This window comes from Paenibacillus sp. J22R160 (genome assembly GCF_059692135.1).
The window spans coordinates 1-115,343 of sequence record NZ_JCAUAU010000014.1 but is presented as its reverse complement, the minus strand read 5'-3'; the positions used below and the strand labels follow the sequence as shown (position 1 = coordinate 115,343).

The window sequence follows — 115,343 nt, the reverse complement described above, 5'->3', positions numbered from 1 at the left end:
CAGCTCTTCCGGACCTAGCTCGAATACATCATTAAACGTCTTGCGGAATGAATGGTAGTCCTCTTCCGGCAGACCCGCGATTAGATCGAGATGCTGATCGATTTTGAAGCTGTTTTTCACCTTGGAGACGGTTCGGCTCAGCTTCATGAAGTTTTGTCTTCGCTGCACCAGCTCATTCGTGGTGTCATTCGTCGACTGTACGCCGATTTCAAAACGGAACGTGCCCGGCGGCGCATTTTCAGCCAAATAATCAAGAACCTCCGGTCGCATAATGTCCGCCGTAATCTCGAATTGGAACACGACGCCGCGGTGATTGGCGATTAAAAACTCAAAAATTTCCATCGCGTAGTCACGTTTGATGTTAAAAGTCCGGTCAACGAACTTGATCAACTTCGCGCCAGAATCAATTAAATACAAAAGGTCCGACTTCGTCCGTTCCATATCAAAGTAGCGTACGCCCACTTCAATACTGGAGAGACAGAATTGGCAAGAGAACGGGCAGCCGCGGCTCGTTTCGAAATACACGACGCGATTAGCCAAGCTTGGCAAGTCTTCGGTAAACCGGTGCGGAGACGGGATATCGTCGAGCTTGAGCTTCGGTCTGCCCGGCATCAGCACGACTTCTTCGCCTTTGCGGTACGCAAGCCCGTACACGAAGTGATATTTGCGCGTTGTCGAAATTTCAGTCAGCAATTGGTGGAAGGTCTCTTCGCCTTCACCCATAACGATAAAATCGACTTCTGGAATGCGTTCCATCCAGTAGTCCGTATCGTAAGATACCTCAGGACCGCCGAGCACGATGAGAATCTCAGGCCTGATTTTCTTAATCATTTTAATAATATGAATCGTTTCTTCAATGTTCCAAATGTAACAGGAAAAGCCCAGCACGTCCGGCGCCTTCTGGTACAGGTCGGAGACAACGTTCATCACTGGGTCTTTGATCGTATATTCGGTAATTTCAACATCAAAATCCTTTTCGCAGAACGCTTTCAAATAGCGCAGCGCCAAGGATGTATGAATGAATTTGGCATTCAGTGTCGTTACTAGTACTTTCATTGTAAAAAGACCTCGTTCTATTCTCGTTTATCGTACTCTCTAATTCTACACGAAAACCGAGGAAATACAAAGGAGCGAAGTAAGTCGCGCTTTGTAAGTTACAGCACCATATCATCATCCAGCTGCGGATTTTCATAGGGAAACTGTAAGTATGAGGCTTCTTCGATGGCATTTTTCCATCTTTCGGCATGAGCGTGCAGCTGCTGCTCGACGTCTTGAATCCTTAGCTGCAGATCGCTGGTGCTCTCCGCCGTTCCGCTTTGCAGCGCCTGCTGCAGGGACGTGCGTTCTTCAAACCACTGCGCTAGTTGATATAAAAGCATAGGGAATTCCCGCCCTTTCTCACCCATTGGGGTATAAAGTAGGTAAGTGTAAGTATTCCCGATGTGTGGGGGCGGCATACTGTGATGTAAAACATCGTCTGATGGGGCAGCGGCTCGTTACTAACCTCCGCCTGCCTATGCGAGCAGCCCGATTACCAGTAATTTTTCCTTCTATTTCAGCTGAGGCGGATAACCGGAGCGTCCCATAGGAACTGTGAAACTAAGCGTAAGGACCACTTGTAATTAACGCCGATTACTCCTGCTATTCCCCAGAATCCGATCCATTATCTACCAATTAACTGGAATTTCTACCGCTAATTTCACCAATCTCGCAGATTTCGTGGTAACTGCCGATGATTTAGCTGGAGATTCTACCGCTATTTCATTCCCTGCCGCAGAACAGCGCAGAGTAGCGGTAGTTTCTCCATCTATTTCAGCTAAGGCAGCTAACCGGAGTGTCCCCTTGGTACCGTGAAACGGAGTGGACGTAAAACATCGTCTCAGCCGGGGAGTTGGCTCGATTTAAGCCTAAGAGAGCAGCGCTCCGCCCTGCACGAGATCAGCCTGCAGCTCGGCAATATCGATTTCGCCCGGCAACACGCCGCGCTTAATCGCAAGACCCGCAGCAGAGCCGGCCGCTTGCCCCGTTGCCATGCAGCTCGGAGTCAGGCGCGTCGTAGCTAACGCTTCGTGCGTCGTCGAGATACAGCGACCTGCGGTAAGCAGGTTCTCGATCTTTTGCGGAAGCAGGCAGCGGTAAGGGATGTCATAGGCGCCATCGCCATTGACCCAAGCTGCGGTCACGCCTTTGCCGGAAGGATCATGGATGTCGATCGGATACCCGCTCCGCGCGATGACATCTTCAAAATGGCGACCTTGCACGACATCGTCAACCTGCAAAGCGTACTGCCCATCAATACGTCGCGTTTCTCGAATGCCGATCTGGGCACCGACGGATGAAATCGACGCTTTTTCGAAACCGGGCAGGTTATTTCTCATGAATTCCGCCACCATCAACACCTGTTTGCGTCCAAGCTCCTCCGCTTCGGTCAAATCCTCCACATTGGTACCGTCAAGCCCTTGAACGCGCGTAGTATTGACCAGTACTTCGTCATCTTCAGGTCCTGTGAAAAAAAGCACCTGATCGCGATTGATCGGCAAATTCGCTTCCTTCCAGTGCTTGAAGTAACCCAGAACACCAGACAATGGCAGCTCAGCCAGTTCGGAGAACGGTGTTTTTTTATAAAACTCATCCGGATGGTCAATCATGTACTGTTTCACTCTGGCCAAATCCACACCGCGCATACGGAATTTCATCGTCATCGGCTGTGTCAGCTTATCCCCGTCACGACCTTGCAGGCACGGAGCACCAGACAAGTAAGCGAGATCAGCATCTCCCGTCGTGTCGATAAATATTTTGCCGCGCACATCGATTCTTCCGGATTTGGACGTGAGCTGCACCCATTGAATGCGGTTATTGACGGTTTCCACCTGATCGACAAAGCTATGGAAAAGCAGTTTTACACCCGCTTCCTTGAGCATATCCACTGCCAGCACTTTGTAAATCTCAGGGTGATAAGGCGTTATGGTGTTCACGAATCCAACGGTATCTCGGAGATGCCCCGGGGAAGCATTCATCGCCATGAGTCGATCGATAATCTCCTGAGCAAGCCCTTTGATCACCTGCTTGCCGTCCGTTGTATGAAAGGTCATCCATGGATAGACAAGCGCCGCGGTTGACATCCCGCCAATAAACCCATACTTCTCGATCAAAACCGTCTTAGCCCCGCTCCGCCCTGCAGCAATAGCCGCATTAACACCCGCTGGACCGCCACCAACAACAACGATATCCGCTTCTATCATTTTGTTCATATGGATTTCTCCCCCGTTTTAAATTCAGGCCACTATCTCGCTTTTCCCAAGTATAGATGATATTTAACTTTCAATTTAGTTTAAAATTAGTTTAAAATTACTACATACTTGTACAAGGGGACTCCGGAACTTATGCGTAAAAGAATCACGCTCCATGATCTCGCTGCTCAGCTTGGCCTAACGATTCAAACAGTGTCCAAGGCACTTCGCGGATTACCTGGCATGTCCGAACAAACACGAAGTGAAGTATTTAAGCTTGCGCGGGAGCTTGGTTATATGACCAAAGATCAGAAGCAAACGCTGCAGCTCGACCATATCCCGCCTTATCCCGTTGTTCAACGCAGATTCGTACTCATCCAAAACAAGCAGTCCTTGAATTTCAATCGCCTGCTGCTGCAAGGCCTCCATGAAAGGTTCATGGAGTTCGGACATACCGTCCAGCCGCTGCTTATCCCGCCGGATCTAACGCCATCGCGATTTGAAACCTGGGCGGAAGATCAGGAGCTGCTATATGCAGAGGGGGTTTTCATCGCGCCCCGAATGAATCACGATCTGCTCGAGCAGAAGCTGCTGGAGCTGCCACTGCCACGGATTTTGCTCAATTACCCCCCACCGGAATCCAGAGTGGACAGTGTCATTTGGGATGTTTACGAAGCGATGTTTCAGGCCGTACGCAGGTTAGTCCGAATGGGACATCGGACGATTCTGTACGTGGGAGATACGCAAGATCAGAGGGGTTTTGTTATTCGATGGCAAGCGTTCTGCGAAGCGATGAAGGAAGCCGGCTATGCTGTCCATCCGCAGGAGCACGCGACCAATCGCGACGGCACGGACAAATGGCTGCAAGATGTCGAGCAGCTCTATCAGCTGTTCAAGCCAACGGCCGTTATTTGCGGCATCGACGAGGAGGCTGCGCCAGTGTACTATGCCCTGCGCCGAATGGGCGCCCTGATTCCGCAGCAATGCTCGTTCGTCGCGCTCTTGAATGAGCAGACCGATACGCTCCCTTTATGCTCACGCCCGCAGCTGCCAATCCGAGAATCGGGCTATCGTGCCGCTGACCGGATGCTCTGGCGCATCGCCAACCCGCATTTACCCTTTGAGCATGTGCGACTGCAGGGGGAATTTTTCGCGGGGAGCACACTTTCTGTGCACAAAAAAGAGGGCAGCTGATTAAGCTCCCTCTTACTCTTCTTCGCTTGTATAATAAGTAGCAAGTTTTTGAAATTCGGCTGCTTTCATGAAATTTTCCCGCTTCTTCTCCTGTTCAGACATCCAAGCCGCAAGAACGCCAAGCCTGAGTTCAGCGCTTGCTTTCTTCTCAATGAACCATTGATCAAAAACACCTGGCATAATTTCCTTATGGCGCATAAAACGAAACAATCTATTGCAGCTATCGTACATTGCGGATTCATTTTCTTCGTGATGCAGGGTCTGTTTGATATGTTCAAAAAAATCAAGAAGGTCGCACTCAATTTTGCACTGCAGATATAAGTGCTTACGATCCGTTTTCAAAATGGAGTCTTGATCTTGACCGTAGGTGAGCAACTTTTTCAAATAGTTAAGATACACTTTTAAATTGTTCAAGGCAATGGGTAACGGTATCGTTGGAAAAATCGCATCACACAGATCCTCTCTGGTCGATGAAGGGTGTAGAACCAGGTAGACGAAAATGTTCTGGGCATACCGTTTGTTCCAACCATCCAAAATCTCTTGTCCATTCAAGGTTACTCGAAATCCGAACAAAAGCTCCACTTTCATGACGGGTTCCGTGTTTTTTTTAACAGGGAGCAAGGTTTGCAAGAAAGAATCCCACATGTGTTGGACAGAACTTGCAATTTCCGATGGTTCCACGCTTACAGCTTCTGCTGAACTCTTCCTTTGAATAAAGCCTCTGATCCACTGCACGGTTACATCAGGCTGATCGATAAATATCGCATTCGCCGCATTTGGAACGACATAAAACGTAGCATCCGGAATAAGCTCGGCCGTCATATTTTGGAAAGCAGAAGGATAAACAGTATCACATTCCCCAGCAAGGAGCAGAGTTGGGCTTTGAATCAATGACAATTCGCTTATTGGCCGTTGCTCAATTTGTAAGGTAAATAATTTGGTATAACTTTCAATGGGCACGTCTACATACATGTTATACAAACGCTGAGCTTCCTTATGTCGAAAGGGATAGACCGTTAAGGAAGGCAGGAGAAAATGTTGGAGGATATAGGCCATGCCATACTTTTCAATCAAAGCAATATAGTCCTTAATGACCCTGCTCCCATTCATCTCCGGAAACAGCACATTAATCGAGATAAGGATGAGGCACTTCACTAATTTCGGGTACCGAATGGCGAAGAAAATGGCCAAGGCCCCTCCAAAACTATGTCCTATCAGGTGAAAATTGGGTAGATTCAACTGCTGGATCAGCGTATAAATATCATTGACAAGCAGGTCCCACGATATTTCGCCTAAAGTTGGTTCACTTTTTCCGCACCCACGCAGGTCTACAAGCAGAAGATGATAATCCTCTTTTAACCCGTCAATCAAGTGTCCCCATCGTGAGGAGTCAAAACCATTTCCATGTAAAAAAACAATCGTTTCTTCGGAGTCGCGCGTGGATGTAATAAATTCGTAGTAGAGGCTAACGCCATTGACTTGCGCAAAAGACACCGATGCACCACCATTCCGTTCTATGTTAGGTTCTATCATATAAGGAACGGGACTTTTAAACAATATGACTAGCTGTACAAAAATCTTTGTAGGTTTCAACCTTTCCATACGAAAAAAGCGCAATCCGCAGAGTGCACTTTCCCAAGCTTTATATTTAATTCGCAATACGCAGTTGCGTTTTGACAATAACCATAGCGTTGGCAATGGTAACTCTGTAGCCTAGATTAATAGCCTCGGAAACAATCATTAAAACCTGCTCTTGATGCAAACGGGTTTCGGGAAAAAACTTTTGGTAGACAGCTAGCACATCCTCATACACCAACCCCAGAACTTCAAACGGAGATAACACCGCTTTGTAATACTCATCAATGAAGGCATCGCTTTCTATGAAGACATCTTCCGCAGGCAGCCTGTACCCCCTGGCCTCCAGAACGATTTTGGCAATCCGATTGCCTTTAATTGCTGCATAACAAATGATGTTGTCTCTCAGCAGCTGTGTTTCTTCCTCATCCAAAGTTCGCAATTGCGGCGCTGCACCCGTCAAGAAAACCTCCCACATCGTTTCTAGCATAACCTGCATATTTTGCAATAACGTGTCCGCCTTGTCGTCGATTGTGATTTTAGAGCTGCACAAGATCAATTCGCAGTTATCATTTAATCTCGAATTCATAGCTGCCATATACGAGTCCAGCTTGGCTTGATTACGCTTAATTGCTGCTATTTCTTTGGCAACAACGCCTTTTTCCATCTGCTCCTTGACGGCCTCTATGAACTGTTTCTGCTTCCCTGCGTGCCAACAATAACGGCCTGTACCCTGCTCAAAAGATCCCTCAATCCAGACAACAGGCTCAGAATCGATCGTATCAAAGCCAAAGCCTGTTATATGCAGCAAAGGGAACATTTGCATCGTTTTTTTATTTCGGTCAAAGAATGCGATATAATGGTTCGTCACCGCAAGAAAACCCTGACTAGCGCCAGAGTGGCTTGCATCTGTAAGGAAATGCGGCGTTTCGCTGGTTTGCTCCCGAACATTCGTGATTGCTCTCGTTCTATACAAAAATTGAATCCCTTGCATGAAGATCCTGCGTGCTTGCCGGAACGTTAAGAAATCGGTCGATTTGCCCATTTTGAAAAGCACCCGCCCTTCCATCTATATAAGGAGTATAATTTCTATTTATATGTTCTTACTATACGCTTTCGGCGGTTACACAAAAGTTACAGAAGCTGAGCTTTAAGCTTATTCACACATGAAATTCCGTGCTAACGTTTCTATTGTTTTTGTGAACATGATATATTGTTAAACATACACGATTAGATCGGCGTGCGTATGTATTGAAAAGGAGGTCATTTTTATGCCCAAAAAGCAAGGTAATCATCAAAGCCCTAACAAAAACCAAAATCATAACCCCAAGCTCAAAATCAACAAGAACCAAACTCATAAACCTGTTTCAATCAAGGCCGTCACGGAGGCGAACACTCGCCAGTATACGGTTAAGGAAGCAACGGAGCTTCTGCCCTTTTTATTAGAAAAACTTTCCGGCGTAGGCCGAAATTCCGTGAAAGCCACCCTCGCCCGCGGTCAAGTTTCGGTGAACGGAAAAGCCATCACAGCTTACAATCACCCCCTGCAGCCTGAGCAAACGGTAACGATTAGCAAAGAGAAGATTGTGGAAAATATCCCTCTCGCCGGGATGTCCATTATGCACGAAGATGAGGATGTTATCGTTATTCAAAAGGACACTGGTCTACTATCAATCGCGACCAATCCAGAAGAAAATCAAATTACCGCCTACCGCCAACTCACGGCACATGTGCGCAACCATGATCCGAAAGCCCGGATTTTCGTTGTGCATAGACTCGATCGGGATACGTCAGGCGTCATGATGTTCGCCAAAAACGAAAAGGCTCAGCAGCACCTGCAAAACACCTGGCAGGATAGCGTGAAAGAGCGTACCTACGTAGCCCTGGTGGAAGGGTTGGTCAAAAAATCAGAGGGCACGATTTCTTCCTGGCTGAAGGAGCATGCCAAATCTCTTAAAATGTACTCAACACCTTACCCAAATGACGGCCAACACGCAGTAACACATTACAAAACACTACAAGCAAACCGGAGCTTCTCCCTGCTTGAAGTTAATCTGGAAACAGGGCGTAAAAATCAAATCCGCGTCCATATGCAGGACATCGGACACCCTGTCGTCGGCGATAAGAAATATGGTTCGAAAACGAAGGAAATTGGCCGCCTCGGACTTCATGCGCGTGTACTTGCCTTTTTGCATCCGACAACGGGTGAGCTCCTGCGTTTTGAGACGAACATTCCGAAGCTGTTCATGAACCCTTTCCGTGAATTGCCCTCAAAAAAATAAATAATTAGGAGATTTCACAAAATGCGAATTGTTGTGCTTGACGGTTATACGTTAAATCCCGGCGATTTGGACTGGGATGGTTTACACGCTCTCGGAGAGGTTACTGTCTACGAGCGCACCGCTGAATCACAGATTGCCGATCGCGCGGCTGACGCTGACATCGTGTTAACGAACAAGACGCCGCTTTCCGCTGCCACACTGCAGCAACTGCCGAAGCTCCGCTACATCGGCGTCCTTGCTACGGGCTATAACATCATTGATTTACAAGCGGCTAAGGAGCACAACGTTCTTGTGACCAATGTTCCTGCTTACAGCACGCAATCTGTTGCTCAGCTGGTTTTTGCTTTGCTGCTGGAGTTTTGCCATCGCGTACAACAGCATAGTGACAGCGTTGTAAAAGGAGATTGGTCGAACTCAATCGACTTCAGCTACACCGTATCTCCTCTCATGGAGCTAAGCGGCAAAACGATAGGGCTTATCGGCCTAGGTCAAATTGGCAAACAAACAGCACTCATCGCGAAGGCTATGGGCATGAACGTAGTTGCAACAGGCAGCGGTAGACGTACGCCTGAGCCTGTCGATGGTCTTACTTGGGTTCCGCTGGGTGAGCTTCTGCAGCAGTCCGATGTCATCTCTCTCCACTGTCCGTTGACTCCTGAGACCAAAGAGCTTATTAACGCAGATCGAATTGCACTTATGAAGCCAACGGCTATTCTTATAAATACGGCAAGAGGCGGTCTTCTGCATGAAGCCGATGTTGCGCAGGCTTTGAACCAAAGGCGTCTGGCAGGTGCCGGACTCGACGTATTAACTGTTGAGCCGCCTATGCCGGATAATCCCTTGCTGCATGCACGAAATGTGCTTATTACCCCGCATATTGCTTGGGCAACCAAAGAAGCGCGGGCTAGGCTGATGACGATAGCGGTTAGCAATGTGCGCGCTTTCCTTGAAGGGCAGCCGCAGAATTTGATTGGATGAATTCAACAATATGAAAAGAGGACCGAGATTCCAAGGTTGTTGGAATTTCGGTCCTCTTTTTCGTGGGCAATGCTGCCTGGGGGCTCCCCGGAGGGAACTACAGGTCGCTGTTTGGCTTAATTGGCGGGTAATAGCTAACATAGCGGAACTACAGGGCGCTATTTCCGTTCTGGTGGTCGATTTTCTCCGAGAATCGGGAGAATAGCGGACTCCAGTTCCCTTTGCTGCCGAAAATGGCGGCTTTGTGCTTGAATAGGGGACTGTAGTTCCCCTGTTTGGTACGACGGTTGGTGCAGGGCAGAGCAAAGGTGAGGCAGAGCAAAGCCTACTTCAACAGTGCCGCATAATCCATCTGCGGCACAATGCCTGCCTCTGCTGCGCGCTGAAGCAAGGTCAACACAGCGCCGTAGCCGTCATCGCCAAGATTAGCGGTGAACTCGTTCACGTACAGGTCGATGTGCGCCTGAGCGACCTGCGGGTCCATCTCCTGCGCGTGCTGCATCACGTAGTCGCGCGAAGCTTCCGGATGCGCCCACGCGTACTCCACGGAGGCGCGGGCCCAGCCCGCAAGCGCCTCAAGATCCATCGAGCGCCGCGCTACAATGGCGCCGAGCGGGATCGGCAAGTTGGTGTCTTCTTCCCACCAACTGCCCAAATCCTTGAGAAGCGCTAACCCGTACGACGGGTAAGTAAAGCGCGCTTCATGAATCACAAGGCCGGCGTCAATGCGGCCGTCCCGCACTGCTGGCATGATCTCGTGAAACGGCATGACCACGATTTCACCGACGCCGCCGGGAACATTCTGTTCCGCCCACAGGCGGAACAGCAAGTACGCGGTCGAGCGCTCGCTTGGCACTGCGACCCGGCGGCCGCTGAGCTGGGCCGGGTCAGGATCTGCTGCGCCGGACTGCGTCAGCACGAGCGGGCCGCAGCCTCTGCCCAAGGCGCCGCCGCAGGGCAGCAGGGCGTAATCCTTCAGCACCCATGGGAGTGCGGCGTAAGAGATTTTGAGCACATCGGGGCCAGTGCCTTCGGCAGCCAGCTTGTTCGTAATATCGATGTCGGCGTATAAGACATCCAGCTCTGGAGCACCGGGGATTAAGCCGTGCGCCCAAGCGTGGAAAACAAATGTATCATTGGGACAAGGTGAATACGCAATTTTCATTTTAAAGCACCTCCGCTAAGACTGAACTTGCTGCTTCTAAAGCTTGTAAAGCGTCGCCGATGCGCCAGGCATCGCGGTCGCGTGGACCGACCGCGTTGGAAATCGCGCGGATTTCAATCACAGGCACGCCGCGCAAGGCGGCGGCCGTGGCAATGCCGAAGCCTTCCATGGCTTCGGCAGCAGCTCCAGGCACGCGCGCCGCAAGCGCAGCTGCGGTAGCGGCCGTCCCGGTGGCCGTCGCTACCGTGAGCACTGGCGCAGTGCGCGCGCTAAGACCGGCGGCCGTGAACGCCGCCGTCAATCGCTCGGCTGTATCGACCGCAACGCTGATGCGCGTTGTGCCGAAGCCGAGGTCGTCGAGGGAGCTGAAGCCGTCCAGCAGCTCCACGCCAAGATCCGCGGCGATAATTTCGCTCGCGACAACAAGCGATCCGATCTCCGCTTGTCCGGGAAATCCGCCGGCAATACCGAATATAACAACCAAATCATATTGTGCTGCGGCAAGCACCATTGCGCCATTAACGGCTGCTGCTGCAAGGCCTACGCCGGCCAATGCGAATTCAAACCTGCTGTCATGGCCAAGCCCCCGCTGTACAGCATCCCTTTCAGGCGCTACTGCCGTCATAATAAGTACACGCATTATTAGGCCAATCCCCTTTTTTAATCAATAACCAAGATGATTACTTTATAGATTATTTTACATGACTAGGACCAAATAATAAACTTTTGAACACTTCCGCTGCAGCTGTCTTGACTTGGATAACTAATTTAATTATTATCTAATTAGATGATTAATAAATTAGCTTTTGAAAAGAAGGTGTCCTGCCATGCAGTTAGATAAAATTATCACCTACCACAAAGCGCTTTCCGACGCGACGCGTATTCGTATGCTCATATTGCTGAGGGATGGGGAGCTGAACGGTCAAGTGCTTGCGGAGAAATTAGGCGTTACTCCGGCTACAATCACTCATCATGCGGCTAAACTTCGTGAAGCCAGTCTCATTCACGAACGCAGAGAGAAGAATACGATTTACTTCGCGTTGAACGAATATTTTATTCGCAGCAATGCCAGCGCGACAGCCGACCTCATTTTCAAAAATCAGAAAGGAGAGTCAGCCAACATGCAGAACGAAGACACCCGCCAGAACCTGAAGCAGTCTATCATTCGCAATTTTTTCACGCAGGACGGTAAGCTTAAGCACATCCCTTCTCAACTTAAAAAGAAGCTGATCGTACTTGGGCACCTCATCGACCAGCTCGAAAAGGGACGCACGTATACGGAGAAGGAGCTTAACGAGTGGATTAAACAGTACCATCCTGATTTTGCAACGATTCGCCGAGAGTTTATTATGCATCAGTTCATGTTCCGGGAAAACGAAGTTTATGAGATGAATCCGCCCGAAATGTGGGCCAAATGGGAAACCTTATCTTGATCGCGTCAAATGGATACGTCCCCAAATAAAAATGACGAATATGGACATTCATCCATACACCATCTAGATGAATGACATATAGTAATTTTGTGAAGGGAGGGATAGACATGAGTTGCGGATGCGGAACAACCTACAATGGAGCTGCTGTAGTCCTCGTTTTATTCATCCTCTTGGTTATCGTTCTAAGTACCTTCGGATTTGGTTGGTAATGACTTGTAAAAGCGGCTGGGACGATGAATTCGTCTCGGCCGCTTACTTTTTTGTGAACTTTTACGTTATAATGGAGGCCTATATCATTCTAATTACCTATTCAGGATGGAGACGAGGCATTGTGGCTACTCCGATTTTGACCATTGTGGTCCCTTGTTATAACGAAGAAGAAGTTCTTCCGGAAACGGTATTCCGGCTTAGCAGTGTAATCGACGCCCTCATTACCGATAATCTGGTCGCGAGCACAAGCACCATGCTCTTGGTTGATGATGGCAGCAAAGACGCAACGTGGTCGCTTATCGAACGCTTTCACGCCTCTAATTCCTTCGTCACCGGGCTAAAACTGGCCCGAAATGCGGGGCATCAAAGTGCCTTGCTTTCCGGTCTCATGCACGCCAAATCTTATTCCGATTGTGTCGTATCCATCGATGCGGATCTGCAGGATGACACGGATGTTATCCGAGAATTCGTCCTCAAATTCCGTGAAGGTTACGATATCGTATACGGCATCCGGCAGGATCGATCTGCAGATACTTTTTTCAAACGGGCAACCGCGCAAGGTTTTTATAAGCTAATGACTTCCCTTGGGGTGAAAATACATTACAATCATGCGGATTTTCGCTTAATGAGCAAGCGTACCCTCGATAATTTGGAGAAATTCCAAGAGGTTAATTTATTCCTGCGTGGTATGGTGCCGCTTCTTGGCTTCCCGTCTACTCAGGTGTACTACGACCGTAAAGAACGTTTCGCTGGAGAATCGAAGTATCCGCTGCGCAAAATGCTTGCCTTCGCTTTCGACGGCATCACGTCTTTCAGCGTAACACCGATCCGTTTCGTCACATTAATGGGTTTCGTCCTGTTCCTTCTCAGTGTCGTTGCTGGCTTATATGCCATTATCGGCAAACTGCTGGGAGCTAATGTGACTGGCTGGACTTCACTGGTCTTGTCGGTTTGGTTCATTGGGGGCGTGCAGCTGCTAGCGCTTGGTCTAATTGGCGAATACATAGGAAAAATATATAAAGAAGTCAAGCAGAGGCCGCTTTTTGTCATTGAAAAGGTATTGAAAGGGAGCGCTCAGGAACAAGATGAGGTGCAGGTAACCCCGCCATCCATCCCTGCTGCTTCGAACCGTCGATAATATGAACCAACAACGATTATTGTCATTGGTATCAGGCAGCTTCCTACGATTTTTACTTGTCGGCGTATTCAATACGTTGGTTGGCCTTTCCGCCAGCTTCGCTTTCTTCAATTTGCTGCATCTGAATTATTGGGTCTCGACATTCGCAGGAAATACGCTCGGCGCCATCGTCAGCTACACGCTAAATCGTACATTTACGTTCCGCTCGAAGGCCAGTGTGGGCAGCAGCTGGTGGAAATTTGCGATCGTTATATTAAGCTGTTATGGATTGTCTTATAGCTGCGGTCTGATTTTGGCTGAAGCCGCAGGCTCATTATGGCCTGACTTGCGGGCAGATTGGCTGCACAATGCCGCCATTTTGGTTGGAAATGGCTTGTACACCATTGGTAATTATTTGGGCCATAAATATTTTACATTTCGGGCTAATGGTCCCACCAGCAGCGGGGTATCCTAATCACCAAGAGGTGATGCCTAATGGCACGTAGAAGAAGCAACCGGGCCATCGTGCCCGGATCCGAACACGGATTGGGAATTCTTAAAGCACAAGTCATGCGAAATCAAGGCTATCATGTAAATCCAGAGCGTCCTGATTTGGTCAAATATGAGGTCGCCCGAACGCTCGGCGTTCCCCTGCAGCAAGGCTACAACGGCCAATTGAGCTCAGAAGACGCGGGCAGAATCGGCGGTCCCATCGGCGGAGCGATGGTGAAGGAACTTGTGCGCATGGCGCAGCAGAAATTGGCGGAGCAGCGGCCCCCGCAATGATCCGTTCACCGTGGATGCCATAATCCGCCGCGGCTGCACATAAACTAATAGCAAGCTGCTTGCAGCGCTATTTTCTATGCAAAAGTCAGGTGATGATGGTCGATGAATCCTCCAGGCAACCGTCCGCCAAAGCCCGATTGGAAAGGGCTCACGGCGCAAGCCGGCGATGTGCTGGGCCCTGAATTCTGGCAGGACATTGCCAGTATCATCCCGTTAACCGGGCCAAGAATCGATATGTATGAAACACCGCAAGAGCTCGTTGTTGTCGCAGAGGTTCCCGGGTTGTCCGCACCCGAGCAGATTCAATTATCTTTCCGCGATCAATCACTGTTAATCCGAGGACATCTTGTTCGGCCTTATCAGGTGCTTGATGAGCAGATGAGATTGTCCGAGCGTTTCTTCGGTGCCTTTGAGCGAATTATTCGCTTACCCGGAAGAGCTTTGACCGAGCAAATGCGGGCTCAGTATCATAACGGTCTGCTTATCATTCGCATTCCTTTGGCACCACCAGATGGGGAAAAAGTTATTCCTATTCAGTTTACATAACGTTCAACCGCCCTAGGCTTGCTGGAGACGCCGTCACCTGCCTGCAATAGGATCAAGGTTGAGCGTTATTTGTTTTGGGATTTTTGGAAAAGAGAAATGAATCTTCGTTTGTCCCCATATAATTAAAATGAGAACATTCGGAAAAGCGGATATGGAGGGGATTATTATAGTACGCATCCAATTTCAATCAATTCATATCGACAGCCTCGCGGCATCATCCAGTGTGAATAAGGGAACGAATCGGATCGTCGGCAGGCGGCATTCCGCGAAGACCAATCAGGGACTCGGAGAAGTCAGTGGCGAGGGCAATGTAGTAATCGGCGGTAAGCATGTCGTTAACGACGGGGATCTTTTTGATTTTAAACCATTTATCCGAAAGAGCTGAGAAACAACCATGTGGTTTCAAAAGAAAAAATCGCCGCCTCCCAAACCGCAAGGAGCGAGTACTATGGCACCATCGCCATCACCATCCGGGGCAACCGCTCCCATCAGACATGAGCCCGCCTCTGCCTCTTCCCTTACCGTTCAGCAGCTAGAAAAACGCTTGAAGAAATTAGAAGAAGAGCTATCCAACCTAACTGCCAAGCATCCGCAGATTCATATAGATACCCTGCATATTCATCAGCCTGTCTTAGAAAATCTAACCTTTCGTTTGGATCACTTGGATATCAAGGAATTGAGCGGCTCCTTAAATTTAGGGAATAACTTCGGGGCCAAGCCGAATGAGAAAAAAGGCCCTCTCGATGAGGCTTTTCAGCGTGCTCAAGTGTCCAAGGAGCCGCCTGCGGTCGCTTCCCGACCAGCTGCCCCCCGAGAATCTCCCGCTTCAGCGGAGTCCGGCAGTGACGGAGCGGCGTCAGCTACAGAGCGAACCTCCACCGGCTACAAGTATACGCCGCAATCCAAAACGAAATGAGGTGTTACCCCTATGTCATCCTTCATGTCACCGACTTTTATCATCGGTTCGATCCGTATCGGATCGGTTGAAAGTGCATCCTGTATCAATATGGGCAACAATTGGCCAACCGATTTCCAGAGCAATCAGAAGACTGTACAAGGCTTTGGCGAAGTAGAAGGCGACAACAATCAGTTAGTTGGAACACGCTCCATGCTCAACGACTCCGACTTCCTCGATATGCTCAATATCGGCGATAATGAAACGCCTGACTGGCTCCAGGAGATGATAACTGCGCAGGCGGAAGCCTCCGGCTTCACCCCGGCTTCAGGTGCCAAAAAGCCGGAAGAGGTCGTTAGCACGCCGCAAACGCCGGACTGAAGGCGCGTTGAAGCTGCCTTTTAGACCCGGCCAATAACGAGATCCCCTTTGGTGTAAGGCGCGTCGATAATGTCATTATCGTGAACCGTATTCATATTACTCACTACATAATTGTTCTCGCCGCTGACCTCGCCAAGACCTGAATTCGACTTACCGCTTGTTGTCCAGTACACTTGTGTATTCGTCCCGATAAAAATACCCGAACCATCCGAAATCGCATTCACATGAATAGAGTCAAACTGAATGAGCGGCGGGTCTAGAGGAATGGCGGAAAGAGCTGCTCTCTGCATACGACTCACCTCACTCTATTAGGCTTGATTCGTGACTGCTGGTTTGAAATCCTGATCATTGATTGGGGCATCAATAAAGTCATTATCATAGATGAAATTCACAATATTGGCGGATATCGAATTGCCGATGAACTCACCGGTTCCGTAATTGTTCTTGCTGTGCGAATCCCAGCTCGACTGTGCATTCTCACCGATCCCGATGGTGGCATTGGTATTCTGATTGTTGATATTGATCATGTTAAAAACGATGGAACTCGGCATAGTGCTCACTCCTATCATGGGTTGACAAGGCTATGGGATGAATCCTGTATGCTAGCCTATTCATTCGTCACCCAATTGGTGTACGAATAACCATAAGGTCGTAAGTTCGATAAGTCCATTCATCCGCTCAGTCCCGATTAACGCAAAAAAAGGGCTGCACCATTTTTTGGCACAGCCCTTTCCTTTTACCTTCCTACCAGAAGCCGCCAAAACCGCCAAAGCCTGGGCCGAAGCCACCGCCAAAGCCACCGAAACCAGGGCCAAAGCCTCCACCAAAGCCTGGGCCAAAGCCACCATAACCAAAGCCACCACCGAATGCATAAGGTGCCGTACCAATTGCTAACAGGTCAAAAAGTACCAAAGGGATAATCGCTTTCACTTGAACTTTTTTACCTTTTTGTGGAGCTACGATCAACGTGTTTCCACTGATTCTTACCAATTTACCGGACACGCTTGTTCCGTCTTTCTTAAGAGCCACAATTTGTTTGCCGACCAATTTACGAACGTCTGATTTACGAATTTGGGATGCCACGAACGTCCACCTCCTTTTAGCCACCAGGGATACATTGCTCTACAGTGTACTCCTGTGTAGGTAACATCGCTTGGATAGCTGTCCACCCACCCGGAAAAATAGTCGTTCGCCTATAAAGAAATGCCATTTTTCCAGGTCATACACCTAGAAAAACAGCATTTTATCAATAAATGCTTATCCCTTACGAATCTTTCCAAGCTCTGTTGTTATAGCATCGATCTCACTGATACTGAATCTATCTTTACTTGCGACCATATCGTACAAATCTTTTAGATCCTCATACACGTCTTCTTTCACGTTAGAGGCCTTAATGGAGCCCCCTGTAGCCATGCGCAGCTTCTTCTTTATTTCTTCAAACATAAATTCCACGTTTTCTTCCGACCAATTATTCAAATCCATAGTAGACCCTCATCCTTCCCTGCTGTTCTTTTCCCTATATTAATGCACATGGGGGCTAATGTAAAATACAAGCTTCGAACGCGGCAAAAAAAAAGAAGAAAGACCCTCGTCTCTCTTCCTTAACTAGCTATATGGCATTGGTGATTGGCAAATGCGGACCCACCATTTTGACAAGCGGACGCTGCTGCTCATATGAATCTAGGTCCAAGCTTACACAAATGAGGCGAATGTGCTCATCTGCCAGCTTGCGAGCTTCTTCATAAGTAATTTTGAACTGGATGCAATACGATATGAGGCCGTGTAGAGACATAAACAAATTCCAAGGAAGAGTAAATCTTTTGCTTTCGAATCCAGGCTGATCCGTTACAACCTGACGAACGACGATGGAGAACATTTCGAGGCATTGCGCTTGTTCAGTACGGGAGTACTGCTGCAACTCAGGTTCATTGAGCATGAACATCATTTCATAATGGTTAGGATTGCTTAGACCAAACCAGACGAACTCCATCATTAACTTTTGAAGTAAATTAACGCTAAACCCATGTTCACGCACGATCATTTCCCGTTGACGCTGCATCAGCAAGGAGAAATCGTCTTTAATTAACGCGTAAAACAGTTCTGCTTTCTCTGTAAAATGATAGTATAACGCCCCATGACTGTACCCCATTGCTTTTGCGATGCTGCGCATCGTTAAAGCGCGATAGCCAAAAGTGGCGAACAAATCCCGCGCCTCGGTAAGTATCCGTTCTCTGCTAAGCTCTTGCGCGACTGCTTTCCTAGCCATTCCTATCCCTCCGCATCCTTAGCCTATTTAATTTTGTTTAGTCTTGAACCTGCCTATCCGGGCAGGTCCTTGTGAACGATGTACTCGTTCTCTCCAGCGATAATAATGCCTTGACCTTGCGTAAAATCTGTTGCCCAGTTGATAAATGCATCCGCTGCCGCTGCCAAAGGATAACAAGTTACTGTTACCTTGTCAGTAAAATCAATATCCCCAAGAAGCATCCCCTGATTTCTCAGTTCATTCTCGATTTTGCCATACCACGTATAATCAACCTCAATCATCACCCTCTGATGATTTACTTTATAAATCGGTTGTGCTGCTTCAATGCCCACCACGGCTCCATCCGTATAAGCCCGAATGAGTCCGCCCGCGCCGAGCATGATGCCGCCATAATAACGAGTTACGACGATTGCGATATTCTTGAGCCCTTGATGCTTAATCACTTCCAGAATCGGCTTACCTGCCGTGCCGCTCGGTTCTCCGTCATCCGATTGCTTCTGAATCTGGTCCCTGTCTCCGATGACATACGCACTGCAGTTATGTGTAGCCGTTTTGTGTTCCTTCTTGATCGCTTCAATAAATTGGGCAGCCTCTTCTTCTGACTCCACTGGCTTGGCATGACCGATGAAACGCGACTTCTTGATGATGATTTCCGACGATCCGTACGAATGGACTGTTTTGAAATTTGCTAGCATAGCCGACCTTTCTTGGTAGAAGGAAACAACTGTTTCATTACATTCTACACACATCTTTTGACTTCGACAATATTGTAAGAAAATTTACCACATAAATAATGGTAATTTCCTATGAAAAAAAACGACCTATCCGGGTGGATGGATCGTTTTTGTTCCTTACGTGCGTAAATTACTTCTCTAAACGTGCTTCCAGCTCCGCTTTTTCTTTCTCATAACCCGGTTTGCCTAGGAGTGCAAACATATTCTTTTTGTAAGCTTCAACGCCTGGTTGGTCAAAAGGATTCACACCCATCAGATAACCGCTGATTCCGCATGCTTTTTCAAAGAAATAGACCATATACCCGAAGGAGTAAGGCGTCATGTCCGGCAGCGTAACGATCAGGTTCGGTACGTGTCCGTCCGTGTGAGCAAGCATCGTGCCTTGGAAAGCCTTTTTGTTCACGAAATCCATCGTTTTCCCGCTCAGGAAGTTAAGTCCGTCCAAATCATCAGCATCTGTACCGATCGTAATATGATCAGCCACTTGATCTACTTGAATCACCGTTTCAAACAAGATGCGGTTGCCGTCTTGAACGAATTGGCCCATGGAGTGAAGATCTGTCGAGAAATCAACAGAAGCTGGGTAGATGCCTTTGTAATCTTTCCCTTCGCTTTCGCCGAACAGCTGCTTCCACCACTCTGAAACGAAGTGCAAGGACGGCTCGTAGTTAACGAGAATTTCGATTGTTTTGCCTTTGCGGTAAAGCGCGTTACGAACAGCAGCGTATTGATACGCTTGGTTCTCGCTAAGCTTCGGATTCGCGTACTCGCGTTGAGCATCCGCAGCACCTTTCATGATCGCTTCTACATCAATTCCAGCTGTCGCGATTGGCAGCAAGCCAACTGCCGTCAGTACGGAATACCGTCCACCGACATCATCCGGGATTACAAAAGATTCGTAGCCTTCTTCATTAGCTAATGTCTTCAAAGCGCCTCTAGCTTGATCCGTTGTTGCATAAATGCGCTTGCGAGCGGCTTCCTTGCCATATTTCTTCTCTAGCAGTTCACGGAATATACGGAAAGCAATCGCTGGCTCTGTCGTTGTGCCGGATTTCGAAATCACGTTCACGGAGAAATCTTTGCCTTCCAACAATTGAAGAAGGTGTGTTACATATGTAGAGGAGATGTTATTTCCGACGAAATAAATCTCAGGCGTTTTTCTTTTATCTTTAGGCAAAATGTTATAGAACGAATGGGACAGCATTTCAAGCGCAGCGCGCGCTCCCAAATAAGAACCGCCAATTCCGATAACGACAAGCGCTTCAGAGTCGGATTGAATTTGCGTAGCCGCCGCTTGAATGCGAGCAAATTCCTCACGGTCATACTTCTCAGGCAGCTCCACCCATCCTAAATAATCAGAGCCGGCACCTGTTTTGTTATGCAGCTGATCATGCGCCAGTTCTACCTGCCCAGACAAATAATCAACCTCATGTTGGGATAAAAAGGACAATGCCTTGCTGTAGTCAAATTGTAGCTTAGAGCTCAATATGTTCGCCTCCATCTCTATTTTTTTCCTTTTCCTAGCATACTTATTTGCTTGTACAAAAGCAAGTAAAGAAGGCATTCACAGGTTAGATTTCCCATGATAAAATGATTCCAGAGGTGAATGATCATGAAACGTATCGGCTTTATCGGACTTGGCACAATGGGCAAACCCATGGCTGCTAACCTTATCCAAAAAGGTTTTATGGTAACCGTTTATAACCGTACTCCTGAAAAAGCGGACGAGCTGGCTCGTCTTGGCGCTGAAGTGGCTTCAACACCTGCCGATGCTGCTCGTCATTCGGATGTACTGTTCACCATGCTTAGCAACGATGCCGCTTTGTTGGATACATTTTACAATGAAGAAGGCATTCTAAGCGGAATCCATCCAGCTCTTACGATTATTGATTCCAGTACCGTTTCTCCACAAACAAGCCAAAAGCTGGCTGAGGAGCTTGCGGCCCATTTCGTCGACTTCCTCGACGCACCTGTCACAGGCAGTAAGCCTGCTGCTGAAGAAGGTACGCTTACGTTCATGGTCGGCGGCAGCCAGGAAGTGTTTGAAGAGCATGAGCAGTTGTTCCTTGCAATGGGCCGTAAAGCCCTTTACCTAGGCCCCTCCGGCTCCGGTTCCTATGCCAAGCTTGCCAACAACACCATGGTGGGCATTAACTTGCTTGGTTTTGCCGAAGGCTTATCTATCGCATCCAAAGCTGGGGTTAACCTTGAGAAATTCTTAGAAATCGTCCGCGCTGGCGGTGCAAACAGCAAAATAGTCGACCTCAAAGGCGATAAAATATTGAACCGCGATTTCAGCAATCAATTCTCTTTGAAGCTGATGCTCAAAGATCTCTTGCTTGCTCAAGGACTGGCGAGTAATTTCCAATTGCCAGTTCCCCTGCTGCAAACAACGGCGGGTTTGTTCCAAATGGGATTAAGCAAGGGCCTTGGCGATGAGGATTTGAGCTCTGTCATCCAATGTTACGAAGACTGGATGGGGCAACAAATCGCTAGACCTAGCGAGCCTTCTGTTGTCGTAGAAGAGAAGGCGGCATCGCCGCTTTCAGGTCGTGAGCGCCGTCGTAACACGCGTGTGAAGCTGGACATCAACTTGAAGTTGTCCATCTATCAATGGGAGCAGGAAGGTTCCTTCTCCGGCCAAAACATCGACGGCACACTCTTCGACCTGTCGGAGAGCGGACTACAAATCACAACCGCTGCGCCACTTGCGCCGGACATGTTCATCGTCATCCACTTCCCGCAGGAAGCGGAACTCCCGCCAATCACCGCTCGTGTGATTCGGATTGAGACGCATGGCGATAAGTTCCGCTATGGCTGTATGCTATCCGGCTTGCCGCCTTATGTGCGGATTAAGCTGGAGAAATATATTGATGAGCATATTGAGTATGCGTTGTAGCGTCTAGTGGAAGTACATGAAAATATGTAAATCTAAATACAAGGATACATGTAACTCGTTGATGCGTGAAGAACACCGTCTTTCCTATTGGGAGAGGCGGTTTATTTTATTTGGAGGGGATTGCTTGAGCTTTGAATTAGAGTATGAAACTTTGGTAAGCTCCCATAAAGGAAAACGCTCAGGAGAGCGGCTGCGTAGATTGCTAGAAGGACACGGACATGCGGAAACGTTATTTTTGCGGCAGGTGTGGTGGACAGCTATCGGAAACTTTCGTCAACTGCATCCCGAATATGAAGTAAAAGATTTTCAGGACGGCACTCGTTTCATCGATTTCGCATACCTCCGGCCGCCGTACCGAGTCGCCATTGAAATTGATGGCTTTGGTCCTCATGTCAGAGACATTGACCGCTCCCGCTTTGGAGACAACCTCATGCGTCAAAACCAACTCGTCCTGGACGGATGGAAAGTGCTCCGCTTCTCTTACGATGACATTACTCACAAGCAGCGACGCTGTCAGCAAATGATCTTGCACTTTATGGGACGTTGGTATGGAGATGAACAGTCAACTTCCTTGTCGCTCGCTCATCGGGAAAAGGAGATCGTTCGCCTAGCAGCCAGCTCCACATCTCCTCTTAAGCCACGTGACGTGGCGGAGCAACTTGGCATTCGTGTTGAGCATGCTCGCAGATGGCTGCACTCGCTGCACCAGAAGGGGATTATTCGACCGGCCAGCGGACAGAAACGGGTTCGTTCTTATGTGTGGGATGCTGCGGGAAAGAATTTGTTTCTGTAGGGCGTGATGGATGGAAATCCAAATGAATAAAAGTCTTTGGAGACTCTTATTCCTTTTCTATTGTTGTTTTGAGCCGAGATAAGAGTCTCTAGGAACTCTTATCTTATAAAAACTGCACCCTAGACGGGTATTTTTAACGAATAAGAGTCTTTGGAGACTTCTTTTTTTGTAAATATTAGCTTAAATGCAAGAATAAGAGTCGGTAAAGACTCTTATTCTTGTATTCTCCTCATAGTTGCCCGGATACTTTCCTAAGCTCGTCTGCCAAGCGGTGAAACTCCGCTCGAGCTTCCGCATCCTCAGTGCTTGTCCAAGCAGCGGACAGAAACGTGATTATTTTATTCGCGTCCTCGGTACTCATGATATACTCCCCTTTGTCTTTAAATTGATCGAATCTCGTAAGATCGCTCCCTTCAATTATACGAATTAGTTTATCTGCATACATCGGGTCAGTTGCATAACCTGCACGCTGCAACTTCTGGCAGGCCAGCCGATAGTCGGGCTCGTGCAATACGTTGGCATACCTGGGATTTTGAGAAAGTAGATACGAATGATTACGAATACTTTCATACCAGCTGTCGTAAACACAGAAGCCATCTACGATTTGAAGCCATCTGCCGTTAAGAAACTCCTGAGTAGCTAGCTGCTGCCCGCTCCCCTTGATGCCAAACAGATTGTTGCCTGGTGCGTGGCTTCCCCAACCGCTTTCTAAAATCGCTTGAGCCAGTGTCACACTTGCCAGAATCCCAAACTCCCGCATATTCGCTTGTGCAGCAGGTGCTATTTGCGCGATAAAACTATCCTTGTTCATAGTCCTTCACTCTTGTTGCGAAGCACTTGAATCATCTGTTTCAAAAAGCTGGGCAGCGGCAGCCCTAATCTACCATAATTTTCAGTGATCGATATAAACTCATTTGCCAAGTAGAAATAGATCGCCCCCGTCATCATGAGATTCGTGTTTAGTAGAAGGTCCATGCGGTGAGCCAGCATGATGACAAGCAACATCATCCCTTTGCGAGTTAACCCCCAGAAGCCAACTTGGCTGTTAAGACCACGATGTTCCTTCATGGAGGCCGCAATGCCAGTGACATAATCAACAGCGATTGCCATCAGGAATAGGCCCATCAATTCACTCAACCCGCCGAAGGCATACGTCACACACGCGCTAAGCGCGGCCAAAATCGAGCTGAAAAGTGATTGATTCATCTGCTTCTCTCCTTTCGTTTAATTGAAAAGTAGTAGTCATCAAATGAATATGTCATTCCTCATTTTTTGCATGAACAATACAGCCGTTTTCACCTCAGAACACTTGTTGATTACAAGAGAAGTGTTCAATTGAGGCGCTCCAGCTATCAAAGGAGTTGAACCTTGCGGTGCCCCGGCAGCACCTGTCAACGTCACCGTCAGCACGCCCGTAGACAAATCCCCTGAGCGAATCGCAGCTTGAGCATCCAGCACGGTTAACCACCTGCCTCCCACTCCACCAAGTGGCAATTTGGCCTGCTCGGCTAAACCAAGCATCAGCACTTGTGCTGCCAGTTGGTATTCACTTGCCGATCTAGCGGCAATATGACCAACGAATTGCTTGGACAGCTGTTGAACGCCTCGCGAGGCTGCTGCGCTATGCCAACCTGTGCACTGCCACGAGACTGCCGGTCGGCAGGTTCCGTTGAAGCCGCGATAAACACGCCACTGCCCGCCAAGCGCCGTTTCTGTGAATTGCGAAATAGCTTCCAGCCACGATTCGACAAAAGGTTTGATCTGCTTAAGCAGGAAGACGGCTTTCATAGAATATCTGCCTTCTGCATCCAAAGCCTGTACAGCTGGCAGCGACGTAATTTGCGACGTAAACTGTCCGCCGTCCACCTGAATGGTGCCCTCCTCCGGCTCTAGCATCCGGCCAATGATGCGCCAGATTCTCTCCTGCGCGCCCTCAGTGGTTGCGCTTCTGACCAGCAGGCTCAACTTGCGCCAACTGCCAGGCGCATCCAGCTTGAATTCGGCGCTGCCTCCGACATGGCAGATTATAACTGCCTCATCGGGGTTCTGAGATTCGCTATCCACGAACAGGTCTGTGCCGAGCGTTCCCTCTCCTTTCGCTTGTAAAAACAACGCCAATTGTTTGGCCATGTTATTCATTCTCTCACCTCTCTTCAGTTATTTGTTTTGAAATTCAAAACATTTTTTTCTTTACAACAACCACTTCCCCTTATCCACTCCCGATAAGCCTTGCTTAAAGGCCTTAGAGCTTAATCGCTTCAATCTTCTTCAGCAGCATCACCGCCTTCTTGGTCTACACATCGATCTTACCATGCCTCCAATCGAGTGCATTGCCAACAAGCGGCCAACACACAACCATACTAGCCAAGCGTTCGGACCACCTCTGCCCGCAGCATGTAAGCCAACTTCTCCATCGCGCGTGCCTTCACCCTTCGATAGGTACGCTCGCTCAAATTCACCTCGTAACACAGCAAGTAGTCTAGCATCTTCTCCTTCTGCAAATAGCGTCTACGTATAATTTCTTCCTCTTGCTCGTCCAGCCGCGACAGCGCCTGCTCAACCTCAGCATATAAGAGCGCTGCCTGCTCCTCTGACGCAGAAGCTACGCTATATTCAGCAGCCTCTTCCGCCACTTTTGGCACATATTGCCTGCTGCTATCCTTACGCACACCTCCAAGTGTTTGGAACAGACGGACCGTCTCAAGCAGGCTCTCCACCTTTTTCCGTGTAGCCCGCTTGTCCACCTGATCTTGATCTATGTGTAACATTTGTTCCAACATCCCCATCATCTCCCAAAATTTGTCGTTTTGAAATTATAAACAAATCATACGCTAATCTTGTTTATAATTTCAACACAAAAGTTTTGAAACACGAAAAAAAACGCTTGTTTTTTGTACCTCTAACCATTTACAATAAGTAGCAGGTGATGAATCGATGAAAGATATGGTCCAGTTCGGACTTCGAATCCGGCAGCTGCGCAAACAGAACCACTTTACCCTTAGAGAGCTTGGAGAGCGGTCAGGTGTTAGTTATTCGTTTATTAACTCCATAGAAAATAACCGCTTCAATCCATCAAGGGAAACGGTGATCGCTTTAGCTGACGCGCTAACTCGCACTGACAAGGACGAGCTCTTGCTGCTAGCTGGCTTTGCGCCAACGGATGAAGAGTCACTGGATGCCCCTTCCGGACCCGGGGTTAGCGAAATGGATGATCCTGAGGTCAGCCTATTTTTTAAGGATTTCCAAAGTGCGCCCAAGGAACGACGGGACGAAATGCTTCGGTTCTGGCACTTCATCAAAGAGCAGCAGATCAACCGTACGCCGGATAGCGAGCAATAATACATATGACATGAAGTTAAGCCCATTGGGCTTTTCTTTATCCTTATAAATCGAACATATATTCTCATCTTATTCATATCGAGGTGTTTTCCCTGTTTACTCACTATCAAACCACCCCTCTGGAACAGTGGGTCGAAGCTTTATATGAGCAGCATGAAATCACAATGCCGGCTCAGCTGTGCATGACCCATTTGGCGGCTAAACTGCGCATTTGGGTGTATACCATGGATATGAACAGTATGGCGGTTGAAAATAACGGGCAGTTCAGCATTAATGTTGACCGTCGTCTCTCCCCTAAGGAGCAATGGGAAGATTTCTTGCACGAACTCTGCCATGTTCTCCGGCATTCCGGCAACCAGATGGCGATGCCTGATCGTTATGTGAATTGGCAGGAGCAGGACGCATCCGCCTTCCAACTCTACGCGGCCATTCCCCTCCCCATGCTGAGAGACCTCGCGCTGCCTGAGAACAAAAATGAAATGATCGCATATCTCTCTGAAGAATTCCAGGTCACTTTCCGACTTGCCAAAGCGCGGATCGATCAAATTGAGAGGCGTGTCCTACAGGGGATCCTGGACTATGAACAAAACACACAAAGCCAGACAAACAAGAAGTACGATCCGTCCAATTGGTCCGAAGCGACCCGTTTGATCATGGACAAACTGGAGTTTTTAAGGTCAAAGGGGGTGCCTGCAGGTGGCAAAACTAACCGTCTTTTATGATTATCACGAAGAGGGCATCGTGCCGATCCTCTTATCGCTGCGTTTTCGGCCAAATGAGCTTGATTTCAGCAAGAATTCCCTATATGTGCCGCTGGGAGCACCTTTTCAGCAGCTGAATATGGAGGAGATCAACGAGCTCGATGCCGGCATCACCGTGCTGATGGAGGACCTCATTGTCAATCAGGAACGCCCCCATGCTATTGGCATCTCCCTCTCTGGCTTGAAGCTTCGACATGCAGCACACCTGGAAGGACTCATCGATATCCAGCAGCTATGGCTGCGGATGAATGACATCGAGGATGTACTTCAGATGGATGTTCGCACTTTGTACCCTTGGAATGACTCGCGCAAACCCCAAAAATAAAAAAAATCCCGCACATCCATGAACAATGTTCACAAAATGTATGGGATATTAGGAACTATTCACTAATATAAGAGCAGATATAATCACTAACTGTTTTCACATCAAGCTTGAATTTTGCATTAGCTGGGACAGTGAACTCACCTTGTCCATTAATGCTGATCCATTCGCTGCTGCCTGGAAGAAGTACGTTCAGTTCACCAGCTTGGATTTCCATAATTTCTTTGACATCTGTTCCGAATTCGTACTCACCTGGAAGCAAAATGCCCAATGTTTTTTTCGTGCCATCCGCGAATTGTACCGTGCGGCTTGTTACTTTACCATCAAAATAAACGTTAGCTTTCGTCAATACCGTTACATTTTCAAAGCTGGACATGATCAATAGTTCCCCCTCTAATATGGCAATAAATAAGGCCAAGCCCACGCGAGGTGGGCTATGGCTTTGTGACTAACGCGGCTATGTTTGTTCTAAGCCAATAGAGCTTTGACTCTAGCTACGACGTTCTCTGGTGAGAAGCCGTACTCTTTCAGAACTAAATCGCCAGGCGCGGATGCACCGAACGTGGAAATGCCCAATACGGATCCTTGGTCACCAACATAACGTTCCCAACCGAGTGGGAAGGCCATCTCAACAGCAAGACGTTTTTTGACATCTGGAAGAATGACGGAATCTTTGTATTCTTTGGACTGTTTCTCGAACAATTCCAAGCTTGGCATGCTGACAACGCGAACGTTGATACCTTCAGCTTGAAGCAGCTTTTGCGCCGCGACAGCCAATTGTACCTCGGATCCTGTTGCAAGAATTTGAGCATCAGGCTTACCGTTTGTAGCATCGGAGACAACGTATCCGCCTTTGCTCAGGTTCGCTTTCGCGCCTTCAACCGTTCCTTCAAGAATCGGCAGGTTTTGACGAGTCAAGACAAGGGCAACTGGACCCGTTGCTTGGGAAATGGCATAACGCCATGCTTCGGACGTTTCGTTGCCGTCAGCCGGACGAATTACTGTAATGCCTGGAATAACACGAAGCGCAGGCAATTGCTCAATCGGCTCATGCGTCGGTCCATCTTCACCAACCGCGATACTGTCATGTGTCAGAACATAGATAACTGGAAGCTGCATAAGAGCCGCTAGACGGATGGACGCACGTAGGTAGTCGGAGAACACGAAGAATGTTGCACCGTATACTTTCACGCCACTATGCAAAGCCATACCGTTCAACGCCGTACCCATACCGAACTCACGAACACCAAACCATAAATTACGGCCAGCATAGTTGCTCGCGCTGTAATTGGATTCGCCTTTGATCATCGTATTATTGGAGCTCGCTAGATCCGCGGAACCACCGATCAACTGTGGAAGCAGAGGAGCAATCGCGTTGATCGCATTACCGGAAGCAACACGAGTTGCCATAGGCTTGTCCGATGTGCTGTAAACTGGAAGGTTCGCATCCCAGCCTGCTGGAAGTTCATTATTAACTGCTGCGCTGAATTGGTTACCCAGTTCTGGATAAGCTTTGATGTAGTCATTCAAAAGAGTGCTCCAAGCTTGTTCTGCTGCAGCGCCTTCTTTACCAATTTCCGCATAGTGGGCACGAACTTCATCAGGAACCAAGAAGTCTGGTTCTTCCGGCCAGCCGTATGCTTGCTTCGTCAATTTCACTTCGTCGCCGCCTAGTGGAGATCCGTGAGGTCCAACGTGACCGCCTTTTCCACCTTTGTTCGGGCTACCGAAACCGATTGTCGTTTTCACTTCAATCAAAGTCGGACGAGTTGTATCAGCTTTTGCATCAGCAATCGCTTTGGAGATTGCAGCCAGGTCATTCTGCTCTTCTACGCGCAGTACTTGCCAGCCATAAGCTTCAAAACGTGCGTGAACGTTTTCGGAGAATGCCATATTCAGCTCGCCATCCAGCGAGATATCATTTGAATCGTAAAGCATGATCAACTTGCCCAACTTCAAGTGAGCAGCCAAGGATACTGCTTCAGAGGAAACGCCTTCCATCATGTCCCCATCGCCACAGATCGCATATGTATAATGATCGATTACTGGGAAGTTTTCTTTGTTATATGTCTCTCTCAGGTGAGCTTCAGCCATCGCCATACCTACTGCCATACCAATCCCTTGTCCAAGTGGACCGGTTGTTGCATCAACACCTGGCGTGTGACCGTATTCTGGATGTCCTGGCGTTTTGCTTCCCCATTGGCGGAAGTTCTTGATCTCTTCGATCGGCAAATCATATCCGCACAAGTGAAGAAGGCTGTATAGTAGCATGGATCCGTGACCCGCAGAAAGTACGAAACGGTCACGATTGACCCATTTCGGATTAGCTGGGTTGTGCTTCATATGCTGTTTCCACAGCACGTATGCCATTGGAGCAGCACCCATGACCATACCAGGGTGACCTGATTTAGCTTTCTCAACGGCATCGATACCTAACGTACGAATCGTGTCAACTGCTAATTGTTCGACTGTTTTGTTTGTTGCTGTCATTTCGAAAATTCCCTCCTATATGTCTCTAATTATCTAAGTCTTTAACTTGTACATACAAGTGACTTTTCTCACTTGCATTATTGTACCATTTGCTTTGAGGCTTTGCCACAATAAACCGTTAAAACTCATCGGATTTGCGCCCTACAGCAAAAAAGACTGCATCCTTATCGGATACAGCCTAGTTTTCCCATCAATTGAAAACGACAGTCTTATTATTATGAACAATAATTCGATCTTCCACATGCCAAGCAACAGCTCTGGCAAGAACGATCCGTTCAATATGGCGGCCAATTCTCTTCAAGTCCTCCACATTATCGCGGTGACTAACCCTTTGAACGTCCTGTTCGATGATAGGTCCGCCGTCTAATTCTTCCGTCACATAGTGCGCGGTTGCACCAATAATTTTCACGCCGCGGTTATGTGCTTGGGCATAGGGCTTACCGCCCACAAAGGCAGGCAAGAATGAATGATGAATATTAATGATACGATTCGTGTAATGCTTGATGAAGGATGGCGAGACGATCTGCATATAGCGGGCCAATACAATAGCATCCACATGGTCTCCCACAACTTCAAGCTGGCGCCGTTCCGCATCAGCCTTCGTATTTGCCGTAACCGGAATATGGTAATACGGAATACCGAAAGGCTCTACCAGCGATTGCATGTCTGGATGATTAGAGATCACCATCGCAATATCCGCATTCAAATCGCCTGCGCGCCAGTGCCAAAGAAGCTCAAGCAAAGCATGGTCTTCCTTCGAAACAAAGATCGCGATACGCTTCTTCTGACTAGCCAGAGACAGGCTCCAGTCCATCGAGAATTTGTCAGCAACGATGGAGAAAGCCTCTTTCAATTGCTGAACGCGGCTCTCCAGCTTGTCCAAGTCAAACTCGATCCGGATGAAAAACATACCGCCTTCCGGATCCATCGTATACTGATCGGATTGCACGATATTCGCGCCATATTCAAACAAAAACTGCGACACTGCCGCCACGATGCCCGGCTGATCCGGACAGGATATCAACATTCTTGCTCTATTCGCCCATTCGCTCTCTCTGCGAGTCAGGCTGTTTGCATTTCCCCGTTCCATGTGAATCCCCCTAAATGCTTTCTACTCAAAAGCTATCTATATTAAGCCTTCTTTAGTATATCCTGACCGGCAAGCCAAACGATAAGACGTTGATTAAGCTGCTCCTCACTTAGGTCGGACAACAATCTTTCTTCATGCAAAATGTCGTACAAGCGCTCTAGCGGCTCTCGGCCGTCCGCTTTTTTCGCTTTCGCATCATTTTTCAAAATGTCCCAAGTTTTCAGCACATAATCGCGGAAATGAATATCCTTTTTGCCAAACATATGGTCGATTCGCTCTACATGATCCAAGAACTCTTCGCCGAAGCGGCCTTTGAGGTTACCGGACAGGAGAGCAATCTCTGCTTCATACATCGGACGCTGCGTTTTGTCCTCTTTCCCGATCCAAGGCGTTTCTAGAATCATCGGCAAATGCTGCAGTTTCTCGTGATTAGCGATATTGTTCATCGCTTCAAAGCCAATCCAACCCGAGCCTAACGGCGCATGACGGTCTTTCGCAGCCCCGCGAGAATTTTTACTGTCGTTTAAGTGAATGACGCCAAGCTTATCTAAGCCAACTACTTTGTCGAAATGATGCAGAACACCATCCAAATCGTTAACGATATCATAACCGGCATCATGAATATGGCAAGTGTCCATACAAACCGTAAGTTTGTTGTTAAACTCCACGCGCTCCATAATTTCTGCAAGTTCCTCGAAGCTGCGGCCGATTTCGGTGCCTTTGCCAGCCATCGTTTCCAGCGCGATATTCACGTCTGTGTCCTTCACGCCAGCCAATACTTCGTTCAAACCTTCAGCAATCCGCTCAATGCCATACTCCGCATCCTTGTCCGTGTAAGCACCTGGGTGAAGAACGATATTGCGAACGCCGATGTATGCGGTCCGGCGAATCTCTTCTTGAAGGAAGCGAACAGCTAGTTCAAAGGTATCCTCTTTATAGGAGCCCAAGTTAATGATGTACGGTGCATGAACAACAATTTCATTCATTGCATGCTTGTCCATCAAAGCTTTGCCTTCTTCAATGTATTGATCCTCAATCGGTTTGCGGCGCGTATTTTGCGGTGCCCCTGTGTATATCATAAATGTGGAAGAACCGTATGAAACTGCTTCTTCAGCTGCATTTAACAAGCCTTTATCTGAGAACGAAACGTGTGAGCCAATTTTGGGCATGGTCCATTGCTCCTTTATTGAGAGTCTATCTGCTACCCTCCTATTTTACTCGGATTGTCGCAAGAAATCTAGAAATAAGGTATAATTCTTATCATATATGACGGTTTGGTTGTGAGGTGACAAATAAATGGTTAACGATTTTTTCATGTGGTTCATTATTTTCTGGGTTTTTGTCCTGCTTTTCTTCATGTCTGTAGGCGGCTTCTTCATGTTTCGCAAGTTTCTGAAGGTGCTCCCCAAAGAGGATGGGAAGTCAAAGCTTGACTGGCAAAATCATTATGTCGACAATTCCCGCCACCTATGGACGGAAGATTCCAAAGCATTTCTTGATCAGCTTGTTTCTCCCGTGCCAACAGCTTTTAGAGATATTGCCAAGCATTCCATCGCTGCTCGAATCGGACAGGTTGCTTTGGAGGCCAAGGCCGATGAAGTGACGCGAGATCACTGTATTGAAGGCTACATTCTTGCGACACCGAAGCGTGACTACCGAAGCTTGACCAGCTTCCTTGAGAGGGAGCAGATCGACTATAGCGCTTATAAGCATTTGTTGCAGTAAAAATGAAAAAGCCATCCCTTTGGAACTAGGGAAGGCTTTATTTGTTATGACAACTGTCAAACAGACTCATTGTTATGCCTCCTGTATAGTAAATAAAAATGCGGAGGCTTCAAAACCAGAGTAACAAATCTGTGAATCTTCAGACATCTCTGCACTTAATTTCGCCAATCGCTCATTGGCGCAGTCCTTGCAGTGACACAAAGGAATAGTGGTCTTATAATACCCTGTTTTGAATACTTTCTCCGCATTGTTTCTGGACATCACTGACTCGCATTTCACGCAATACACCATATCTAGGTTAAACATAAATTTCTCCCCTTTACTGAATCTTACTGTCGTTTATTGTTACAATATGTATATATAAATGATTATAAGATACATTTCGTAACTTAACAAGGGGTATATTACCATTAACACATGTAATCGACAATTATATCATCGTAATACCGGTCTGGATCATAGCTTTTACTTATCCTAACAAATTCCTTATTATGTAAAGTTGCAAGTTGATTTATTTCATAGAGCAATTCAAATTCTACGTAATCATTAGGTTGAATTGCCGCCTTATACATATAAATATCTTTGTTCTTACTCACAAGGTCTATGCAGCCCTCGCAATGGAATGTTCGATTCGCAACGATAAACTCAAAACCGTATATGATCTCGTTGTCGGTAGGTAAAATCAATGGACTTTCGAATATAAATTGAGACTTCTGTAATTCCAAAATATCGATCATTGCATATTTCGTGTGAATGTTTCTCTCGTACATTTGAACAATTGTTAATTTACCTTCTAGAGGGGTAGTAAGTGTTAATTTGCTTCTTTTTCCGATCGCCAAAGCCTTCACACCACCTTAATACATATTGTATCTAGTCAAATGAATCTTTGCTTTGTTATAATGGTTTTCTGGTATATTTGGTTAAACACAGTGGATATAATGGTAGAAAAATAAACAGTGAGGAATGATCAAGCTGAAGTATGGAGACCGCATTGCCCTCTTACGTGAAAAAAGAGGATTAACCCAAGAAGAATTGTCCATAAAAATTGGAATATCTAGGGCATCCCTTTCTCACTATGAAACAAGTCGCCGTGAACCCGATTACGAAACCATTAATAAGATAGCGAACTTTTTTAATGTTTCCATTGACTATTTGCTTGGACGTACCAACCTTCAGCAAGCTGTTCTTGATAACGATGTTCGGGACTTTGTAGAAAATCTTGATTTAACAGATGAAAATATTTTACAAAAGTTTTCATTGACCGTTGATGGCCGAAAGCTTTCACCAGATGAAGCAAAACGGTTCATTGCCTTTGTAAGGGCTGAGCGTTCGTTGGAGTAGTTGATTGTAGAGCAAATTGTACGTTCTGAGCCTGAAATTTCTGTTTGTCGATGCTTAGATAGAGAAGAATCTGATGAATATCGATTGAAATCTTAAGTTCTTGATTCATATGTGGACCTACTCCCAACGCTCAGCTTTTCTTAAAAAGTAAAAAATCATCTCTTTGTTATCTGTGATACGTTATGTATCTAGCGCGAGGCGGAATAGCGATAATCGCCTATTTCTACTTATTTACACCGATATACTTCAAAGTTACGGATGGGGCGGACTGGTTAAACAAATCTCTAAGTACAGAGACATTTTTCGTTTTCAAATAGTAATGATAACCATATGTTTTACGGAGTGTATGCGTGCCAATGTCTGTTAAGCCTACCTGCTTCGCCGCTTGGTTTAAAATTCGATAAACTCGAATTCTTTTGATGGGATTACCCGTTCGTTGGGACGGAAATAGGTAATTATCCTCGTCCATATATTGAATATATTCCTTAATAAAAGCCTTAAGCTGTGAAGAAAGCTGGAACGTCTTGACTTTACCCGTTTTTTCCTCCCGAACACTCACCACGTTTCGATCCCTCACATCTTTTACTTTCAATGATAGAAGATCGCTAAGATGGAGTCCGGAATTAATCCCGATTGTGAAGAGAAGCCAGTCCCGAATCGATTGTTCTTTTAAAACTTCTTGTAATTGTTCAATTTTCTCTTGGTCTCTTATCGGCTGAACAACTTGCATGAATAGCACCTCACATAAGCATAATCAAATTTCATTGTATGTATCTCTTTTTTGCTATTGCATATAAACTCAACTATTCTAATCTATCAATCCTCCTAATTATTGTATGTTACATATTGTATCACAAATTTGATAAATGATCTATGCCTTTTCCTGTTCTCAAAAGCTAATATCTAAGGTATAATTCTTAATAAAGAACGTTTTCATGCTTTTAGAAATCATGGAGGGAGGCCACGTACATTGTTAAAAGTTGCTAGGTTGCTAATTATCGTTCTCATTCTCAGTGCAATTACGTTTCCTGTATCAGCTTATGCATCGGGTCATGAATCAGGAAATTCTCAGAAAAATAGTTTATTATCACAGCTTACTTCTTTGTTTAATTTGAGCAAATTATGGAGTTCAAGTACATACCAGAACAATAACAATAGCAACAACAATAATAACAGCAATAACAATAACAATAACAATAACAATAATCACAGCAATAATAATAACAATAGCAACAACAACAACAATAATAACAATAACAACAACAATAACAACAATAATCACAGCAATAATAATAACAACAACAACAACAATAATAATAACAATAACAATCATAACAATCATAACAACAACAACAACAACAATAACAATCATAACAATAATAATAACAATCATAACGATTGGGATGATATCGACTGGGACGACATCGATTGGAATGATGATGATTGTCTAGATTCGTATGACATTTGGAAAAAGTGGTTTTGCTATTAACCAAAAAAAAGCTCCGTCAGCATCAGCTGGCGGAGTTTTTATAGTTATGGCTGCTTCGTTTCTAGGACAAACACCGTAATTTCAGGCCGACAATTGAACCTTATAGGAAACAATGTTGTTCCTATCCCACGGTTTGTGTAAACGTGAAACTCATTTTTTTCGAAGGTATATAGTCCTACTTGATACTTTTGTCCTAGGTCTGGTGTAAATAAGCTACCGTAAAAAGGAATTCGAATTTGTCCGCCATGACTATGACCAGAGAGTTGCAAGTCGACAGGAAATTTCAAAGCGGTATCGGCGAAATCCGGCTCGTGTGCAAGCAGCAGCACGAACTCGTCTTCCTCAGTCCCCTTTAAGGCAAGGGGCAGATCCGGCTTGCCATGGAATATCTCATCTATTCCGACTACCCATAAACGCCTATTCTCTCTTTCAATCGACTTGTTTGCGTTGACCAATACCGTAAAGCCGGATTGTTCTAGCACATCTTTTACCCGCCTGGGGTCCAGACGCATATCGTGATTGCCGAGAACTGCATATTTCCCGAATTTCGCTTGAAGCTTCGATAGAATCGGGATCACATCGTCATTTATTTCACCATAGTTAGAATCAAATAAATCTCCTGTAAAACAAATCAAGTCGGGCTTTTGCCGCTGAACCAGTTTGACCACTCGAGCCAATTGTTTCAAGCTATAGTACTTGCCGATATGTGTATCGCTGAACTGTACAATTCGCATGCCTGCAAATGCTGCTGGATACCTACGATACGCAAGTCGAACCGTTTGCGACTGAATCCAATACCGCTCTCCGAAAATGCCATACATACCGCTTACTCCCGTAAGCATCACCAAAGATCCAACAGCAGACATACTGTATTTGAGAAACGTCCTGCGATCTATACGTTTATTGATCACTGTATGTCCCCCTTCTTCACGAGTATCTCTAGGTCTAATTACGGAAGCTCATGCGGAATTTGTCGAGGGGAGTCACATAAGCGCCGATACAATTTGTATAATTTTAATATTATCGGGATTGATTTCACCGAAAAAACGTGCGATAATAAATTACCAGATACGATTTGTATCACAAAGAATGCTTTGGAGGGGTCACTTGTGAATCAGATGCATCAGACGGATTTGGAAGAACTTGATACGGAGTGGATAGACCTTATTATGAGCGCACGTAAGATGGGTTTTACGATGGATGAAATTCGCGCATTCCTAAGAAGCCCTTTCCAAACGACTCAAAAGTCACAGAATTCAACTGAAAATGACCCTTGTATGTCCCCATAGAATTACAAGGTCATCTGGCCTATTCGTCGTTTGGGCGCTTCATTCTCCATTTATTAAAATCCAGAAATTCACGAAACTGCTGCTTATCAACACCAGATGTCATGGCTTCTTTAATAATGTCATACCATTCCTGATCAAGCTGAGGTCCCTCTTGTGCTGTCTCATCCTGTTCATCAATCAACCTCTCGACAGGTACCTTTAACACAGCTGCAATTTTCTCAAGAAACTGAATAGAAGGATTCTTCTGAATATCCCGCTCCAAGCTGCTAATATAAGATTTAGCAACCCCTGCACGTTCAGCAAGTTCTGTCAATGACAGGCCCTTCTCTTTCCTCAATTGTTGTACACGTTTTCCAATCATTTCATATCTTCCCTTATCTTTAAGTGATAGGTGCTCTTAACATTATATCAGAATTTCCTCCAAAGAACAAATGTGTATCTTATTAAGAACAAAAAAAGCCCCCTACGGGGCTTTTGAGCCTTCATTGATCATCTTTTTGTTAACCATACCATAACTCTAAGAAATACTAACGCAGCGAAAGAATCCAGCATCACATCTAGAAGTGAAGATGTTCTTCCTGGTACATAAGCCTGATAACACTCATCTATAGCAGCAGTCAGTGTCGTGCAAACCCATGGTAACCAACTCGTTCGCCTTCGGAATGCAAGGTAGAAAAAGATACTTAGCATGCCAAATATAAGGACATGTGCAGTCTTACGAATCACGGCATTGGTTGCATAAGCCTGCTGTTCATCCACACCTGTTAGGTGCTGAACGATGACTTTGGTATGCTCACTAGTAAAAACCTGAAGTGATGTAATTAGAAATAGGGCACCTAAGAATATAGCTAATAGGCACCACCAGATCGTCATCTTCACTCTAGTTAACTTTATCATTATGCCATTTCATAAACTCTATCAAAATTTTTAATTCATGTATGCGTTCCTTGGCGATACCTGATTGTTTCAAATCATTGATAAAATCCATCCATTCTTGATCCAGTTGATGATTCGTTCCCACATCTTCGGAAATTTTCAGTAAGAGTTTAAGGTCAACGTTAAGGACCTCTGCGATTTTTTCTATGACATGAATCGATGGATTTTGTTTGAGATTTCTTTCAATATTGCTTAAGTAGGATTTGGAAATACCTGTCCTCTCTGAAAGCTCAGACAATGTATACCCCCTTTGCTTACGAATACTTGAAATATTTTGACCGATCATAGTTATCATCACTCCACGGTGACACTTTTGGCAAGATTTCTTGGCTTGTCAACATCACAACCTCGGTATACGGCTGCATAATACGCTATTAATTGTAACGGAATGACCGAAACCAGCGGAGTAAGATGCTCATGAATGGCAGGCAGTACGATTTGATCGTTCTTTTCCTCCATCCCCTCCATGCTGATCATACAAACATGGGCCCCGCGTGCTAGAACTTCTTGGACATTGCTTCTAATATTCCCCTTAATATGGGATTGTGTTAGAAGTGCAATAACAGGAGTCCCCTCTTCAATTAAGGCAATCGTTCCATGCTTCAGTTCTCCACCGGCAAAACCTTCTGCTTGAATATATGAAATCTCCTTAAGCTTTAATGCACCTTCTAGACATGCATAGTAATCCATGCTTCGCCCTATAAAGAAGCAGCTGCGTGACGCGTTTAAATACTTCCATACGTTCTCTTCCATCATCTCCTTCTTGTTAATCATAATTTCCATCGCATTCGCGGCAATACTTAACTCGTGGAAAGGGTTGATATCCTGCTTAATTCCTTTTACACGTGCGCTATCGAATGCGAGTATCGCTAATACAGCAATTTGTGCTGTATAGGCTTTTGTTGATGCAACCGCAATTTCTGGTCCGGCATGTGTGAGTAACGTGAAATTCGCTTCACGTGATAAAGTGGAACCTGGTACATTGGTAATCGTCAATGCCCTATACCCCAGCTGCTTGATGGCTACTAATACGCCTCTGCTATCTGCCGTCTCTCCGCTTTGAGAAATAAAGATAAAGAGCGGGTTATTGGAGAGAATGGGTCTGTTATATAAAAATTCACTAGCGATATGAGTTTCCACGGGGATGTCGGCTATCTTCTCAATCAACTGTTTACCAACCAACCCCGCATGATAACTTGTTCCGCAAGCAATGATATAGATACGATCCGCTTCCTTCACGCTATCGCGAATGTTAGGATCGATGGTCATATCTCCATTACTATCTTGATATTTAGAAACGATTTTCCGAATGACCAAGGGCTGTTCATCAATTTCTTTCAGCATATAATGCGGATAGAGCCCTTTCTCTATATCGCTAGCATCAAGCTTTACTTGAAATGGCCTCCTCTGAATGACTTCTCTGCTCAAGCTTTTAATCGTTTTGGTGTGTTGGCGAAGTATGACCATCTCCTCATCCATCAATTCCACGAACTGATTCGTTAACTGCAGCATTGCCATCGCATCGCTTGCGATAACGTGAAAGTCTTGGCCTAGCCCGATGAGTAAGGGACTTTTATTTTTACCGACATAAATCGTATGGATGTCCTCGTTATCTAATAAAGCGACGGCATAGGAACCTTTGATTTCCAAGAGCAATTGCCCAAAAGCTTCCTCAACCTCTAACCCGCTTTCCACCAATTTCTCCATCAGCTGAACAATAACTTCCGTGTCCGTATCGCTTGAGAAAGGTACTTCAGATAGAAAATGTTGTTTGATTTCTTCAAAGTTCTCAATAACGCCATTATGTACAATTGTGAAACGGCCGCTGTTACTTTGATGAGGATGTGCATTTCTGCGGCTAGGTTTGCCATGTGTCGCCCACCTGGTATGACCAATACCAACTAACGCTGTCTCCTGAGGATCAATAACATCATTAAGTGCTGCTATTCGTCCCTGTTCTTTGTAAACATGTATCCCTCTTTCATTCAATAAAGCTATTCCGGAAGAATCGTACCCTCTGTATTCTAGTTTTTCTAAGCCTTTAATCAAAATTGCTTTCGCATCCTGATTACCAATATATCCAACAATTCCACACATTTTAAATCTCCTTTAAAATAAAATTCTTAATAAAGAACGATTGCGTAATAATTAGCTATAATTTGAATACATGATCCGATTCCCACATAAGTTTTTACAAAGGGAGGGATTATGTCATGTATTCACTTTCGACGAGTGTATGGAAAAAGGCGCAACGTACTTACCATAAGGTCTTGCATGTATACAATTCTATACTCTATAGAGACTGCCTTGACATGGAAATGAAAGAAGCTTTGTTTGAAAAGATGCAGCATCACAAACAGAAGATGAATGAAGGCGCTTAAACATACGCAGTATTAAACACTAATGCTTTTGGCCTTAATCAATGATTCCTTGATGCATGCGATAACCCGCATCTGCTCGTCTTCCGACATGTTAGATCCGGATGGCAGACAAAGTCCCTTTTTAAACAATAGCTCGGAAATAGTCTCGTTGTCACTATGAGGGTAAAACTTGACCCCTTCGAATAAAGGCTGCATATGAAGCGGTTTCCAAACGGGACGGGCTTCGATATTTTGTTCGGCCAATGCTCCCAATAAACCCTCAACGGATACACCTGCTTCATTCTCGTCCAATGTTAACGTTGTAAGCCAACGATTCGAACGCGTATTAGGCAGCTCAGGCATAAATTCGATTCCTGGAACATGCGACAGCTCTTGAACATACTTTTTGAAGATCGCTCTTCTAGCGCTAACTCTCTCTTCCAGCACCTCTAGCTGAGCTCTTCCGATCCCAGCGAGCACATTGCTCATCCGATAATTATAGCCAATCTGGCTATGTTGATAGTGTGCCGCATAGTCGCGTGCTTGGGTTGCCAGGAAACGAGCTTTATTCAGCTCCTCGCCTTCATTGGATACCAGCATGCCTCCGCCTGAAGTCGAAATAATCTTATTGCCATTAAAGGAGTAGATGCCAAACTTACCGAATGACCCGCTAGCTCTCCCTTTATAAGTGGAGCCTAACGATTCAGCCGCATCCTCAATAATGGGAATATTAAAATTTTGACAAATCGTCATGATCTCGTCCATCTTCGCACTTTGACCATATAGATTAACAACGATGATCGCTTTAGGCAACTTTTTCTCCTGGGCGGCATCATACAAAGCATGTTCTAACGCTTGAGGGGACATGTTCCATGTTTCAGGTTCCGAATCAATAAACACGGGCGCAGCTCCCAAATACACAATCGGATTAGCACTCGCGACAAATGTGAGGCTTGAACAAAAGACCGTATCCCCTGCTTTAACATCTAGCAGTCGCAGAGCCAAATGAATGGCCGCCGTTCCGGAACTGACCGCAGCCGCGTCATTTACCCCAACGTAGGAGGCAAGCTCTTTCTCAAATGCATCAACATGAGGGCCCAGCGGAGCGATCCAATTGGTATCGAAAGCATCTTGAATATACGTCATCTCATTCCCGCTCATGTGCGGGGGGGAAAGATATATTCTTTTTTTATTCGTGAACACGGGTTACGCCACTTCCTTTACATAGGTTCTAGGGACAAAAAAAGCGCCCTTAGGCGCTGTTAGGCAAACTTCCGGCTGCTGATAATTTTTGCTGGGGTTCCTACCGCTGTACTACTCGTCGGAATATCACTAATTACTGTGGCACCTGCTCCGATAATTGCCCATTCTCCAATGCTTTTCCCAGGAATTACGGTAGCTCCCGCACCTACCATTGTCCCTTCTTTTACAATTACTGCGCCAGTAAGTGTAGCTTTAGGAGCTATGTGGACATAGTCACCAATGTTATTATCATGTTCAACGATTGCACCTGAGTTAATAATCACATGATCGCCAACGACTGTATCAGCACTGACAATGGTGTTAGCCATTATAACCGTCCCATTACCTATAGAAGCGCTCGAGCTGACAATCGCTGAATTATGAATGAGTGAAATATAGCTTTCCTTGGCTAGGCCAAGCTTCATCACAATCGACTTTCGAACCTCGTTATTCCCGATCGCAATCACAAATTTGAGATGGTTCATTCGATTCAATAAAAGATGTGCGGAAGAGGTCGGACCTATGTATACCTCATTAATTAGAGTTAACTCATCATACTTGTCATCCAAAATGGCTATGATTTTCGTATCACTCTTTGAATGAATCAAATCCCTAATGACCTTACTATGGCCACCCTCACCAATAACGACTAAATCCATCCTGTACCAAACCCTTCATGATAGATTTGATCCGGAGAATTTCTCCATGGTCACATGATTGCCGTGGCTAATCCCATCCGACTTGATCACTTTAACAAAAGTTAAAGCTAGAATTTTGAAATCGAGAAGGATGCTTTGATTTTCCACATACCATACATCAAGCCTGAACTTTTCTTCCCATGAGATTGCATTCCTACCGTTGACTTGAGCCCATCCCGTAATTCCAGGACGTACTTGATGGCGTTTGGCTTGCTCTTCCGTGTATAGTGTCAAATAATCCATTAACAGCGGCCTTGGCCCTACTAAACTTAAGTCTCCTTTAATGACATTTACCAATTGGAGTAATTCATCAAGGCTGTATTTTCGGAGGAATTCCCCAAAAGAAGTTAATCTTATTGAGTCAGGTAATAAATTCCCTCCGTTGTCCCTTGCATCCGTCATGGTTCGGAATTTATAAATATTAATAGGTTTGCTGTGCAATCCAGGCCTTAACTGCGTAAAGATAATTGGAGATCCTAGCTTTACTCTAACCAAAATAGCGACAATTCCGATAACCGGTGAAAAAAGTAATAACAAAGGAATTGAGATTAGTAAATCACAGAATCGCTTCATAGATGATCATGCTCCTAAAATCTTAATGTGTTATTACCTACCTTAACGCCGAAATGATCTGTTGTTTTATTTCTTCTACTAATTCTTTGGCACTCATATGTTCCTCTTCGTTACCTATTTTGTAAGCATTAAGAATGATCTCTTTCAACTGTTGTTGGGTTAACTCGGAAATATCCATCATTAGACCTCTTTTAAAATATTTCTAGTGCCTTCTCTTCTACACGATAACCGTTTGGGTTATTTGACTGCCACCGCCATGCGTCTATGCACATCTCTTCAATTCCTTTTTCAGCAACCCAACCCAGTTCACGCTCTGCCTTGGACGCGTCGGCGTAACAAATGCCAATGTCGCCTGGTCTCCGATTCGTTATCCTATACGGAATTTGTTTTCCAGTCACTCGTTCGAAGGCTGACACCATTTCCAAGACGCTGTATCCTCGTCCAGATCCAAGATTGTAGGCTTCTATTCCAGTAGTTGCTATAACTTTCTCCAACGCCTTCAGGTGTCCCCAAGCCAGATCGACCACATGAATATAGTCCCTTACCCCCGTACCATCCAAGGTAGGGTAGTCATCACCATATACGCGTAGTTCCGTCAACCTCCCCACCGCCACTTGAGAAATGAAAGGCATTAAATTGTTAGGCGTACCATTCGGATCCTCTCCGATTAGTCCGCTATGATGGGCACCAATCGGATTAAAATAACGCAAAAGAGCAATGCTCCAATCGTTGTTTGATCGGTATAGATCATTCAAAATTTCTTCAACCATTAGTTTAGTTCGGCCATAGGGATTGGTTGCGCTTAGCGGTAAGTTCTCAGAGATAGGAACATGGTCTTGAAATCCATATACGGTTGCTGATGAACTGAATACGACTTTATTCACCCCGTACTTCCTCATAACCTCACATAATATGAGTGTTCCAGTAATGTTATTCTGGTAATAAAAAAGAGGAATCTCAACGGATTCCCCAACTGCTTTAAGCCCTGCAAAATGAATGACAGCTTCAATTTGATGTTGTGCGAAGACATTGTCCAGTTCCTTTTGATCTAAGAGGTCAACTTTATAGAATTTGAAGTCTTTTCCCGTTAGTTCTCTTACTCGTCTTAAGGATTCCAGACTGCTATTGCTTAAGTTATCAACAACGACAATTTCATAGCCTGCATTCAGTAATTCAACGCAAGTATGACTTCCGATATAGCCGGCACCACCGGTTATGAGTATTGGCATCTTTAACCTCCTATAGTTAAAAATTTCAAGTAATCACTTCGATAAATGATGTTTAAAGTAATTACGTTCTCATAGTAAAAATAAATCAAGTAAAGTCCTAGAATTGCGTAATAAATGATTTTTCGCTCTCTTTTTACAAATAAACTGATTACCCATGACATAAGAATGACATTATATAATCCAAAGTAGATGGTAAATCTTGCAAAAATCCAATTTTGGGTAGCAACTGCCATTACAATAAAATTCATTAATGACATATTGACTACGTAGTCACCGTTGGGAAATATCTCTCTTAGTTTATTTCTTCCCAGGTAAGCGAAAATCAATGGAACCGCTCCGACGGCCACCCTAATGATGTTGGCTCCACCTTCTTGGAAATCTTTATACTCACCATAATGGGTATCAGCGATAGCACTGAATATTGCATCCGAGATGACGCTGTATCCTAAAATCAATAACACTGCCAGAGCTAGGAGTACGATTGTGGAGGATGTCCAAGCCTTTCTTCTGACAATGAAGTAAATAGGTATAAGAATTAGAGCACTGCCATGAAACAACGAAGCAAACGCTACTACGAGAAAATACTTCTTCCAGCTTCCTTCAAATAAATATTTGGTAGCAGCAAATACAATAGCTGAAGCAAGAAATTGTCTAACCCCGTTCATGGAAACAACATAAAGTCCGGAAGTTATAAAGAGGAATATGCTCAGTTCAAATAACTTGGAATACTTGTATAACACGTAAACAATAAGGACGTTAGTAACTAAGGCAGTCAAAAATATCAATACCTGGGGATTTTCGGTATATGACTTTAAAATCATTTGTAAGATCCCAAAGCCAATATCTTTCTCAGCTTTGACCTGATCCCATGTAAAATTATTAATAGTGTAAGCATGCATATAAAAGAAGGTATCTCCAATATTATTGCGGAGCCCAGCTACTACTACAAATGTTGCCATAACGATAGCTGTCAACCATTTATTAGGCTTCATCGATATAGCCCCAGCGCCAATTGCCACAGGTTTGGCCAAATGCCTTGAAAAATAGGAAGCGATATACACGACAATCAGATTAACCCATAGAATGGCCATTTTTGATTTCCTTTCAAGTACTATGTGACACTCGTTTTTCTGATTACATACCAATAAAGCATGACTCCAAGCGGGATAGCGAGAAGCGTGAGCAATTTCGCAGGTGTTTCTTTCATGAAATTACGATTGCCAGAAGTCAGGCTGCTAGACACATAATGGATAGACTGCCTGAATTTAAAGAATGAGCTAGCAAATGGCAACTTCATAAGCTCCTTACGATAAAAGGCGAAACCTTTAGGGTTCTTTCGGTATTGCTTCAGCATGTTCATAGAGGAGCCATCAGGTAAATACTCCACGCAGCAAAGCACTTCATTAATAAGGAGCAATTCATACTGCTCGTCTAACTTATAGTACTTATAAGCTAAGCCGACATACTTTTCATTTTCGAAAATGGGATAAGGATACTTCCTTGTAAGTTCTGTTCGATAAACCAGTTTCTTATCCCCGGTTACACGATGTTTACTGTATAGCCCAAAAAGCGTTGAACTCTTGATATTCTCGGGAAGCTTCGTGCCAATAATGCGACCATCTGTAAAAGAATCAAGCCCAACGATTCCACTTACTTTCTCATTACCGTGTAATTCCCAATAAGTATATATTTTTTCTACAGCATGATCGGTCATATAATCGTCGGAATCAATACATACGTTTAACTCTGTATCGATCAGCTTGTAAGCTGTATTATGAGCGCCATGCATGCCTTGATTGTCCTGGCGGTGATAACGAATCTGGATCACATTCTCAGCTATCCATCCAGCAACTAATTGTTCCGTATTGTCCGTCGAACCATCGTCTATGATCAACCAAACGAAATCTCTGGACGTTTGCCGTTTAAGGCTCTCGTAACAAACAGGAAGACAATAAGCTCTATTATATGTAGGTGTAAAAACAGTTAACCTCTTCAAACTTTTCACCTCACCACCGATAAATAAAAACCTTCTGCCCATTCTGCTGTATTTTTTATATCGTATTCAAAACTTTTAAAGATTCCAGAAAACACAAGTCGACTTGCATCCCTCTCGATAATACTCTTTATTTTATTAACCCAAATTTCTTTATTATTTAATGGTAAAAAGTCAACTAACTGCATTCCCACATCAACCTCTCGTGGAATTACGTTAGAAAGTATACAAGGTAATCCAGCAACCTGTGCTTCAATTGCAGCGATCCCGAAGCCTTCATGCCAGGATGGAAATACGAACAAATCAAAGGCCTGAAGTAAATACGTAATGTCACTTCTCACTCCAAGGAACTTTACCTTATCCTGTAAATGTAAAACTTCTACTTTCTTTTCAATCTCTGCACGCAATGGTCCATCTCCTGCTAAGATAAGGACAGCATTCGGCCTCTCGTGGTGCAACTGCGCGAAGATATCAATAAGAAACGAATGATTTTTCTGATGGGCAAACCTTCCAACATGCCCTAAGACATAACTATCTGAAGGAAGCTCTAGCTCTTGTCTGACTTGCTCTCTAATCGCAGGAGAAAATGCATACTTTTCACTCTCAATCCCGTTTTTTAAAATCAACGCCTTATTCACTTTGTTAGCAAATAACCATTTTGCCGCTTTATTGGAGCATGCCACAAAGTGAGTTGCACAGGATGTTATGAATGTTCCTGCGACCCACTTATATGCTCTGGCTGCAACTCCGCCTTCACTACTTGTATTATGACTGTGCGCAATCCGTACCGCTGTTCCAGCTTTCTTTGCGGCCCTTAGGACAAATCCACTCATTTTGTCCATGTGGGCATGAACAATTTTGTAATTGGGATGTGTCTTAAAGAAATGCTCCAAAGCATGCACATATTTGGCATGACCAATATCCGACACATAGGGAATTCGATGAATAGTTCCACCCATTTCTTCGATTTCAGTATCAAAGACTCCCGGTTTACAGGTCAGAAAATCAAACTGAACCTTTGAACGATCGATGTTACGATACAAATTCATGAGGAGGGTCTCAGCTCCACCTCGATTCATATTGACAACTACATGTAAAATTCTTATTGGATCGCCCATATGACATCCACCTTTTCGTCCATGTATAAAGTATAGATATTTCTTTTCTCATTTAACACGGTATGGATTGCATATTTTGTCTCAACAATCTCTCTGCCGAGATTGCCTAGCTTTGATCGAAGATCCTTATTCTGAGCTAACTGTTTGATCTTCGTTGCCATTGCTTCATAATCATTAGGCTCTATAATCCAGCCATTAATATCATTTTGAACCAGTTCTCTATGTCCTCTATTGCTGCTAGCAATTACTGGAAGGGCACACGCCATAGCCTCCATCATATTGACTGGCAATCCTTCACGCAGACTCGATGCAACAGCGACATCACAGATTGGCAATAAGAGGTGAATATCATCTCGATACCCTAGAAAATCAACTTGATTTTGCACGCCTAACTCTCTAGCAAGATTGCTGCACTGCTCTTTTAGCGGCCCTTCACCTGCAAGCAATAGTTTGACATTCGGGACATCTTTTTTAATCAGTGCTAATGCTTGAATGAGCATTTGCTGATTCTTGTTCTGGTTAAACTCTGCGGCATATAAAAGGAGGATGTCCTCAGAGCTGTAACCAGCTTTTACTTTTAACTCATACTTATGTATGTCTTTTACAGGATGAAATCGAACTGTATCTACGCCTACACCATGTACATGCTCTGTTCGGCCTGCTCTGAATCGGCGGTCAACTGCCAATTGATAGTCTTCCTTATTTATAGTTATCAGGCAATCTGTCAAATAAGAAAGAATTTTCTCAAGCGGGTAATAGACCATCCAGTTTATAAAGGAAGCGCCCTTACAAAAGTGAAACCCATGCGCGGTATAGATAACTTTCGTTCCATTCTTGCGTGCTTCCCGCGCTGCTAAACGCGCGAGTACACCGCCCATTGGCGTATGGCAGTGAATGATATCATACTTATTCTCATCAATAATTGCCTTCAACTCGCCGTAGGCTTTTACATTTTTAAATTTAAACGGTGATCTTTGAATTGCGATGTTAAACTTTGCGTCAACGTAAGGAAGGTCCATCTCACCATTAGCGGCAACATGGACCTCCCACCCCTGCTCCTTAAACCATTTCATGTAAGGCAAGTGAAATGCTTTAAAATGATAATCAACAGTGGCACATAATAGGATTTTTTTAGACATCTGTATCCCCTACTTAATTAATTCTTTCTCAAGAGTTGACGAAAGATATTTGAGTAATTCGAATCTTAAATCTTCACGTTGCAAGGCGTAATTGATCGTCGTTTGTATAAATCCCAACTTCTCACCAACATCGAATCGTTCACCATCAAATTCGTAAGCATAGACCGATTCGAGAGCATTTAACTCCTCAATAGCATCTGTAAGCTGTATTTCCCCTCCAGCGCCTGGCTTCTGATCATTAAGAATATCAAAAATTCTTGACGTCAGAATATAGCGGCCCATGATGGCAAGGTTAGACGGAGCCTCTTCTTTCTTCGGCTTCTCAACCAAATGATTGATGCTAAATAACTGCTTTTCAATTTGCCTGCCATCGACAATGCCATACCTGGATACTTCATCATCAGCTACATGCTTGACACCAATGATGGAAGAATGGCGATACTCATACTGTTCCATCATCTGCTTCAAACAAGGCTTATCCGCACGAACAATGTCATCCCCCAACAAAACAGCGAACGGTTCGTCTCCTATGAATTTTCGTGCACACCAGATAGCATGCCCGAGCCCTCTAGGCTCCTTTTGGCGGATATAATGAATATCTACTTTGGATGACTTCTGAACTTCCGATAATAAGTCAAACTTTTGTTTTTCAAATAAATTTTGTTCAAGCTCAAAGGAATTGTCAAAATGATCCTCAATAGCCCTTTTCCCCTTACCCGTCACAATAATGATATCTTCAATCCCCGATTCCACAGCTTCTTCTACGATATACTGAATGGTTGGCTTGTCGACAATGGGAAGCATTTCTTTCGGCATGGCCTTCGTTGCAGGCAGGAATCTTGTACCCAAACCAGCTGCTGGAATAATGGCTTTACGTACCTTCATTGATTCAAAACTCCTTTTAAACGATTGAAATTAATTTTTTTGGAATTGGAATGACATGACTATTGGCGAGATTTAGTAACTGAGTCCTTAAATTTTCTTTATCTAATGTCATATAGGTGGATATCATTTCTTTTATTTCTTCCATGTACAGTTCTGATGTTTTCCCAATATAAATCTTAGGATAAACCTGTTTTTCATTAATCTCATCGCTATTTAATAGCTCTTCAAAAAGCTTTTCACCAGGCCTCATACCGGTGAATTCAATCCCTATTTCTTCTAGCGAGTTTCCTGAAAGCTTGATCAGATTTTTAGCCAAATCAACAATCTTTACGGGTTCTCCCATATCAAGGACGAATATTTCCCCGCCTCTGGCTAAGGCACCTGCTTGAATGACTAATCTGGAGGCTTCTGGAATCGTCATAAAGTAGCGGATCATATCGGGATGAGTAACAGAAACGGGACCACCTTTTACAATTTGCTGTTTAAAACGAGGAATGACGCTGCCACGACTCCCTAACACATTGCCGAAACGCACAGCCACGAACTTCGTGCTACTGTTTCGATCCATATCCTGAATAATCATTTCGGCCATTCTTTTGGTGGCTCCCATGACGCTTGTTGGATTAACAGCTTTATCCGTGGAGATCATGACAAACGTATCTACCGCACTTTGACTTGCCGCTATAGCTACATTCATCGTACCTATCACATTGTTTTTAAATGCCTCTTCAGGATTTCTTTCCATTAAAGGCACATGCTTATGAGCAGCGGCGTGATAGACGACGTCCGGATGATATTTGTTCATGATCGACATCATCTTCTTAACATCTTGGATATCAGCGATTTCCGTAATGAACTCAATGGATGTAGACTCGTAGGAATCCTTTAACTCCATTTCAATTGAATAAATACTGTTTTCACCATGACCTAATAGAATTAGCTTCTGAGGAGTAAACTTGGAGATCTGACGACAAATTTCAGATCCAATCGACCCACCAGCACCAGTCACCAATACCACTTTATTCGTGATATATTCTGAAATACTTTCAATATCCAAATCGATTGGATCTCGGCCTAATAAATCTTCTACCTGTACATCCATAAAGTGATTAACCGAGAGTTTTCCTGATACTAGATCTTCTAACTTAGGGAGAGTTTGCGTTTTTGCTTTGGTCTTCGTGCATTCCTGGAAGATAAGGTTTAAGTCTTTTTTGCTCAGGGAAGGAATTGCAATGATGATGTTATCAATATTCAACTCATTAACCGCTCGTTCTATATGCTCAATTCCCCCAATTACAGGAATCCCCAAAATATCAAGATTATGAATTTTTACATTATCATCGATAAATCCTACAGGAAACATTTCAGTATCGTTATTTTTGACTAATTGTCTGACCACCATGGTTCCAGCTGACCCGGCACCCACAATCAGCGTTCTTTTCTTCACCACTGACTTCTTGATATATGTATTTCGAATGATCCGCCAGCAGAAACGAGAACCTCCAATGAGAAGCATATGCAGCATCCACGTCACCGCCAGTAAGCGAAAATAAATATCATGAATGATTAACTGCTGAACACAAGCAACAGCGATTATCGAATAGGTGATAGCTTTTACAATAAAAATCAGTTCCCCAATGCTCGCATGTTCCCAAGCTTTCTTATAAAGCTTATACACGAACGAAAATACATGATGACTAAGCAGCAAGGTAATTGAACTAACGACCAAGGGCAACGTGATAACGTTAAGATCTGCGCTTAATAAAAAACGGCTGAAGAAAATGGAAGTGAAAACAATAAAGGAGTCAATGAAGACTAATAAAGATAATCTTTGCCGATACGACAAATGCATGCACCCTCTCACTAAAGTTCTTAAGTATAAGGCCTTTGTAAAAAGACCATATAATTAAATCCTTTAATCCATTTTTAGGGGGCATCTAACCCCGCCTCGCACCACACTTTTGACGACTCGCGTCTAAGGTCGATTCAACCCACAGCATGGCCGAGTGCCTCCGTTGATAACGGTTAGGAGGCATCACCGGAATAAGTTTTATCTTAGCTACTTGTGTGACATCTGATCTAATGCACTTCATAAATATTTCATATAAAGAACGAAAATGTTTTAATTTCTAAAAAAAACTTTATAGAGAACGCTTATCAACTAATTAAGTTCTTTATAAAGAACTTATTTGGAGAATTCCACACTTTTAACCGATTACCCTTTCTCTTAGCTCAATTGTAGTTCTTTATAAAGAACGTGTCAACGAAAAATATTCTGAGCCCAACTATTATTACTTTGGTCCGGAACTTTTTCAAGTAATGCATATAATACTTGAAAAAGTGATAATTACTAACCTGGATGATGCTAACTTAACAACTACTTTCCGTCGAGATATTACGTGCTTACTACGATAACCCTATTAACCCTATATTAAAAAAATGGCTGTGAACGTTCAGTTAAGTTAACGTTCATTAGGAACAGTTCCGCTTCAACTAATAAAATTAAAACAAAATAGACGAATCTCAGTGAATTCGCCTAATCAATCTTTAAATTATATTCGCTTAGTTTTCCCAATAACATTGATGGTTTCTCGACTAACGTATACACGATACTCGAAGCTTGAAGATTTCCTTATTTAGATAGATTGTTTTCCATTTTCATCACTTTTGCTTTTCTATTACTATGATTAAATCTCTCTAAACCATTCATTATTATAGTTCTTACGACATTAGTTCGCACTTCAGTTATTCTTGAAAATAGGAAAGCGATTGTGCACATTAAGGCTACGATCAATATTTCAATTAATACAGATAATAAGTTAGGTTGTAATCCGTTAAAGCCATTTTTAGCTGCCCAGTAATAAACAAGATTAATAATGGGATAATGAATTAAGTAAAGACTAAATGAAAAACTGGCTACCAACTTTGAGGTTTTTTCAAACCATTTATTTTTACTTTCAGTCTTCTTTGCTTTCTTTGTAGTACCATGCATAAATATGTAAATTAGAAGACCTAGGGATAGCCCTATGAAAAGATCTACAATAAATAAGTTATTTGTATGGTGTTCAACAAATAGTCTTCCGTTGTTTACCAGCGGTCTCATAACCATTGCCAAACAAACAAGCAAGAATGATATGGTCATAAAAAATTTATTCTTTGCTCTTGGAGTAGCTGGCAAAAGTAAAACAAGCATTCCCACCAACCATATTAAGAAATAATAACTCATCCGTTGCCCAATCAGGAGTATGATAGCTAGAGCAATGCATAGGTACACAACTTTCAATATTTTCTTCTGAATCAAAAGCAACAAGATAATAATAGGAAATAGCATATAATACCAAAACTCATAACCCAGACTCCATAATGGCCCGTTTGACCCATAACTACCGACATAAATATTTTGCAGATAAAACAGGTTCCCAAAAAATTCCTTAATATTGGTGTAGTTATCACTATATCTATTATAATCAAAAAAATGGCTAGCTAGCATATCGGTAATAAATGTTAAACATAAAGCGGGAATTAATACAACGTATAGTCTTGACAATCGATTCACAAGGTATGATTTCCAAGACCATTTATTATCAACGATTGATTTTAGAACTGTTCTCGATATAAACAATCCACTAAGAACAAAAAAAACTATAACTGATGGTCCTCCAAGTAAGTTAAGAAGATAAAGCAATTTAATTATTGCACTGGGATTCTGTAAATATCCATAACCTAAAAATAATCTTGATCCTAGATGCTCCATCAGTACTAGAATCGCAGCTACTCCTCGCACGAAATCCAAATAAATAGATACTTTTCCATTTATTAAGTCATTAGCCTTTAAGAAATTATTATACATTCTACTCATAACTTCACCTCTGCAATTTGAGTTCTATATTAAGAATAATTTTAAAGATTATTAATGTTTTTTATAACCTTCATCCATCATATTAGTTCTTTATAAAGAACACGTCAATATGTATTTATTACTAATTAACCAAAACACTTAACTTTTGTGGTTTTATATTACATGGTTTCTACTCCTGAATTACGAAAGTAAAATCTCCTAAACATAGCAAAAAAGTTCCCGATCCCTTGGTATAATGGAATTTTGCGAAGACTACATTATCCTAAGAAGGAGCACCCTTTAGGTGAAGTCTATCACATCTACAACTAAAATAAAGACCGAGTTTTCTCTCCAAAACGCAACCTCTCAGATCTATTTGAAAATCTTGTCACTCAATTTGTTCAAGAACATTTGGAAACAATCATGAAAGCCGAAATCAAAAGCTTCATGGAAAACAACGAGAGTCCACGCAATTACAAACGCACTTTGCATACCAAGATCGGTCACATTGAGAACCCTCAGGTTCCACGAGACCGTCATGGCGAGTTTCAAACACAAGTGTTTCAACCCTACCAACGACGGGACGGTTGGCTGGAAGAGGCCGTTATTCAGATGTACAAAAGCGGTATGGGCACGCGTGACGTGGCCCGTTTTATTGAAAGTATGTTTGGCAGCCATTACTCTCCGACTACGGTTAGCAACATTACAGCTACGGTGCTAGAGGATATTCAGCAGTGGCAGATGAAGCCGCTTAAAAAACGCTATTCGGTCATTTATCTCGATGGCTTGTACGTCAAACTCAAGCGCAATACCGTAAGTGGTGAAGTCATCTATTTTGCCATGGGCATCGACGAAGATGGATATCGCCAGATTCTCGGCTTTTATGTTGGTGGTCAAGAGAGCTCCAATGGGTGGCGAGAAGTCCTAAAAGACCTGTACAAACGCGGCGCACAAGAGGTTCTACTAGGCGTGTTTGACGGCTTTCCAGGGCTTGAAGATGCATTCCTAGAAGTCTATCCAAAAGCCGATGTGCAGCATTGTATTGTCCATAAAGTCCGCTCTACATTTCCGAAAATTCGTGTACAGGATCGAACAGACTTCATTAATGATCTGAAAACCATTTACTCTGCATTGGATCATGATCTTGCCAAGGCAGCATTCGATACGGTAAGGCGAAGTGGGGCAAACAATATCCAAAAGAAATAAAGTCTTGGGAGAACCAATTGCCCACGCTCTTAACCTTTTACAAATATCCGATGCTGATAAAAGATGCGATCTACACATCAAACCCTATCGAGCTCATGAACAAAGAGTTTCGAAAAAGGTTAAAACCAATGAACAGCCTAACAAACATCGATGCAGCTGAAAAAATAGTGTACCTAGAGTCAATCGAGTATAACGAAAGGTTTGCTAACCGTGTCATTCGCGGCTTTGGTGAATTTCAAGTGAAGTTGAAGTTGACCCAATTATTTGAAGAGCGATAACATCCCATAGTAGAAGACATGTTCCAATTCGGTTTAGCGCCTACGCTTTTCACTAATCATAGGCGCCCTACTCGACAAATATTTCATATTAAGAATTTCAAGTCCCCGCTTATCCTTTAGTTTATCTCTCCTTAATGATTATCCTAGTATATTTCCGAAAGGTTTAAATACCGCTAGATTCCCAATTTCTTTCCATGTAATATTGTTATCAACAACAATTGCACCTGAAGTTAGAGGAAGTACAGGTGCAGATACACCTGATGTACCATTGTTTTGTGCTTCATATACATGACCACTTGAATTTATTCGGTTACCTATTAGATAACTTTTTGAAGCTACCCATCCCTGATCATTAGCAAACCCTGCTATAACACAGATCCACCCTTCAAAGCTATTCGGACTGGGGTTTAATTTATATGTTTTCTGAGCTAAATTAAAAAAACCAAAATTCGGTTCTTTATTCATGTAACTATAAGGGTCAGTTATTCCACTGATTATATTGTTTAATAGTGTTTCTTTACCACTAAGCTTTAAGGTAAGATTATTTAATAGTACATTATTGCGTAATATAACCAGTGCTGAATAAGTACTTGTGCTAGAAGTATCTATCCCAATTCTACTGTTCGAAGCCGATAATATATTGTCTTCCATAACAATTAGCTTTCCAGTGAATGTATTTTTGATATTAATCATTTGATTTGAGTACTTACAATTTTCATAAATAAATCTATTTCCTCGAAGAAGTACTTCCCCAGTTACATTATCAATATTAACGCTAACCCCATCAGATTGTCTGATTCGACAATTAGTAAGCCTAAACGCTGAAGCCTCAGTAACATTAAATAAATTTACATATCCATTATTCCAAGTCAAATTTGTGAATTCGCAATCTATAAAGTTAAATTCTCCATTTTTACCGCTATTCGTTCCTATAGTACCTGACTCAATAAACTTACATCCTACGTAATTACCTGGTGGAAAAGCAGGTGTTTTCGTATTCAGATAAGTAATATTTTCAAATATCCAACCTCCCTGTACATTGCTCTGCACAGCGTTCACATAAGAAACATCAGTTCCCTCAAAAATACAATTAGAAAGCTTTTGTGGTTGTTGGTCTAAGTTTAGTGTACTGATAAAGTTATTAAATGTGTTAAGTTTCTCAATGTCATTTAAAAAGTTGCAGTTTTCTATGCTAACTTTATATGGTGACTTTACAGCAACTGATACAATACTGTTTTGAAATATGCAATTACTTACAAGAATTTCTCTCCCACTTCCTGAAAGTCCTAAATTTGATGCATTTATTTGATTGTTAGTAAATATAACTTCTCCGGCAATCATTACTCCGGCCTTCCTGAATGTATTATGAGAAATAATTGCCTTATTCACCGGTTCGTTAATAGCCATTGATGCATATTTCCCGACAGCCTCAATCCTATTTCTAGTGATGTGAATATACTTTCCACTAGTAACAACAATATCATATCCAACATTGTTATGAAAATTATTACCTTCTATAAAAAAATACTGATTCCGATTATACCCATCCTCAATGTCTATTCCTCCTTGAGGGTCCGTTCCTGTTGACTGAGTGGTTCCACCAATATGGTGAATTTTATTATCACGGATATATTGGTGTTTTCCTTGTAGGCTTAAGCCCTGTCTCCTGCAATGATGTAAGTTACATTTTTCCACGTATATATGCTCAGGAATTTCGTCAGTTCTTAGATTTATTGTGCAATTTGTTGCTGAAGGTAAACTACTTTGATGTAGAACAATTTTTGCATAATTTGCTCCAGAAGGGACTTCCACTTCATCAAAAAACTGTATATTCGTTTTTGAAGAATTAAACGTGTCATCTTTATTAAAGAAAATAAGATCGTAGAAATCTGCCGTGACTCCGCTCCCCAAAGCTCCATAACCGTTGCCGTATAATCCAAAATAACCCCATTTGGCAATTAATGAGTTGGACATATTGATCTTAAAATTAGACCTAATTCTATTGTTAGAAATGGTTAATGTACCTGTAGTTGTACTTATCCCCCCCTGTTCAAAAGTACCTCCAAAATTCTCAAAAATAAGTCCAAATGTAGTTCCTGTAGTAATAGCATCGCCTGTGCAATTTAATATTTCCAAATTATCTAGTGTAATAAATTTAGTGTTACCATATACGTATACACCCGCACCAAATTCATGAGTGCCTCCGCTTGAGTAATTGTGTTTATCACGATCTCCTTGAATAATTCCATTGGTTATACGCGAGAATCGTTGATTCAAATCAAATTTTATAATAGCATATCCCTGCACCCCATTAGGTCTCACCATGAAAGTTGCCCCATTTAAGTTTAAGGTCATAAAACTTTGTGGTTTCACAGAACTTCTTTCATCAATTAAATAAGTACCTTGCATAAACACAACTTCCGTATATCCTTGTTGGGAGGCCCAGATCAAAGCATTATTAATACCTAAGGTGGTATTTTCAGCATCTGTTGCATTATTCTTTATTCCCCATCTGTTCATTTCTGTACTATCTACCAAATAACTTCCACTAGTAGCCAATAGAATCTCTCCCTTCTGTTTTGTACTTCATACTATGCAAGAAGAGAGAGCGTGGATTGGGTTAATAAATTAGAAAATGCGAGTTATTTCTTCCTCATCATTTTTTTTTACTAGAGAATTAGATTTTACTTTTAATAAGTTGCTCATAAATCTTGTTTTCTTCACTTCAGTATTTGACATAGCCTTATTTTTTGTTAAAAATCCCCCGAATTTAATCGTTGGTATCTCGACTAGGTAATACATTAATCCGGCAATTGCATAACATGCTATAAAACTAATTATTAAAATTGCCCCAATGGGGATTTTGCTGTATAGGGTATTAATTAAAGTCAATAACACTGGCATATGAAAGAGATATAGACTGTAAGATGTCTTTCCAATAAAGTGAATCGGCTTATAAAGTAATACATTTTTTATAGTTTTTGAACTGATGATAGATACAATAAAAAGTAAACCACCAATGGAAATCATATAATCATTAATAATTGAAAAGTGTACTATGAAATATTTCGGAAAAAACCAAAATGAATATGTGTACGATAGGATGCCAACAATTATCAATATTACCTTTAAAACTTTAGATAATTTAAAATACTGGGCACTTAGATATTCTCTGTGCTTAGCTAGCAATGCCCCGAAAATAAAAAATGAAATATAATGTAACGTTAATAGATAAGAAGTATCAAATTTTGTGAAATTTATATTATAGAAATTGATTCCCGAATACCAAATTAAAAAATATAAAACAGAACAAGCTACTCCAATTATCACGCATTTCTTCCAGTTTAAATTCATAACAATAACCATTAATATTGGAAAGATAATTGAAATTCTCATTTCATGCACTAGTGACCATATCACAGGGTTTATCGTGTAACTTGGAAATGTCCCTAACATAATAAAATGATTTAGCAACTGTTTGAGTGATAAAGGAGTATTCCATGTGCCGTTGAACCATTTACTGAGCTCAGGTATTCCGCCGCGGTTAAAAAAATGCATTAGGAACATAGATATTAACACCGATACAATATATGGAATATATATTCTGCATACCCGCCTAATAAGAAAGTATCTATACTTTGGTTCTTTTTTATTAAGATAAGGAAAAGATAGAACAAATCCACTCAAAATGAAAAACAGGATTACTGATTCGTGACCTCCCCAAAACAAATGTAGTGGGGTATTCGATAACTTTTCAATGATGAAAATGCTAGGTAAAACAAGTATTAGATGAGAAATAACAACTGAGGAAGCAGCTAATCCCCGCAATGAATCCAACTCATCAAGCCGATTTCTGATAAAGCTCACCACCAATCATTTATTCCACCACATGAGTATACATTTACAATAATTAATAGGAACAACTTCATTTCTTTCTGTCACTTAGATCTCAATGGATGTTTGGATGACTTTATTATTCTTGCTCTATTCACGTTTAGAGCATGTACTTTTTGTAACCATAACGATATTCTTTTACCTAAGCTCATTGATGGTAATTCTAGCAACTTGTATAATATCCAGGCAACCGGAATAGACACTATAGGAACTGCTATCAAAGATAAATTGATCGAAATTATTTTGCTTAGATATATACTCACAATCATTAAAACGGGTATATGTATCAGATAAAGACTATAGGAAATTCTACCAAGAAAAACTAAGAACTTCATTGTTAAAAACCTTTCTAATCTTTTTGAGCTTAAAACTAAACTAAATAATATAAGAATACCAATGCAAGAAAAAAAGTCTATCAGCGTTGCATTTTTATAACTAAAAATTGAAAAAGTCCATTTATTATTAATAAGTAATAATGAAATTAATAATAGAACATATTTCCAAATAAAATTAAGGGAAATAACATAAGAAATTATTCCTTTCCTATATTTCGCAAATATCGCTCCAAAGATAAAAAATGTTGTGTAGTATATACTTTCTCTACAAGAGTAAATAAACGATGAGTATAAACCGTCTGTTGCTAGATTCGACCAGAGACTAAAGAGTATAAACATAAACATGGTAATCCCCAAAGAAATCAGTAACCCTTTTATCCAATTAAATCTTGAGATAATCATCATTAAAAACGGAAAAATTAATGATATTCTCATTTCATGAAAAAGAGTCCACACTACACCATTTACATTTGTTATGTCGTAATTAATCATTAGTATATAAGCAACAATCGCTTTTAAAGTAACTGGATGATTCCATCTATTATTATAAGCTTCACTCATTGTTCCTATTTGCTCAAAATTAGAAACCATCAACATTACACCTATAGAAATAAACATAACCACGATATAAGGGACATATATTCGGAAAAACCTCTTTATAACATAAGTCAAATAGGAAGGGGCTTTATTATTCAAAAACGGAAGAGATAATACAAAACCGCTTAAAATAAAAAATAATAGTACAGCTTCATTTCCTGCCCAAAAGGTGTGCAAAGGACTAATCGAAAAAAACTTAACCATAACATTCGAATATTGATCTTTATAATTAGCTAGATAAAAAATTGGAATAGAAATCAAACAATGAAAAAAAACTACTATTATTGAAGCTATTCCCCTTAACGAGTCCAAGGAATCAATACGATTATTATTCATGAATTTCTCCCCCCACTATAATAAATATAATAAAAACGAGGACCTTTTAGGTAACTCGTTCATGAAGAAGCCATAGTCGCTCGTCGCTTTGCTCGTTTGGCCAGTTGTTTAATTGGAGCTATTAATAAATCTTTTTCATATGTATTCATTCCGATGAGATACATTAACGTTAAATAAGCAACTGAGAAGATAGTTATCTTTACAAACAATGGCAATACTCCTGTAGCTATAATTAGCAAATTAACAAGAACACCAATGCCTGCACTTAATGCTATCGGTATACTCATTTTGAGTATCTCACCCCAGAACTTCGGAATATTTAATTTCACTTTTTTATGATAGTAAATATTAATTATTATTATGTTTCCAATAATCATTGAAGCTGCTGTTCCAAATGCACAACCAATTCCGCCATACTTTTGAGCAAGAGGAATGCTTACAGCGAAATTACCTAAGGCAATAAAGAAGTAAACAATAGATCTAAAACGGTGCATGTTCTTTGCTTGGAGTACAGTTAAACCAAAGTTTTGTATTAATGGTATTGTAAAGGGTGTTATTAAAATTAATGCAATATAGTAAGATTGCACATACTCAGGACCAGCCCATAATACAATAAATTCTTTACCGAATAAAATAAAGCCAAATAAAACGAGTCCTAAAATAATATATTGTATTCTGCCAATTTTAATAAATAAATCTGAGAGCTCGTTCCCATCCGTTTGTTTGGTGACTATAGCAGTTGCTCTTGGTAAAAACATACCAGATATGGCTGTAGAAAATTGCATATAGTACATATTAATTTGTGATCCAATTGCATATATTGAAACCATAGTGGTTCCAGAATAAATACCCAAGATGAACTGACCCGTTGTCCAATATATTTTATCTACTATGATTGCCATAAAAATAAAGAAGGAGTATATGGATATCTCTTTTAATAATGGAAAATCAATTTTCTTAAAATGCACTTTAATCTTCAAAATTTTATAACAATAATAAACGTTTACCCATAGAAATAAAACATTTATTACTGTATTGGCAATGACCATTCCCATTGATTTCTGCCCCATATAGAGTACAGTTAAAATAACAATTGGATTAAGAATTGTTCTTAATATTCCTATTACTTTGGGAAACACAAATTTCTCGTATGAAACGATAATAGATCCAAAAATAGAAAACGGAAAATTTATAGCTAAGTTAAATATTAATATTATAAACATTAGCTTGAAATTTTCTAGTTCAGTCCCGGATAAACTTCGACCAAATAAACTATCCGAATATTGATAAACAATAAAACCAATTGCTACAGTAAGTATGCAGATAATACTATTTATCAACAAAAACATGCCATTTACATCATATTCTTTTTCTTTATCCCCTAGTGCTCTGTATTTAGATATATATCTAATACTCGCATTCCCAAAGCCTAAATCAACTAAACCAAGAGTCGCAATTATTGATCCTACAAGTGAATAGAGACCATATTCTGCTTGACCCAACATTCTTAACATTATCGGTGTGTATATAATTCCAACAATGTTACTTAAAAAAATAGATACGTATGATAAAATTGCGCCAAATTTATATTGACTGCTTTTCATATTTCACCTTTTCAATAAAGAACTTTTTAATCTCGTTCCCTGCTGCGTGTGCTGCTGCTTTATAATTCGGCATAAAGTTCGATAAATGATTTCTTAAATCCACTTCATTTTTATGAACATATTCGTAAGCATTGATTAGGGCATCTTCACTATCTAATTCTTGAACAGAAATAACCATATTCTCCTCTGATCCAAATATATCTCGCGCTAGCCCTCTGGACTTAACAGAATACCCCAATACAAGGGTTGGCACGAAGGTCGAATATGCCGCTATGGTTGAATGTGTTCTGGCCCCTATGAACAATCGGCAATTAGAAATTAAATATTTCAGTTGCATGCAATTGTAATTCTGTTTTATTAATAAAACTCTATCCCCACCATTAAATTGTTTATAGATTTCTTCCAATACTTCTAAATCGTAATTATGATTCCAAAAAACATGTGGTATTAGAGCTATTTGCATATTTGTAGTCTCGATAATGTGACGAATTAAATTAGTGTATAATCTAATAACATCATTTTTTGGTAATTTAGACTTAAATATGTAAGGGCTTAAATTAATCCCGATAGTGTTCCCCTTTTTAAACCCAACTGGTAAATTAATTTCCTCACACTCAAGTTGAAATGCAGGATCGGGATACAACTTAGTGTTATTGATTACACCTTTTTGTAACAATGAATTATAAGTTATACTTTCTCTTGCGATAATTAAGTCATAACTCTTTAGATCTTCTAGCATTTCTTCATCCATGTTACCTTCTTCTAATGAACATCCCCATAATACTGTTTTCGCATTTCTCTTTTTCGCTTCTTTGTGACTTATATACAGCCATTTCGAATCCGTATAACAGTAGTTATCTCCACCTACCGATATAGCTATCGTGTTATTATCAAATAACTTGTATAGCTTTTTTTGTCCTAAGGTAATATATTTTTCAACACTTCCGAATAGCCTGTTGTTAACACTGGCGATAATATGATCAAGAGAGTTCTTTTCAACATAATTAGAATATTCTATTACATCATCAAATCCAGAAATATTTACTGAAACATCTTCTTCTCTATTTAGTGAACCAAGATAAAATCGATTTTCACCACAGGTTTCACCGATAATTTTTCGAGTCCCCCTTACAATCGCTTCACAACCTCGATTTCCACTTCCTCCATGACTATACAATACGATCTTCTTCATAACCTACGCTCCCTCGAAGAGATTTTCTATTTGCGAATTGATTCTGTTAATATCATATTTTTTAAAGAAGCTTGGATTTACCTTTTTATATCCCATATATAAGTCTCTATTTTCCATCATTTCCTCGATACCAAGTCTTATCGATTCCTGATTATTATCTACCAATAGACCATATTTCCCTTGCTCTAAAATTTCTTCTGGCCCCCCACATTTTGTTGCTACTACCGGCACGCCTAATGCAAGTGCTTCAGCAATAACTAGACCAAACGATTCAGTTCGAGAACAGCATACTAATAACGAGGAATTACGGATATAGGGGTAGGGATTGAGTTTGTAACCTAGCAGCTTAATATACTCTTCTGCATTGGCAGAAACTATTTTTTCATAGATTTCTTTATGCTTATAACCTTCTCCAATAATAATCAGTTCCATTTTTTGATGTTTCTGGTGTAAAGAAATTACACTCTCCACCAACAAATCAACTTGTTTTTCTTCAGATAGTCTTCCGACGTAACATATTCTAAAAATATTTTCATTAACATCTAATTCGTCTTGTATTTGATTTGACAATGCAATTATTTTATTATAGTCAATCGGATTATATATAACGTTAGCCTTAAGTCCGTTATATTTTCGATACCCATCTGCAATAAATTTTGAGACAGTAATAATTTTATCAAACTTCTGAAATGCTTGATTCAAAGCGGAAAACGTTCTGAAGAATGGCAGATTGAAGTCGTAATTATAAGGGTCATTATGAAACCAGCATATTTTTTTCGTATTCAGACTAGCTCCAGATATAATCTTCGTTGGATAACCCTCTTGAAAAGATATTTCTACATCATATGAATGATTAATAAAAATCCTATGCAATATCTTTGATGGTAAATATATTAATATTCTATCCAGGCCCTTAAATTTTTTGCTGAATAAACTTCTATACTTGACATGCCCAGGCAACTTACTTTTTATTTCGGCGTTTGTTTCACCTGTCATGACGGTAATCTCGTATTTCGATCTATCCAATATATGAACGAGATCTATTAATACTTTTTCGATCCCTCCAAACACTTCACTTTTGGTTACAAATAATATTTTCTTCATACGTTTCTCCTTAATTTACTTGAAACCATTAGGAAGTAATAACTAAAACAGTATTGAAGTGTATTTTGCGATCTAATTGCTCTTATTATTGTCTTGGGATAATTCCTAAATATAGATTTGTCTTTAGCCATAAAAGAGCTCACTTCTTTATTCTTCAGCACCTTGCTCATGTTTATTAATCTGTTAAAAAGATTGCGATCATCTCTGGGTATGAAGTTCTCATCAATACAAAATCTAATTAATTCAACATATCGCCTATCTAGCGTGTCCCTGACAGCATTTGTATAAAAGTCTTCCTGAATACAAAAGTCTTTTAATTTATTGGATAAATTATTTAAAATATCAAACTTATCATTTCTAAACTTATATGTGAGCGTATTGTTTGAATGAATTAAATAAAAATATTTAGCTTCTGATAATATATAAATGCAATTGCTATGTTTTAATACATTTAATACGAATAATGTATCTTCACCTAAACTAATATTCTTATCAAATCTAATATTGTTTTCACATAGAACACTTTTACTTATTAACTTTGCATAACAATAATTAATGTAAGACGAATCAATCAGATCACTCATAATGTTTTTAAGTTCTGGCTTCATATACAATCCATTTTTATTACATTTCATCTGCTTTAATAACGTTATTTCATTTCCTGATAGCTTCATTTGCTGAATTCCACTGATAACAAGGTCTACCTTGTTATCCCTTGTAATATTAATCATGCTAGAGATATATGTCTTGTCAACATAATCGTCTGAATCAACAAATTGAATAAAATCGCCTTTACTTTGTTCTATTCCATAATTTCGAGCATTTGAAACTCCACTATTAATTAGATGAAAAACCCGAATTTTATCACTCTTTGTTTGGTAAGCGTTACATATTTCCCCACTACTATCTGTAGAACCGTCATTAATTAGTAATACTTCATAATTGAAGTAATCTTGACTTAACAAAGATTCAATGCATTTCGTAATATGTTGTTCAACATTGTAAACAGGGACTATTATACTTACTAAAGGAGTCGTCATCTTATTATCACCTACCCCAATACATCTTCTATTTCTCTAACTGCTATTTCTATATCAAATATTTGCTTTCTCTCTAATGATTTATCTCTATATTCCATTAATAACGTATTGTTCGAGATTAACTTTTTCAAACCAACATAAAGTGATTCCTCATTATTCTCAGTTAACATTCCGTATTTACCATATTCCAATAATTCATTTGGTCCAGCGCAATCAGTAGAAATAATTGGTAACCCTAAAATCATTGCCTCTGCGATAGCTAAGCTAAATCCTTCTGTTCTTGAGGAACTTATAAATAAATCACAATGCTTGATATACTTGTATGGATTTTTCTGAAATCCTAAAAGTTTTACATTGTCAGATAAGTGATTATCCAAAATATATTGCTCAAGATCCTGCCTCTTCATACCTTCACCTAGTATCCAAAGTTCAAAATCTAGCCCGTCATCTTTGAGTTTATTAATTACCTTTAATAATCGATCATATCCTTTCTCATGAGTAAGTCTACCAATTGACCCTAATAAAAATTTTCCGGATTTATTCAATTCACATTTCTCATTACTTTTCTTGACAATTGTCTTACTATCAACCGGGTTATATTTTACAATCATATTTTCGTCCCGATAAAACTTTTGCCCAAATGCCTCCTTAACACTCCTAGATACACAGACAACCTTACTAAAACTTTTATAGCTTTTCACCTGATCTTGTAAGCTAGTATAGTATTGATCAGCATAACTCCAATTTATGGGATCAACATGTACCCACGCTAATTTCCTACTTTTCCTATTTGTAGACTTAGATATAATTTTTGTTGCAAACCCTTCTACAAAACCAATTTCCATATCATAAGAACCTTTTATAAACATTTTATATACCCATGATGCTGGTAACTTATAGATTAATTTATACTTAAATTTATAAAGAATTTTTTCAATAATTGAATTAGACTCAGCAGGATCCGACAGGAAACTAAAATACTTACACTGCTTTTTAACCTCTTCCTTATAAACCCCCAGATCCACAACTGTGGCTACAGTTATTTCATATTTATTTTTATCTAAATGATAGACAAGTTCAGTTAAAACCTTCTCAGCTCCACCGCCAGCCAAGCTTTCTATTAAGAAAAGCATTTTTTTCATTATTAACACTCTCATTTTTTAGATTTCTGTAGTCCCGCTTGCCATTCTTTATAGAGAACAATATTCCAAAAGAAGCTTTTTAAAGCATGCATCCATACAACTTTTCTTACTCATTTGAATTGCAGTAATCCTTATCATTATTGTAATTAATGACTTCATACCTCAATTTGCTGCCTTCATAGAACCGCTCTATTCCCGCTGCGATCCCTTCAACACTTAACCCACTAATTAAACCCTCTACCCCATCCTCAATCTGACTGCTAGCAGTCGGATAATTGGTAATCAAGATCGGCTTCTCTAGTATTTTTGCCTCTGTTACAGAAACTGCTTTGCCTTCATACCTGGTGGGCCGGACAAACAAGTCGCATGCTTTAAAGGGATATGGTTTCACCTTTTTACCTTGTAACATAAAGCCTTCTTCTAAATGGTTAAAAACTGAGATGATCACACTTACTTTTAATACTCATGTTCAAATCACTCCATACAGCTTATCTAGCTCATATGTATTGCTATAGTCTTGACTTGTGATATGGTTAATTAATTTGTTTCTGAGTTCGAACTTTTTGTATAAACTTTCTATTCCAGAAGCTATTCCTTCTACGTCAAGATTGCAAATCACCCCATCAACACCATTTTCCACTTGGCTCTTTGCAGTAGCATAATTCGTAATTAATATGGGTTTACCTAGAATTTTCGCTTCAGTTACGGTAACTGCCTTGCCTTCATATCTTGATGGCTGAACATAGAGATCACACATTTTTATGTAAGGATATGGATTCGTTTTCTTGCCTAATAGGATGAATTGATCCTCTAAACCATTACTAACGATTAGCTCTTTAATGGCTGCCTCATCCCCACCATATCCAACTACATACCACACAATATCCTCATAGCCTTTTTCTTTTAACAACTTTAAAGCCTTAACAGCATTATCGATCCCTTTGGCATGTGATAATCTGGCTACAGTCATTAATTTAAATCGTCTGTCATTCATCATTTGACCAGCTGTTTCTTTATCCGCCATAACTTTAATAAAATCTGGAGAAGTAATGTTCTCGATAACGACTACTTTACTCGCTAATTCGCTATATTTGGATAAAAAGGAATCCTTACATGCATCCGAAACAGCAACTATATGATCAAACTCTCTCCACATTTCCAGATCCAGCTTCACGTTGGTCTCTATATTGGAGTAATCAGTATGAATCCAGGCTATTTTCTTCTTTGCCTTAATCTTATGAGCAATAAAATAATGGGGCCATAAGTAACTTATTGCCGCGTCATACTCTTTCTCGATTTGAGGTAAATAGGGGAGTGCGTACTTCCACATCAATTGCATTTGATAGTATCCCGGCTCGGCCACCCGTCTGAATCGCCCAAAAATCTCCGCATGTACCTTGGATAAGACTCTTGAGATGCCGATTGTGTAATGTCTATCCTGAAAGGTCTCTCCAATTGATTTCCTAAAAGTGGTGTATTGAGGGACTTCACTTAATAAATTGGTTTTATCGTTAATCAGATTCATAAACTCACCTTGATGTTTGTAGAGCATTAAATCAATCTCATGCGAGTTATAGTCAAACTGATCAAGCATGCTGACCAGACTTCTCTCTACTCCCCCTACTTCCATATCGAAGGATGCAATTAATATATTCTTCATTGGATCCTCCTGAGAGCTTCCCTTATTCTTGCGATATTGTTGCCACCAATTACTTTAGAAGCAAGCCACTTCATCTGACCCTTCCAACGCGCCTTAGGAGGCAACCAACTCTTATAAAAATGATGCATGGCATAGGTATTATTAGACATAAATGTCCTGCAGTTAATGTAATCATAAGGGGAAAAATACGTTTGCGGGTAAAAGGTGCCCACTCCCTCTATGTCTTGATAGAGACCACTCGGCTTAACGCCCCAGTCTCCTAATATCTCCGTTATCAAGGCAACATTGGTTAACGAATCAAAGGAGCCGTCTTCACGAATGAAGTTCTTATTCTGGTAGGAATCCATAAAAACTTGGATCAGTTTATTTTCTTTCGCGGCACCGATCGTACTCGTTGCAATAAAATTCTCCTGCTCAAACCCCCAAAATGACGCATGATGAAGCAGATCGTCAAAGGATTTGAATACTTCGACATCGGTGTCTAAGTAAATACCGCCAAAGTGATACAGAGCGAACACCCTCGCATAGTCGCTAACGAACGCAAATTTGCCCGCTTCATAGGCTTGTTTCACATAGACATTTCTGTTGATATCAAAGTTGATTTCATTCCACTCTATGAATTGATAGTCAGTAAGATGGGTATGCCAGCTTGCGATGCAGCGTTTAACGATATCTGGCTTTTCTTTCCCGCCAAACCAACAATAATGAATGATTTTAGGAATTGTCATTTCATAATCTCCCTTATCCGACAGCCTGTGCCTTAGGCACTAAAGTTCTTGATAAAGAACATCTACTTATTCTCTATATTAGTTCTTTATAAAGAACATGTCAACCTAGATATACTTCATTAGAGAACATTTACACACTCTTAATTCTTAGCTAAGAATTGACCGCTATTTGGTTACCTAACAAGTTGGAAAACTGTCCCTCACGTTCTCCGGCCAATTGGTCGTAGTCTCCTTGTTGAATAACGCTCCCCTGATCCAGAACAATCACTTGATCGGCATTTCGTATGGTGGATAAGCGGTGAGCGATAACGATTAGTGTTATTTTTCCTTTGAGCAGATCCAATGCTTCTTGAATCCCTGCCTCATTCTCTGTATCCAAAGCACTCGTTGCTTCATCCAGCACAAGGATAGATGGCTTTCGCAAGATCGCTCGGGCCAGCACAAGCCGCTGCCGTTCTCCACCAGAGAACCGCACGCCCCGGTCACCGATGATTGTATTCAAGCCTTGAGGAAGCTTCCTGACGAACTCATCAGCTGCCGAGAATTCAAGTGCTTCCCACATCTGCTCTTCAGTTGCCTCTGGGCTAATCATCAGCAGATTTTCCCGAATACTTGCATGAAACAGAAACGGGTCCTGTGAAACATAGCTTATGGACTTCCTTAATGACATTATCTTATCGTTCTGAAGCGGCTCACCATCGATCAGCACTTGCCCAATTTCGGGTTGCATTAGGCCCATAATGATATCAACTAGGGTGCTTTTGCCGGCACCTGAACGTCCAACGATGGCTGTCATTTGTAAAGCTGGGATATGAAGGTTGATGTCAGTCAGAGCATAGGCAGCCTCATCTCGGCTGTAACGGAAGGACACATTGCGGCACTCGATTCCATATTTTACAGCTATCGGATTTACCCCTTTAGCGCCCTGTTCATTCTCGATATGAAACTCCTTCGCACCGGCAAATTCCTCTTGCAATTGGAGGAGTGAACGAAAGGCAGGAATCGAGGAAGCGATCTGCTCCATATTGGACTGAATACTGGTAAAGCGCGGCCACAGTCGTGAGAAAATCACAATAATCAACAATAATTGCTCCACTTTTGTATGAAATAAGGTAATAGAAAGATAGATAAAGCAAGCAATAAGTAATGCAGAGGCTGCTTTATAAAAAAATTGGGAAGCTGATCTTAGTTTTATATAATCAACCTGCTCATTCATTATTTTCTGAGTTAGGGAGTGAAACCAAGTTAATCTGGACCCCTCCAGCGTATTGCTTTTAATGTCCTTAATTCCTCCAAGCTGATCCGTAATCCCAGCAAGAAAGCTTTGTGACAATTGGGAAGTTTGCCCACCAAGGGATTTCGCTTTTTTGATGAAGTTACGAGAAAATAGGGTGAGGATGAAACCGAAGGCTAACACGAAAAGCGTCATGACCGGAGATAGCCAAAAAGCTAGGCCAATTTGAATCAATGTAAAGATGACGGAAGCAACTAATTGAAGGATTAACGTTGTTCCGACTCCCACCCTGGTTAGCTCCATAGTAAGAGAATTAATGAGATCTGATTTTCTTTGTTTTACAAAAAAGATCCAATTCGACTGCATCAAAGCTGTATAAGTCTCTAATCGCAAGTGTCGGAGAAATTTCTGCTGAATGGTTGCCTCTCTAATGGTGAGAAACCGCTGCAACCAATTCTGGCCAAGCATCAAGACGACAAACATGCCAAGGATAAAGGGCAATCCTAATGCCTTAGGAAAATCTTGTAGAAAAGTCAAGAGTCCTGAAATGGGGGATGCACCTGTATTTACTGACGCAATGCCGCTAGCGCTTATGATTGGAAGCAGTAAGAATACACCTGCACCGTCAAGTAAACTAATTAATACCATGCCAAAGACGCTAATAATCAGTTTATTACCTGAATAAGCATATAGTCTTTTAATAAAATGGACGATGTACCCCATATGTTTCCCCCTATAGCCATGCCTGTTTCCGTGTTTTTCTCCAAATCCACAAGAAAGGTCTCAGAGGAAAGTACAAGAAGTGGAGGCTCTTTGGCAGCGGCATTATTTCCACATCCATTGGATAGGGATATAGAAAACTTAGCAAATTAAGCACCTTTAGTTGAAAGGACATTAACGTAAATAGATGGCGTTTATGATATTTGGCTACGTCATCAGGTAATGGCTCTTTATGCAGATGAATCATTTGTTTGATATAAAATAAGGTATCCTGTGCTAGTTGTTTAGGTCGCGTTCCAACGGCTAGAGAGCTCAATTCCATAGGGATAGGAGTACCTAACAACTCAGAGGATAACAGAAGTGCTTGCCCTCCTACATGCTTCAGTTGATACTTTTTTAAAAGGGAACCTAATTTACCCCAGCCTTGACGGCCTCTTAGTATGCGATCCATATCCAATAACCAGCGAAGCCTGGACCACCCATGACGTGCACCATGTGAAACAAGGAACATAAAGAGATCCTCATAACCCAACATATAAACAGGAGAACTTGTTAAAGTGCTAAGCCTCTTCCTTCCCCACAATTCCCTGAACGTTGGTTCAAAAGAGGGGCCGGGATTAAGTCTCCAATGAATTTCAAGTTTAATCTTCCTATCAGGATGGAAGTACGTCATGTGATGATGTCTCCATCTCCAGTCATTCAATACGGTCGAGAAGTATTCATCCCTTACGTATCCGCCATTTTCCAGTAATTCATGTGTCTTCTCCAAATCATCGATTGAAATAAGCACATCCAAATCACTGCAAGTTCGCTTGGATAGATCACTATAAAGGTCGGCTGCGAGTGCAGGGCCTTTAAGCAGCAGAACCTTAATCTCATTGTCGGACAGTAATTTGCAGAATTGCTCCATCTCTCCGCTTAAACGCAGCATATGAAACGTATTGCGCTGATATTCATGACGCAGCTCTTGAATCACATAGGAAGGTACCCTACTACTATCCATCGTTTTCACTTGATTAAATATGTATGGATAGAGACGATGATGCCGCGCTAGTTCCAAGAAAAGATTCCAATCTGTGTTAGTAAACAGATCTTCTTGGTAGCGAGTTTTGCTTCCCTCGCTTTCACTCTTCACGAATAGGAGCAGCAGCTTCAATTCTTTGGGTAAGACAGCCAAATCCAGTTTCCAATCAGTTTGCATCGAAATAACTCCCTGTCCCTTGCCGCTATGGATTCGTTTTGGCGAATTTCCCAACGACAGTAAATTTCTCCATTCCTTCTTTGCCTGTTACATAATAGTGCCCGCTTCTCAGCCATGCATGTGCAATCATCTTCTTGGATTCATCTTTCGCTGTCCCCAAATATAGGGTGCTTTCAATTCGGCGTCGATTTAGCATTTTCATACCTGCTATTGCCCTTACCAGACATTTACTGTCCCAGAGCGTGTACTTGCTCATAATGTCTATCGCACTGGATATTTGCCTCAGGATCATTCGATTCGTTTCCGCTTGCGTAGTGGAAGTTTCATGCATCGGAGTTCCGAGCGAAGGAGCCACCTTGGTGAACGGGAGTTTCACTAAAATACGAGCCCAACCCAAGTAAAACAAAGCCTCTACGAATAGAAGCATCGTTTGCAAGTCTAGTGAAAGTATAGCTTTGATTCGATTCACAGCTCTTCACCGATCTGGATAAGCTTCTCATCCAATAAATGCTTCAGAAATGAAAATACCTGTTCCTCACACTGGGATTGCTCTACTTCATATTCTGTCATCAGGGCATTCACGATTTCTCCAACTGAAACAGGCGTGTCAATGAGTTCCCATATGCGGCCGCCTATCTGGCCAAGGTTATAATAATTCCCGTTTGTAATGTTCATCATGACTTTGTCGCCGTCCATATCACTAACGATGTTACCTTGTGCATGTACAACTTGAGTCTGAAGTGTGAGAATTGGATTCTTAATCATTAACTATTCCCCCTTATGGACGGTTTCAAGTATTAAAGATGCAAGCTGCGGAGCCGTAAACCCCGTATTTGGTCGTTGCAATTGGTACATTTCAATGTGTTTCGAAATCTTGACTGTAGTCTCAAAGTGCCAATCCAGAAGTTGCAGTTGGGCAAGCAGGGAACTTCGGAACGTCTGACAGAATAAGGTGCTGAGCCGCGATAGTCCTTCAATGGGCAGAATGGCCACTTGATCACTATCCGTAGTTCTCAGTTCAATCACCCCTGCCAGAGGTATCGGTTCCGCTAAAAAATGATCGGATACAGGAACCAGAAACTTCGTCTCTCTCTGGAAGATCGATTGATAATTGCTTGTCTCCATGCCGAATTCGACTAAGCTTTCTTGCCAAAGCTTCTGCTGGGGGTAGGCAGGCATGACCATAGGAACCCCCGTTTCCGTAAAAGTTACGGCAATGACATCATCGCTTAGCAATTGAAACCCCTTGTTAATAAAAGCCGATGCTAGAGTCGATTTACCCGCTCCTGAATGTCCGACAAAGGCATAAGCTTTGCCGTCAATGGCAATAGCGCTGCCATGGAGAGGGAGTATCTTCCTCTGCATTAATAAGGCGCCCATACATGTACCGAGGAGAAATAACCGAATCTTTGCCTCGTCTGCACCAGCCATTGGCGAGACTTGAATGGTGTCTCCGTTTTGTATAGAGAAAATGGCTGTATCCGCTACTTGAAACATAAAAAAGTTCTGTTTAACTACATAGATCTCATTCTGCCTGGCTGATTGATTCCACAAATCATTCAAATCCGCTAGAGAAATAGCAGCGTTTATGGGTTCAACAAGACTCATTACCTCTGATAACTCAGGCATTGGAATTTCGCTGACTATACGTAATCCAAAGGCCTTATATACGACCTTATTTATGGTTTCTATCATTATTCTCACTCCATATGTTTCGAGTCTTGACGCACGATATTTTAATAAAAGCCCCTATACCTGTCACAGTATAAGGGCAATAGGTACCACATTCTAAGTTAGTAGCAGTTAGCTAAAGTGAATTATTTCTGTTGGATCCGGTTGAACCGCATCAGGACGTGCGATCCCTGGGCCCGCCATTGTCATCTTCACATCAAGTACTTCCAATGTAGGAGTTGCCCATTCTTTTTTCGTATTTTGCATTTACTCACCCCCTCTCATGCGAAATTTTTAATAAAGCGCGAAAATATTAATCCACGCATTAATATTCGGAAGCCAAACTGGTACACATATTCAGGCTTCGCATTCTTAATCTCTGAGAGTGCAAGTTTTAGTTCTTGAATATTCAAGTACTCAATAATCCTAGGATCTTTCATATTCTGTTCAATTTCCTGGATAAAAGCATCCCACGATGGAACCATACGGTGAACACCATCAGCACCCTGCACACCACGTGTTCGTTGGTTTAACCTAATCTCATCAGGTAAATAATTTACAGTTGCTCTTCTGATTAACGATCTATCGACACCATTTTGAACGTATTGTTCTTCTGGTACGGATAAACAGAACCGAGCGACCCTTAAGTCATTCGTTGGATCACGTTCCCAAAGGGAGTAACGCAAGGATAATTTCGTCCCTATCGTACCGTTCAAACTCCAATAGTAAAGCTGCTCAAACTGATTTTTCCGTATATCATACGCACTTTGAGCTTCGTAATCTGTCCTATCAAAGCCATGTTCTTGAATTTTTGTATGAACATTAGTCCTTTGGGCAAATTGTGGACTGATCAACTTCGGAAACGGAGCTTCTTCTTTGAAAGCAAACATTTTCCCGATGAATGGAAAGGCTTTCTTACCTACCAGCGTGAGGATATGTTTCCTTCCAGTCCCCATATTCCTACTAAACAGCTTTGCTTCATGGTGAAGCTGTATCCACTTCAATTTTTTCATTAGCATAACTTGATAATCTAGCGCAGGTCCCCAAGAGATAGTCCAATTTCCGCGCTGTCCATTAAGGAGAACTCCGATCTCCTGCTGGTTGGCTTTCTCATAGATTCCTTTCAGCCAGAAGGAATTTTCAAAAAATTTATAGGGCATCTCCATTGTTTCCAGCCAATCATCTATTTCAGAAAGAGGACTAAGCCCTTTAAAGTCCAAATAGTTGTCGGTAATGTTACCAACATGCTGTACGGTGGATTGAATATACGGACGTTCATTTGCAAATCTGCTCCTAGGTGTCCAATCCTCTTTAAAATCATCAACTGGAACATAACTGTAAGTATGCAGCCGTTTATTCTCGTTTCTCAGCGCTCTTGCAGCAAAGCTTGCAACGGACCCTGAGTCGAGCCCTCCGCTTAGATGGGCCCCTACTTGTCGGTGTGTTCGTAACCTAGCTGACACCGCTTGTTGAAAAACTTCACGAAAAGCTTCTTCATATTCCGCGTTGGACTTTAACTTTAATGGCTGCCCCATCGGCGAGCTGCAATATCTAGCAAAGGTCACTTGTCCATTCATCACTGTAATCGAATGAGATGGCGGTATTTGTTTAATATTTTCATACACAGTAGCTGTTCCATCCATTGCATCAACAGTCAGAGGAATGGCTAAGAATTCAGCAACCCATCCTTCATTAAGTTTTTTCGAAATGTGCGGCTGAGAAAACAGTGGCTGCATAATCGTACAAAAAGTAAAGCAGTTCTGGTTTTGGTGAAAGTAAAGTGTTCGGCATCCCGAAAAATCCCTAGCTCCAAAAAGCTTTTGCTTCCTCTCATCCCAAATCATAAAGGCAAAATCGCCAATCAAATGCTTTGGAGAATCTTCCCCCCATTTGTGATAAGCCAGTAAAATGAGCTCACTATCAGGTAACCCAGCTCTCCGTTCTCGCTCTATTTGAAGTTTCTCAAATAATTCATCTCGGTTATCTATGATCGCATCAGCCGTAATAGCTAACTTTCTATTCTGATCATAATAGGGCAATCGCTCACCAATCGATTCTGGCGTGATCCACTGTGCATGACAGCCCAGGAAGATCTTCTCATGGTGCCATACCTGAACATCGTCAGCTGGATATTTCTCTAAATCGAACATCAAGCGATAACCATGCTCGATATTTATGGGTTCTTGATCATAATGGAATATCCCGGCTATGGCACTCATTTTATACCCCACAGTACGATTAATTAGTTGGTAGTTCACACGTTTTGACGTTCTTTTTAAAGAACAATTAGATGTAAGAAATCCTTAAAATACTTATTCAAGATTCCTATTTATTTCTGATTTATTTGACCACATGTCGTTCTTTATCGAGAACAATTTCAGAATATCATCTTACTTCTTTACTGTCAACAGCTAACTAAAACTTTTTCATCTCACTCGAAAACATCACTTTTCCTAGATTACATATGAACTGAGAAAGCGCTGCCCCTGAATGTGCAAGTGAATCAAAATTAAAAAATTTATGATAGACTTTACTGACAAATTGTTTATATTTTCGCCCTTTGCTTACCCCATACTCCCCATAAAGGTTAATTTTATTTCGGAAAGGGAATGGCAATTCTTTGATCTCCGATAGATGAGGAAAATAACGATAGACGATGAGCAATGTTCTTCTCATTCTTCGTAACGTTTTATGTGAAGCGGCATCCTCTAATAACCGAATGTAGTCAATCTGATCCTGCCGTGAATGGAGAATTTGTATGATATCTATAAAATATTTGGGTGAATTCATATAATGACTCCAGCCATGTAGACAAATCATATAAAAGGTATGGTAAACAGACAGCTCCTTAACATAATGGAAAGATGCTGCTTGAGTCGCTTCTCCCCAAAATTCGTCCATTTTTAAATTCGAAGTTTTCTCTATTAATAAATCCCAATGGAGTTCAACTGTGAGCGGAACTGAACAATGGGGCAACGCTTTAGACAAGCTCCAGTGGAAATGCGACGTTGTGCTCTCTTGCTCGATTGTATAACCAAGCGACTTCACACACTCAATAGCCCGCACCAAATCATGCTTCTGCACTAACACATCAATATCGGTTGTCCCTCTAGCTCCAAGGTGACCAAAATATTTCTCAGCAAAATAGACGCCTTTAAGCGGAATCACGGAAATAGCCAACTCTTCGAATTTCTTAAGCAGCTGGTCCGTTTGACTTTTAATAAAAATAGTGAGGTATAACGTTTCTTCATAGGGTTGTTTTAATCGTTCTTGGAAAAAGAGCGGAACCTGAGACCATCTGCCCTGCTGTTTGATTAAAAAGTAAACCTGGGAAGCTACGCCAAAAAACGCAATATCCTCAAGCGCCTTTTCATAAAAAGTAATATCCTGAGGTAAAGAAGCCCGCGGATCATACAACGCGTGTATCAAAGGAATGATCATCACTTGGAACTCCTTTCTCCGATTGCAACCGGTATAATCGACGATACAACCCTTCCTGCCTTATGATCTCTTCATGACGGCCCATTTGCACGATCTTTCCTTCATCCATGACAATAATGAGATCAGCATTTTGTATGGTGGATAGTCGATGAGCTATCACTAACGTGGTGCGATTATACAGCAGCCTTTCCATCGACTTTTGCACATGATACTCCGTTTCGCTGTCCAAGGCTGACGTCCCCTCATCCAGCAAAAGTATCGGTGCATCCTTTAATAGGGCACGTGCAATGGCCATTCGCTGCCGTTGCCCACCGGAAAACGTAGAGCCTCTCTCCCCGATCTCGGTGTCATAACCGTACGGAAGAGAGGTAATAAAGGAATGTATCCCCGCAATGGACGCTGCCTGTATCATCTGGGCATCTGTGATACCCGATTTGGCTAACTGCAGATTCTCCCTCACCGTTCCGCTGAATAACACGGTTTCTTGGGATACATGAGCAAATAAGCTTCTCTGTTCAGAAACCGTAAGCGTAGCTGTCGATTGACCGTTTATTGTGATGGTACCTGCTTGCGGCATATAAAAACCTTGAAGCAAATGAAACAAAGTGCTTTTCCCTGCTCCGCTTAAGCCGACAATAGCGACGACCTTGCCGGCCGGAATTTGCAAGTTTAATTGATCAAATACATGCTTTTGTCCATCGTAACTGAACGAAACATCTTTGAAATGAATGGATGACAACATAGGCTTATAATGAATCGCCTCAGGTAAACTGACGGATTCAATCTCTATGTCCAGAATCTTAACTATTCTTTCCATGGCGGAAACGGATTTCTGAAGGCCTGCCCATTGTCCGGCTAGCTCTGTCAGTGGATATACCAAATGGTTAACAAGGTTGATGAAGGTTAATAGTGCACCTACGGTTAGGAGACCGCCTGAGACATAGTAGGAACCCAAGCATAGGCTTATCAGAAATGTGACGGAAGCAGCCGCCTGGCTCCCCACATAAAACCATCCACGTAATTTGGCATTACGCAACTCTAGTGCATAAAGCTCTTGATTTCTACTTACATACTTGGCGAAAATGGTCTTTTCCATTAGGAAAGAACGGATAACGAAAAGTCCGTTAAACGTTTCATTCAGCAGTACGTTCATTCGTGCGACCAGATCCTGAATTAACCGGTTATTTTTTCGAAGCATGACGCCAAGAATAGCCCCGGAAACCATCGCCACAGGCGCCACGAATACGCATATGAGCGCTAGCTTCCAACTGATTTGGAGCAAATAAATGAAAACAGCCATATAGATGAACGGTAATTTAATCAAATTAATAAGGCTGCTGCCAATAATCCCATCAAGGTTATGAATATCATTGGTAAAATGCGACAATAGATCTCCTGAGTGCTTACCATTAATATGCTTCCCTGGCAGCTGCATGATATGTTTGAATACATCAGCAGAGAAGTCCTTTTTTACCCCATTTGTTGCGATGGTCTCCCACAGTGTGGTCAAATAGGTCGATGTAATACTCACGACAACAAGAAAACCGCCTAAGGGCACCAACCATTTCATAAGTCCAAAATTGCTATGAATAGCCGCATCCGTGAGATTACCAAAGAACCATGAGAATGATAGCGTTAAAGCAATATCCACGAATAACAAGAGGAATAGCCCCATGTATGCCTTACGATGAGTAACCATGTAAGGCTTCAATATGGAGTAAGTCGTGCGAACTTCTTTTATTGTCAACATCCCAATCATACCTGCGACACTCCACTGAAAGTCTAGACTTGAAAGCTTTTTTTTCGATTTAGATAAAATCTTAATAATAACGCTATCATTGGAAATGTTAGAACGATTCGGCCCCAGATATTAGCGAACAGATCCGTTACATGGATGATCCGCCTATTTCGCTCAATCCAAGTCAGTTTCCCAAGCATTTGATCCAGCCCAATAGCTTCATCGTGCTTTAAATTGGTGTCACCCTTGCAAAGGTAATGCAACTGCTGATTCCTTGTGACCATCCGGCAAAATCGATGGGCAACCAAGTTGCCGCCTAATGTACGAAATAGAAGGATATCGCCTTTCTTGATGCTTTCCGTCTGGATGACGGTGAAAAGGCAAATATCTCCCTTTTTGATAAAAGGGTACATACTTGTTCCACGCGCCGGAAGTTCAATCCAGCCCCTTTTTGACAATACACGAATAAGAAGTTGTATGGATTCTTTAGGAAACTGCATACTGGACCAAGCCTCGCCCTATCATTTCCGCCAAAAATGCCTCAACATCCTCTTCAACGTTCTCGCCGAAGGATGCGAACTCCTCACGTACCGCTTCGCTTATGGAACTTACTGTCTGTGCTACGCCGAGTAGCGACCAGCAGTATCCGCCTACTTCATTTAATTTCGTCAACGTAAATTCATCCGTGTTCAAAATAATACATTCCATGTCCAGCTGAATAAACTCATAATCATTCATTCGAAGGTATTGGGTCATTAGGATATCAACTCCCAAAATGTCTCATTTTTTTGAAAATGCAGCTCGGAAATCGAAACCGAATGGACCAATTGCTGCAACAACCGGAAGATATTCCTTGTTTCATCCATATTGTGAGACCAATAAAACACTTTATTCATAAGAAAAAGAAGGCTGTTCGATTTGTTAAGTGGAACGATGTGATTATTCATTGCTTGATGCAATAAATATATGTTTGTTAACGGGCTAGTCTCACTTGCGCCTGTTCGTACCAGTTCACTCCGAAATGGAGAGTCATAGACGGTAATCTGACCAGGAGCGATTTTAATAATGGTTGCCTCATCGGAAAGTAGTTCCCTTGGATGCGATAGCTTGGCCGCAGTAGATTTGCCGGCTCCTGAGTGACCTGCAAACATGTAGGCTTTGCCCTTTTCTATCACACATGATGAGTGAATCAATAGTCCCCACTGATGGTAAACCAGATAGGAGCTGTATAGATTCATTAATGCGTGTTTTAACGCCAATTCATTATGTACGGAAATGTTAGAGTCACGATAATCCAAGCTAGTCTCGATCAAATAATCGGCCCGTTGGAATGAAATCTTATCCGATTCTTTGGAAATCTCTACGTGGTAGTCAACAAAAGCAGTCCCATATCCCTCTTTAAGTTGAATAAAGAGATCCGGCTGAAGTTTGATTGTGTTTGCCACTGGAAAATTTCGCCCAATCCACTTCGTTATCTTTTCTGAGTCGCAAATGATTTGGATAAGATGCTCCCCAATCGTTGTGTGAATACGCGTCATTGTACATCCCCTTGGGACTTTATTGAAATTTGAGGTCAACGGCAGTTTGCCGTCAACCTCTTCGAAAATTTTTAGTTATGCTTACCATTCCCGCCGCCTTTTTGCGGTCCATTATACGGAGGGTTGGGATAATGGATGCCTCCATTTCCTTTACCAGGGTGGTTCTGATTGCCATGTCCTTTATTCCAGCTCTGCGCTGTCTCAAAGCGAACGGGTTGTTGACTTAGAACCAATGGACGCGTATACACTTTGGGTTCCTTCTTCGTTTCATCTTTCATCGCATTCGCTCTCCTATCGTCTCACAGTTTGGACAAGGCGTCTTGCTTCTCCAAATGGCGTATCAATGATTTCATACATTCGAAGGTATACCGTAGTTTCCAATCGATCCGCGTTAAACTCGAAGGATTGTGCTCCGCTAACCAACTTATTCTCACCCGTAAAGGAAAGGACCTTTGAAGCCATGATTCTGTTATTAGCATCAGCGAACTCCAGCCTCATTTTTGAAAAGCTTTGATCGACGACAAGTTCGTCCCGAAGCTTTATACCAAAATCTAAATTGTTTCTATACGAATAGGATATGCCTCCCTGTCCGTTATTGTAGTAGGTCCCCAGTGACCAATTATTCAAAGTGACTTGAAAAGGATAGAATGCTGCATCCTTATCTTCGGTCTCTTCCATAACTTTCGTCTTAAAGGCTGCAAGTGAAAGGTTGTAAGGCTCTACACTTTTCCCATCCGTAATCTCCATGGCCAGCTGCTCACCAGTTTCTGCATTTGGAATAATAAACGAGTAATAGATGACATAACTAATATTGGGGATGAGTGTTTCCACCTGCGTATTTTGCCTTGTACCCAGATATTTATTACCGCTAATGCTTGTTAGGACAGTCTGGAAGTGAGGGACCTGCAATGGACTTTCACTTTTATTAAGCAGCTTGAACTTGGCAACGGCTGCTTTAAATCCTCCGCCAGCACTTTCATACATACGGAGATCCACCATGGAAACATTGATCTCTGGTCGAATTAGCTTCGATAACGGATCAATCTGGATCGGTTTATTCCACTCATATTGTGTCAACTGATTCATAAAGAACCGTACATTGTTAGCTCCTGGCGGCGTAATTGTTAATCTACCTATCAAATAATTGATATGTATTTTGTCCTCGCCAACGAAGTCTTCTGGTGTTAGGACCGATAAACTTTTCAATTCCATCTTATCTCGAATCGGAATCGCATAATGGATATAATTCTCCTCACCCAGTTCTAGGGTGATCGGATCTTTCTCTATTCTCTTCCCGCTATAAATCTTATTCTCTGTTTTTCCATTTATCCGGAAATCAGGGATTACTGTTTTCTTATCTCCTGTATTCGTAACAAGTAATGTAACGATCGTCATGGGTCCGTCTGGCGTATTCTGTTCAGCAAGGCTGACCGGCTTGTACGTCAGTGTGGTAGATAACACTGGAATCGTGAACTTATCTTCCCATTTCTTCATCGTTGAAGGATCGGTAAGGACGGCCTTTTCACCCTTCCATTCGATGTCTGAAATCGGCAGGGAGATGATTTTCTTTTCTTGCTTGGGATAAACGAATTCATCTACATCATAGAAAGAAAGCTCAATTAGTGAAAAGAGATCATAGCGCTCAATGATCGTCATATAACTAAGCTCTACCGTCTCTTTAGGTTGAATGTTTTTGGGATTAGCCTGACTTGGACGCAAGATATATTCCAAGCCTTCTTGTGTCTTAGCACGAACTTCATACTCAGGCACACCTGTTAAGCGATCCCCATCGTTATACAGACGTACAACTGTGCCGATTCTACCTCCTTCAGAGGTTGTTTCATTTAAAACACTTTTCACTTCTACCTTGATATCACTTGTCAATGGATAGCTTTTCACCGTCGTTGTAGATGCATATTTTTCATCGGCTGCTACATGGAAAGCCGCTGATGGAATCACTAGTGAAACGGATAAAATGAACATAACCAACGTATGTTTCCAGTTTATTTTCAAGTCAAGTCACTCCAATTTTATTTATTGCTCTTCAATAGCCGTCATTTGAACTTTTTCTTTATCGCTTAACTGACTTGGGCTCGTTTTTACAACCAGTTCTCCCTCTTTGAGGCCTGAGAGGACTTCTTGATTAGGCTCATTCAATCTGCCTAATTGGATGCTGCGTTTCTCAACGGTATCTCCTGTGAGCACGAATACATAAGCATTGTCGCCTTCTTTGACAATACTATAGGTAGGAACTGTCACTACAATTTGGTCCTTCTCTTCCGTCAGTTGAAGCTTCAGCTTCGTCCCAGGTTTCAAAGCCAAATCTTTGTTCGGCACCTCAAGATTAATTTCATAGGCTTTCGTCTCCGGATCGATAACTTTGGAGACATAACTGATAGCTCCCTTGTATCTCTCGTTGGCTCCCACTATGTAGTAGGAGAGCTCAGCTTTATTACCGATTTGATTCGTTTCCGCTTCCGATAACTGTGCTTTAATTTTAATCGGGTCTAGCCTCTGAATGACACCAACCTTAGCTCCGGACTGCAGTGTCATCCCCGCTTCCATCGGCATCTCCGTCAATAAGCCGCTTACCGTAGCTCTCACTTCAAGGTTTTTCATAGATTGGTCAAGCTGCTGCAGGTTCACCTGAGCACTTTTGAGCTGTACGTCCAATTCAGCAGAAACTTCCTGTGGTTCTACTGTGCTTAGTTTCTGTTTAAGCTGATCCATATCCATACGGGCACTCATCATCTGCGTTTCCATCTGATATAGCTGAGCTTTCGTAACCAGTCCGATATCATAATCGTTCTTCATTTTATTGTAATTTCGCATTAAGCTGGTCATCGCCAGTTCCATCTTTTGGATGGCATTGCTCATATCCAGCTTCTGGACTTGCGTTTCTTTTTTAGCTTTTACTTTTGCTTTTTCTATCGCTTCCTGAGCCGTTTGTACTGCAAGAGCCGCGGATTCTCTCTGCGTTTGGAGATCGCCCGACTTCAACCGGAGAATCACATCGCCTTCTTGAACCATATCTCCGCGCTTCTTGAGAATTTGATCAATATCCCCGGCAGCCTTGGCCGTAATGCCAAATTGGGCGGATGATTGCGCTTCTGCCGCACGTTCCAGCGGATCACCGATTTTTTGTTTAATGACCTTGAATGCCTTAATGCTTTTCGGCGCTTGATCACTGTACATGGAATTGCTGTCTGGATTATTAACTGCCGTATCTGAGCACCCTGCCAATATGCCAATGCTTAAAGTCAAAATGCAAAGGGTTCTCACGACTTTCGGTTGCGACTTCCGCCGTTTTTTTCTCATTGGATATAAACTCTCTCCCCTTACTTTGATTTCCCGCAATGGTCAAAGATACGACGACGCATGATCGCTTTTAATTTCATTCATCACGACGCCAATTAGATTCACATTTGCAAGATGGAGCTCCTCTTTCACTTTCTTGGCAATACCACGTTTCACTTTACCCGACTTGACGATGAGGAGTGTCCCATCGCACTTTGTTGCCATGATCTTGGCATCCGTTACCGTTAGAATGGAGGTTGTATCCACAATAACCATGTCATATTCCGCACTAAGCTCTGACAGTAAGGCATCCATTTGATTGGATGCTAATAAGCCAGAAGGATTCTGAGGAGCGGGACCCGATGTTACAATAGATAGATTTTCAATGGAGGATTCGCGAATAATCTCACTCAGTGCACTCTGATTAACGAGATAACTGGTCAGCCCTCTTGCATTATCTTCACGAAATGTCATGTGAATCGATGGATTTCGCAGGTCAGCGTCTATGAGAACCACTTTCTTGCCAGTTTGTGCATATGCAACGGCCAAATTAATCGCTGTCGTTGTTTTCCCCTCACCTCTGCCTGAAGAAGTGACTGTTATCGTCTTTGCTTCACGACCGAATACAGAACAATCGATATTAAATCTTAATGATCTATAAGCTTCTGACGCAGGAGAATTGGGATTCTTTTGCATCGTAATGGCAGAATCAGTGGCTTGTTTTGGCATATGCAATATCCTCCACTTTTTTCCTAGATTTATTTTTCTGCGTCGTTCTTAGTGCCTTGGTCTTCACTTTCGGTATGTAAGCTAAGGTTGAGAGTTCAAATGCTTCTCGAACATCCTCGTCCGTTTTCAATGTATCATCTAGAGCATCCAGCAGAAGAATGATACCAATTGTAACAGCGAGCGATGCAACAAAACTGAGGATGATATACTGATTTGATTTTTGATTCACAGGTATGGGATTGTCCTGAACTTTGGCTCTGTTCAGAATGGTGATATTATCAACCTTCATAATTTTGGGGATCTCTGTTTGAAAGACATCCGATACCGCATTCGCAATCTTCACCGCTCTATCATGTGAAAAATGTCGAGCCGTAATCGACATCACTTGCGTTTCATTGAGGTTCGAAACATTCACGATCGTAATTAATTGATCGGTAGATACATTTAAATCAGGGTATCGCTGAACGACTTTATCCATAATTGCTGGGGTTCTAATGATTTCTTTATACGTATTAATGAGGGCCATATTAACACCAATTGCTCCATAGTCGATTTGCTCAGTGCCTAGTTGATCCTGCTCGAATGTTTTATTGACAATTAATTTGGTCGAAGCCTGATAAATCGGAACATAATTGGCAGTCGTATACATGGCTGTAAGAAGAGTACAACCAAATACAATTAAGACAATAAGCCACCAACGCTTCTTTATGATCATCAAATATTCTTTTAAATTAATTTCCATGTTTCCCCTCCGTGAGAAGTCATCTCTTATGAATTGAATGATACTATTTGTATCTTAATTCTATTACTACTTTAAGATACTTTTCGTATCATGTCAACAAAATATTCCTTTTTTAAGTTCCAAATTGTATCACGAAAAATACCCATAAAAAAAAAGAAAAGCACCTCGAAAGGCCTTCTCTTTTTGTTTAATTCATTCCCACAGATTTCACTAAATTCTTCTCGTTTGTAAGCCCTGAAACCATCAACGCTTGCTGCAAAAGTAGCGCCAGCAGCCGGCGCATGGAGCCGATTCCAATCTTGCTCATAATATTCGCTAAATGAATCTTGACTGTTTTCTCGCTGATGCAACAGCTTTCAGCAATTTCCTTATTTGTGTAACCGTGAGTTGCGATAAGGGAAAGGATCTCCGATTCTCGCTGTGTCAGCCCATAATTCGTGAAAAATTGTTGCAAAACTGTATTCTCCGCGTTTGAATTATGCATCATACAACAACTTCCTTTATATGAATGTGGCGTTCTCGGCTAAGATCTACAAATGCTTCATCTACTTTTACAAGTGGATTTGTATCATCTGTAGGATTAATATAGACGACTTCCGCCCATCGACCATCCGTCAACTTCACTTTCCTGCCAACTAAACTTCGAATCATATTTCTCAGAAACACGGATACGATTTGCGGATCCAACTCTCCAAAAAGACCCGCGCGCATCTGTCGCACGACTTCATAGAATGGCATCATCTCTTGGTACGGTCTAGTCGAGGACATGGCATGGAACACATCGGCAACGGCTACAATACGGCTTAATCGATCGATTTGGCTATCTTTTAAACCCATGGGGTACCCGCTTCCATCTGCTCGCTCATGATGCTGCAAGGCGACAAGTGACACTCGGTAGTTGACTCCAACGGTCTCCCTAAGCATGTTATAGCCTCGAATCGTATGCTGTTTCATTTCGTTGAATTCTTCTTTTGTTAATTTCCCCGGCTTTTGGAGAATGTCTTGCGATATTTTAATTTTTCCAACATCATGCAGGGTAGCAGCTAGCGTCAACAAAGCTATTTCTTTATCTTCTAATTTAAGCCACTTTCCGATAAGTGTCGAAAGTATGCCTACTCCGACATTGTGTTGATGCGTGTACTCATCCTTAGCCTTAACGGCTTCAAGTAATTCAAATAAATCAGGATGTTCGGCCGCTTGCTGCACAATAGGAATGAGTTGGTTCTTAATATCGTACAAAGGGATTTTCTTCTCTGACTCCATCTGCTCAAATAAATGTTTGGCGAACTGAGAAGCCTTCTGCACTAGAATTTCTGAAGAAGCTTGGGAGTCGGTGACGACTAGTTCTTGTTCCAGTTGCTCTTGGGGATTTGTCGTAATAATGTCCATGAAGTCAATACGATGCTGTCTAAATAAATCTAAATGCTCTGCCGTTAGAACGGTTAAGCTTGGCGCTAATACAAGTCCATAGCTCGTTGTTACATCGTATTTCAACATTTTCCCCGTAAGTTCTTTCAATTAACCCCGCCCCAATTATTTCAAAATATAACCAATTTCTATTATATACGACAAATAAGTTTACAACCATGGGAGGTAAATCCCGTATTTTCCTTTTATTAATAGGATAAAAAGCCTAGACCCTTCATAAATCAAAATATAATTAGGACTATTGGTATAGTTTGGCAAAAACTCTCCTATTGACCAGTTCTAACCGTGACATTCGTCTATCCTCCTGCATATAGTAAGTATCGACTAATCCGCTTTAACCTAAGGAGGAACTTAGATCCATGACTTCAAACAAAAAACAAGAGACTCGGAATTTGGAACGGGACAATGACGTATTGCAGCAGCCCGAAATTAACCCTGCGTATGCAGATTCCTATCCTCAAACCGTGCCTTATGGATACGGCTATCCTGTACCGCAAGCCTACGCTTGGGTACCTATTTATGACACACGCATGATCGGGCTTCCCGGCCTGCCTGGCGTAGGCTTACCCGGCTCTGGAAACTTGACGTCAAGTTTCCCACAAGCAGGTTTCCCTCAGCCCGGTTTGCCTGGATTCCCAGGGCAACCTGGATTCCCAGGACAGCCTGGATTCCCAGGACAGCCTGGATTCCCAGGACAGCCTGGATTCCCAGGGCAGCCTGGATTCCCAGGACAGCCTGGATTCCCAGGACAGCCTGGATTCCCGGGACAGCCTGGATTCCCGGGGCAGCCTGGATTCCCAAGCCCAGGCGTGCCAGGTGGCAATCAGCAGGCGCCAACATCGGCTCCTCCTGCGTACACCCCGCAAAAGCCGCATAAAACTGCCGGTGCTACATTCGCTGTAGATCCAGGTGGCATTAGACGCTGTATGTTCCGCTTCACCTATGTATGGCTGAGCAATGGCCAGCAGTTCTGGTATTACCCGATTTTTGTCGGTCATAATTCCATTGCAGGCTTCCGTTGGAATGGCTTCTCTTGGATGTACTTCGGTATCGATTTACGTTTTATTGATTCCTTTACTTGCTAACAGGAAAAAAGACTGTCATTCATCTCATGTGAATGACAGTCTTCTTTGTGTTTCTAGCTTAAAGGTTAAGTTCGCAATTCATCAAGATACCACATACCCTGCAGCTTTACTAACACATACTCATAATGAATCTCCGTTACACTTCCAGAAGCTTTCTTTAACTTGATTACGACATTCACATAGCTTTTACCAATATCCTCACGTATCGAAGCTTTATAGGCCGGATCGCTGCTCTCTGCTTCTGTAAGCGGATATAAGAAATTCGGCTCCAAATACCATTTCGGATCGTGTTCGTATACTTTTTTCCAAACTTTATCTATATAGGCATCGGAATAATAGGCCTGCAGTTCACTCTTTAAGTCGGCGAAAGCCTGTGGCTGTGGAAGATTCACACTAGCTTGCATGAGATGATTTACAAAAGCTTCCGCTTGACGAACTATATCGCGCGGGTCTTGTTTGACCGTAACATTAGCCGTTGCCGTTCTGCTGCGGTAGGTAATGTTCACCGGCACTGTATCTTCCAAGAGTGTGGCAGCCGCCTGCACCAAGCCTGCATCACTAATGCTTAAAAGCGCTGGATTCGTTGCTTCATAGACGATTCCCGCCGCATGTGTTACATCTTGCCATTCGTTAGGCCTGATCTGTGCTTTTACAACGAGCTGCTCTGACTGACCAGGTTTTAACCTTATCGTGCTAGGCTCCACTTTAAGCGGTCCAATATCAACGGAAACCTTCACATGGGCCTCCTTGTTCCTATTCTTAACTGTAATATCTACCTGGTCTCCAATTTGTGCGGCATCCTCTACCCGAATCGTACCATATTCGTCAACACTGACGAGGTCAGGGCGGCTGCTGGTGTATTCGGAATCATCAGAGACATCCATCTCTTTACCTTCTAGTGTCATTGCTTTTACGGAAATAATTTCACGTTCCCCAATCGCCAGCGAGGTCTCGGGATGATCGACAGAAAGACTTGCAATTGCCACACAGGTATCTACCTTCCAGAATGGCGGTGTAACTTGGTCATAGAGATTTAAATTAAACTTCAACAAGTGCTTCAGATCCTCGCCATTTTCTACGTTTATTCTAGCAACACCGCTAATTTGCATTTTCGCACATCCGCCTGTATCCAACGAATATTTCCCTGAAAGTTCAGAACGTATACCAGCTTGGAGAGCAAGATTTACTAAATCAAAATTTAACCCTTCAAGTTTCACTTCTGTCGATAACAGCATCTCCTGCTTTATTTTTCCCTCCAAAGAGACCGAAATGTCCTTGGAAGCCGAATCGGGAGTAGCAATCTCTTTAAAGCCGTCTTCACTTGTGTAGTTAAACCCCATAACTGAGTTTTCTGTCTGTGAATACACGACAGCTAAACTAGCCTCTCCGTTTAAATTCATAATGATAAATAATTGCAGTTTTAAGCTGAAAGGTGTCGAGCCCAGTTGAATTTTTGGGATCGTACCCACCAGTACTTTAGGCATTTTGGTTTTATCTTCCATTTTAAAATTAGCTGACCCCAAAATAGATGCCTTGAGTTGTCGCTTTGTTTCCAGGGACGCAGACATACTTTTAACACCCAAGAGGCTCCAATCAATATTAAAGTCAGCCGTACTAGCTATGGTAAACTCACCGTTGAAAGAGACATCGTATTTAAACTCATCTCCTAAAGCTGTCGTTTCTTTAAATGCTTTGGCTACCTTAAATTTGACTCCCGTCTCAAAAGTTGCCGCAGATAGAAGCATGCTTGGATCCATTTTCAAGCTTGCATATCGAGCAGGAGCCTTAGATTCGAGGATCACTTTCTCTACAGTAACGCCTTCCTCCAGAACAAAGTCCTCAGGGCTTATTGGGACGTTTTGGTTAATTTGAATGACCTGGAATACTTCCTCTAGCTCAGCTTTCTTCACTTTCAGTACCGTTTTCTGATTATCCGTTTGTACGGAAACAATTTTCACAGCATTTCCTGTAGGGAAAGTACTTGATGCTGGCAGTATAAGAATTTGATTAGGCCTCAGAGCGACTAGCTCCGGCGAGTTACCTTGAAACTCAAGCTCTGTGCCATCCACTGAAACGTGATCTAATGTATGAGCAGCCGACTCAGAAACTGAAGTAACCCCTGACAAATAAGTCACGACGGCCTTCTCAGGTTTAGAGCCATTTCCACTGCTAGAAGAACCGCCGCCTACACCAGGATTTCCTCCCCCAGTCGTACCCGACGTTGGTGGATTTCCTGAGTTTGGCGGTTCTGTCTTGCCTGCACCTTGGAATCTTTCCAACGCGCGGTCAAGCGCCACTACAGTTTCGGCCCTTGTGACCTTATTGAAGCCCTGAAAAGTACCGTCTTCGTATCCATTCATAATCCCCAGCTGCTTTAGAACAACTACGGGTTCTTTGGCCCAAGTTGGAAGCTCAGCTTCGTCTACGAATCCACCTTTTGTTGCCAAGTCTGTCTTAATAACAGGTTTTAACACCCGATAAATAACTACCGTCAATTCATTACGAGTAATGGGCTCTTCCGGATGAAACAATCCATCCGGGTACCCCTGAACATACCCAAGCTCATACGCTGCCGTAACAGCGTTATGAAACCAATCGCTCTTCTTCACATCTGGATAGGGAGATTCTGTCCCCTTACTTGTCAACTCAAAAGAGCGGAATAAAAGTGTGACGACTTCGGCTCGTGTAACTTGCCGAGCGGGTCCAAATTGGTTATTGGAATAACCTTGAATCCAATCATAGCCATGCCATTTATTTACAACCTGGCTCGCCCAATGATTTTCCATATCTTTAAATGGATTTGCTTCCGCAGAGGGATCCGTACCTTCAGCATAAACCACTGTGAGTGGAACAAGGAAACTAACGAGCAAACACATCATTAGGAATAGATTAGTTATTCTAAATTTCATTGATTTCATAATTTTCTAGTTCCCCCGTTTCATTCGATTTCCGAGTTGATCAACAAAATCAATTGCTATAGGAATAGGCATCTCGCTGCTTTCATCCGTAACAAAAGATTTCGTTAAATCCAATTCGCCATCGATAAGAGGGACAAGCAAGTACTCGAAAGACACCTTGTCGCGCGGTGCTAGCTCATCAATTCGTCGTGGTTCAAGCTGCCCACTGTATGCCCATGTATACCCTGCCTCAGCGCTAGGCTCTTTCAGTTGAAAAAGAAGCTGGTAAACAGGAGCGTCCGTCATATTTTCAATCTCAAAGCGGACCAGATAAGGCAAACCTTTCTGTACCTGCTTTTCAGCCGTGATGTGCATTCGGTAAGCATCCCCTGCATAAACCTTGATGGCATCATCCGTTAAGAAATGAGTTTTGACAGGTACATTGAATAAGGAAAGCTGCGCTTCAAAATCAGCACTCAGTTTGTAATCGCCCTTTTGATCGCCTCTTAATATCCATGTCGTATGTGTTTCTTGACTTCCTGGAATACTTCCCAGATGATTCTCCAGTAATTGAGGCGTTGATGTTGGTGCTAGCGATAAGCCTTCTGGCAAGGATAGTGTTGCGGTGGCATTATCCAAACTGAAGGCTGAACTGAACGAATTCCACAGCACTAGCTCCACCATAAAGAACTCCTTCAAACTCCGCACTTCAGCAGGAATGATTAAGTAAGCTACAGATGGCTCGATTTCCGGATGTCCTGGTACCGGGAAGACATTCAGCTGCGCTTTACGTCCATCACCTAAGTCAATACCGCGGGGAATGCCCCCTCCATTGCCGCCATTGCCACTGCCGCCTCCAACAAAATCACCCATCCCATTTATTGCATACGACACCTCATGCGTGGCTAGTCTGGTCGTGAATTGATAGACATACTGATTCCTGATGTCAATTGGATCGATCCCTTTTTCCTTAATTTGCTCTAGGGTCATCCGATCTACAGTCATCTTCCCTTCGATTAAGCTTGCTTTTGTCAACTTGACCATGGTGAACGTCTTTTGACCGTCAAGCACATTCACCTTTTGTTCAACAGGCTGAAATCCTGCGCGGTATACATCAACCCAATATTCCCCTTGCGGTACAGCAGCATGAAGAATTCCCTGTGCATCGGTGACGGCAGATAAAATGGTTTCCTTATGACTATTTCGGATAAGAACCATAGTACCGCCAAGAGGAGAACTGTTTGTATCTTCTACGGTCAAATTAAAGGGACCATCTGTCTCTGCCTTAACGACGACCGAGAAAACTTTATTAACAGTAATTGAGCCTCTACTGACGGCTGCAGTGAGTTTGACAGTATGATCCATCCCTTCAAACGAGGGGCGGGTTACTTTTCCATTTGCAGCAATGACATTAAGATCTTCACTTGTCCATGCAATATGTGTGCCATATGCCCCAGATTCACTCAATGTCAAATCGTGGATGACAGCACCCAAATTCCCGTTAGCTCCAGCGATAACTTGATCAATCAGTTGATTATACACATAGGTAACAGCTTCCTCATCTGTTGGTTCATTCTTGTTCACCAAGACTTGGAAAAGCTTCTGTTTCTGCTCAGTACCCTTACGGGCTATTACGGTTAGCTGTACCCTCGCATCCTCTGAATCAAAGGAAGGACGCGTTACAGTTCCATCTTCTTGTATAATGGCAGGCATACTGGACAACCATGAGATTTCCGTCCCTTCAATCCCCCGTTGCTGCAGATTCAGATCGCTAGTGATTTGCTGTAAACTGCTATTTCCGCCCTTGATTATGTTTTCCTGTATACCATTCAGGGTTAAACCAACAGACTCGGCATCCGTGATAGCTTGACGTTTAACCACCACTATAATTGTCATATCTTGTGGCGTTGCAGTTCCTCTTGAAACCGTAGCGGTAAGCGTGACGGAAGTATTCCCCGAAGTATAAGCTGGACGGTTAACCTTTCCTTGATCGGAAATCAAATCGGGATGACTTGAATGCCAGGCAATAGCGGTATGCTCCAATCCTTCAGTCGGCAATATAAGATGATCAACAATCTCATTAAGGCTATTGTTATTTCCCTTTATATTTTCTTGATTAAACCCTTGCACGGCAAGATTGATGGCATCTTCATCTGACATTTGGCTTTCCTCACCAAAATCCAAGTTGATATTAACCAGATCCTGACCAGGAAGAACAGTTATCGCTTTCTCACGAATGACATCTACGGTATTGTTCTTAACAATCGCTTTGATCATATAGCTTCCGGCCTCGAGCGGTGATAATGTATATGAATCGTTTGAAAAAGAAGGTTGGATTTTGGGTAAAACATTGCCTTGCTCGTTGCTAATCGTGAACTGTACCTCGCTTGCACTCCCAAATGGGTTATGTATCAAACCTGATATCGTTGCAGCTTTTATTGGTGTAATTATAATGTTAGCTGTTTCTTGATTAGCGCTAACCCAGATATCTCCTTGCCAGGTTGGAAAATACCCAATTGCGTCTGCTTCCATCGTGTAAGGACCTGCTGGAAGTCCTTCAAACTTAAAATGTCCTTCCGAATCTGTGGATGTTGTCAAGTTCCACTGCACGCCATCACTTATCATCAGTTTCGCCTTCAATGGTGTCCCCGAAGGATCACGGACAATTCCTGAGACCGTGCCGCCCATTTGCATCTGAAGATTAACGTAGGACCTCGTTTCCCCTTGAGCAACCTCAACACCGGTTAGCGTTTGCTCTATATATTTGTTTTTAGTTACTCTAACCTTATAGGTTCCGCTCGGTATGCCATCAATGCTATACTCGCCTCTACTATCCGTTAGTGCTGATTTCATCGTTGTGCTACGATCCTGAAATATGCTTACCTCCACGTCTGAAAGTGGTTTACCGTAAATATCCGTTACCGCACCTGTGATTCGTCCGCCGTCCGCAAAAACAAAATTCACTCCTGATGTAGTCCCTCGATTGTCAACCACTATCCCACTCTTCTCATAACTCGGGTATCCATACTTCCAGGTACTAAGCCGATAATTGCCATCCTTTAAACCTCGTAACGAATAAGTTCCTTTGGAATTTGTCAATGTGCCTTTATAGTAGGAACCTTGCTCACTAATAGCTGACACCTGTACCCCTTCCAACGGATTTCCGTTCCCGTCGGTGACGGAACCCGTAATAATGCCGCCTTTGACCAACGAAAAGTTTATCCCTGTAACGGGTGTTCCGATGGTAACACTCACATCCTCTTTCTGATCAGGAAGATAATCTTCCGACCAAGTCTCTAACGCGTAGGTTCCACTTGGCATTTTAGAGACGAAAAAATGACCTGAACTATCCGTAAAAAAAGAACTTATCTCAGTTTGATACAGAGGATCTTTCAGTATGATTCTAATCTCACGCAAAGGCTGCCCTTGTTCGTCCGTTACCATTCCCTGGATGATCGCCGAAGGTCTAAGAGTAAAATTCACATTAGCGTTTTCTTGTCCAATAACGGCTGGAATGCCTGATATCTTTTCTTTCAAATAGCCGTCTGCTTCCACCGTTAGGTCATATGTTCCTTCTGGCAGCATCCCCAAGCTGTAACGGCCGTCCTCCGTGATGCTTTTCCCATATCCATAATAATGAGCTGCATCATAAGCCATAATTGAAGCATTTTTCAGCGGAATCCCGCTAGATACCATCACCTGACCTGAAATAATCGCAGCAGGAGCTAGTTTAATCGTCAATCCTTCCTGACTCTGACCTGAGCTAATCGTCGTTTTCATGCTCTTGTTTGAAAGATATCCATGAGCACTCACATTAAGCATGTAAGTTCCATTCGACAAACCAGTGATACGAAACCTCCCGGTTGAATCTGCCGTCACGGTACCGGAGCCTGCTTTGCCATCACTTGCGTATACGCTTGCATATACGTTTGCTCCAGCAATAGGCCGATCAAATTGATCCGTTATTACCCCACTTAGACTTGCTCCCTGTTGTAGAATGAAGTCTATATTAGGCGTCACGGAACCCGCACTCACATCTACGCCATCACGTTGCGATCTTGGGTAACCTTCTTTATACACCTCTAGACGGTAACTCCCTGTGGGTAAAGCATTTAAACTATACGTACCAAAAGCATCTGATTGCGCTGAACCCTGATAACGGTTTGTAAGGGCATCATAAGCCATAACATTTACATCGGCGACTTGATCACCATTTGTATTTGTGATCTTCCCCGTTATCGAACCAGCTTTTTTTAGAATAAAATCTACCGTTTCCCCTTCACTTCCTGCAGTAACAAGTATGTTATCTTTTTGCTCACGTACGTACCCATTGGCATTTACGCTTAAACTGTACGTACCAGGGACCAAATTACCCAAACGAAAGGCACCATAAGTGTCTGACGGTTGACTGGAAAAGCCGCTCTGTGTTTGTTCGTTATAGCCACTAACATAAACACCAGAAATGGGTACTCCTGCCTCATCCTTTATCTTCCCTGTGATCACTACCTCCGGTTGCAACTGGAATCGAAGACCTTGGGTAGTTTCAATGGCTTGAACCTGCACGTCCGTATTAACTTGTCTAGCATAGCCATTTGCCGTTACTTCCACTGTTACAAGACCGGGTGCGATGGTTGATATCAAGAAATCCCCATTTGAATCTGTATAAGCGCTATCATAATACGAATAGTCGCTATTATGAACGAACACCGTCGCTTGCGCGATCTGCAATCCTTGTAAATTCGTTACCGAGCCACTGACTCCTCCAGCTACACTTAGCGCATAATCTTTTGTCACTTGTTGATTTTCTACGACTATGACGGTACTTTGATTGTCTGCTACAAAACCATTTTTTCTTACTTGCAGCAAATAAGTATTAGAACCCAATCCGTTCACTACATAATTGCCTTCCTCATTGGATTGTACGGTCCTCACAAACTGATAAGATCCGTATGTGGATTCAAACACAGTAATGCTTGTCTGGGCCAGTGGATTCTGATTAGTATCCGTAATTTTACCCGAAATACTTCCACCAGAGGCCGCCTCTACAGTTAATACCGGAAAAAATGGCAATAACAGTATGAGGCAAAACCATAGAATAATGAAACCTTTTTGCTTTTGAGCCACTAACAAGCTTACCCCTCCTTAGAATAGAACCACCAGTAAAAGTCAATGCAACAAAAAAAGCGATACTAAACTACCGCTTCGACCTGTCTAATGAACTTTTTCCAAGCTCATTTATTGACTAAATCAATTTGTATTATATATATTACAGTTCAAAAGGCCTAACGTAAACAAGAATTTTGTCGATAAATTTAATATTTCCTAAAGAAATAATAAAAAAAGGTAAACTTCGCTCTCCCTATATACTGCGCTTCAGCTTAACGATCTCCGTACCCGCGAGCATCATAATACCTACCCCATGGTTATCGTTCGTGACGGTAAGCAGATCTTTCTTATAATAGTCTGCTGTAAAAGCGTACCGCGAACCGCTGCAAACGCCGTGCACATTACCCTGCGCGTCAATCGCATAACGCGTTAAGCCATCCCATGCTTTGAGCGCAGCCTGAATGAACCGATGCGGCTCCATGAGCCATCGAGGAGCACTACAACGAGGAGTGCCGATTAACGGATGTAGCCGCCCATCTGCACCTCAACTCCAGTTATTTTAGCGTGCTATTTAATTCAAGCAGCAATTCCAGATGTCTCCCAAGGAGTATCGGAATCATCGGTAAAAAAAAACATCAAAAATTAACGAAATCCATGACAGAAACCGACATATATTGAATCCAACTTCGTTTATAATCTAAAAGATGAAGATTACCAATTCTATACAAGAGTCGGGAGTGTTAACCGTTGGTCATCAAGATAATCAAACATATAGGCATCCCCTTTATTTGTTGCTTGACCATGGTATCATCCATAGCAATGGGGAATGCGCCAAATATCACCGCAGTCATTGTATTTGGCTGCGCTTTTTACCTCAGCATCGTCCTCGAGCGAAAGCTCCCTTTTCTAACCAACATTCAGTTTATATTCCTCACTCTGTTTCATTGGTCCAGTCATTTGAATTGGTGTTTAATGCTGTATTATATTTTGATCGGCTTTTCCATTCAAAACGGGCAGAAGTATGCCTACACCATGCAGAAAGCACTCATCTACATCGGTTTATATACGATCATCCGCTTATCCTATGTACCCTTAACTACCTACAATCTCGTAGTTTCTATCTATGATATTGCAAGTGCCATTTTGTTCGTGCTGCTTGTACAATATGTTCTTAGATCTGAGTCAGAAAAGAAACGTTTACGCGAAGAAAATGATTATCTCACGACGCATGATCCGCTGACAGGGCTGCTCAATTATGAGGGCTATGTAACCACCATTGAAAGCTTAATGATTAAACGCTTAAATTTTGTTTTAGTTTTATTGGACTTCCAGGATTTCAAATCGGTAAATTACGAGAATATACACAATGGTAATGAAACATTAAATCAGATTGCACTGTTGCTCGGCAGCATCTTCTATGATTCCTATGCCATGTCTCGTTATGCGGGAGATCGGTTTGCCCTCATTTTACCAGAGAAAGAGAACCTTATTTCTAACATTAGCGAATCCTTGGATTCGAATATTTTAGGCTTTCAAGTGACTTACAGCTTTGCCCAGCATCCTCTTGAAGCTTCGACAAAGGAAGAACTCATCTCTTTGGCCGAGGAGCGCTTGTTCAAAAGCAAACGTGAAATATGGCTTAAACGAGAGGAGCATCTATTCCGCTCCGAGAAAATGAAGATGATCGGCGAATTAGCGGCAGGGATGGCACATGAAATTCGCAACCCGCTTACAACAATTAAAGGCTTCATGCAAATTGCGACCAGAAGCCAATACAATATCCAGCCTTGGCATGAATTGATCATGAATGAAATTCGAAGAATGAATGAGCTGACCGCGGAATTCCTGCAATTCTCCAAACCGCATATCAGCAACATGAAGCCGGAATCTATCACGGAGTGTCTGGATCGCGTATTGTCATTAGCAGAATCGGATGCGCTTTATCGTGGGCATACCATTATTTTTGAAGATACGGAAGAAGCCCTTTATATCTTCATCGATCGGGATAAAATTGTACAAGTTCTGCTCAATCTGATCCAAAATGCGTTCGAAGCGATGAAGCATCCCGGCGATGTTCACGTGCGCATTAAACAGGAAAATGAACTCGCGATCATTGAAATTGAAGATTTTGGCGAAGGCATGTCCGAAAGCCAAATGGAGCAAATCTTCAATCCCTTTTATACCACGAAGGAAAATGGGACAGGTCTAGGCCTTTCCATTTGTCAAAAGATTGCCGTTGATCACGGGGGATCGCTGGAAGTGAAAAGTTCGATTGGCCTAGGATCCATCTTTAGCTTTAAGCTGCCAATGGTTGAAATCTAGCTGCAAGCTCCTCTTCAGGCATAAAAAAAACAGCAGACCGGGGAGCTTCCCAGTCTGCTGTTCGTATGAATGAATTAAGGCTGCTCAACAGCCTCAATCTCGATTGAAATTTTGACCTCGTCGCCAATCAAGACTCCGCCTGTTTCCAGTGCAGCATTGTAGGTTAACCCGAAATCTGCACGTTTGATGCTTCCAACTGCGCTGAAGCCAGCCTTCTCATTGCCCCATGGATCTTTGCCTGTGCCTTCAAATGTAACTTCGAACGTTTCGGGCTTCGTAACGCCGCGTATCGTCAAATCGCCGGTTAACGCGTATTCCCCATCGCCGGTTTTTGTAACTTGCGTAGACTGAAACGTCATTGTGGGGTGCTTCTCACTATCAAAGAAGTCGGCTGAACGCAGATGCGCGTCTCGATCCGTATTCCTAGTATCAATACTGTTTATATCAATCTGAAAAAAAATATTGGCCGACGAAAGATCTGTCGCATCCGCTTCAACCTGTGCTTCGAACGAGTGGAATGTGCCTTTAACCTTAGCAATCATCATGTGCCTAACGGAGAAGTCAATACTGCTGTGACTTGCATCTACTGCCCATTTCGACTTTGCCATAAAAGTTACGCCTCCTAATTAGTTATAACTTATTAAAAATAATTTACTAACTATTATTACTCATTCCCATCTAATGGTAACTCGGTGACTTTGTTTTGTCAAACAATTTCTGGAAGATGCCCGTTGTTTAATTCTCTTTATCGTGATACATTATGTATCGAAGGTCAAAAAAATATCCCCTTTGTAGGAGGAAACAGGAATGGCTACTGAACCAAATAAACCTGTGTACTATGATGGAAGCGGTATCATTCAATTACCACCTGGGAAGTCGGTTCCCACGGACATTATCATTAAACCTACAAATGTGAACAATGAGCCCCTTCGAATTCCTTATTTTCCTTATTTACGTTAACACACAGAAATGGACACAGCACGAAGACCGCCAGGGCCTATGCCCTGACGGTCCACTTTTTTAAACCATATTGTTCAGAGCTGCTTGTACGCGTTTGTACTTCACTTCTGTGCTTTGACGAAACTCAGCAATTTTAGCGAGCTTCAAGTCCATAAGCTGAAGCTGGTCCCGGATCATTTGCTCCATTTCCAGCAATTCCTTTTTCTTCTGAACATGATCTTCGGTTAGCAAAAAGCCTTGACGATGCTCATCCAGCTTTTTGCTGATCGATACAAAGTCTTGAATCTCCTGCAGGGAGAAGCCCAGGACATCGCGCGCATTAACAATGTGCTTCAGCTGATCAATATGCTCACGCGTATATAACCGGGTCCCGCCTTCGCTCCGATCCGGAGCTTCAAGCACCCCAATTTCCTCATAATAGCGTATCGTTCTCTTGGTTAACCCTACCTCTTTGGCTACATCATCTATTTTATAGGTGTTCAAGGCTCTGCCTCCTCATGTTTCCAGCGACTTATCCTTCCATTTTAACAGACCTTTCGTTCACAATAAAATAGAAGACTGTTTGGCCCTGTTCACATAGAGCGCTTCAAACTCCTCAGCAGTTAAAGGAGCTGCAAATAAATAACCTTGCACCTGATGGCAGCCATGACTTTTTAAATAAGCAAGCTGTTCCTCCGTTTCTACACCTTCGGCAATGACTTCTAGCTTCAGACTGCGGCCCATGGCGATAATTGCTTCAATGAGTGAATTATCCGAATGAGGTCCGGCAATGCGTTGAACAAAGGATTTGTCAATTTTAAGCGAGTTGATTGGGAACTTCTGCAAATAACTGATCGACGAATATCCCGTGCCAAAATCATCCACAGCCAGCCTTACCCCCATCCGATGAAGGGTCCGGAGCTTCTCAAGCATGCTGCTTCGATTGATTTCGATGCTTTCCGTCATTTCGAGTTCCAACCTTTCAGGCTCCAACTGATACGTTTGCAAAATATCATGAATCGATGGAATAAACTGCTCATGGTGCAGCTGAACCGCCGATATGTTCACTGCCATCGAGACGGCATCCAATCCTGCATCCTGCCATTTCTTCATTTGCGCCGCAGCCGAATGGAGCACCCATTGGCCGATTTCTATGATTTGACGAGATTCCTCGGCAACCGGAATGAACGTCTGTGGCGCAATGCTACCTAACTGCTCGTTATTCCATCGAAGAAGCGCCTCCATCCCCACCAGCTCACACGTACGCGTATCAAATTTAGGCTGATAAACTAAGGTTAGCTCCTTATTATCAATGGCATGACGCAAATGTTGTTCAATGGCAGCTCTTTGGGAGAACTTAGTCTTCATGTCCTTTCGGAAGAACCGGTAATTGTTGCGGCCCTGCTCTTTCGCCGCATACATCGCTTGGTCCGCATTTTTCAGCAAAATTTCTGACGATTGTCCATCCTGCGGATACAACGAAATCCCCATGTTGGTCGACACATAGAATTCTCTTCCTTCTACGTGTAACGGTATTTCCAACCTTTTCATGATGTCTAAGGCTTGATTCTCAGCGATATCCCTGTCACCTAGCGGCAATAAAATGACAAACTCGTCCCCGCTAAGCCTTGAAGCCGAGCCATTCGCGGGCAGACTACTCGTTATCAACGCCGAGAATTGCTTCAACACTTGATCGCCAACAAGATGACCATAGGAGTCATTGATCCATTTAAACCGGTAAATATCCAGAAACAACACAGCCACAGTCTCCTGATTTTTACGAGCACGATGAAGGATATCTTCAATAAGCTGATTAAATTGATTGCGATTAGGCAAACCCGTCAAATGGTCAAAGTAAGCCAACTTGTGAATGAGCTCCTCCGACTTTCGGATCTCCGTCAAATCACGCAGATAGGCTGTATAAACGAGCTTGCCTGCATAAAAGAGATTCGTAATGACGATTTCAGCAGGAAACTTCGCATGATTGGATCGGTAAGCCATGATTTCAAATCGTTTACCAATAATGGAGCCAACCTTTTGCGTTAGCTGCTTATACAAATCTGCCGCATCCTGCCCATCTTGATCGAATAGAAACAGGAGATCGAATATGGTTAAGTGAAGCGCCTCTTTGCGTGTGTATCCAAAAATCCCTTCTGCGGCCTGGTTGAATTCAATGATTCGCCCCTGCGCTTTAAACATCAGGATTCCATCAATAGCTGACTCTAAGATGGAAGCTTTGAGCGCAATTTGTTCAGCTAACCGTCTATCGGATGACAGAGAGCTAATAAAGCTAAATGCGAAAATCAGAATCGCTCCGAACGCTACATCCATGGCGACCACGAAAAAGTCCATGCTTACGCCATTCTCACTTGCATGATGAGAGGCATCCTGCATGGTCATAACTGCGGCTGCCATACCCATATAGTGCATGCCTGTGATAGCTATCCCCATGATGAAACCGCTGATGGCAATTTTTTGACTCCGGTTAAAAAATAGATACAGAGCAGTTATTGAGGCCAAGATAGCAATAATAATGGATAAAATGAACGGTACAGGCTGATAACGAATCGTTATATGCTGCAGGGCAGACATCCCGATATAATGCATGCCGCTAATGGCAAATCCCATCGTTGTTCCGCCAATGATGAGCTTGGTTCGGGTGAAGTTCCCTTGGAACGTAACGAAAAGCCCTACCAGCGCCCCACTGACCGCTACGACAATAGAGATACTGACCATAGAGATGTCGTAGGTGACTCCTTCCGGCAATTCATAAGCCAGCATGGCGATAAAATGCATGGACCATATTCCTACCCCCATGACGATGGCACTGCAAATCATCCAGCTCTTCTGATACCAGCCCTCCGAAGATGACACTTTGCGCGCCAAATTAAGCGCTGTAAAAGAGGCCAGCAAGGCGATGGTGAATGATAGGAGAACTAGGACGAAATTATAACTTTCCGTTATCGGGTGATGCATATGTGATCCTCATTTCTTCGTTGCTGTAGGGAAATTACTGTAGAGAAAATGTATGTTTCGTCTTCATCATGATCTCATTCAGTGTATGGCTATGTTCTTCCAATCTGTCGGCTAATTCCGACGCTTTGTTGATCAGGATATCCTGTTTGTCCGTTCGTTTACTGACTGATTTCACATTGTCGGTTAATTGGCTGGATAATACGGAAATTTCCTCCATGGAAGTGCTAAATTGCTGTGTGCTCGCTGACATCTGCTGCGACGTTCCCCTGATATCGCGCATTTGCGTAGCAACAGAATGGATCGATCCCAGGATGCGTCCAAATGCTTGTCCGGCAGACACAACGGCCTCATTTCCATGAGCAAAGGTACCAATGACTTGATCCATCGATTGAATGGAGGCTTCATTATTCACTTGAATATCTTCAATTAGCTCTGCAATTTGCTTAGCGGACTCGCTCGTTTGCTCGGCTAATTTGCGCACCTCTGTTGAAACAACCGTAAATCCTTTTCCGTGTTCGCCTGCGCGCGCTGCTTCGATAGCTGCGTTAAGGGCTAGCAAGTTCGTGCGCGAAGCGACATCTGTTATCAAATTAACAATTTGATTGATCTCTTGCGAGCGTTCTCCAAGCACTTTCACTTTCTCGGCGGTTGAATGAATCGCATGATGCATGGACTGCATCTGCTGCACGGCCAGCTGAATGGATTCATTCCCCTTTTCAGCCTCATAGGCTGCTTGACTGGATATCTCAGACGCACTGGCCGAGTTTTCTGCAATGTGGCAAATATCGGTGAGCATTTCGCTTATCGCTTTCCTGCTAACTTCTACGCCGTTTTCTTGATCACTAGCAGCCTGCTCTACCTGGTGCATCGTTTGAACGACCTCCATGGTCAAGCGATTAAGCTCATTTGACTGAGCGCTCAGACCGCTAGAGTTCAGTCGAACTTCCTGAGAAGTATGTGCAAGACTCTCGATAATGGACCTGACGGTCTGCTGCAGCTTATGATATTGTTCCTTTTCGAAACGCTCCGTTGCTTGGCGATTGGAGATGATTTGATACATGACCGCGCCAATGAAGAGGATGACGAAAATCAGGTGAATCGCCACCATTGTAAACGCATACACATTTGAACCGTAGACCAATTCGGGAAAAAAGAAGAACCCAAGCAGATGCTGGGCGGCAAAAAGAACCGTACTGCACAGCAGCAAGGCAATATTGTTATAGTACATAAGGATGGCTAACACCATGAAAATGGAAAAGTGATACTCCACCATTCCGTTGCCTCCAGCAATAATCGACATGGAGCATAACGTTAATGACAACGTATGAACAAGCGGGATCCAAGCATGTTCAGCTTGAAGACGAGAGAGCACAGCTCCGATGATAACAAGCACGATCGGTGTCCAGAAAAACATTTGATTTAAAAAACCGTGTGATAAAGCTGAATGCATGACTTCGTGTTCCATGAGCGAGTGATGAGCAAGGCGGTTAAGGGCATGGACCAACAAACTTAGGACGAGTGTCCCGATTACAATAAATTGCATAACACGGTTTTTCTCTTTCAAGCAAATTGCCTCCTTGGATGATGTTTTGACGAACAAAAAAAGACCACCCCGAATAAAGGATGATCTTGATCCTTCCCACTCGGTAACCTGTCAACCATATCATACAAAAATGTATGTGTTAGGCCATGGCTTTGCGTCTCATTGTTTCCAATGATTTGCCTTTGTCAATTAGTCAGTCATTCGTGCATGCAGTTTGTCTTAAATCTGTACTTATTATAGTGCGATAAATTTTAGTCTGTACATAGCAATAAATGTTGTATTATGTCGAAATGGATTAAAATATGATAAGGTTTACAAAATGTCAACGGACCGATGGATTCACTTATGACAAAACTTCATACTTTTGGAAAAAAAGAAGGTGCCCCAAGGAGCACCTTCTAGTCTTAAACCAGTTCCACATCAATCAACTTAAACTGTGTCACATCGACAATTCCACGGTTTGAAATCCGAATCTCAGGAATAACAGGCAGTGCTATCAATGAGAATGTCATAAACGGTGCGTTCAACGGGCAGCCAATTTGCTTCCATGCTCCTTCGAGCTGAGCAACCTCTTCAACGACTTCAAGCAAAGTCTTATCGGACATAAGGCCTGCAATCGTTAACGGAACTTGAGCCAGCACGCGGCCATTCTCAACGACAATTGTGCCGCCTCCCAATTTGGCAAGTTCATTAGCGGCAAAAGCCATATCCTGTTCATCAATGCCCATAACTATTAAATTGTGGCTGTCATGCGCTACGGTTGACGCTACTGCGCCGGATTTCAGTTGAAAGCCGCTTGAGAAACCAAGTGAAATTTCACCGGTGCCGCGGTGCCGCTCAATACAAGCAAGACGAACAACATCCTGTTGGATATCCGGTTGAATAATTCCTTGCTCGACACTTAGCGTGGCTGTCATTTTCGCTGTTCTTGCACTATTTTCAATTACCTGTACGACATTGACACTTGTTCGCTCTTCTTTACCGCGGCTCTTAAGCTGAAAGTCCTCTGCTGTGAGCTCTCGCTTCACATTCATGGAGCTGCAAATATGCGCCGGATATATATAAGTAGGGAATTCCTCGACAAGCTTGCCTTGGTCAAAGATAACCTTTCCATCCGTAATGACAGTTACAGGCTCAACCTTTTGCAAATCATCGAGTAATAAAATGTCTGCGCATTTACCTGGCGTAAGGCTGCCTAGGTCTTTATCCAGGTTAAAGTAACGCGCCACATTGATGGTAACCATTTGAATCGCGGTGACAGGATCAACGCCCTCTTCAATCGCTCGGCGCACCACATGGTTGAGATGCCCTTTCTCCACCAGTGTTTGCGGACTAACGTCATCCGTGACGAGGGAGATGTTAGATGTGTTTACTTTATCTTCGGTCACCACCTTGATGACCTCTTTGACATCATGCCAAGCGGAGCCTTCGCGAATCATCAGATGCATGCCCATACGGACTTTATGCAGTCCTTGCTCGCGCGTAACCGTTTCGTGATCGGAGGTCACGCCAGACGCAATATAGGCTTGCAGCATACGGTCATCCTCACTCGGGAAATGGCCCGTTACTGCTTTGCCGCTGTTAATCGTCGCTTCGATTTCCCCGCACATTTTCGGATCTCCGTACACGACACCAGGAAAATTCATCACTTCACCAAGACCGATCACATTATCCCACTGCAGTCCCTCTTCAATATCTTTCACTTCCAAGCTTGCACCCGCATCTTCCAAATCTGTTGTCGCAGGTACGCAGGACGGGAAGGTCGTGAATACTTTGAGCGGCAGCTGCTGCCCCTCTTCATGCATCAGCCTAACCCCTTCTGCCCCAAACACATTGGCAATCTCGTGCGGGTCCATGAAAATCCCCGTTGTTCCTTTGGGTAGAGCCGCTTTGGCAAACTCTGTAACAGAAAGCATGGTACTTTCAACATGCATATGTCCGTCTAGGAACCCAGGAGCTATGTATCTCCCTGCAGCGTCGATAACAACCGTTTGATCACCAATCGTGTGGTCTGCATGCCCGACAAATGCCACTCGTCCCTCTGCTACTGCGACATCCATGTGCGCAATTAATTCCCCTGAATACACATTGACCAATATGCCATTTTTAATGACAAGGTCAGCAAAAGCATTACCCATGGCGACTTTTGCCAACTTTCCGCTCACTTCAACTAATTTGTTTCTTTTATATGGAGTCATGTTCGTATTCTCCCTTTATGAATTTCAATTACTATTATAGCCCATTTAGATGGCAACCCAAAGCTGAGAAAGTAGAAAAAGACTACTCCTGCATGGCCTGCAGAGCATAGTCTTTGGTGGAAATTATAGGCAAATTAAGCGCCATTGCTTGTATTTGTGTTAATTACTTGTTGTGTTTTTCTTTGCGTAATGCATCTGTTCAGTATGCTCGCAATGAGCTCAAGCTGCTCAATGCTGGCAACTTTTAAAAAATATCGCATAACTCTGCGAACTTGTAAGTTTTGATAGGTTGTTTTCACGGAACTCACCCTTCTCTTTTCAACTAGTTTGGTCCTATTGTACTAGAATGGTTGAGCTTTAGCTGTCAGAAGCTGTCGAAGTAATTCTAAAGAATAATTAAGCCTGAGGCAGGTTGGTGCTCAACTAGCTCAACTAGAGAGCGGTGCTCGCCTGTCAAAATTTGATTACATGGAAGATTCTACTGTTAATTTCTTCGTTTGGTTGCTTTTAAAATCGAATAACTGGAATTTCTGTTGTTAATTTCTTTACATTTGTCCTCATTCGCCTGTCTGGCGCCGAAATAGATGGAGTTTTTCCAGTTAAATGCCTTGCTTCCCATCTCAGCTTACAATTAGCAGGAGAAACTCCCTTTAATCCGTTACTCAGAGGATACTGTTAATTCCTTAAACAAAAAAGAACCTCCTACTTTCACTTTAACAAGTGAATTTGGAGGTTCTTCTCTCTATACTTGGGATGCGGTCGGAGGGATTTGAACCCTCACGCCTTGTGAGCGCCACCCCCTCAAGATGGTGTGTCTGCCGTTCCACCACGACCGCATAAGAGGATATAAAAACTGACCCGTAGGGGACTCGAACCCCTGTTACCTCCGTGAAAGGGAGGTGTCTTAACCACTTGACCAACGGGCCGCGAATGTCGGTAAGCTTGTGCAGCCCATTTTGACGACAATTGTTATTATAAAGGATCAAATCTCAATTGACAAGTGCAAAATCTGGAACGCTTCCGGACAAATATGGTATGCTGAAACCAATTCAACCTAACCGAGGTGTTTGGTCTGTCATCCATGCTCATTTATGAATCTACACATGCAACCGTCCACGAGGAAGAGGTGCGCGTTCCAGCCTCCAATGAAGTCGTTTGGGTGCGAATGGAGAACCCCTCGCCAGATGAAGTCAAACATGTTCTTGGCGATGTATTCAAGTGCCACCCGCTCCTTGTCGAGGATGCCATCAAGCTAAATCAACGACCGAAGATGGATACGTATAAAGATCATATCTTCCTGACCTTCTTTGCCGTATCCGAGGGGCTGGAGCCCCAGGAAATTGCGATTGTGATCGGCTCTAATTTTGTTATTACCGTGTACAAAGACAAGCTTCCTTTCATCGATCAGCTCTACTTCACATGCCAAGAAGTGCCTGAACGAATCAGCCATCCAGGCGCAATTTTGCATGCCATCCTAGATCGCTGTGTCGACGATTATACCGTCATCGTGGAACATCTGGACGATCGTCTGGACACGATGGAACAGTCCGTGTATCTAAATCCAGCGATTCGCATCGCACAGGATATTTTCCAGCTGAAAAGAACCATGCATCAGCTTCGTCGCGTCATTGTCGATGAACGAATTACCTTAGCGGCAATTGCGCACCACTCCTTCCCCTATACGCGTGAAGAAGATGATGTTTACTTCCTGGATATCATGGATCATATCTCGCGCGTCGTAGATTCGTTAGATATTTTTCGTGAATCGCTGACTGGGCTGCTCGAGCTTCAAATGAGCATGAAATCAGATCGCATGAACGAAATTATGAAAACTTTAACGGTTTTCAGTTCGATTTTTCTGCCGCTCACCTTCATTGTCGGTGTCTACGGCATGAATTTCAAAATCATTCCTGAGCTAAACTGGGACTATGGCTACCTGTATGTCTGGATTCTGATGATTGGCATCGGCTTCTTGATGTGGTACTTTTTCAAACGCAAACATTGGTTCTAACTATTAGGAAAAACGAAAGGAATCTTTAGCAACCGACCAAGTATGCCTCCTAGACTACTAAGCGGAACTACAGGACGCTATTTATGAGAAAAGCGATGGTTGGGATGCTGAAGAGGAACTACAGGATCTTATTTCAGCAAAATTGGTGCCTTTTCCCCCTAAAAAGTCGAAATAGCGTCCCACAGTTCCCTCTCACATGCAATAATGGCTAATTTCGCTGAAATAGAGCCCTCGTGTTCCCTTATCCGCGAAGCGAGGCACATAACTGGATAAGCCCTATCATTTTCTTCAAAAAAATAAGCCCAGACGGCGTAATCGCCATCTGAGCTTATTTCCAAAATCCATACGGAGAGAGAGGGATTCGAACCCTCGCACCGCTTACGCAGTCTAACCCCTTAGCAGAGGGTCCCCTTATAGCCACTTGGGTATCTCTCCAAAGATATGGCTCCCCGAACAGGACTCGAACCTGTGACAACTCGATTAACAGTCGAGTGCTCTACCAACTGAGCTATCAGGGAATGAATAAGTTTAATTTTATTATGAAGGCGCAGGTAAGTCAAGTGTATACGATTTCAATTTTCCCTTACACTTTCCACAGGCGTACTTGCGGACATCTACTTTTCGCTTTCGGAAATACTCTGTTTTGCAATTAACGCATTCCAGTCGATATTTATAGGCCCTTTTCTGACGTGCCTGCGGCAGCGATTGACAGAAGCGAGAACCTCCAACCTGCGCGAGCAGCGACTTGAAATCATTATCGCGATGCTTATAGCCCCGTTTTAATATATGTAAATGATAATGGCAAAGTTCATGCTTAATGATTTTCTCTATTTCCTCTCGGCCAAACGTTTCCCACTGCATCCAAGAGATTTCAATATCATGGGATTTGGTAAAATAGCGCCCTCCCGTCGATCTCAATCTTCGGTTAAAACGCGCCTGATGAACAAACGCCCTTCCAAACGATGCCAAGGAAATCTGCTCAATCCACTCCTGAAGTTCCCGATCCTCCATCCCCTACGCTCCTTAGAGTTTTCATTAGAAACTTAATCGTAAGCACTGCTTAGACAAGTTCTCACTTGAATTTGTACCGTATGTACGGCTATACTGTCAAGTAGAAAAGAAAGAACGAAAGCTTTATAAAGAGAGGATTTGACCAATCAAATGCCACAAATGCGATATGCCATTCTCAAGCTCGACCAGCAAGTAGAATTTGTTGCGATGCCTTCTTCCTATTCCTATCAACTAACAGCTCTGAATCAAAGATTGCACAAAGAACTAGATAAACTGACTGCGGACGACGTCCCCCAACTTCCTCGGGTAATTGCAGAATGTGATGATTTGGAGCTAATCGGAACAACGTATACGCTTATTCAAGGACTAGAGTACATCAATCGTTTGGAAAAATCTTTTGCCGGCATCCAAGAGAAATCCTACCCGCTAATCTCGCTGCTAACTGAAATCCGCGCGCTTCAAGCACAGCTGGAACAGTGGTACGAAGAGGAATTTGAAGTTTAATGTCATAAGGACCTGCACCCAACTCCTTTATCCTTCATATGCTATAAGTACATGGCGAAGAAGGGGATGGGCATATGCCGCAATGGCTCTGTAATCAATTAATGCGGGCCTTCCAGAACAAAAACCGCAGACAAATCCGATTGCTGAATGATAGCTGGTACTTTTACCGCACCCGCCGCTCACAAGAGGAGTGGCCTGACACCCAATCGACGGACGGACCGGGCAAACGTAAATTCTGATAAAAGGGCTAGTACTTGTTTGAGACAGGTGCTGGCTTTTTTGCCATAATCGTTACATAGAAGCAGCAAGCACAAATGAAAAATATGTTGCATATTTGAAATGAGCCCACTATACTGTAAATAAATGTAATAGTCCGCCCGAGTGAAGCACACTTGATCCAGCAGAGTAATCTGCGGGTCGGTGTGTTTTTTTGTTATCTAAAACATGTATAAAGGGAGCTGAAGATCTGTGGTTTTGCGTCGTAGAACGAAAAAAGGTCAAGGAGACAACGTCTATCTGCTGCATGAAAGGAAATCGTCTTATTCTGTACATAACACCCCTGCCACCTATACGCCTTTTCTGTGGGAGTTAAGGAAGCTAGTTATTCTGGACGTTGCGAGGCGCCGTAATGGCCAGATCCTAATCCAGGACATCGCTGCCGAATGTAACGTCCCTTTTCGAATAGCCGCCGAGTGGCTGGCTCGTTTAGCGCATGAGGGCTTGCTTATCGCGATCGTTGGCCAACAGAATGCCACTGTATATTCGGTGAAGGAGGTGGGACAGCCTCTGCAATAAGGATTAAACTCAACTTTAGGGTTGGAAAGGATGATGTGGAACTAATAAAGCCATTACTTTATGAAAGGATGATGTAGAAAAAGAGAAAGGATGATGTAGAAAAAGCAGCCAGCAGCTTATCGCCGCCAACTGCTCCTATTTGCTTATTGCTGCGGCTTTTTCATGGTCAAGCCGACTCGGCCTTTTTTCTGATCCACGTTAAGCACCCACACCTGGACAATGTCCCCAACGGAAACAACATCCATCGGATGTTTCACGAAGCCGTTCTTGAGCTGGGAGATGTGCACCAGCCCATCGTTCTTAATGCCGATATCGACGAAAGCGCCGAAGTCGATAACATTGCGCACCGTGCCGGTCAGTTCCATGCCCGGCACAAGGTCCTCCAGCTGCAGCACATCCGTACGGAAGATCGGCGCGGGGACTTCTTCCCGCGGATCCCGCCCAGGACGCTGCAGGCTGTCTAAGATGTCCCTCAGCGTCGGGACACCAACGCCCAGCTTCGGAGCCATCTCCTCTGGCTCCAGCGTCTGCAGCAGCGATAGAAGCTGCTGCGAGCCTAGCTGCGCCAGTTCCAGGCGGAGCTCCTTGAACAGCCGATCCACGACGTCGTAAGACTCCGGATGGATCGCGGTGTTGTCCAGCGGGTTCCTGCCGCCAGGAATCCGCATGAACCCGACACACTGCTCGAAAGTTTTCGCGCCAAGGCGCGGAACCTTCGACAGCTCCTGTCGGGAGCTGAACTTGCCGTTCTCCTCGCGATACTTGACGATGTTTTTCGCCAGTGTCGCGTTCACGCCCGACACATACGAGAGCAAAGACGGGGACGCCGTGTTGAGGTCCACGCCAACATGGTTAACGGCCGATTCCACGACGGCCTTCAAGTTCTCGTCCAGGCGTTTCTGCGAAACGTCATGCTGATACTGCCCGACGCCGATGGCCTTCGGCTCGATCTTCACAAGCTCCGCGAGCGGGTCTTGCAGCCTCCGCGCGATTGAGATCGCGCTGCGCTCGGCGACGTCGAGATCAGGGAACTCCGTCTGCGCCAGCTTCGACGCGGAGTACACGCTCGCCCCCGCTTCGCTGACGATCAAGTACTTGAGCTTCTGCTCCTTGATCTCCGCAATCAGCTCCGCAACAAACTGCTCCGTTTCACGGGAAGCCGTTCCATTCCCAATGACGATCAGCTCGACGCCGTGCTTGCTGATCAATTGCTTGAACTTCGCCTTCGCTTCCGCCACCTTATTATTCGGAGGTGTCGGGTACGTCACGGCGATTTCAAGCATTTTCCCGGTGTCGTCGATGACGGCCAGCTTGCAGCCCGTCCGGTAAGCGGGATCGACACCGAGTACAACGTGCCCTTTGACGGGCGCTTGGAGCAGCAGATTACGCAGATTTTCTGCGAAAATCTTAATCGCTTGCTCCTCGCCCATCTCTGTCATTTCTCCGCGCACTTCGCGTTCGATGGACGGTGCGATTAGACGCTTGTAAGCATCTTCAACAATTGTACGAAGCACATCTTGTACAATGGATTGCCCTTTTATAATTTGCCTAGCTATATAATCATGAATTTTATCAACAGCAACAACCAAGTTGACCTTAAGAATTTCCTCGCGTTCACCACGGTTGATGGCAAGAATACGATGAGGCGGGAGACGCTTCACCGGCTCCTGATAGGCATAGTACATCTCATAGACGGACTCAGCCTTTGCATCCTTGGCCTCCGTATGCAATATCCCTTGATCCTGCGTGTATCTGCGCACCCAGGCTCTAATCTTAGCATCGTCTGCCATGTTCTCCGCTAAGATGTCCATCGCGCCTTGGATGGCGTCAGCCGCGCTTGCTACCTGCTTGTCCGCGTTTACGTATCGCTCCGCTTCTTGTTCGAGCGAGCCATTCCTAGGCTGCTTCCAGATCCACTCCGCTAGCGGCTCTAGGCCGCGCTCTTTGGCTACGCTTGCTCTCGTCTTCCGCTTTTGACGATACGGTCTGTACAGATCTTCGATTTCCTGCAGCTTTGCAGCGCCTTCAATTGATTTGCGCAGTTCATCCGTCAGTTTCCCCTGTTCGTCGATCAAACGCACGACCTCCAGCTTGCGATCTTCGAGGTTGCGTAAATACTGCAAGCGCTCCTCGATGTCTCGCAGCTGGTTCTCATCCAGCTCGCCCGTCATTTCTTTCCGGTACCGAGCGATGAAAGGAATCGTATTCCCCTCATCCAGCAGCCCCATCGTCGTTTTCACTTTACCTGCTGGCAGTTGCAATTCAGCGGAGATCTGCTTTAAGATTCGCTCCTGGATCTCCGCTTTCTTCTCTTCGGAGAGGACGACCTTTTCCTTCGGCTCTTCCTCGTATTTGTTCTTAGCTCCCTTGCTTCCCAGCTGCTCATCATCCGCTGCGCTTTTCACTCCGGTATTTCCGGACACTTCGCCGGCTGCGTGGAACCATTTCTTCATCACCGTATCCAATATCGTCACAGTCATCCCCACTTCTACCTAATTTCAAGTATGTATGCAAACCAAAAAACGAGGGAACCACTTACCCCCGTCCGTTCCTGATCCTATTCAAAATTCTATCAGTCCCACACTAATTTGCAAAGCGTCGTCAACCTTTCGCATCGTCTCTTCATCCAAATGCGTAATTTTGTCCGTAAGCCGTTGCTTATCAATCGTTCTGATTTGTTCAAGCAGAATGACCGAGTCTCGATCGAATCCATGCGTCTCCGCGTCGATTTCCACATGCGTGGGTAGCTTCGCCTTCTGGATTTGAGCTGTAATCGCTGCAACAATCACGGTTGGGCTAAAGCGGTTGCCGATATCATTTTGGATCACTAGAACAGGACGAACTCCTCCCTGCTCCGACCCTACTACCGGCGAAAGATCTGCGAAAAAAACATCGCCACGTTTCACAATCACTTCTTACACCCCGCTTACTAAGCGATCAAGCGTTCCGTCCGCTTCTTCCTCCGCTTGAAAAGCTTCAGATGCCATGCTGAGATTAATTTTCGCCATCTCCATATACCCACGCTGCATGGATTCGCGTAGACTGCGCTTTTTGCGTTCAATTAAATACAGCTTCATTGCCTGGCGAATAAATTCGCTGCGATTGGAGTTCTCCTTCTCGACAATGCCGTCCACTTCTTGCAACAGATTGTCAGGCAAGCTAATCATGATCCTTTTCGTATTATGCGCATTACTCACACTCTCGCACCCCCAGAAACGATACAAAGACAATATTACCAGTATGTCAACTTGAAAACCAAATTATACAATAGATATATGCACCCAGTATATCAAATATGTTACACCTATGGATATAAGATTCTTCACTACGTATTCGATAGCCTACTCTATAATTCCTCTATAGGAAGGATAATTTTTAAATGGTAAATTCATGAATTTAGATGAGACCAAGACTTAGTAACGATGACGCATCAGCGGATTAATGGCATCTACTCGTTCGCCGCCGCGTACATACACACGTGCTACCCGGTGTGAAATCATACAAATCACTTCATAATTAACTGTATCTAGCTGATCAGCGATATCTTCAGCTGTAATTCGTTCTCCATCCTGCTCCCCAATCAGCACAACCTCATCGAGCGTCTGGACATCCTTAACGTCGGACACGTTAATCATACATTGGTCCATACAAATTCGGCCGACTACCTGCACTCTTTTCCCCCGAACCAGTACCTCAGCTTTACCCGAAAGCATTCGTGAATACCCATCCGCATACCCAATGGGCAGCGTTCCGATCTGCTCTTCGCCTTTTGTATGGTAGATCGTTCCATAGCTGATCCCGGAGTTTGGCGGCAATGTTTTGAGATGGACAATGCCTGTTTTGAGACTGAGCACAGGTTTTAACTTAATTTTCGTTTGATCCACATCCTTGGAAGGATATAGCCCATACATCGAAATGCCCAAACGTACCATTGAATAAGTGAGACTAGGCAAATCAATAGCCGCTGCACTGTTGCCTGCATGTATATATGGAAACTTTACACCTTTATCCGTAAAATAGCTCACAATCCGCTCAAAACGGCGATACTGCTCCAGCGTATAGCTTTTATCCACTTCATCCGCATTCGCGTAATGTGTGAACAATCCTTCAACCTCCACATTCGGCAGCGTCAATGCTTGCTCGATGAAAGGAATTGCATCCGCTTCCGTATGCAAACCAAGTCGGCCCATGCCGGTATCGAGCTTGATGTGGATTTTCAGCTTCTTCTTATGCTGCTGCGCCTGCAGCTCCTTAAGGACATCATGACTATAGACCGCTATCGTAACATCAAGCTCCCGTGCCCGCTCGACTCCCTCAGGAGGTGTATAACCAAGCACTAGGATAGGTGCGGTTATTCCTGCATTCCTTAGCTCCAGCGCTTCATCGAAAAACGCCACACCCAAGTAATCCACACCCGCGGCTAAAGCCTCTTTGGAAACTTCTACAGCCCCGTGTCCGTACGCATCCGCTTTAACGACTGCCATCTGCTTCATTCCTGTCGGCAGTATCTTCTGAAAACCTTCAATGTTGCTTCGCAGAGCATCTAACGAAATTTCAACCCACGTGGGACGATAAAAAGCATCCACCAGCGTTCACCTCTTTTTTCAAATGCAAAGGATAAGGGAAGGCCCGCTCCATGCGAGCAGCAGGACTCCCCCTCCAATAATTCCGAACCCGTTAGGACCGATAAACCTATGTTAAACCGAGTCAGGAAACACTGTCAACCGTCCTTTGGGCTTAAATAAGGCAAAATCGCGTCATATCCAAACGACTTGTTTCATAAGCATGTTTGTTCGTATGGCCACCTTTGATTGCAAATCAGCTGAAGGCTACTCCACCCGTACATTTGCAGCACATACAACCCTTACTTGAATAGTATGATTCACCATTGCATTTAGTTTCCTATTGGCACACTTTCCCACATTAATTTTCTCTAATAATCGCCGAAATGCGGTATTTTAGAAGTCAAGACTACGCTTTTCTGCATAAAAAAGACAAAAAGACCTGCTCCTAAGAGCAGATCTTTCCTTGGTTATTTACCGGATTGGCCTTCCGTTGCCATCGCCACTTTAATCATTTCATTCGTCGGCAGATCGCCTGTCGTTAATCTGAACTCTACGCCGTCATTCGTCCAAGTGAGAGTCTTCTTATCTTCCCCTGTGAGAACGCCAATCGTGAAGCCGAGATCCACAATATCCCCTGGCTGCAAAGACACCGACTTCGCCTGTGGTCTAACCTCAACCATACTAAAGTTGTACTTCCCTTTATATCGCAAAAGGACAGCAGCGTCTTCGCCGAGCTTCATATCCGTAATATCCTGCTTCACGACATCCTTAGGCAGATAGCTCGGCTCAATGATACCGATACTCTGCGGTTTGCTTGCCGCGGCATTCGGTTTCGTTGCATCCGCTTTTGTGCTTGTGGATTTTGTTTGATCAGATTGGCCGCCTGTTGCAGACAAGTTTTTGTCCGTTACACCAGTTGCCGGATGATCAGCATCTGTTACCTTAACATCTGACATTGTCGGCAATGTCTGCATGTTCCAGCTCGTCATGTTGCGCTCCATTTGGAAGAAATCCTTATCAAACTTCGCATCGAATTCGAATTTCGTGAAATTCACCTGCACCATCACATTTTGGTTGGCATCCGACACTTGAACCTGCGTAGGTGCCAGTGTCTTTTTATTCAGCCAAATTTTCTGGCGGGACAGCTGCTCATTCTGATAGTTCGCCGCTACATCGAACACATACGTATCATTGTCCGTTGTAAACTGACGATCCTTGTCCGCGATAATACTTCTCGCTAGAGATTGGAACAAATATACCTGTCCCTGATTCTCCGGCCAATCGCTTTGGAAACGGAAGCTTTTCTTCAGATGCGGCGTTAATACGAACACGCCCTCTTCATTACGCAGCACAATTTGCGTTACATCCTTCGATGCATTGGTCAGCGAAATCCGGTAGAAATGCTCCGGTGAGAACGCCACCTCCACCTGATACTCCTGCGGCTGTGACCCCGTGTGCAAAATCATGCTGCCTGAAGCCTGATAGCTATCCGCTTTGCTGATCACATGATCCAAATCCTTTACGATAGATCCTGCATCTTTCTTGCCTATCCCGCATCCTGCGAGAACCAATGCTAAGCACATCACCACTGCTACCATCCATGTGACCCGGCGCATTCGATCATCCCCTCACTCATGATTAACATCAACATAGTACATGCATATGAGGGGACTTGGACGATTATGCAGCCAAGCTACCAGCTTGGACGGATTTAGGCAAAAAAAATAAGACTAGCTCCAGTAAGACGGTCATTAGCGGTTACTGTGATCTAAACCAATACAAAGGGAGCGTGGATGTGTTGATTAATCGTATTAGTGTAGAGGATGCGAACAAGCTTATCGAACGTTGGCTGTCTCATGGATATGAGCATGCTTCTGAGGCTGACAAAGAAGAGCGGCACCGGCTAGCCAATGAATTACGTAAAGCATCGGGGCAGCCTATGCAGTAACAAAAAAGCCCTCACTTATTGATTGAGGGCACTGAAAAACTTACTGTTTTTTTCTTCGGCGGTAAGATCAAAATCAAAAAGGAAGACATCTACCCCAGTTTTTGTGGGAGATGTCTTCTTTTTTAGGTCTTATTTAGGGAATCTCCCCTATAAAATTCAATCCGTTAATTTTAATATTCGCTTGAGATTCACTGCAAATATAGCCATTGCTCCTTGCAATTGCATGCCAAGTAGACCCGAGGATGTG

General features: G+C 43.1%; 116 protein-coding genes, 4 tRNA genes, 1 pseudogene and 1 riboswitch (1 of these 122 running past the window's edge). Of the genes and pseudogenes, 31 read left to right on the top strand and 90 right to left on the bottom strand.

What is annotated here, in order from left to right; genetic code table 11:
- The 3 genes from AC58UW_RS23565 to AC58UW_RS23555 form a co-directional block, all read right to left on the bottom strand.
- On the bottom strand, window positions 1-1,056 hold the 5' portion of the coding sequence (locus tag AC58UW_RS23565; RefSeq protein ID WP_497423025.1) for a B12-binding domain-containing radical SAM protein. The gene continues 708 nt to the left of window position 1, outside the view; only the first 1,056 of its 1,764 coding nucleotides appear in the window; its start codon is at window positions 1,054-1,056; the stop codon falls past the left edge of the window.
- 98 nt (window positions 1,057-1,154) lie between these two features.
- Complete coding sequence (locus AC58UW_RS23560) at window positions 1,155-1,379, bottom strand: hypothetical protein (RefSeq protein WP_497423024.1); 225 nt, start codon at window positions 1,377-1,379, stop codon at window positions 1,155-1,157.
- A 528-nt stretch (window positions 1,380-1,907) separates the two neighbouring features.
- Complete coding sequence (locus AC58UW_RS23555) at window positions 1,908-3,251, bottom strand: FAD-dependent oxidoreductase (RefSeq protein WP_497423023.1); 1,344 nt, start codon at window positions 3,249-3,251, stop codon at window positions 1,908-1,910.
- Window positions 3,252-3,383: 132 nt separating this feature from the next.
- On the opposite strand from AC58UW_RS23555, the gene AC58UW_RS23550 reads away from it, so the two are divergent.
- A complete protein-coding gene (locus AC58UW_RS23550; protein ID WP_497423022.1) occupies window positions 3,384-4,424 on the top strand; it encodes a LacI family DNA-binding transcriptional regulator in 1,041 nt (346 codons plus the stop codon).
- Window positions 4,425-4,436: 12 nt separating this feature from the next.
- Here the strand turns inward: AC58UW_RS23550 and AC58UW_RS23545 are convergent, their stop codons facing one another.
- Window positions 4,437-5,957: an alpha/beta fold hydrolase gene (locus tag AC58UW_RS23545; protein WP_497423021.1), complete on the bottom strand. Its 1,521-nt coding sequence runs from the start codon at window positions 5,955-5,957 to the stop codon at window positions 4,437-4,439.
- 115 nt (window positions 5,958-6,072) lie between these two features.
- A complete protein-coding gene (locus tag AC58UW_RS23540; RefSeq protein ID WP_497423020.1) occupies window positions 6,073-7,056 on the bottom strand; it encodes a hypothetical protein in 984 nt (327 codons plus the stop codon).
- A 214-nt stretch (window positions 7,057-7,270) separates the two neighbouring features.
- Between AC58UW_RS23540 and AC58UW_RS23535 the strand changes: the two genes are divergently transcribed.
- Window positions 7,271-8,281: an RluA family pseudouridine synthase gene (locus AC58UW_RS23535; RefSeq protein WP_497423019.1), complete on the top strand. Its 1,011-nt coding sequence runs from the start codon at window positions 7,271-7,273 to the stop codon at window positions 8,279-8,281.
- Between the two features lie 21 nt (window positions 8,282-8,302).
- Complete coding sequence (locus AC58UW_RS23530) at window positions 8,303-9,259, top strand: D-2-hydroxyacid dehydrogenase (RefSeq protein WP_497423018.1); 957 nt, start codon at window positions 8,303-8,305, stop codon at window positions 9,257-9,259.
- Window positions 9,260-9,584: 325 nt separating this feature from the next.
- Here the strand turns inward: AC58UW_RS23530 and AC58UW_RS23525 are convergent, their stop codons facing one another.
- Window positions 9,585-10,424 carry a 1,4-dihydroxy-6-naphtoate synthase gene (locus AC58UW_RS23525; protein WP_497423017.1) on the bottom strand — a complete coding sequence of 280 codons (840 nt, stop codon included), beginning with the start codon at window positions 10,422-10,424 and terminating at the stop codon, window positions 9,585-9,587.
- Window position 10,425: 1 nt separating this feature from the next.
- The gene (locus tag AC58UW_RS23520; RefSeq protein WP_497423016.1) at window positions 10,426-11,064 is read right to left on the bottom strand and encodes a futalosine hydrolase; all 639 of its coding nucleotides are present in this window, start codon (window positions 11,062-11,064) and stop codon (window positions 10,426-10,428) included.
- 187 nt (window positions 11,065-11,251) lie between these two features.
- Here AC58UW_RS23520 and AC58UW_RS23515 point away from each other — a divergent pair, with 187 nt between their 5' ends.
- The 9 genes from AC58UW_RS23515 (at window position 11,252) to AC58UW_RS23475 (ending at window position 15,792) form a co-directional block, all read left to right on the top strand.
- The gene (locus AC58UW_RS23515; RefSeq protein ID WP_497423015.1) at window positions 11,252-11,857 is read left to right on the top strand and encodes a DUF2087 domain-containing protein; all 606 of its coding nucleotides are present in this window, start codon (window positions 11,252-11,254) and stop codon (window positions 11,855-11,857) included.
- A gap of 107 nt (window positions 11,858-11,964) precedes the next feature.
- Window positions 11,965-12,066, top strand: a complete 102-nt coding sequence (locus tag AC58UW_RS23510) for a YjcZ family sporulation protein (RefSeq protein WP_157317989.1) — start codon at window positions 11,965-11,967, stop codon at window positions 12,064-12,066.
- 122 nt (window positions 12,067-12,188) lie between these two features.
- Window positions 12,189-13,205 carry a glycosyltransferase family 2 protein gene (locus tag AC58UW_RS23505; protein WP_497423014.1) on the top strand — a complete coding sequence of 339 codons (1,017 nt, stop codon included), beginning with the start codon at window positions 12,189-12,191 and terminating at the stop codon, window positions 13,203-13,205.
- A gap of 19 nt (window positions 13,206-13,224) precedes the next feature.
- Window positions 13,225-13,659: a GtrA family protein gene (locus AC58UW_RS23500; RefSeq protein WP_497423013.1), complete on the top strand. Its 435-nt coding sequence runs from the start codon at window positions 13,225-13,227 to the stop codon at window positions 13,657-13,659.
- Between the two features lie 20 nt (window positions 13,660-13,679).
- Window positions 13,680-13,970 carry an alpha/beta-type small acid-soluble spore protein gene (locus AC58UW_RS23495; RefSeq protein WP_161407740.1) on the top strand — a complete coding sequence of 97 codons (291 nt, stop codon included), beginning with the start codon at window positions 13,680-13,682 and terminating at the stop codon, window positions 13,968-13,970.
- A gap of 102 nt (window positions 13,971-14,072) precedes the next feature.
- Window positions 14,073-14,516 (top strand): Hsp20/alpha crystallin family protein, encoded by a 444-nt coding sequence (locus AC58UW_RS23490; protein WP_497423012.1) that lies wholly within the window; start codon window positions 14,073-14,075, stop codon window positions 14,514-14,516.
- A gap of 127 nt (window positions 14,517-14,643) precedes the next feature.
- Complete coding sequence (locus AC58UW_RS23485) at window positions 14,644-14,901, top strand: hypothetical protein (protein WP_497423011.1); 258 nt, start codon at window positions 14,644-14,646, stop codon at window positions 14,899-14,901.
- Between the two features lie 63 nt (window positions 14,902-14,964).
- A complete protein-coding gene (locus tag AC58UW_RS23480) occupies window positions 14,965-15,432 on the top strand; it encodes a hypothetical protein (protein ID WP_497423010.1) in 468 nt (155 codons plus the stop codon).
- Between the two features lie 12 nt (window positions 15,433-15,444).
- Window positions 15,445-15,792 carry a hypothetical protein gene (locus AC58UW_RS23475; protein WP_497423009.1) on the top strand — a complete coding sequence of 116 codons (348 nt, stop codon included), beginning with the start codon at window positions 15,445-15,447 and terminating at the stop codon, window positions 15,790-15,792.
- A 20-nt stretch (window positions 15,793-15,812) separates the two neighbouring features.
- On the opposite strand, the gene AC58UW_RS23470 is transcribed toward AC58UW_RS23475, so the two are convergent.
- The 7 genes from AC58UW_RS23470 to AC58UW_RS23440 all read right to left on the bottom strand — a co-directional run bounded on the left by AC58UW_RS23470 (window position 15,813) and on the right by AC58UW_RS23440 (window position 20,278).
- Complete coding sequence (locus tag AC58UW_RS23470; RefSeq protein WP_497423008.1) at window positions 15,813-16,082, bottom strand: hypothetical protein; 270 nt, start codon at window positions 16,080-16,082, stop codon at window positions 15,813-15,815.
- 18 nt (window positions 16,083-16,100) lie between these two features.
- Window positions 16,101-16,343, bottom strand: a complete 243-nt coding sequence (locus tag AC58UW_RS23465) for a spore germination protein (RefSeq protein WP_186456313.1) — start codon at window positions 16,341-16,343, stop codon at window positions 16,101-16,103.
- Window positions 16,344-16,536: 193 nt separating this feature from the next.
- The gene (locus tag AC58UW_RS23460) at window positions 16,537-16,875 is read right to left on the bottom strand and encodes a hypothetical protein (protein ID WP_497423007.1); all 339 of its coding nucleotides are present in this window, start codon (window positions 16,873-16,875) and stop codon (window positions 16,537-16,539) included.
- Window positions 16,876-17,049: 174 nt separating this feature from the next.
- Window positions 17,050-17,274, bottom strand: a complete 225-nt coding sequence (locus AC58UW_RS23455) for a DUF1128 domain-containing protein (RefSeq protein WP_497423006.1) — start codon at window positions 17,272-17,274, stop codon at window positions 17,050-17,052.
- A 127-nt stretch (window positions 17,275-17,401) separates the two neighbouring features.
- Complete coding sequence (locus tag AC58UW_RS23450) at window positions 17,402-18,058, bottom strand: TetR/AcrR family transcriptional regulator (RefSeq protein WP_497423005.1); 657 nt, start codon at window positions 18,056-18,058, stop codon at window positions 17,402-17,404.
- A gap of 53 nt (window positions 18,059-18,111) precedes the next feature.
- Window positions 18,112-18,753, bottom strand: coding sequence for a YigZ family protein (locus AC58UW_RS23445; RefSeq protein WP_497423004.1), 642 nt, complete (start codon window positions 18,751-18,753; stop codon window positions 18,112-18,114).
- Window positions 18,754-18,922: 169 nt separating this feature from the next.
- On the bottom strand, window positions 18,923-20,278 hold the full coding sequence (locus AC58UW_RS23440; protein ID WP_161407749.1) for a glucose-6-phosphate isomerase: 1,356 nt from the start codon (window positions 20,276-20,278) through the stop codon (window positions 18,923-18,925).
- Between the two features lie 126 nt (window positions 20,279-20,404).
- Between AC58UW_RS23440 and AC58UW_RS23435 the strand changes: the two genes are divergently transcribed.
- Both AC58UW_RS23435 and AC58UW_RS23430 read left to right on the top strand, forming a co-directional pair.
- The gene (locus AC58UW_RS23435) at window positions 20,405-21,691 is read left to right on the top strand and encodes an NAD(P)-binding domain-containing protein (protein WP_497423003.1); all 1,287 of its coding nucleotides are present in this window, start codon (window positions 20,405-20,407) and stop codon (window positions 21,689-21,691) included.
- Window positions 21,692-21,815: 124 nt separating this feature from the next.
- Complete coding sequence (locus AC58UW_RS23430; RefSeq protein ID WP_497423002.1) at window positions 21,816-22,484, top strand: putative endonuclease domain-containing protein; 669 nt, start codon at window positions 21,816-21,818, stop codon at window positions 22,482-22,484.
- Between the two features lie 229 nt (window positions 22,485-22,713).
- Here the strand turns inward: AC58UW_RS23430 and AC58UW_RS23425 are convergent, their stop codons facing one another.
- The 4 genes from AC58UW_RS23425 to AC58UW_RS23410 all read right to left on the bottom strand — a co-directional run bounded on the left by AC58UW_RS23425 (window position 22,714) and on the right by AC58UW_RS23410 (window position 25,264).
- On the bottom strand, window positions 22,714-23,295 hold the full coding sequence (locus AC58UW_RS23425; RefSeq protein WP_497423001.1) for a glycoside hydrolase family 73 protein: 582 nt from the start codon (window positions 23,293-23,295) through the stop codon (window positions 22,714-22,716).
- A complete protein-coding gene (locus AC58UW_RS23420) occupies window positions 23,292-23,690 on the bottom strand; it encodes a phage holin family protein (protein WP_497423000.1) in 399 nt (132 codons plus the stop codon). Before AC58UW_RS23420 ends, AC58UW_RS23425 begins: the two co-directional genes overlap by 4 nt.
- A gap of 39 nt (window positions 23,691-23,729) precedes the next feature.
- Entirely contained in the window at window positions 23,730-24,623 is an 894-nt protein-coding gene (locus AC58UW_RS23415; protein ID WP_497422999.1) for a minor capsid protein, read from the bottom strand.
- 221 nt (window positions 24,624-24,844) lie between these two features.
- A complete protein-coding gene (locus tag AC58UW_RS23410) occupies window positions 24,845-25,264 on the bottom strand; it encodes an ArpU family phage packaging/lysis transcriptional regulator (RefSeq protein ID WP_497422998.1) in 420 nt (139 codons plus the stop codon).
- Between the two features lie 154 nt (window positions 25,265-25,418).
- Here AC58UW_RS23410 and AC58UW_RS23405 point away from each other — a divergent pair, with 154 nt between their 5' ends.
- The 3 genes from AC58UW_RS23405 to AC58UW_RS23395 all read left to right on the top strand — a co-directional run bounded on the left by AC58UW_RS23405 (window position 25,419) and on the right by AC58UW_RS23395 (window position 26,909).
- Window positions 25,419-25,823, top strand: a complete 405-nt coding sequence (locus tag AC58UW_RS23405) for a helix-turn-helix domain-containing protein (RefSeq protein WP_497422997.1) — start codon at window positions 25,419-25,421, stop codon at window positions 25,821-25,823.
- A gap of 83 nt (window positions 25,824-25,906) precedes the next feature.
- Complete coding sequence (locus AC58UW_RS23400; RefSeq protein ID WP_497422996.1) at window positions 25,907-26,545, top strand: ImmA/IrrE family metallo-endopeptidase; 639 nt, start codon at window positions 25,907-25,909, stop codon at window positions 26,543-26,545.
- Window positions 26,520-26,909: a hypothetical protein gene (locus AC58UW_RS23395; RefSeq protein ID WP_497422995.1), complete on the top strand. Its 390-nt coding sequence runs from the start codon at window positions 26,520-26,522 to the stop codon at window positions 26,907-26,909. Before AC58UW_RS23400 ends, AC58UW_RS23395 begins: the two co-directional genes overlap by 26 nt.
- A gap of 55 nt (window positions 26,910-26,964) precedes the next feature.
- On the opposite strand, the gene ppnP is transcribed toward AC58UW_RS23395, so the two are convergent.
- The 4 genes from ppnP to AC58UW_RS23375 all read right to left on the bottom strand — a co-directional run bounded on the left by ppnP (window position 26,965) and on the right by AC58UW_RS23375 (window position 31,655).
- A complete protein-coding gene (ppnP, locus tag AC58UW_RS23390) occupies window positions 26,965-27,282 on the bottom strand; it encodes a pyrimidine/purine nucleoside phosphorylase (protein WP_157317957.1) in 318 nt (105 codons plus the stop codon).
- Between the two features lie 92 nt (window positions 27,283-27,374).
- The gene (gene tkt / locus AC58UW_RS23385) at window positions 27,375-29,396 is read right to left on the bottom strand and encodes a transketolase (RefSeq protein ID WP_497422994.1); all 2,022 of its coding nucleotides are present in this window, start codon (window positions 29,394-29,396) and stop codon (window positions 27,375-27,377) included.
- 190 nt (window positions 29,397-29,586) lie between these two features.
- Complete coding sequence (gene purU, locus AC58UW_RS23380) at window positions 29,587-30,486, bottom strand: formyltetrahydrofolate deformylase (protein WP_497422993.1); 900 nt, start codon at window positions 30,484-30,486, stop codon at window positions 29,587-29,589.
- 41 nt (window positions 30,487-30,527) lie between these two features.
- On the bottom strand, window positions 30,528-31,655 hold the full coding sequence (locus AC58UW_RS23375) for a deoxyribonuclease IV (protein ID WP_497422992.1): 1,128 nt from the start codon (window positions 31,653-31,655) through the stop codon (window positions 30,528-30,530).
- A 127-nt stretch (window positions 31,656-31,782) separates the two neighbouring features.
- On the opposite strand from AC58UW_RS23375, the gene AC58UW_RS23370 reads away from it, so the two are divergent.
- Entirely contained in the window at window positions 31,783-32,211 is a 429-nt protein-coding gene (locus AC58UW_RS23370) for a DUF2621 domain-containing protein (protein ID WP_497422991.1), read from the top strand.
- A gap of 410 nt (window positions 32,212-32,621) precedes the next feature.
- On the opposite strand, the gene AC58UW_RS23365 is transcribed toward AC58UW_RS23370, so the two are convergent.
- Entirely contained in the window at window positions 32,622-32,981 is a 360-nt protein-coding gene (locus AC58UW_RS23365; protein ID WP_497422990.1) for a hypothetical protein, read from the bottom strand.
- A 202-nt stretch (window positions 32,982-33,183) separates the two neighbouring features.
- Between AC58UW_RS23365 and AC58UW_RS23360 the strand changes: the two genes are divergently transcribed.
- Window positions 33,184-33,552, top strand: coding sequence for a helix-turn-helix domain-containing protein (locus tag AC58UW_RS23360; RefSeq protein ID WP_497423072.1), 369 nt, complete (start codon window positions 33,184-33,186; stop codon window positions 33,550-33,552).
- Between the two features lie 223 nt (window positions 33,553-33,775).
- Here AC58UW_RS23360 and AC58UW_RS23355 read toward each other — a convergent pair whose 3' ends face one another.
- The 3 genes from AC58UW_RS23355 to AC58UW_RS23345 all read right to left on the bottom strand — a co-directional run bounded on the left by AC58UW_RS23355 (window position 33,776) and on the right by AC58UW_RS23345 (window position 35,952).
- Window positions 33,776-34,282: a tyrosine-type recombinase/integrase gene (locus AC58UW_RS23355; protein WP_127455452.1), complete on the bottom strand. Its 507-nt coding sequence runs from the start codon at window positions 34,280-34,282 to the stop codon at window positions 33,776-33,778.
- Between the two features lie 399 nt (window positions 34,283-34,681).
- Entirely contained in the window at window positions 34,682-34,945 is a 264-nt protein-coding gene (locus tag AC58UW_RS23350; protein ID WP_497422989.1) for a hypothetical protein, read from the bottom strand.
- A 140-nt stretch (window positions 34,946-35,085) separates the two neighbouring features.
- The gene (locus AC58UW_RS23345) at window positions 35,086-35,952 is read right to left on the bottom strand and encodes a metallophosphoesterase (protein WP_497422988.1); all 867 of its coding nucleotides are present in this window, start codon (window positions 35,950-35,952) and stop codon (window positions 35,086-35,088) included.
- A gap of 207 nt (window positions 35,953-36,159) precedes the next feature.
- Here AC58UW_RS23345 and AC58UW_RS23340 point away from each other — a divergent pair, with 207 nt between their 5' ends.
- Window positions 36,160-36,330, top strand: a complete 171-nt coding sequence (locus tag AC58UW_RS23340) for an anti-repressor SinI family protein (RefSeq protein WP_145659097.1) — start codon at window positions 36,160-36,162, stop codon at window positions 36,328-36,330.
- A gap of 19 nt (window positions 36,331-36,349) precedes the next feature.
- Here the strand turns inward: AC58UW_RS23340 and AC58UW_RS23335 are convergent, their stop codons facing one another.
- The 4 genes from AC58UW_RS23335 to glmS form a co-directional block, all read right to left on the bottom strand.
- Window positions 36,350-36,691, bottom strand: coding sequence for a helix-turn-helix domain-containing protein (locus AC58UW_RS23335; protein ID WP_497422987.1), 342 nt, complete (start codon window positions 36,689-36,691; stop codon window positions 36,350-36,352).
- Between the two features lie 128 nt (window positions 36,692-36,819).
- A complete protein-coding gene (locus tag AC58UW_RS23330; protein ID WP_497423071.1) occupies window positions 36,820-37,203 on the bottom strand; it encodes a VanZ family protein in 384 nt (127 codons plus the stop codon).
- Between the two features lie 7 nt (window positions 37,204-37,210).
- Complete coding sequence (locus AC58UW_RS23325) at window positions 37,211-37,552, bottom strand: helix-turn-helix domain-containing protein (protein WP_497422986.1); 342 nt, start codon at window positions 37,550-37,552, stop codon at window positions 37,211-37,213.
- 8 nt (window positions 37,553-37,560) lie between these two features.
- Window positions 37,561-39,363, bottom strand: a complete 1,803-nt coding sequence (gene glmS, locus AC58UW_RS23320; protein WP_497422985.1) for a glutamine--fructose-6-phosphate transaminase (isomerizing) — start codon at window positions 39,361-39,363, stop codon at window positions 37,561-37,563.
- Window positions 39,364-39,479: 116 nt separating this feature from the next.
- On the opposite strand from glmS, the gene AC58UW_RS23315 reads away from it, so the two are divergent.
- The gene (locus AC58UW_RS23315; protein WP_497422984.1) at window positions 39,480-39,647 is read left to right on the top strand and encodes a hypothetical protein; all 168 of its coding nucleotides are present in this window, start codon (window positions 39,480-39,482) and stop codon (window positions 39,645-39,647) included.
- A gap of 12 nt (window positions 39,648-39,659) precedes the next feature.
- Here the strand turns inward: AC58UW_RS23315 and AC58UW_RS23310 are convergent, their stop codons facing one another.
- The 12 genes from AC58UW_RS23310 to AC58UW_RS23255 all read right to left on the bottom strand — a co-directional run bounded on the left by AC58UW_RS23310 (window position 39,660) and on the right by AC58UW_RS23255 (window position 52,362).
- On the bottom strand, window positions 39,660-40,787 hold the full coding sequence (locus tag AC58UW_RS23310) for an aminotransferase class I/II-fold pyridoxal phosphate-dependent enzyme (protein WP_497422983.1): 1,128 nt from the start codon (window positions 40,785-40,787) through the stop codon (window positions 39,660-39,662).
- Window positions 40,788-40,888: 101 nt separating this feature from the next.
- Entirely contained in the window at window positions 40,889-41,527 is a 639-nt protein-coding gene (locus AC58UW_RS23305) for an acetyltransferase (RefSeq protein WP_497422982.1), read from the bottom strand.
- A 15-nt stretch (window positions 41,528-41,542) separates the two neighbouring features.
- Complete coding sequence (locus AC58UW_RS23300) at window positions 41,543-42,139, bottom strand: sugar transferase (RefSeq protein WP_497422981.1); 597 nt, start codon at window positions 42,137-42,139, stop codon at window positions 41,543-41,545.
- A gap of 37 nt (window positions 42,140-42,176) precedes the next feature.
- Window positions 42,177-42,317 carry a YwzD family small protein gene (locus tag AC58UW_RS23295; protein WP_497422980.1) on the bottom strand — a complete coding sequence of 47 codons (141 nt, stop codon included), beginning with the start codon at window positions 42,315-42,317 and terminating at the stop codon, window positions 42,177-42,179.
- Window positions 42,318-42,330: 13 nt separating this feature from the next.
- Complete coding sequence (gene galE, locus AC58UW_RS23290) at window positions 42,331-43,368, bottom strand: UDP-glucose 4-epimerase GalE (RefSeq protein WP_497422979.1); 1,038 nt, start codon at window positions 43,366-43,368, stop codon at window positions 42,331-42,333.
- Between the two features lie 2 nt (window positions 43,369-43,370).
- Window positions 43,371-44,459 (bottom strand): EpsG family protein, encoded by a 1,089-nt coding sequence (locus tag AC58UW_RS23285; RefSeq protein ID WP_497422978.1) that lies wholly within the window; start codon window positions 44,457-44,459, stop codon window positions 43,371-43,373.
- 20 nt (window positions 44,460-44,479) lie between these two features.
- Window positions 44,480-45,364, bottom strand: a complete 885-nt coding sequence (locus tag AC58UW_RS23280) for a glycosyltransferase family 2 protein (RefSeq protein ID WP_497422977.1) — start codon at window positions 45,362-45,364, stop codon at window positions 44,480-44,482.
- Between the two features lie 5 nt (window positions 45,365-45,369).
- Window positions 45,370-46,479, bottom strand: a complete 1,110-nt coding sequence (locus AC58UW_RS23275) for a glycosyltransferase family 1 protein (protein ID WP_497422976.1) — start codon at window positions 46,477-46,479, stop codon at window positions 45,370-45,372.
- Window positions 46,464-47,618, bottom strand: coding sequence for a glycosyltransferase family 4 protein (locus AC58UW_RS23270; RefSeq protein WP_497422975.1), 1,155 nt, complete (start codon window positions 47,616-47,618; stop codon window positions 46,464-46,466). Before AC58UW_RS23270 ends, AC58UW_RS23275 begins: the two co-directional genes overlap by 16 nt.
- A 9-nt stretch (window positions 47,619-47,627) precedes the next feature.
- Window positions 47,628-48,503 carry a UTP--glucose-1-phosphate uridylyltransferase GalU gene (gene galU, locus AC58UW_RS23265; protein ID WP_497422974.1) on the bottom strand — a complete coding sequence of 292 codons (876 nt, stop codon included), beginning with the start codon at window positions 48,501-48,503 and terminating at the stop codon, window positions 47,628-47,630.
- A gap of 16 nt (window positions 48,504-48,519) precedes the next feature.
- Entirely contained in the window at window positions 48,520-50,349 is a 1,830-nt protein-coding gene (locus AC58UW_RS23260) for a polysaccharide biosynthesis protein (protein WP_497422973.1), read from the bottom strand.
- A gap of 786 nt (window positions 50,350-51,135) precedes the next feature.
- The gene (locus tag AC58UW_RS23255; RefSeq protein ID WP_497422972.1) at window positions 51,136-52,362 is read right to left on the bottom strand and encodes an acyltransferase family protein; all 1,227 of its coding nucleotides are present in this window, start codon (window positions 52,360-52,362) and stop codon (window positions 51,136-51,138) included.
- A 342-nt stretch (window positions 52,363-52,704) separates the two neighbouring features.
- Here AC58UW_RS23255 and AC58UW_RS23250 point away from each other — a divergent pair.
- Window positions 52,705-53,825 (top strand): annotated as a pseudogene (locus tag AC58UW_RS23250) (IS256 family transposase); the annotation flags it as partial.
- A 138-nt stretch (window positions 53,826-53,963) separates the two neighbouring features.
- Here AC58UW_RS23250 and AC58UW_RS23245 read toward each other — a convergent pair.
- The 30 genes from AC58UW_RS23245 to AC58UW_RS23100 form a co-directional block, all read right to left on the bottom strand.
- Window positions 53,964-56,384, bottom strand: coding sequence for a right-handed parallel beta-helix repeat-containing protein (locus AC58UW_RS23245; protein ID WP_497422971.1), 2,421 nt, complete (start codon window positions 56,382-56,384; stop codon window positions 53,964-53,966).
- A gap of 69 nt (window positions 56,385-56,453) precedes the next feature.
- Complete coding sequence (locus tag AC58UW_RS23240) at window positions 56,454-57,695, bottom strand: acyltransferase family protein (protein ID WP_497423070.1); 1,242 nt, start codon at window positions 57,693-57,695, stop codon at window positions 56,454-56,456.
- Between the two features lie 68 nt (window positions 57,696-57,763).
- Complete coding sequence (locus AC58UW_RS23235) at window positions 57,764-58,987, bottom strand: acyltransferase family protein (protein ID WP_497422970.1); 1,224 nt, start codon at window positions 58,985-58,987, stop codon at window positions 57,764-57,766.
- 59 nt (window positions 58,988-59,046) lie between these two features.
- Window positions 59,047-60,591 (bottom strand): lipopolysaccharide biosynthesis protein, encoded by a 1,545-nt coding sequence (locus AC58UW_RS23230; protein WP_497422969.1) that lies wholly within the window; start codon window positions 60,589-60,591, stop codon window positions 59,047-59,049.
- Window positions 60,572-61,783 (bottom strand): polysaccharide pyruvyl transferase family protein, encoded by a 1,212-nt coding sequence (locus AC58UW_RS23225; RefSeq protein ID WP_497422968.1) that lies wholly within the window; start codon window positions 61,781-61,783, stop codon window positions 60,572-60,574. Before AC58UW_RS23225 ends, AC58UW_RS23230 begins: the two co-directional genes overlap by 20 nt.
- Window positions 61,784-61,786: 3 nt before the next feature.
- A complete protein-coding gene (locus AC58UW_RS23220; protein WP_497422967.1) occupies window positions 61,787-62,887 on the bottom strand; it encodes a glycosyltransferase in 1,101 nt (366 codons plus the stop codon).
- Window positions 62,884-63,927 carry a glycosyltransferase family 2 protein gene (locus AC58UW_RS23215; protein WP_497422966.1) on the bottom strand — a complete coding sequence of 348 codons (1,044 nt, stop codon included), beginning with the start codon at window positions 63,925-63,927 and terminating at the stop codon, window positions 62,884-62,886. The genes AC58UW_RS23220 and AC58UW_RS23215 overlap by 4 nt, the downstream gene beginning before the upstream one ends.
- Window positions 63,928-63,938: 11 nt before the next feature.
- Window positions 63,939-65,069 (bottom strand): glycosyltransferase, encoded by a 1,131-nt coding sequence (locus tag AC58UW_RS23210; RefSeq protein ID WP_497422965.1) that lies wholly within the window; start codon window positions 65,067-65,069, stop codon window positions 63,939-63,941.
- Window positions 65,070-65,175: 106 nt separating this feature from the next.
- On the bottom strand, window positions 65,176-65,478 hold the full coding sequence (locus tag AC58UW_RS23205; protein ID WP_497422964.1) for a glycosyltransferase: 303 nt from the start codon (window positions 65,476-65,478) through the stop codon (window positions 65,176-65,178).
- 60 nt (window positions 65,479-65,538) lie between these two features.
- Window positions 65,539-66,729: a glycosyltransferase gene (locus tag AC58UW_RS23200; protein ID WP_497422963.1), complete on the bottom strand. Its 1,191-nt coding sequence runs from the start codon at window positions 66,727-66,729 to the stop codon at window positions 65,539-65,541.
- Window positions 66,726-67,457: a glycosyltransferase family 32 protein gene (locus tag AC58UW_RS23195; protein WP_497422962.1), complete on the bottom strand. Its 732-nt coding sequence runs from the start codon at window positions 67,455-67,457 to the stop codon at window positions 66,726-66,728. Before AC58UW_RS23195 ends, AC58UW_RS23200 begins: the two co-directional genes overlap by 4 nt.
- Before the next feature lie 151 nt (window positions 67,458-67,608).
- Window positions 67,609-69,414, bottom strand: a complete 1,806-nt coding sequence (locus AC58UW_RS23190) for an ABC transporter ATP-binding protein (RefSeq protein WP_497422961.1) — start codon at window positions 69,412-69,414, stop codon at window positions 67,609-67,611.
- Between the two features lie 10 nt (window positions 69,415-69,424).
- Window positions 69,425-70,612 (bottom strand): nucleotidyltransferase domain-containing protein, encoded by a 1,188-nt coding sequence (locus tag AC58UW_RS23185; RefSeq protein ID WP_497422960.1) that lies wholly within the window; start codon window positions 70,610-70,612, stop codon window positions 69,425-69,427.
- A gap of 25 nt (window positions 70,613-70,637) precedes the next feature.
- Window positions 70,638-71,039: a lasso peptide biosynthesis B2 protein gene (locus AC58UW_RS23180; protein ID WP_497423069.1), complete on the bottom strand. Its 402-nt coding sequence runs from the start codon at window positions 71,037-71,039 to the stop codon at window positions 70,638-70,640.
- A 38-nt stretch (window positions 71,040-71,077) separates the two neighbouring features.
- A complete protein-coding gene (locus AC58UW_RS23175) occupies window positions 71,078-71,377 on the bottom strand; it encodes a lasso peptide biosynthesis PqqD family chaperone (protein ID WP_497422959.1) in 300 nt (99 codons plus the stop codon).
- A 3-nt stretch (window positions 71,378-71,380) separates the two neighbouring features.
- Window positions 71,381-72,307 (bottom strand): aldolase, encoded by a 927-nt coding sequence (locus AC58UW_RS23170; protein ID WP_497422958.1) that lies wholly within the window; start codon window positions 72,305-72,307, stop codon window positions 71,381-71,383.
- Window positions 72,308-72,415: 108 nt separating this feature from the next.
- Window positions 72,416-72,550: a paeninodin family lasso peptide gene (locus AC58UW_RS23165; protein ID WP_497422957.1), complete on the bottom strand. Its 135-nt coding sequence runs from the start codon at window positions 72,548-72,550 to the stop codon at window positions 72,416-72,418.
- A 14-nt stretch (window positions 72,551-72,564) separates the two neighbouring features.
- Window positions 72,565-74,502 carry an asparagine synthase-related protein gene (locus tag AC58UW_RS23160; RefSeq protein ID WP_497422956.1) on the bottom strand — a complete coding sequence of 646 codons (1,938 nt, stop codon included), beginning with the start codon at window positions 74,500-74,502 and terminating at the stop codon, window positions 72,565-72,567.
- Window positions 74,503-74,698: 196 nt separating this feature from the next.
- Window positions 74,699-75,724, bottom strand: a complete 1,026-nt coding sequence (locus AC58UW_RS23155; RefSeq protein ID WP_497422955.1) for a nucleotidyltransferase family protein — start codon at window positions 75,722-75,724, stop codon at window positions 74,699-74,701.
- Complete coding sequence (locus AC58UW_RS23150; RefSeq protein ID WP_497422954.1) at window positions 75,693-77,483, bottom strand: ABC transporter ATP-binding protein; 1,791 nt, start codon at window positions 77,481-77,483, stop codon at window positions 75,693-75,695. The genes AC58UW_RS23155 and AC58UW_RS23150 overlap by 32 nt, the downstream gene beginning before the upstream one ends.
- Window positions 77,484-77,506: 23 nt before the next feature.
- Window positions 77,507-77,962 carry a signal peptidase I gene (locus AC58UW_RS23145; RefSeq protein WP_497422953.1) on the bottom strand — a complete coding sequence of 152 codons (456 nt, stop codon included), beginning with the start codon at window positions 77,960-77,962 and terminating at the stop codon, window positions 77,507-77,509.
- Window positions 77,949-78,218 carry a PqqD family protein gene (locus AC58UW_RS23140; RefSeq protein ID WP_497422952.1) on the bottom strand — a complete coding sequence of 90 codons (270 nt, stop codon included), beginning with the start codon at window positions 78,216-78,218 and terminating at the stop codon, window positions 77,949-77,951. The genes AC58UW_RS23145 and AC58UW_RS23140 overlap by 14 nt, the downstream gene beginning before the upstream one ends.
- Window positions 78,218-79,000: a hypothetical protein gene (locus AC58UW_RS23135; protein ID WP_497422951.1), complete on the bottom strand. Its 783-nt coding sequence runs from the start codon at window positions 78,998-79,000 to the stop codon at window positions 78,218-78,220. The genes AC58UW_RS23140 and AC58UW_RS23135 overlap by 1 nt, the downstream gene beginning before the upstream one ends.
- Before the next feature lie 71 nt (window positions 79,001-79,071).
- Entirely contained in the window at window positions 79,072-79,278 is a 207-nt protein-coding gene (locus AC58UW_RS23130) for a hypothetical protein (RefSeq protein ID WP_497422950.1), read from the bottom strand.
- 13 nt (window positions 79,279-79,291) lie between these two features.
- A complete protein-coding gene (locus AC58UW_RS23125) occupies window positions 79,292-81,013 on the bottom strand; it encodes a hypothetical protein (protein WP_497422949.1) in 1,722 nt (573 codons plus the stop codon).
- A gap of 21 nt (window positions 81,014-81,034) precedes the next feature.
- Window positions 81,035-82,318: an efflux RND transporter periplasmic adaptor subunit gene (locus AC58UW_RS23120; protein WP_497422948.1), complete on the bottom strand. Its 1,284-nt coding sequence runs from the start codon at window positions 82,316-82,318 to the stop codon at window positions 81,035-81,037.
- A 42-nt stretch (window positions 82,319-82,360) separates the two neighbouring features.
- Complete coding sequence (locus AC58UW_RS23115; protein WP_497422947.1) at window positions 82,361-83,026, bottom strand: CpsD/CapB family tyrosine-protein kinase; 666 nt, start codon at window positions 83,024-83,026, stop codon at window positions 82,361-82,363.
- Window positions 83,007-83,768 carry a YveK family protein gene (locus tag AC58UW_RS23110; RefSeq protein ID WP_497422946.1) on the bottom strand — a complete coding sequence of 254 codons (762 nt, stop codon included), beginning with the start codon at window positions 83,766-83,768 and terminating at the stop codon, window positions 83,007-83,009. The genes AC58UW_RS23115 and AC58UW_RS23110 overlap by 20 nt, the downstream gene beginning before the upstream one ends.
- A 187-nt stretch (window positions 83,769-83,955) precedes the next feature.
- Window positions 83,956-84,255: a response regulator transcription factor gene (locus tag AC58UW_RS23105; RefSeq protein WP_497422945.1), complete on the bottom strand. Its 300-nt coding sequence runs from the start codon at window positions 84,253-84,255 to the stop codon at window positions 83,956-83,958.
- Window positions 84,252-85,286: an HD-GYP domain-containing protein gene (locus tag AC58UW_RS23100; RefSeq protein WP_497422944.1), complete on the bottom strand. Its 1,035-nt coding sequence runs from the start codon at window positions 85,284-85,286 to the stop codon at window positions 84,252-84,254. The genes AC58UW_RS23105 and AC58UW_RS23100 overlap by 4 nt, the downstream gene beginning before the upstream one ends.
- Window positions 85,287-85,726: 440 nt before the next feature.
- On the opposite strand from AC58UW_RS23100, the gene AC58UW_RS23095 reads away from it, so the two are divergent.
- Window positions 85,727-86,281 carry a collagen-like triple helix repeat-containing protein gene (locus tag AC58UW_RS23095; protein ID WP_497423068.1) on the top strand — a complete coding sequence of 185 codons (555 nt, stop codon included), beginning with the start codon at window positions 85,727-85,729 and terminating at the stop codon, window positions 86,279-86,281.
- A 65-nt stretch (window positions 86,282-86,346) separates the two neighbouring features.
- Here the strand turns inward: AC58UW_RS23095 and AC58UW_RS23090 are convergent, their stop codons facing one another.
- The 3 genes from AC58UW_RS23090 to AC58UW_RS23080 all read right to left on the bottom strand — a co-directional run bounded on the left by AC58UW_RS23090 (window position 86,347) and on the right by AC58UW_RS23080 (window position 94,765).
- Window positions 86,347-89,160 carry an S-layer homology domain-containing protein gene (locus AC58UW_RS23090; RefSeq protein ID WP_497422943.1) on the bottom strand — a complete coding sequence of 938 codons (2,814 nt, stop codon included), beginning with the start codon at window positions 89,158-89,160 and terminating at the stop codon, window positions 86,347-86,349.
- Between the two features lie 45 nt (window positions 89,161-89,205).
- Window positions 89,206-94,302: a carboxypeptidase regulatory-like domain-containing protein gene (locus AC58UW_RS23085; RefSeq protein ID WP_497423067.1), complete on the bottom strand. Its 5,097-nt coding sequence runs from the start codon at window positions 94,300-94,302 to the stop codon at window positions 89,206-89,208.
- Window positions 94,303-94,537: 235 nt separating this feature from the next.
- Window positions 94,538-94,765: a glycoside hydrolase family 88 protein gene (locus AC58UW_RS23080; protein WP_497422942.1), complete on the bottom strand. Its 228-nt coding sequence runs from the start codon at window positions 94,763-94,765 to the stop codon at window positions 94,538-94,540.
- Window positions 94,766-94,770: 5 nt separating this feature from the next.
- Here AC58UW_RS23080 and AC58UW_RS23075 point away from each other — a divergent pair, with 5 nt between their 5' ends.
- Both AC58UW_RS23075 and AC58UW_RS23070 read left to right on the top strand, forming a co-directional pair.
- Entirely contained in the window at window positions 94,771-94,962 is a 192-nt protein-coding gene (locus AC58UW_RS23075) for a helix-turn-helix transcriptional regulator (protein ID WP_497423066.1), read from the top strand.
- Window positions 94,963-95,085: 123 nt separating this feature from the next.
- Window positions 95,086-96,606: a sensor histidine kinase gene (locus tag AC58UW_RS23070; protein WP_497422941.1), complete on the top strand. Its 1,521-nt coding sequence runs from the start codon at window positions 95,086-95,088 to the stop codon at window positions 96,604-96,606.
- Between the two features lie 74 nt (window positions 96,607-96,680).
- Here the strand turns inward: AC58UW_RS23070 and AC58UW_RS23065 are convergent, their stop codons facing one another.
- Window positions 96,681-97,214, bottom strand: a complete 534-nt coding sequence (locus AC58UW_RS23065) for a YceI family protein (RefSeq protein WP_497422940.1) — start codon at window positions 97,212-97,214, stop codon at window positions 96,681-96,683.
- 199 nt (window positions 97,215-97,413) lie between these two features.
- Here AC58UW_RS23065 and AC58UW_RS23060 point away from each other — a divergent pair, with 199 nt between their 5' ends.
- Window positions 97,414-97,566, top strand: coding sequence for a hypothetical protein (locus AC58UW_RS23060; protein WP_497422939.1), 153 nt, complete (start codon window positions 97,414-97,416; stop codon window positions 97,564-97,566).
- 60 nt (window positions 97,567-97,626) lie between these two features.
- On the opposite strand, the gene AC58UW_RS23055 is transcribed toward AC58UW_RS23060, so the two are convergent.
- The 6 genes from AC58UW_RS23055 to AC58UW_RS23030 form a co-directional block, all read right to left on the bottom strand.
- Complete coding sequence (locus AC58UW_RS23055) at window positions 97,627-98,049, bottom strand: MerR family transcriptional regulator (RefSeq protein WP_497422938.1); 423 nt, start codon at window positions 98,047-98,049, stop codon at window positions 97,627-97,629.
- Window positions 98,050-98,106: 57 nt separating this feature from the next.
- Entirely contained in the window at window positions 98,107-100,521 is a 2,415-nt protein-coding gene (locus AC58UW_RS23050; protein ID WP_497422937.1) for a putative bifunctional diguanylate cyclase/phosphodiesterase, read from the bottom strand.
- 34 nt (window positions 100,522-100,555) lie between these two features.
- On the bottom strand, window positions 100,556-102,085 hold the full coding sequence (locus AC58UW_RS23045) for a methyl-accepting chemotaxis protein (protein WP_497422936.1): 1,530 nt from the start codon (window positions 102,083-102,085) through the stop codon (window positions 100,556-100,558).
- Between the two features lie 78 nt (window positions 102,086-102,163).
- Window positions 102,164-102,255: riboswitch (cyclic di-GMP riboswitch) on the bottom strand.
- A 213-nt stretch (window positions 102,256-102,468) separates the two neighbouring features.
- Complete coding sequence (gene ade, locus AC58UW_RS23040) at window positions 102,469-104,262, bottom strand: adenine deaminase (protein ID WP_497422935.1); 1,794 nt, start codon at window positions 104,260-104,262, stop codon at window positions 102,469-102,471.
- A 754-nt stretch (window positions 104,263-105,016) separates the two neighbouring features.
- A tRNA-Leu gene (locus AC58UW_RS23035) sits at window positions 105,017-105,098 on the bottom strand.
- Window positions 105,099-105,116: 18 nt separating this feature from the next.
- A tRNA-Glu gene (locus tag AC58UW_RS23030) sits at window positions 105,117-105,188 on the bottom strand.
- Between the two features lie 155 nt (window positions 105,189-105,343).
- Between AC58UW_RS23030 and corA the strand changes: the two genes are divergently transcribed.
- Window positions 105,344-106,273, top strand: coding sequence for a magnesium/cobalt transporter CorA (gene corA, locus AC58UW_RS23025; protein WP_497422934.1), 930 nt, complete (start codon window positions 105,344-105,346; stop codon window positions 106,271-106,273).
- A gap of 346 nt (window positions 106,274-106,619) precedes the next feature.
- On the opposite strand, the gene AC58UW_RS23020 is transcribed toward corA, so the two are convergent.
- From AC58UW_RS23020 to AC58UW_RS23010, 3 genes are all read right to left on the bottom strand, one after another.
- Window positions 106,620-106,708: transfer RNA gene (locus tag AC58UW_RS23020), tRNA-Ser, on the bottom strand.
- A 7-nt stretch (window positions 106,709-106,715) separates the two neighbouring features.
- A tRNA-Asn gene (locus AC58UW_RS23015) sits at window positions 106,716-106,791 on the bottom strand.
- 19 nt (window positions 106,792-106,810) lie between these two features.
- A complete protein-coding gene (locus AC58UW_RS23010; protein WP_497422933.1) occupies window positions 106,811-107,284 on the bottom strand; it encodes a SprT family protein in 474 nt (157 codons plus the stop codon).
- Window positions 107,285-107,434: 150 nt separating this feature from the next.
- On the opposite strand from AC58UW_RS23010, the gene AC58UW_RS23005 reads away from it, so the two are divergent.
- The 3 genes from AC58UW_RS23005 to AC58UW_RS22995 all read left to right on the top strand — a co-directional run bounded on the left by AC58UW_RS23005 (window position 107,435) and on the right by AC58UW_RS22995 (window position 108,583).
- Window positions 107,435-107,788, top strand: a complete 354-nt coding sequence (locus AC58UW_RS23005) for a hydrolase/acyltransferase (protein ID WP_497422932.1) — start codon at window positions 107,435-107,437, stop codon at window positions 107,786-107,788.
- 74 nt (window positions 107,789-107,862) lie between these two features.
- Window positions 107,863-108,027, top strand: a complete 165-nt coding sequence (gene cmpA, locus AC58UW_RS23000; RefSeq protein WP_090818813.1) for a cortex morphogenetic protein CmpA — start codon at window positions 107,863-107,865, stop codon at window positions 108,025-108,027.
- A gap of 229 nt (window positions 108,028-108,256) precedes the next feature.
- Window positions 108,257-108,583, top strand: a complete 327-nt coding sequence (locus AC58UW_RS22995; RefSeq protein WP_497422931.1) for a hypothetical protein — start codon at window positions 108,257-108,259, stop codon at window positions 108,581-108,583.
- 143 nt (window positions 108,584-108,726) lie between these two features.
- Here AC58UW_RS22995 and AC58UW_RS22990 read toward each other — a convergent pair whose 3' ends face one another.
- From AC58UW_RS22990 to AC58UW_RS22970, 5 genes are all read right to left on the bottom strand, one after another.
- Complete coding sequence (locus tag AC58UW_RS22990; RefSeq protein ID WP_497422930.1) at window positions 108,727-111,063, bottom strand: Tex family protein; 2,337 nt, start codon at window positions 111,061-111,063, stop codon at window positions 108,727-108,729.
- Window positions 111,064-111,144: 81 nt separating this feature from the next.
- Window positions 111,145-111,495 (bottom strand): type II toxin-antitoxin system PemK/MazF family toxin, encoded by a 351-nt coding sequence (locus tag AC58UW_RS22985; protein ID WP_028553893.1) that lies wholly within the window; start codon window positions 111,493-111,495, stop codon window positions 111,145-111,147.
- Between the two features lie 3 nt (window positions 111,496-111,498).
- Window positions 111,499-111,780 (bottom strand): CopG family ribbon-helix-helix protein, encoded by a 282-nt coding sequence (locus tag AC58UW_RS22980; protein WP_028553892.1) that lies wholly within the window; start codon window positions 111,778-111,780, stop codon window positions 111,499-111,501.
- 216 nt (window positions 111,781-111,996) lie between these two features.
- Window positions 111,997-113,169, bottom strand: coding sequence for an alanine racemase (gene alr, locus AC58UW_RS22975; RefSeq protein ID WP_497422929.1), 1,173 nt, complete (start codon window positions 113,167-113,169; stop codon window positions 111,997-111,999).
- A gap of 446 nt (window positions 113,170-113,615) precedes the next feature.
- Window positions 113,616-114,764 (bottom strand): outer membrane lipoprotein-sorting protein, encoded by a 1,149-nt coding sequence (locus AC58UW_RS22970; protein WP_497422928.1) that lies wholly within the window; start codon window positions 114,762-114,764, stop codon window positions 113,616-113,618.
- 56 nt (window positions 114,765-114,820) lie between these two features.
- Here AC58UW_RS22970 and AC58UW_RS22965 point away from each other — a divergent pair, with 56 nt between their 5' ends.
- Window positions 114,821-115,096, top strand: a complete 276-nt coding sequence (locus tag AC58UW_RS22965) for a hypothetical protein (protein ID WP_497422927.1) — start codon at window positions 114,821-114,823, stop codon at window positions 115,094-115,096.
- Window positions 115,097-115,343: the final 247 nt, after the last annotated feature.

Coding starts and splice junctions, on each gene's coding strand:
- AC58UW_RS23165 (WP_497422957.1), bottom strand. CDS start 72,550: ATGCAAAATACGAAAAAAGAATGGGCAACTCCTACATTGGAAGTACTT.
- AC58UW_RS23275 (WP_497422976.1), bottom strand. CDS start 46,479: ATGGGCGATCCAATAAGAATTTTACATGTAGTTGTCAATATGAATCGA.
- AC58UW_RS23420 (WP_497423000.1), bottom strand. CDS start 23,690: ATGAATCAATCACTTTTCAGCTCGATTTTGGCCGCGCTTAGCGCGTGT.
- AC58UW_RS23220 (WP_497422967.1), bottom strand. CDS start 62,887: ATGAAGAAAATATTATTTGTAACCAAAAGTGAAGTGTTTGGAGGGATC.
- AC58UW_RS23490 (WP_497423012.1), top strand. CDS start 14,073: ATGAATCCTCCAGGCAACCGTCCGCCAAAGCCCGATTGGAAAGGGCTC.
- AC58UW_RS23470 (WP_497423008.1), bottom strand. CDS start 16,082: ATGCAGAGAGCAGCTCTTTCCGCCATTCCTCTAGACCCGCCGCTCATT.
- AC58UW_RS23160 (WP_497422956.1), bottom strand. CDS start 74,502: ATGAGTGCCATAGCCGGGATATTCCATTATGATCAAGAACCCATAAAT.
- AC58UW_RS23140 (WP_497422952.1), bottom strand. CDS start 78,218: ATGACCCAATACCTTCGAATGAATGATTATGAGTTTATTCAGCTGGAC.
- galE (WP_497422979.1), bottom strand. CDS start 43,368: ATGCCAATACTCATAACCGGTGGTGCCGGCTATATCGGAAGTCATACT.
- AC58UW_RS23145 (WP_497422953.1), bottom strand. CDS start 77,962: ATGCAGTTTCCTAAAGAATCCATACAACTTCTTATTCGTGTATTGTCA.
- AC58UW_RS23225 (WP_497422968.1), bottom strand. CDS start 61,783: ATGAAGAAGATCGTATTGTATAGTCATGGAGGAAGTGGAAATCGAGGT.
- AC58UW_RS23215 (WP_497422966.1), bottom strand. CDS start 63,927: ATGACGACTCCTTTAGTAAGTATAATAGTCCCTGTTTACAATGTTGAA.
- AC58UW_RS23105 (WP_497422945.1), bottom strand. CDS start 84,255: ATGATGCATAATTCAAACGCGGAGAATACAGTTTTGCAACAATTTTTC.
- AC58UW_RS23300 (WP_497422981.1), bottom strand. CDS start 42,139: ATGAAGCGATTCTGTGATTTACTAATCTCAATTCCTTTGTTATTACTT.
- AC58UW_RS23415 (WP_497422999.1), bottom strand. CDS start 24,623: ATGAATAACATGGCCAAACAATTGGCGTTGTTTTTACAAGCGAAAGGA.
- AC58UW_RS23340 (WP_145659097.1), top strand. CDS start 36,160: ATGCATCAGACGGATTTGGAAGAACTTGATACGGAGTGGATAGACCTT.
- AC58UW_RS23170 (WP_497422958.1), bottom strand. CDS start 72,307: ATGATAGAAACCATAAATAAGGTCGTATATAAGGCCTTTGGATTACGT.
- AC58UW_RS23110 (WP_497422946.1), bottom strand. CDS start 83,768: ATGGAAATTAATTTAAAAGAATATTTGATGATCATAAAGAAGCGTTGG.
- AC58UW_RS23080 (WP_497422942.1), bottom strand. CDS start 94,765: ATGGAGCCGCATCGGTTCATTCAGGCTGCGCTCAAAGCATGGGATGGC.
- AC58UW_RS23495 (WP_161407740.1), top strand. CDS start 13,680: ATGGCACGTAGAAGAAGCAACCGGGCCATCGTGCCCGGATCCGAACAC.
- AC58UW_RS23190 (WP_497422961.1), bottom strand. CDS start 69,414: ATGGGGTACATCGTCCATTTTATTAAAAGACTATATGCTTATTCAGGT.
- AC58UW_RS22990 (WP_497422930.1), bottom strand. CDS start 111,063: ATGACTGTGACGATATTGGATACGGTGATGAAGAAATGGTTCCACGCA.
- AC58UW_RS23520 (WP_497423016.1), bottom strand. CDS start 11,064: ATGCGTGTACTTATTATGACGGCAGTAGCGCCTGAAAGGGATGCTGTA.
- AC58UW_RS23465 (WP_186456313.1), bottom strand. CDS start 16,343: ATGCCGAGTTCCATCGTTTTTAACATGATCAATATCAACAATCAGAAT.
- AC58UW_RS23455 (WP_497423006.1), bottom strand. CDS start 17,274: ATGGATTTGAATAATTGGTCGGAAGAAAACGTGGAATTTATGTTTGAA.
- AC58UW_RS23130 (WP_497422950.1), bottom strand. CDS start 79,278: ATGAAAGATGAAACGAAGAAGGAACCCAAAGTGTATACGCGTCCATTG.
- AC58UW_RS22970 (WP_497422928.1), bottom strand. CDS start 114,764: ATGCGCCGGGTCACATGGATGGTAGCAGTGGTGATGTGCTTAGCATTG.
- AC58UW_RS23325 (WP_497422986.1), bottom strand. CDS start 37,552: ATGATCGGTCAAAATATTTCAAGTATTCGTAAGCAAAGGGGGTATACA.
- AC58UW_RS23310 (WP_497422983.1), bottom strand. CDS start 40,787: ATGAGCGGGAATGAGATGACGTATATTCAAGATGCTTTCGATACCAAT.
- AC58UW_RS23555 (WP_497423023.1), bottom strand. CDS start 3,251: ATGAACAAAATGATAGAAGCGGATATCGTTGTTGTTGGTGGCGGTCCA.
- AC58UW_RS23560 (WP_497423024.1), bottom strand. CDS start 1,379: ATGCTTTTATATCAACTAGCGCAGTGGTTTGAAGAACGCACGTCCCTG.
- AC58UW_RS23475 (WP_497423009.1), top strand. CDS start 15,445: ATGTCATCCTTCATGTCACCGACTTTTATCATCGGTTCGATCCGTATC.
- AC58UW_RS23155 (WP_497422955.1), bottom strand. CDS start 75,724: ATGATCATTCCTTTGATACACGCGTTGTATGATCCGCGGGCTTCTTTA.
- AC58UW_RS23480 (WP_497423010.1), top strand. CDS start 14,965: ATGGCACCATCGCCATCACCATCCGGGGCAACCGCTCCCATCAGACAT.
- AC58UW_RS23550 (WP_497423022.1), top strand. CDS start 3,384: ATGCGTAAAAGAATCACGCTCCATGATCTCGCTGCTCAGCTTGGCCTA.
- AC58UW_RS23205 (WP_497422964.1), bottom strand. CDS start 65,478: ATGTTACAAGGTAAAAAGGTGAAACCATATCCCTTTAAAGCATGCGAC.
- AC58UW_RS23150 (WP_497422954.1), bottom strand. CDS start 77,483: ATGATTGGGATGTTGACAATAAAAGAAGTTCGCACGACTTACTCCATA.
- AC58UW_RS23180 (WP_497423069.1), bottom strand. CDS start 71,039: ATGCTTCTATTCGTAGAGGCTTTGTTTTACTTGGGTTGGGCTCGTATT.
- AC58UW_RS23535 (WP_497423019.1), top strand. CDS start 7,271: ATGCCCAAAAAGCAAGGTAATCATCAAAGCCCTAACAAAAACCAAAAT.
- corA (WP_497422934.1), top strand. CDS start 105,344: ATGCTCATTTATGAATCTACACATGCAACCGTCCACGAGGAAGAGGTG.
- ppnP (WP_157317957.1), bottom strand. CDS start 27,282: ATGTCCAGCTTTGAAAATGTAACGGTATTGACGAAAGCTAACGTTTAT.
- AC58UW_RS23135 (WP_497422951.1), bottom strand. CDS start 79,000: ATGACGCGTATTCACACAACGATTGGGGAGCATCTTATCCAAATCATT.
- AC58UW_RS23120 (WP_497422948.1), bottom strand. CDS start 82,318: ATGAGAAAAAAACGGCGGAAGTCGCAACCGAAAGTCGTGAGAACCCTT.
- AC58UW_RS23255 (WP_497422972.1), bottom strand. CDS start 52,362: ATGAGTAGAATGTATAATAATTTCTTAAAGGCTAATGACTTAATAAAT.
- AC58UW_RS23365 (WP_497422990.1), bottom strand. CDS start 32,981: ATGTACGAGAGAAACATTCACACGAAATATGCAATGATCGATATTTTG.
- AC58UW_RS23095 (WP_497423068.1), top strand. CDS start 85,727: ATGATCGGGCTTCCCGGCCTGCCTGGCGTAGGCTTACCCGGCTCTGGA.
- AC58UW_RS23510 (WP_157317989.1), top strand. CDS start 11,965: ATGAGTTGCGGATGCGGAACAACCTACAATGGAGCTGCTGTAGTCCTC.
- AC58UW_RS23530 (WP_497423018.1), top strand. CDS start 8,303: ATGCGAATTGTTGTGCTTGACGGTTATACGTTAAATCCCGGCGATTTG.
- AC58UW_RS23445 (WP_497423004.1), bottom strand. CDS start 18,753: ATGCTAGCAAATTTCAAAACAGTCCATTCGTACGGATCGTCGGAAATC.
- ade (WP_497422935.1), bottom strand. CDS start 104,262: ATGACTCCATATAAAAGAAACAAATTAGTTGAAGTGAGCGGAAAGTTG.
- AC58UW_RS23515 (WP_497423015.1), top strand. CDS start 11,252: ATGCAGTTAGATAAAATTATCACCTACCACAAAGCGCTTTCCGACGCG.
- AC58UW_RS23545 (WP_497423021.1), bottom strand. CDS start 5,957: ATGATAGAACCTAACATAGAACGGAATGGTGGTGCATCGGTGTCTTTT.
- AC58UW_RS23070 (WP_497422941.1), top strand. CDS start 95,086: ATGGTATCATCCATAGCAATGGGGAATGCGCCAAATATCACCGCAGTC.
- AC58UW_RS23230 (WP_497422969.1), bottom strand. CDS start 60,591: ATGAAAAGCAGTCAATATAAATTTGGCGCAATTTTATCATACGTATCT.
- AC58UW_RS23005 (WP_497422932.1), top strand. CDS start 107,435: ATGCCACAAATGCGATATGCCATTCTCAAGCTCGACCAGCAAGTAGAA.
- AC58UW_RS23090 (WP_497422943.1), bottom strand. CDS start 89,160: ATGATGTGTTTGCTCGTTAGTTTCCTTGTTCCACTCACAGTGGTTTAT.
- AC58UW_RS23235 (WP_497422970.1), bottom strand. CDS start 58,987: ATGAATAATAATCGTATTGATTCCTTGGACTCGTTAAGGGGAATAGCT.
- AC58UW_RS23315 (WP_497422984.1), top strand. CDS start 39,480: ATGTATTCACTTTCGACGAGTGTATGGAAAAAGGCGCAACGTACTTAC.
- purU (WP_497422993.1), bottom strand. CDS start 30,486: ATGGAACGGGGAAATGCAAACAGCCTGACTCGCAGAGAGAGCGAATGG.
- AC58UW_RS23115 (WP_497422947.1), bottom strand. CDS start 83,026: ATGCCAAAACAAGCCACTGATTCTGCCATTACGATGCAAAAGAATCCC.
- AC58UW_RS23410 (WP_497422998.1), bottom strand. CDS start 25,264: ATGTTGGAACAAATGTTACACATAGATCAAGATCAGGTGGACAAGCGG.
- AC58UW_RS23285 (WP_497422978.1), bottom strand. CDS start 44,459: ATGGCCATTCTATGGGTTAATCTGATTGTCGTGTATATCGCTTCCTAT.
- AC58UW_RS23450 (WP_497423005.1), bottom strand. CDS start 18,058: ATGGCTAGGAAAGCAGTCGCGCAAGAGCTTAGCAGAGAACGGATACTT.
- AC58UW_RS23330 (WP_497423071.1), bottom strand. CDS start 37,203: ATGACGATCTGGTGGTGCCTATTAGCTATATTCTTAGGTGCCCTATTT.
- AC58UW_RS23405 (WP_497422997.1), top strand. CDS start 25,419: ATGAAAGATATGGTCCAGTTCGGACTTCGAATCCGGCAGCTGCGCAAA.
- galU (WP_497422974.1), bottom strand. CDS start 48,503: ATGAAGGTACGTAAAGCCATTATTCCAGCAGCTGGTTTGGGTACAAGA.
- AC58UW_RS23370 (WP_497422991.1), top strand. CDS start 31,783: ATGGTTAACGATTTTTTCATGTGGTTCATTATTTTCTGGGTTTTTGTC.
- AC58UW_RS23355 (WP_127455452.1), bottom strand. CDS start 34,282: ATGCAAGTTGTTCAGCCGATAAGAGACCAAGAGAAAATTGAACAATTA.
- AC58UW_RS23305 (WP_497422982.1), bottom strand. CDS start 41,527: ATGGATTTAGTCGTTATTGGTGAGGGTGGCCATAGTAAGGTCATTAGG.
- tkt (WP_497422994.1), bottom strand. CDS start 29,396: ATGACAGCAACAAACAAAACAGTCGAACAATTAGCAGTTGACACGATT.
- AC58UW_RS23350 (WP_497422989.1), bottom strand. CDS start 34,945: ATGATTGTTATTATTATTGTTATGATTGTTATTGTTGTTGTTGTTGTT.
- AC58UW_RS23435 (WP_497423003.1), top strand. CDS start 20,405: ATGAAACGTATCGGCTTTATCGGACTTGGCACAATGGGCAAACCCATG.
- cmpA (WP_090818813.1), top strand. CDS start 107,863: ATGCCGCAATGGCTCTGTAATCAATTAATGCGGGCCTTCCAGAACAAA.
- AC58UW_RS23210 (WP_497422965.1), bottom strand. CDS start 65,069: ATGAAAAAAATGCTTTTCTTAATAGAAAGCTTGGCTGGCGGTGGAGCT.
- AC58UW_RS23295 (WP_497422980.1), bottom strand. CDS start 42,317: ATGGATATTTCCGAGTTAACCCAACAACAGTTGAAAGAGATCATTCTT.
- AC58UW_RS23335 (WP_497422987.1), bottom strand. CDS start 36,691: ATGATTGGAAAACGTGTACAACAATTGAGGAAAGAGAAGGGCCTGTCA.
- AC58UW_RS23425 (WP_497423001.1), bottom strand. CDS start 23,295: ATGAACAAGGATAGTTTTATCGCGCAAATAGCACCTGCTGCACAAGCG.
- AC58UW_RS23525 (WP_497423017.1), bottom strand. CDS start 10,424: ATGAAAATTGCGTATTCACCTTGTCCCAATGATACATTTGTTTTCCAC.
- AC58UW_RS23200 (WP_497422963.1), bottom strand. CDS start 66,729: ATGAAGAATATATTAATTGCATCCTTCGATATGGAAGTAGGGGGAGTA.
- AC58UW_RS23175 (WP_497422959.1), bottom strand. CDS start 71,377: ATGATTAAGAATCCAATTCTCACACTTCAGACTCAAGTTGTACATGCA.
- AC58UW_RS23010 (WP_497422933.1), bottom strand. CDS start 107,284: ATGGAGGATCGGGAACTTCAGGAGTGGATTGAGCAGATTTCCTTGGCA.
- AC58UW_RS23065 (WP_497422940.1), bottom strand. CDS start 97,214: ATGGCAAAGTCGAAATGGGCAGTAGATGCAAGTCACAGCAGTATTGAC.
- AC58UW_RS23060 (WP_497422939.1), top strand. CDS start 97,414: ATGGCTACTGAACCAAATAAACCTGTGTACTATGATGGAAGCGGTATC.
- AC58UW_RS23375 (WP_497422992.1), bottom strand. CDS start 31,655: ATGCCCAAAATTGGCTCACACGTTTCGTTCTCAGATAAAGGCTTGTTA.
- AC58UW_RS23185 (WP_497422960.1), bottom strand. CDS start 70,612: ATGCAAACTGATTGGAAACTGGATTTGGCTGTCTTACCCAAAGAATTG.
- AC58UW_RS23485 (WP_497423011.1), top strand. CDS start 14,644: ATGAGAACATTCGGAAAAGCGGATATGGAGGGGATTATTATAGTACGC.
- AC58UW_RS23195 (WP_497422962.1), bottom strand. CDS start 67,457: ATGACAATTCCTAAAATCATTCATTATTGTTGGTTTGGCGGGAAAGAA.
- AC58UW_RS23270 (WP_497422975.1), bottom strand. CDS start 47,618: ATGTCTAAAAAAATCCTATTATGTGCCACTGTTGATTATCATTTTAAA.
- glmS (WP_497422985.1), bottom strand. CDS start 39,363: ATGTGTGGAATTGTTGGATATATTGGTAATCAGGATGCGAAAGCAATT.
- AC58UW_RS23050 (WP_497422937.1), bottom strand. CDS start 100,521: ATGCATCACCCGATAACGGAAAGTTATAATTTCGTCCTAGTTCTCCTA.